Below are 115,343 nucleotides of genomic sequence, written 5' to 3' on the forward strand. Positions count from 1 at the left end.
ATCGCTGGCGAAATCCGATCTGGTACCGCAAGGACGGTTCCTTCGCCGAATGGTGAATCACCTCGCCGGTGCGGTTGCCGGCCCGTAACAACGGAGAAAGTGCCGTGGTCGCATACATTCTGATTTCCGCCCTCCGACTCGCCGCACCGCCGGCCGAGCGGATGTACGAACCCGACGAGCACCGCGCCGGGCCCACCGAGATCGACGACCAACCACCGCCCGCCCTCGCGCCACTACAGCGTGAAGGACCTCCATCCGGAAATAACGCGGCCGGGCCGGCGAGCAGCCCACGCCACAAACAACGGTTACGGATCGTGCCGGATCCTGCTCCGCAGATGGACCGGCGTGGCCATCGGGAGCAGAAACGCGCCTAGCACTCACCGATCACCCCGATCGCGTCTCCGCCGCGGTCCTGTTGAACGGAGCCGCCAACGCTGAACGGCGCCGCCCCGCGCCGCCAACGTCTCCAGTAAGCCGCTCTGCCGGAGCTGGTCGTGACCATGCGGCGCGTCACGCGCGCATGACGCCGCGTCCGTGACCGGCAATCCGCAGCGTGGTCTCGCAGCGACCAGCCCCGGTTGCTCGGCGAGATCCGTACCACGACCCTCGGGCCGGCAGGCCATGAGCAAGCGACCAGGCAACGCGTTCACACACGCCCACTCCCTGGTCACCCGGCAAAATCCACCGCGTCGAGAAGAGTGATCCGGCTCACTCTTCGATCTTGAATCGACTGGAAAAATCCCGCTGATCAGCAGGTATTCCAAAGCTTGCCGCGATATCTCCGGGAAAACCCGGTGATTTGTGTCGGTCCCAACCGGTTAACTGATGACCGCCCGATGAGTTCGAGCACCCGAGTCCGTCTCATTCATTGTGGCGCCGGGACCTCGACCCTCCAGGGGCCACACGTGTAACCGTCAACCATCTGCCCGGAGGTATCCGATGTCCGCCCCTATATCCGCTCCCGCCAAGGGAGGACGGACACCGCTCGTAATCCGGGTATTGGTACTCGCGACGTTCGTGGTGATCCTGAACGAGACCATCATGATCAACGCGATCCCGCGCCTCATGGCCGATCTCGACGTCACCGAGCGGGCAGCGCAGTGGGTCTCCACCGCGTTCATGCTCACCATGGCGGCCATCATTCCCACCACCGGCTGGTTCCTGCAACGGGTTTCGACCCGGCAGGCCTACGCGTCGGCGATGGGAATCTTCCTGGCCGGCACCGCGCTCTCGGCCATCGCGCCGACCTTCGAGGTGCTGCTGCTCGGCCGGATCGTGCAGGCCGGCGGCACCGCCGTGATGATGCCGCTGCTGATGACCACGCTGATGACCGTTGTCCCCGAACAGGACCGCGGCCGCGTGATGGGCAACGTCACCCTCGCCATCTCGGTGGCGCCCGCGATGGGACCGGTGATCTCCGGGCTGGTGCTGCAGGTCGGTTCGTGGCGTTGGCTTTTCGTGCTGGTGTTGCCGATCACCGCCGTGGTCGCCTGGCTCGGTATGCGTCAGCTGGAGAACGTCGGTGAGCCGCAGGTCGGCGCGATCGACTGGGTCAGCGTGTTCCTCGCCGCGCTCGGCTTCGGCGGACTGGTGTTCGGGCTCAGCCGATTCGAGGTCGACAACCTGACCGGTCCCGCGCTGATCGTCGCCGCGGGTGTCGCGCTGATCGCCGGGTTCGTGTTCCGTCAGCTGAGCCTGCAGCGCACCGGCACCCCGCTGCTGGATCTGCGCGTCCTGCTGGCCGGCACCTACACCAAGGCGCTGGTGCTGATGTCGGTCGCGTTCATGGCGATGCTCGGCTCGATGATCCTGCTGCCGCTCTACTTGCAGAACCTGCGTGGTCTGAGCCCGCTGGCGACCGGCCTGCTGGTGATGCCGGGCGGTCTGGCGATGGGTCTGCTCGGACCGACCATCGGAAAGCTGTTCGACCGGTTCGGCGGGCGGTTGCTGGTGATTCCCGGGTCGATCGGCATCGCCGCGTCGCTGGCCGGTTTCACCCTGATCTCCCTGAGCATGCCGTACTGGCAGCTGCTGGCCCTGCACATCCTGCTGATGGTGTCGCTGGCCGCGACCTTCACCCCGGTGTTCACCCTCGGCCTCGGTGCGCTGCCGCAGCACCTGTACTCGCACGGCAGCTCGATGCTGGGCACGCTGCAGCAGGTTGCCGCGGCGTTCGGTACCGCCCTGGTGGTGACCGTGATGTCGGCGCGCAGCACCGCGCTGGTCAAGGACGGGGTCGACGCGGTCACCGCGCACCTGGACGGCATGCGCCTGGCGTTCCTGGTGTCCGCCGTCCTGGCGCTGGTGGTGATCGCCGCCGCCGTGCTGCTGCCGAACCGCGCTGCCGCACACGAAGATTCCGACGAGATCGAATCGGCGACGCCCGAATTGATCAAGGGCTGAGCGTAATTCACCCCGGCGAAACCCCCGGCTGCCTGCGCAAGCCGGGGGTTTCGCCGTTCGTGAACGACCTGCCTCGGCCGCCGGATAGCCCACCCACACAACCGTTTTCCCCACTTGGACTGGGGTTTCACTAAGCGGACATACCGGCTTAACCTCCGACCATCGGGATTTGTCCGTCCCTTTGGAGGAGCCCCACATGCCCCATATCTTCCGCCGTGCCAAGGCTTGTCGCGTTGTCGCCGTAGCCGCCGCTCTGCCGCTCGCTCTCTCGCTCACGCTGGCCGGGATTTCACACGCCGATCCCGGCGCGCCACCCGAGCGACAACTGGCCGAATCGGTCCAGGCGCCCAACATCAAGCGGCACCTGCAGGAGTTCCAGAAGATCGCCGACGCCAACGGCGGCACCCGCGCCTCCGGCACCCCGGGCTTCGACAAATCCAGTGACTACGTGGCCGGCAAGCTCCGCGGCGCGGGCTACCAGGTGAGCGTGCAGAAGTTCGACTTCCCGTTCTTCCGGGAGAAGTCGACCGCGGCCATGTCGCAGGTCTCACCCGACGCGAAGGTCTACAAGCCGACCGCGCCGGGCAGCAGCGACCTAGGCGACTTCACCACCCTGACCTATTCGGGTTCCGGCGACGTGACGGGCAAGGTGCAGGCCGTCGATCTGACCCTGCCGCCGGCTCCGGTGCCGAGCTCGACCTCCGGTTGCGAGGCCGAGGACTTCGCCGGCTTCACCGCGGGCAATATCGCCCTGATCCAGCGCGGCACCTGCCCCTTCGCCGATAAGGCGCGCAACGCCCAGACGGCGGGCGCGTCGGCCGTGATCATCTTCAACGAGGGTCAGCCCGGCCGTACCGACGCCTTCGCCGGAACGCTCGGCGGGCCCGGCTTCACGGTGCCGGTGGTGGGTGCGAGCTTCGCCGTCGGTGAGGATCTCGCGTCACCGGCGAACACGGTGGTCAAGGTCAAAACCGACACCGAGAGCACGACCCGCACCACCAACAACATCGTCGCGGAGACCAAGCGCGGGAACGCGGACAAGGTCGTGATGGCCGGAGCGCACCTCGACTCCGTGCTCGCCGGCCCCGGCATCAACGACAACGGTTCCGGCAGTGCGGGACTGCTCGAGGTCGCGTTGCAACTGGCCAAGGTGCCGCCGAAGAACAAGGTCCGCTTCGCCTGGTGGGGAGCCGAAGAGCTCGGCCTGCTCGGTTCGGAGCACTACGTGGCGAACCTGCCCGAGGCGGATCGCAGCAAGATCGCGCTGTACGCCAACTACGACATGATCGCGTCGCCGAACTACGCGTACATGATCTATGACGGCAGCGGGGGACCGGCCGGTTCCGCCGAGATCGAGAAGAACCTGGCCAAGTACTTCGACTTCCTCCGCCTCCCGCATGTCCCCACCGCCCTCGACGGCCGCTCCGACTACGGGCCGTTCATGGCGGTCGGCATTCCGGTCGGCGGGCTGTTCACCGGCGCGGAAGGCGTCAAGACACCCGAGCAGCAGAAGATGTTCGGCGGTGAGGCGGGCAAGCCGTATGACGCCTGCTACCACAGTGCCTGTGACACGACCAAGAACATCAACGAGAAAGCGCTCGCCGTGAACACCGGCGCCATCGCCTACTCGGTCGCGACGTTCGCGTTCAGCGACAACCCGCCCGCGCGCACCACCGCGGCGAAAACCCTTCCCGCGCAGGGAAAGACCGTGACTCACCACGGTGGACTCGCCTTGTAAGTCTGGAAACAAGGCAGAACGCAACCCGGTGGCCATCCCCACCGGGTTGCGTTCTGTCGCAACCCTGTTCCCGCACACTGTGCCGGCGTGCGGCCGCTAGCCTCGAATCGAATGTTTCGACGGCTACGGAAGGTGTACGACCATGCAGGAATCGACGGACCCTGTTCCGGTGACCGCAGAGCGCGCCGGTGCCGATGTCGCTGCGGTCGTGCGGGACCAGATCACGGACCTGGTCGGCGGGCGGGCCGGTGCGGCAATGGTTTTCGGCGATCCGGTGACGGCGGACGGCGTCACCGTCGTGCCGGTGGCGCGCGCGGGTATCGGATTCGGCGGTATCGAGGGCAGCATAGGCGGGGGCACCGATATCCGTCCGGTGGGATACCTGGAAATCAGTCACGGCGTGGTGCGGTATCGACCGATTCGCGACATCTGGGGACGTGTTGTCGTGCCGTTGGCGGCGCTGGCTGCCGGAGTTGCCGCGCCCTGGATGCTCCGCGCTGCTAGCAAGCTCCGGCGCAAGTAGCCGCAGCGACCCGAACCCGCCGGCCGCACCCCCGCACCCACCCCGCGTTGACACGACATACAATGGTTGCTGCGGCGGTGGGGCTCGCCGCTCCGGACATCGGATTCGGAACAACCGCGGGCATCGCCGGCCAACAGTCCCTACCCCATCACTCCGCCTTCGGGCGGCCCATGGAGTAGGAGACAACCGTGCCCATCGACCCGCATGCACCCCTTCTCGTCGATCCCGACATCGACCTGCACAGCCCTGACCAGCGCTGCGAGCTCGCGAGCACGCACGGCGTGGTGCTGGCCGTCATCGCGGTCGGCGGCGCGCTCGGGGCGCTGGCGCGCTACGGACTCACCCTGGCGTGGCCCGCGCCGACGGGCGGATTCCCGTGGGCGGTGTTCATGATCAACGTAGCGGGGAGTTTTCTGCTCGGCGCGCTGATGGTCGTGATCACCGAAATCCGCCCCGCGCATCCGCTAGTACGTCCATTCCTCGGCGTCGGGGTGCTCGGCGGATTCACCACCTTCTCCACCTACGCCAACGACATCAGGGCGCTACTCGACCCGGCCACGGTCCTGGTCGCCGCCGTCTACCTGTTCGGCACGCTGATCGCGGCCCTGGTCGCCACCATCCTGGCCCAGATACTCGTTCGCGCCCTGGTGCGTCCCGCCCCGGTCGAGGTGGCGCGATGAACGCCCTGCTCGTGATCGCCGGCGCCGTCCTCGGCGCACCGCTGCGCTATCTGCTCGACCGTGCCGTCCAATCTCGCCACGACAGCCATTTCCCTTGGGGCACACTGGCCGTCAACATCACCGGCTGCCTGATCCTCGGCGCGATCACCGGCGCCGGCCTCTCCGCCCCCTGGATGTTGCTGGCCGGCACCGGTTTCTGCGGCGCCTTCACCACCTACAGCACCTTCACCTACGAAACCGTCCGCCTGGCCCAACACCGCGCCTACCGCCAAGCCACCCTGAACGCCACCATCAGCATCACCGCCGGCCTCACCGCAGCCGCAATAGGCTATTCCCTCGCCCACACCCTCCACGGATAAGCGGGCGTCGTATTCGTGGCGTTCGAATACATCTGCAATATCGGCGAATAATCTGTCTGACCTGCGGACAGTTTCGAACGGATCGCTCGCTGAATTTCGGTCGAATCTGTAAGTGGGACTTACGGGTTTGTTCAGTGGTTCTTGAGTGGGAAAGGTTGGGGGGACAATTTTGGGGGGAGTTGGTAAGAATGCGTCCCATGGTAGGGACTTTGGCTGGGGAAAAGGTGGTTCGGCGGGGTGGGGTGGGGGATGGGTTTCGGGGGGATGTGCAGGGGTTGCGGGCGGTTGCGGTGGTGGCTGTGGTGGTTTTTCATGCGGGGGTGTGGGGAGTTGGGGGCGGGTTTGTGGGGGTGGATGTTTTCTTTGTGATTTCGGGGTTCTTGATTACCGGGGTGTTGTGGCGGGAGGTGGCGGTCAGGGGGACGGTGGGGCTGGCTCGGTTTTACGGTGGGCGGGCTCGGCGGTTGTTGCCTGCGGCGGGGATCGTGCTGGTGGCTACCGCGGTGGCGGCGGCGAAGTGGTTGCCGCCGTTGCAGGCTCGGGCCGTGCTCTGGGACGGGATCGCCAGTGCGTTGTATGCGGGGAATTATCGGCTCGCGTGGAATGGGACGGATTATCTGGCCGCGGATGCGCCGCCGTCGCCGTTTCAGCATTACTGGTCGCTGGGGGTGGAGGAGCAGTTCTATCTGTTGTGGCCCGCGTTGATCATCGGGGTCGCGTGGTTGGTGCGGCGGCGGCGCCGGGTGGATCCGTCGCCGGTTCCGTATCTCGTCGTGCTCTCGATTATCGCTACGGCGTCGTTCGCGGTCTCGTTCACCTGGACTCGCACGCTGCCGCCGTGGGCGTTCTTCGCGTTGCCGGCGCGGGCCTGGGAGCTGGCGCTCGGAGGTGTTGTCGCCCTTTCGATTCCGGTGTGGCGGCGGTTGCCGGAATCGGTGGCGACCGTAGCCGGATGGTCGGGGTTGGCGTTGATCCTGTTCGCCTGTACCCGATTGGACGGGCGGACACCGTATCCCGGCACGGCGGCGCTGCTGCCGGTCCTCGGTGCGGTGTTGATCATCGCCGCGGGCTGTGCCGCGACCCGGTGGGGAGTGGGGCGAGCGCTGTCGACCGAGCCGATGCAGTCGCTGGGGCGGCTGTCGTACTCCTGGTATCTCTGGCATTGGCCGGTGCTGTTGCTCGCGCCGCGGGTGCTCGGCCACCGCCTGGACACTGTCGGCGCGATGGGCGCGGTCGTCACGGCGGGCGGTTTGGCGATGCTGACGCTGTGGTTCGTCGAGAATCCGGTGCGGTTCGCGGCACCGCTGCGCCGTTCGGCCGCACTGAGTCTCGCGAGCGGCGGCGCCGTCACCGCCGTGGCGGTAGGGGCGGGGGTGGCGTTGCTCGTGTTCGTGCCTGCTCCGGTCGGTCACGGGGCGGCCGCCGAGGCGCTCACGGTGATGTCGGCGCCGGAGCCGGTGGCCGCGGTCGATCCGCTTGCTGCGACGGTCCGGCAGTTGACCGGGCAGGTGCAGGCCGCCGTCGCGGCCTCGGCCGAACAGCGTTCTGTCCCTTCGAATCTGTCCCCGGCGCTCGCCGACGCCCCTGCCGACAAGGCAACCGTATTCGGAAACGGTTGCGTCCGTTCCTGGCTCGACACCGGCCAGCCCGAATGCGTCTCCGGCGACCCGGATTCGCCCAGCCGGGTGGCCCTGGTCGGCGATTCGCACGCCGCGATGTGGAGCCCCGCCTTCGAACAGGTTGCCGAACAACGACATTGGCGACTGGAGACGATGAGCAAGGTCACCTGCCCGCTGATGGAACTACCCATCACCAGCCCGTATCTGGGCCGCGAGTACACCGAATGCGTGCAGTGGCGCCGGCAGATCCTGTCCCGACTACAAGCCGAGCATCCGCGCCTGATCGTGCTGAGCATGTCCCGCCGCTACGGCGGCGATTTCGGTTTCACCACCTACGACCAGGCGTGGATCGACAGCCTGTCCCGCTTGACCGCCCAGCTACGCGCCACCGGCGCGAAAGTCCTTGTGCTCGGCCCGATTCCGGATCCGCACACGACGGCCCCGACCTGCCTGTCCGACCACCTGGACGACGCACCGGCCTGCTCGCCATCGCGCCCGATCGCCGTCAACGACGCGGGTATCGACGCCGAACGAGCCGCCGCAACCTCGGCCGGCGCACAGTACGCCGACCTCACCGACCTCTTCTGCACAACGACTCGTTGCCCCCTCATCGCGCGCAACAACCTCATCTACCGTGACGACAACCACCTCACGGTCACCTACGCCACCACCCTCACCCCGATCATCGCCGCATTGGCCGACCGCGCCCTCGGCTGACGCGGACGAACTCAGCGATCGGCTCGTTCGAGATCGGCGCGCAGGTACTGCGCGGTCACGGACTTCTTGTCCGCGGCCAGCTGTTCCGGCGTGCCTTCGAACAGGATTCGCCCACCGTGCCGCCCGGCGTCGGGACCGAGATCGATGACCCAGTCGGCGTGTTTGACGACCTCCAAGTCGTGTTCGACCACGATGACCGTGTTCCCGTCGTCGACCAGCCGGTCGAACAACCCGAGCAGGCGGTCGACATCGGCCATATGCAGTCCGGTGGTCGGCTCGTCGAAGACGAACACGGTGCCCGTATCTTGGAGCCGCAGAGCGAGTTTCAGGCGTTGACGCTCACCACCCGACAGGGTCGACAACGGTTGCCCCAGCGTCAGATAGGCCAGACCGACCTCACTGAGCGTCGCCAGCTTCCCGGTCACCTTCTCTTCGGTGAAGTAGGACAGAGCTTCTTCGACGGTGAGCCCCAGCACCTCGGCAATATTCTTGCCGCGCAACGTCTTCGCGAGCGCCTCGGGCCGATACCGGCTGCCTTCACACACCTCGCAGGTCACCGTGACCGGATCCAGATAGGCGAGGTCGGTCTCGATCACCCCGCGCCCCTTGCACGCCGGGCAGGCGCCGGTGGAGTTGAAGCTGAACAACCCGGGCTCGGCATCATTCGCCTTCGCGAACAGGCCGCGAACCGTGTCCATGATGTCCACGTAGGTCGCCGGCGTCGATCGGGACGAGATGCCGATGCCCGACTGGTCCACCATCACCGCATCCGGATGCTGAGCCGCGAAAGCGCCTGAGATGAGCGAACTTTTACCGGAACCCGCGACCCCGGTCACCGCGGTGAGCACTCCGGTCGGAATGCGCACGGACACATCGCGCAGGTTGTTCAACGTCGCCTTGCGAATGTCCAGTGCGCCGGTCGATTCGCGCACCTTCTCCTTCAGGCCGGTGTGCTCACGCAGCCTTCGCCCGGTGAGCGTGTTCGCCTTCAGCAGCTGCCGGTAGGTCCCTTCGAACACGATCTCGCCGCCGTGCGTACCGGCTTCGGGCCCCATGTCGACGATCCGATCGGCAACCGCCATGACATCGGGATTGTGTTCCACGACGAGCACGGTGTTGCCGTTGTCCCGCAATTCGGCGAGCAGGTCGTTGAGCCGGTGCACATCTCGCGGATGCAGCCCCACGCTCGGCTCGTCGAAGATGAAGGTGAGATCGCTCAAACTGCTGCCGAGATGCCGGACCGTCTTCAGCCGCTGGCCTTCGCCACCGGACAGCGTGGACGTCTCGCGACCGAGGCTGAGGTATCCGAGCCCGATCGACTCCAGCCGGGTCAGCGCCGTAACCGCCGCCTCCACAACGGGTTTGGCGACCCGATCATCGATATGCGCCAATTCGGCGATCAGTTCACTGACTTCCAGGGCGGCGTAGTCGGCGATGTTCTTGCCGTTGATCTTCGAGGCGAGCGCGGCCTTGTTGAGCCGCCCGCCACCACACACCTCACAGGTGCTGACCCGCACGACCTGCTCGACGTCCCTGCGCTCCTTCTCCTTCAGCGCGTCGAGCCCGTTCTTGAGATAGCGCCGATTGAACTTGGTGACCACCCCTTCGTACTCGTTGGAGTGCGTCACATCCTTGCCGGGGCGGCGGACCTTGAACCCCTCGCCGTACAGCAGCTTGTCCCATTCCTCCGCCGTGAACTTCGCCAGCGGCTTGTCCGGATCGAACAGTCCGGATTCGGCGTAGATCGTCCACGGGTAGCCGCCGACCGCATACAGCGGCGACGTGATCGCCCCCTCGTTCAGCGATTTCTTCTTGTCGAGGAGCAGATCGAGGTCGAGCCGCGCGGTGCGGCCGAGTCCCTCGCATTCGGGGCACATGCCTTGCGGAACGTTGAACGAGTACATGCTCGACTCGCCCGCGCTGGGCTTGCCGTGCCGCGAGAACAGCACGCGCAGAATGGGATTGATCTCGGTCATGGTGCCGACGGTCGACCGGGAACTACCGCCGATCTGCCGCTGATCGACCACGATGGCCGTCGACAGATGCGACATGCCCTCGGCGTGCGGCCGCTCGTATTTCGGCAGCCGGTTACGAATGAACCAGGGAAAGGTCTCGTTGAGCTGTCGCTGCGACTCGACGGCGATCGTGCCGAACACCAGCGACGACTTACCGGAACCGGATACGCCCGTGAAGACGGTCAGCCGCCCCTTGGGGATCTCCAGCGACACGTTCTTCAGGTTGTTCTCGCGGACGCCTTGCAGCGTAATACTGTCGTTCGCGTGCCGACCGACTCGATCCGACATATCCACTCCCCTCAGCGTGACCCGAACTAGTTTCCAAAAGGAAATTATACCAAGACGCTCACGTCGTAAGCGTCGATCCACTCGGCGAGGCGAATGGGTGTCTCGTTGTACAGCCCGCGTTCCTGCATCGATGACGCGGCGGCCACCGGTGCGTTCAGGTGCCTATCGATCGCATCGAGATCGAACAACGGCAACGCCGGCGAACTGGGTTCCGCGACAATCTTTCCGAGAATCTGCTTGATCGCCCGGTCATACCCGGAATCCTGGGTGGACGGATAGGGCGCTTTGCGGCGCTGCACAATCGATTCGGGCAGCAGATCCGCGGTGGCCGCCCGCAACAGGCTCTTCTCCCGTCCGTCGAACGTCTTGATCGACCACGGCGCGTTGAACACATACTCGACCAGTCGATGATCGCAGAACGGAACCCGGACCTCGATCCCGGTGGCCATACTCAACCGGTCCTTACGATCCAGCATCACCGGCAACCACCGGGTCAAATTCAGATAGCTCGCGATCCGCATGCGCCGGTCGTGCCCGTTTTCACCGGCCAGGTGCGGAACCTCCCGAAGCGCCGTCCGGTACTGATCGGCGATGTATTCCGGAAGGTTCAGTGCCGCCGTCAGATCGGGATTCAGGAATGCCGTCGACTGCTCGGTGATCGACCGCTCGCCGAGCGCGTGCCACGGAAAAGTATCGGCCTGCACGGCCTTCTCGTCATGGAACCAGAGGTAGCCGCCGAAGACCTCATCCGCGGATTCACCGGAAAGCGCGACCGTCGATTGCTCCCGCACCGCACGGAACAGCAGATAGAGCGACGGCCCGAGATCGCCGTCCCCGAAGGGCAGGTCCCACGCCCGCGACACCGCGGACCGGATGCCCGGCGACACCAGATCCGCGTTGTTCAACAGGATGGTCTGATGATCGGTCCCGACGTGGCGCACCAATTCCTGCGCGAACGGCTGATCCGGCGCCTCCCGCAACGGCTCCGGCGCGAAGTTCTCCACCTGCCCTTCGAAATCCACGGAGAAGCTCCGGATGCGCTGACCGCCGTCGAGCCTGCGCTGCGCGAGGGCGGTCAACGCGCTGGAATCCAATCCGCCGGACAGCAGCGTGCACAGCGGAACATCGGCGACCAATTGCCGGGCAACGATGTCTTCCAGCAACTCTCGAACCTTGGCGACGCTCGCCGAGATATCGTCGGTGTGCGGTCGAGACTCCAATTCCCAATACTTCTCCTCGGTCCGCCGACCCTGGCGAACCCGAAGAACATGCCCGGGACGAACCTCGTACATTCCGTGCAACGGCGTCTGCCCCGGAACCCGGACAAACGACAGCACATCCCGCAGCCCGTCGAGCGTGAGCACCGCCCGGCTCGCCGGATGGGCCAGAATCGCCTTCGGCTCGGAGCCGAACAACACACCACCGGCGGTCGGATAGTAGAACAGCGGCTTGACGCCCAACCGATCCCGGTACAGCAGCAATTCCTCGACCCGGCTGTCCCAGATCGCGAACGCGAACATGCCATTGAGCCGCCGCACGAATTCCGTGCCCCACTCCAGATAGGCGCGCAGCACGACTTCGGTATCACTCCTGGTCGAGAAGCGGTGCCCCGCGGCGGTGAGCTCGTCCCGGAGCTCGGTGAAGTTGTACACCTCGCCGCTGTAACTGATCGCCGCCAGCGGCGACCCGTCGGGCAGCGTCTCCGGCGTCACCATCGGCTGCTTGCCGCCCTCGAGGTCGATCACCGAAAGTCGCCGATGCCCTAGGGCGCAATGCGGATGAAGCCACATTCCCTCGGCATCGGGACCACGGAAAGCCATGGTGTCGACCATTTCCTGGAGAACCCGGCGCTCGGAGGTGAGATCACGATCGAAATCTACCCAGCCGACGATTCCACACATCGTCTTGTCCTTTCGCTATCGTCGTCTCACGCGAGCGTCGCCCAGACGGTCTTCGGTTCCAGATACGCGTCGAGCCCGGCCCGCCCCATTTCCCGGCCGACCCCGGACGCCTTGACCCCGCCGAACGGGGCCGCCGGATCGCCGGGTGCCCACGTATTGAGGTAGACCGAGCCCGCATCCAGGCGTGCCGCGAGAGTGTGTGCGTCGGCGAGGTTTTGGGTCCACACGCCGGCCGCCAGACCGTATTCGGTGTCGTTGGCCAGGCGCACGGCGTCATCGATGCTGTCGAACGGAGATGCCACCAGGACCGGCCCGAAGATCTCCTCCCGGCAGATCCGCATGTCCGGCGTGACATCGGTGAAAAGCGTTGGCCGAATGAAGAATCCGCCATCAGGAGCGGAGGTGGGCAGATCTCCCGACCGCAGTGTCGCGCCGGCCGCCACCCCGTCCTCGATGTAGCCGCGCACCCGCCGATACTGCTCGGCCGATACCACCGGACCGCATTCGGTCGCCGGATCCAGCGCCGGCCCGACCCGGGCACTCTTCGCCGGCGCCGACAGCCCCTCGATCACCTCGTCGAACACGCTCTCGTGCACGAACAGCCGGGACGCGGCATTGCAGGCCTGGCCGGTATTGAAGAAGATCCCCTGGTAGCTCCCGGCGATCGCGGCGTCGAGGTCCGCATCCGGGAGAATGATGTTCGGGCTCTTCCCGCCGAGCTCCAAAGTCACCCGCTTGAGCTGTGCTCCCGCTTTCGCGCCGATCTCCCGGCCGACCGAGGTAGAGCCGGTGAACACGATCTTGTCGACGCCCGGATGATCCACCAGCGCCGCACCGGTCTCCGCGTCTCCGGTCAACACGTTGACCGTGCCCGCCGGAAGGCCTGCCTCGTCGACCAATTCGGCAAACCGCAACGCGGTCAAGGGCGTCTGCTCCGCGGGCTTGAGGACCACGGTGCATCCGGCCGCCAGTGCCGCACCGACCTTCCACGCCGTCATCAACAGCGAGAAGTTCCACGGAATGATCTGCGCGCACACCCCGATCGGTTCTTTCCTGGTGTAGCACAACGTATTCGGTACCGCGACGGGTATCGTCTCACCTTCGATCCGAGTCGGCCATCCGCTGAAGTAGCGGAATTGTGCTGCGGCGGCGGGAACATCGAGCGCGCGCGTCATCGTGATCGGCTTGCCCGCGTCCAGCGCCTCGAGTTCGGCCAGTTCCTCGCCATTGCTGTCGATCAGGTCGGCCAGCCGCGCGATGAGCCGCCCGCGATCCGCCGCCGACAGCCGGCCCCAGGGTCCGCCGAGCGCGGCACGGGCGGCGGTGACCGCGGCCGCGACATCATCGGCTCCCGCGTGGGCGATCGCCGAAATGTGCTCGCCGGTGGACGGATCGACGGTGCCGAAGGTCCGGCCGCTCGCCGCGGCGACGAACGTGCCGTCGATGTAGAGCAGATGCGGGCGGGTCAGGAAGTTGCGGGCGGCGACGCCCACGCTACTGGTATCCACGAGTCCTCCCGGTCCGCGTCAGAAGCGGTCGATGACGGTGATGCCGGTGGTGGTGAAATCGCACATCGCGGAGAGGACTTCCCCGGCCCGGTCGAGTGAAACCGTGCGCTGCACCAGCGTCTGCGGCGTGAGCCGGCCGGAGGTGACCAGCGAGAGCAACTCCGGATAGCTGGAATGCGGATTGCCGTGCGAGCCGACGACGGTCAGTTCGCCGATGGTGAGCAGATCCATCGGCAGCGCGATCTCTCCGGAATCCGCCGCACTGGTCAGCCCGACCTGCACGTGCCTGCCGCGTTTACGCAGCGAGCGTATGGAATTCAGCACCGTCGCCCGGGTGCCCAGCGCATCGATCGAGACGTGCGCGCCCCCGCCGGTGGCGTCCTGGATCACCGCAGGCACATCCTGCTGCACGCTCGCGTCGACGGTGTGCATCGCCCCCTGCTCCTTGGCCAGCGCGAGCTTGCCGGCGTCGATATCCACCGCGACAACGGAAGCTCCAGCGGCACTGGCGATCTGCACAGCGGCCAGCCCGACCCCGCCGACCCCGTGCACCGCCACCCATTCACCGGGGCGAACCTGTCCCTGCCCGGTGACCGCGTGGAACGCCGTCATGAACCGGCACCCGATCGCGCTGGCCGCCACCGGCGTCAGCTCGTCCGGCACACGGACACAGTTGAAGTCGGCGTTGCCGATCCGGACGTACTCGGCATACCCGCCGTCACACCAGAACCCGAGCACCTGCATGTTGTCGCACACGTTGGCGTGCCCCGACCGGCAGTACGCGCACGTCCCGCAGGCCAGATGGAACGGTGTGGTGACCCGGTCGCCGATGCGCACGGTGCGCACCTCGGGACCGACAGCGGTTACCGTGCCGACGATCTCGTGCCCCAGTGTGCGCGGCAACGCGACCTGTCCGCCCATCCATCCCCAGTCGCCCATCCAGGCATGCCAGTCGCTGCGGCAGATGCCGGTGGCGAGGACCTCGAGCACGACGCCGTCGGGTTCCGGTGTGGGATCGGGAATTTCGCGTAGCTCGAGTGGGGCGCCGTATTCGACGATCTGTGCCGCTCGCATGGTCGCCCCTTTCAGGAGATGCGCATGGGGAGGGTTTGCAGTCCCCGGGTGATGTTGTTCGGTTCCCGGATGGGGTCACCGGTGAGTTCCAGCGTGGCCGCTCGCTTGGCGAGCGCGGCGAACAACGCGTTCGCCTCCATCGAGGCGAGAGTTCTTCCGGGACAGTTGTGTACGCCGAAGCCGAAGCCGACCGTGTCCGCCGGGTTGCGATCGGCCTGGAAGCTGTCCGGGTCGGGATAGTGGCGTTCGTCGCGGTTGGCCGCACCGTAGGAGACCAAGACCCGCGCGCCCTGGGGAATCGTGACGCCGTCGATTTCGCGGTCCTCGGTGGTGACGCGGGAAAAGTGCTGAATCGGCGTCTCCAGCCGGACACCCTCCAGGAACGCGCCGGGGATCAGCTTCGGATCCTCCCGAACGGCCGTCCACTGGTCCGGGTTCTCGGCCAGCAGCCACAGGGTGCTGGCCACGCCGGCGATGGTGGTGTCCAGCCCGGCGCAGGCGTAGGCGCTCATGGTCATGAGGGCCTCGTTCTCGGTGATCTCGCCGCGATCGGCCGCCGTCCAGACGATATGGCCGAAGCTGTCCGGCAACAACTTGTCCGGCGTCGCGTCGGTGACGAGATACTGCATCAGCGCCTCGACATCCGGAAAGGTCGACAGCTGACGCTCACCGGGCGGCCCGAAATAGTTGAACGCGCCGAGTGCCCAGACCAGTATCTTGTCCCGCTGTTCGTCGCGCGGAAAGCCGATCAGGTCCATCACGATGTCCACCGGCAGCTTGGCCGCGAAATCGGTGACACCGTCGAAGATTTCGCGCCGCATCAGGTCGTCGACCAGTTCGTCGGCGAGCTGCTCGATATTGCCCGCGACCTGGCGCACGTACTTGGGCCGCAGGGCGGCGTCGAGCACCTTGCGCACGGCGCGATGCCGCGGCGGGTCCATCGACAGCAGCGAGCCCTCGGACAGTTCGTTGGCCGTCGGGTTCATCGCGATGCCCTGGGCGGAACTGAATCCCTCCCAGTCCACGAGTGCGGCGCGCACCTGGTCGTACCGGAACAGCCCGTAGAGGTCGTGTTCGGTCATCCGGACGACCGGCCCGAGGTCACGCAGGGTCTGATAGCAGGGGACCGGATCGAGGAGGGCCTCGGTCGAGAACAGGTCCAGATCGGTCTCGACCGCGGCGCCGGAGGTCTCTGTCGTGGTCACGGCTGGTCCTTTCCGGCCAGATCGTAGAAGCACAACCGCGGCCCGGCCTCGGGCCGGGTGTACATCCGGCGGCAGGTCAGCTCGGACTTCTCGAACACGTCGAACCAGGCGGCCCGATCGCGCGGCAGTCCCTGACCGGTCAGCACATGGATGAGGAAGAAGTCGTCGTCGTTTTCCCTGCTGTCGTAACGGATTTCGGGCTCGCCGACCAGCAGGATCTTCAACGCGGGGAACGTCGCCGAGATCTCGTTCAACAGGTCGATGACGGCCTGCTCGCCGTGCCGGAAATGCTCGTGCAACGCGCTCATCATGCACAGCCCGTCGGCCTCGAAGCATTCCTTCGGCCAGGTCTTGGGCGCGAACGCGTCCCCGACGACGAATTGGACCCGATCGGCGACGCCGGACGTGCGGGCGTGCTCGTTGGCCACCGCGACGGCGTCGGCATCGATATCCAGGCCGATGCCGGTCAGCGAGGGATCGCGCAGGCAGGCGTCCACCACCAATGACCCACCACCGCAACCGATGTCGAGTATCCGCTCGACATCGCGGCCGCGCATCGCGGTCAGCAGGGTGGGGGTGTGGAACGCGGAGAACAGGGTGTCGCAGTGTGCGCCGAGCTTGCCGCCGTCGCGGATCACGTCCTTGCCGTAGACCGCCTTGCCGGTGAGCAGATCACCGGTCCGGCTGGTGACCATCCCGTACGCGTCGACATAGACGCCGAGACGGGCCAGCGACACGTCGGTGGTGAGGAACTCGCCGAGCCGGGTCAGGAAGAACTCCTCGCCCCGAGTCTCGAGAATGCCCCGATTGACCAGGTACCGCAGGAAACCGGGACCCATATCGGGATCGATCCCGGCCAGCAGCCCGCCGGCGGGGCTGCGCGGTCCGGACTTCAGCCGCTCCAGCAGCGGGGTGTCGGCGATCGCCCGCACCGCGTGGCAGACGTGCATCGCGCTGATCATCTCGGGCAGGTCGGAGAGCGTGAACGCCTGCCATTCCCGGCGCTGCCGCTCGTCGGTGAGTTCGATGATCTCCGGACGATATTCGGTGGTCGTCATCGTTGTTCCTTTCGAAGATGGTGCCGCTCAGCGCTATTCGGCGACGGCGTAGGCGTGCCGCTTGCGCGGGCTCGCGGCCGCCCGGACGAACTCGTGGTCCTCGGTGAACCCGGTCGCGCAGACCCGGCCCAGCGAGTACTCGAGGACGAGTTCCACCTCGTGGCCGCGCTGTTCCAGTTGCTGGACGACCGCCGGATCGCAGGTCTGCTCGGCCACCAGGACACCGGGCCGGTGCGCGTGCGGCGTGAACGAGGCGGGCACCTGGTCGGTGTGGAAGGCGGTGGTCTCGGTGGCGGTCTGGAAGTCGAGGCCGAACTCGACGACGTTGAGGAAGAACTGCAACGTCCACTGGTCCTGCCGGTCGCCGCCCGGCGTGCCGAACGCGACGTACGGGCGGCCGTCGCGCAGCACCACCGTCGGGCTGAGCGTGGTCCGCGGCCGTTTGCCGGGCGCCAGCGAATTCGGGTGATCGGGGATGAGATAGCCGCATTGGCCGCGGGTACCGAGCGGGAAGCCGAGGCTCGCGATGGCCGGCGAACTCTTCAGCCAGCCGCCGCTCGGCGTCGCGGCGACCATGTTGCCGTGCCGGTCGGTCGCGGTGACGGTGACGGTGTCACCCTTCGTCGTGGTCTCCTGCAAGATCGTCGGTAAGCCATTGCGCAGCTGGGACATCCACTCGGAATCGGCCTCCGGGTAGTCCGGCACCGACCGTTCGGGGATGAACGAGCTACGACCGCCGGGGGCGCCCGGCCGCAGGTCCAGCGCGGCCCGCGGTCCGACCAGGGCCCGCCGTTCCCGGCTGTACTCCTCGTCGAGCAGCCCGGCCAGGGGCACCTCGCTGAACGCCGGATCCCCGTACCACGCTTCGCGATCGGCCATCGCGAGCTTCGTGCACTCCGTGACGGTGTGCAGATAGTCGGCGCTGCCCTGGCCCATCGCCGCCAGATCGAATCCTTCGAGCAAGGCGATCTGCTGGAGGAACACCGGACCCTGCGACCACGGTCCCGGTTTGAACACCTGATGGGAGCCGTAGTCGTAGCTCGGCGCGGCCTCGACGGTGGCCTGCCACCCGGCGAGATCGTCGGCGGTCAGCAGTCCGCTGTGCCGCCTGCCGGTGGAATCCAGCATCGGACCGGACGCGAGGAACTCCGAGATCTCCTCCGCCACAAAGCCTTTGTAGTAGGCATCGTGCGCGGCCTGGATCTGCGCCTCGCGATCGGCCGACGCGGACTCCGCCGCCTTGATCAGCCGCTGATAGGTGTTGGCGAGCGCCGGATTACGGAACCGGCTGCCCGCCGCCGGCGCGACGCCGCCCTTCAGGTACGTCTGAGCGGAGCCGGTCCACTCGTCGCGGAACAGCGGAGCGAGCACCTGGATGGCCTGCGCGGTCTCGGGCAGCAATGGAAAACCGTTGTCCGCGTAGCCGATCGCCGGTTGCAGCACATCGGCGAGATGCATGGTGCCGAACTCCGCGAGCATCCGCATCCAGCCACCGAAGGCGCCGGGCACGCAGGCCGGCAACAGCCCGGATCCGGGTATGCCGCTCAGTCCGAGCTCGGCGAAGGTATCGATGCTGATCGCCCGTGGCATCGGACCCTGGCCGCAAATCTGCTGCACCACACCACTGTTCGCGCGATGCGCGACGACCGACAGGTCGCCGCCCAGGCCGTTGAAGTGCGGTTCCACCACCTGGAGCACGAAGCCGGCGGCGACGGCGGCGTCGAAGGCGTTGCCGCCGTTGGCCAGGATGCGCATGCCCGCGGCGGAGGCGAGCCAGTGCGTACTGGAAACTGCACCGGTGGTCCCGGTCAGTTCGGGCTTGGATGGAGGCATGGGAAAACTCCCTAGTCGTCTTGGAAGATCTTGAGACCCGGCGCGAGAATGGCGCTGGGGTCGTAGCGAGTCTTCGCCGCCCGCAACGCCGTCCACTTGTCGCCGTAGTGCGCCCGCCAGTCCTGCGCGGTGAAGCGCAGCGAGCCGATCGGATAGAGCACGGCCCCGTACTGCGCCCGCGCGTGGGCGAACAGGCGATCGTTGCGGTCCAGCATTTCCTCGATGAACGCCGGATCGACGCCGGGCGTCTCGGCCACCGTGTTGATGTCGACAACGAACACCCATTCGGAGCCGTTCGCCTCGGGCACCGGGGGCAGCGGCCGGGTCAGGTGCGAGCGCCGCTGCGGATACAGCAGGCTTATCCCGAACGGCCCGATGTCGCGCGCGCTGAGCCGCGACTGGACCTCGGCGACGTACTCCTCGACCACCGCGCCGGACAGCCACACGTCGTACCACGGCTTGACCAGCCGGTCCCAGCCCACCTCGGCGCGCATGCCGTCGACCAGGGTGTCGATCTTGTACGCGTAGTCCAGATAGGTGGTGTCGTCGATCGAGGCCTCGGTGGTCAGGCCCTCGGTGGCGACCGCATCGTCCGGCGGTGCGGCCGGATCGTAAAGGACTGTCGCATAAAGCCGATGGGTCGGCTCGGACTCCGGCGAGTACAGCTCGGCATAGACGTGATCGATGGCCGGTCGCTCGATGAGCGTGCGCACATCGCGGAAGAACTTCGCGTTGTCGGTGTACTCCAGTACGTAGGAACGGGCGCGCTCGGCCGCGGGGACCAGATCGAGCACCGCCTTGGTGATGACGCCGCACTGGCCGAGTCCGCCGAGTACCGCCTCGAACAGATCCGGCTGGTGCCGCGGCGAGCAACGCTCGATCGCGCCGGTTCCGGTGACGACCTCGAGTTCACGCACGTGGTCGACGTGCAGTCCGGTGTTCAGCGCACCGACGAGCCCGCCGAGTCCGCCCACCGAGAGCGTGCCGCCCACGGTCAGCGAGGTGTAGCCGGTGACGGCCGGCGGCGTCAGCTTCGGTGTCTGCGCGTAAGCGGCGTTGATCAGGTCCTTCCAGAGGATCCCGGCGTCCACCTCGGCGACATCCGCACCGATGGAATGAATGCGGTTGAGGTACTTGTTCTCGATCACCAGGCCGTCGGTGAGTCCCTGGCCGAGCGTGGTGTGCGCCGCGCCTCGGGTCGACACGCTGACGTCGTGCGCGCGGCAGAAGCGGATCATCGCGGCGATGTCCTGCGCCGAGCGCGGCCGCAACACCGCCGCGGGCCGGCGGTGGGTGATGTTGCCCAGATCGGTGGCGACCGCGGCGCGCGACTCCTCGTCGACGAGCAGTTCGCCCTCCAGCGCGGGCGCGGTAGCGAACGACAGGCCCGCGTGGTCGCCGGTGACCCAGGTGCGTTCGAGCGGATCGAAACCGACTATCGCGGACTGTATGGTGCCGGCGCTGAATTCAGGCACGGCAAACTCCTTTCGACGCAATGGTTTCGGCCGATGGCAAGCACGACGGCTGCGGCCGATTTCCACTGCATCGAACATATCCGGGCGACTATGCCCGGCACATCCAGAGAATCTTCAAGTTACTGTCAAATGCTCTTGAAGCTGTATGGCAGCGCAGGTTACGGCGAAATCGACGCGGATTGTGTGGAGCTGTGGATCGCCTCGGCGACTTTGCCGCACAGTTCGGCGAAGATTTCTTGTTCGGCCGGGGTGAGCACGGATTCGGCGATCACGGCGTTGTCCCGCCTGCATGCTGCTGCGCGGTCGAGGAATTCGCGTCCGATGGAGGTCAGCGAGGTGGTCTGTTCGCGCCGGTCGGTGCCGAGCGCCGCCTGTCGCACCAGGTCCTGATCCTTCAGCACGCGCAGGGCTTTGGACATGGTCGGGCGCGAGACACTCAGCGCGTCGCTCAGTGCCGACGGCGTCATCGGCCCACGTAGACGCAGCATTTCGAGCACGTCGTACTGCTGCCAGGTCACCCGCTCGGGGGTCGTCCTGGTGCGCCGCGCCACCAGCACGCAGGTCAGGTGGGCCAGCGCGTTCTCGATCCCGTCCTGCCAGTCGAGTACCTGGCTGTGCTCGTTTTCGTCGACAGGCACTGGTCTCTCCTCACCCGGTCGCGTATTGATTTCCCGTTGGAAACTAGTCTACGGTGGTAATCGCTGCACCAACTCGTACTCTGTCATACAGGAGGAGTGGTCATGAGCACCTCGGGTACGCACCCGACGACCGTGGGGTGGTTCGAAATCACCGCCACCGATCCGGACCTCAGCAAGCAGTTCTACCAGCACATATTCGACTGGCGATACACGTCGTTCGGCCCCGGTTATTACACGATCACCGCACCCGGCGCGTCGGCGAGCATGGGTGTATTGCGCCGCGGCGGCGAGGACGCGCTGTGTATCAGCGTCGTATGCGACGACATAGCCGCGACAATTCCGCGCCTGGAAACGCTGGGCGCCAAGGTTTTCGAAGATCCCGCCCGGACCGCCGCGGGCGATCTGCACGCGGTGATCACCGATGTGCAGGGGAACAGAATCGGATTGTTCGAACCCGCGGGGCGCGAGCAGCCCGGCCAGGGCCCGGTGCCGAACGCGACGGCGTGGTTCGAAATCGGCACAACGGATTTCGAAGCCACCCGGAATTTCTACGCACACGCGTTCGGCTGGACCTACGCGCGGGACGAGGCCGCCGAAGGCGCGGTCTATTACAGCGTGCACGCCGGCGGCGCGAAGGAGCCGATCGGCGGGACGATGGACGTGACCGCCCTGCCGAATCCGGCCGACTATGCGATACCGGGACTGCTGGTCACCGACGTCCCCGATCTGCTCGCGCGCGTCGAACAGGCAGGCGGACAACGCCTGATGGACCCGTTCTCCGATACGAACGGCCTGATCATCGGACAGTTCACCGACCCGTCCGGCAACCGGTGGACCGCGTTCGCCCAGCCGTGAGGGGTGCCATGCCGTTCGCCGTATACGTGTTGGGCCTGGGTGTTTTCTGCCTCAACACCACCGAAATCATGGTCGCCGGGCTGATTCCCGGCATGTCGAGCGATCTCGGCGTCTCCATCGCCGCCATCGGCTACCTCGTCTCGATCTTCGCCTTCGGCATGGTCATCGGGGGGCCGGTGCTGATCGTCGGCCTGTCGAAGGTGCCGCAGAAGCGGTCGCTGATCTGGCTGCTCGTGGTCTTCGTGGCCGGGCAGACGATCGGCGCTCTGGCCCAGGACTATTGGGTGCTGGTGATCGCTCGGGTGGTGACCGCGCTGGCCACGTCGGCGTTCTTCGGGGTGGGCGCCGCGGTCTGTGTGCGTCTCGTCGGCGCCGAACGGCGCGGACGCGCCATGTCGGTGCTGTATGGCGGCATGATGGTCGCCCAGGTCGTCGGTCTGCCGCTGGCCACCTTCATCGAGCAGCACTTCGGCTGGCGGGCCAGCTTCTGGCTGGTCGACGCGCTGGCGCTGGTTTGCATCGCCGCGGTCGTGGCGCTGGTTCCGGCCGGCGGCAACACTCAGACCCTGGACTTCGGCTCGGAGATCCAGGCCTTCCGTAACCTGCGGCTGTGGGGCGCGTATGCCACCAATGCCCTGGTCATCGGCTCGGTCGTCGCCGGATTCACCTATCTGTCACCGATTTTCACCGATGCCACGCACTTCGCACCGTCCACGGTGCCGGTGCTGTTCGCCGTGTACGGGATCGCCACCGTGGTGGGCAACGCCGTGGTCGGCCGGTTCGCGGACCGCTATACGCGGCCGATCCTGTTCGCCGGCCTGATCGCGTTGATGCTGGTGCTCGCCGGTTTCGCGCTGTGCGTCGAATACCAGGCTCCGACCATCGCCGCCACCGTGCTGCTCGGCCTGATCGGCCTGCCGCTCAACCCGGCCATGGCGGCCAGGGTGATGTCGGTGTCCAACGAGGGTGCGCTGGTCAACACGGTCAACGGGTCGGCTATCAACATCGGTGTCGTGATCGGCCCATGGCTCGGCGGCATCGGGATCAGCGCCGGACTCGGTCTCGCGGCGCCCCTGTGGATCGGCGCGGCGATGGCGCTGTGCGGCCTGCTGACGCTGATACCTGATCTGCTGCAACGCAATCAGGCGCGCGGACCGGTGGCGGTCCATGCCGAGACGGTCGAGCGCAGCTCGTAATCGTCGCCAATACAGTTGCGGCGTATTGTATTTGTGGAGGAATCGTTCCGTTTGGGTGGCACGCTGGTATGCGTGCCGCCCCGCGGAACGCGAATCACGGTGCCCGCCGGAATAACCGATTTCGACCGCGTTAAACCCCAGGTGGTCAAAGGTTTTCGGCAAGCGTAGACAACTGTTGTCTGACACCGATTTAAGAGTTTCTTGAACCTCATTTGATTGTCTCCGACCTCGCTCTCCGTCGAGTATGGAAGGTGCTGGGACATTCCCTCCCGTAGCGGTGAGGGACCCGCCATGAGCACATTCGCGACGGAAAGGCATCCGATGTACGGGCTTGACATCGCGCCGAGATTTCACCACCTCGCCATTCAGACCGACGATGTGGACGCCACGATCCGGTGGTACCAGGAATTCCTCGGCGCCACGGTGGAATGGAAGCTGGACAGCTTCTCGCCACTCACTCTCGAGCGACTACCGGGGATCGAGAAACTGGTCGAGCTGAAAACGGGCGACGTGCGATTCCACGTCTTCGACCGGGCCGAGCACACACAGGACGGCCCGGACCCGCTCGGCTACCAATTCCAACACGCCGGTATCACCGTGGACCGGCCGGAAGATCTTGTCGCACTTCGGGAGAGGTGGCTGCAGGCGCGGGAATCGACCGACCTCCACTGGGCCAGAGACGAGGCGCCGTCCGACATCGTGACCGACGCGGATGGCATGCAGAGCCTGTACGTGGTCGATCCGAACGGCCTCGAAATGGAATTCCTCTACTTTCCTGGAGCCGGGTCGTGAGCAGTCGTAACGGACATGAGTCGAACGGGCGCAGGCTGCCCGCATTGCAGCCGCATGTGTTGTTCATGCCGCCGCTGGGTGACGGCTTCGAGGGTTCGGACGGCGGCGGCGATATCGCGGCCGTCGATCGAGAAATGCTGGACTATCAGGTCTTCGGCACCCGGCCGGTGGAGGCGGAACGGCTCTTCTGGTACCGCTGGATAGCGGGGCACCAGGTCTCGTTCCTGCTGTGGCGAGCCATGTGTGACGTCGTGTGGCTGCACTCCGGCGACGATGCCGACAAGCCGGGCGAGCGCGAACTCGACCTGCTGTCCGCCTGCGTCGACGGGTACAGCGCGATGCTGCTCTACTCGTCCACCGTTCCGCGCGAGCACTATCACGCCGACATCAGGGCGCGAATGGCGTTGCAGCACCCCGCGTTCAGCGGCACCTGGGCGCCGGACTATCGACCGGTGCGCCGACTCTTCCGCGGCAAGCTGCCGTGGCAGGAGGATCCGGCGTGCACGGCGCTCGACGCGGCCGTCGCCCGTAATGAGGCGACGCACAGTCACATCGCCGATCATCTTGTGCCGGACGGTCATTCGCTGTTGCAGAAATCCGCCGGCGTACCCGGCGTGAGCGTCTCCCGGGAGAAGGAGGACCTCTACGACAACTTCTTCCTGACCGTCCGGCGTCCGGTGAGCCACGGCGAGTTCGTGGCCCAGCTCGATTCCCGGATCGCGGACCTCACCGCGGACCTGCGGCACAACGGGTTGTATCCGCATGTCGACGGCCATCATCACCCGGTCGTCACCGACGAGTCCGACGCGGCGATGCGACCGCTGGTCGCCGACATCCTGCGCGTGCTGGATCGGGCGGCCCGGCTGGTATCGGACATGCGACTCGAGGAGGCGCGCCGATGAAGCACGGCATCGTCCTGCTGCCCGAGCACGAGTGGAAGATCGCCGCCGACCGGTGGCGTGCCGCCGAACAGCTCGGCTACCAGCACGCATGGACCTACGACCACCTGATGTGGCGCTGGCTCGCGGATCGCCCGTGGTACGGCTCGATTCCGACGCTGACGGCCGCGGCCACCGTCACCGGTTCCATCGGCCTCGGCCTGCTCGTGGCCACCCCCAACTTCCGCAATCCGGTCGCGCTCGCCAAGGAACTCGTCACCGTCGACGATATCGCGAGCGGGCGGCTGATCTGCGGACTCGGTTCCGGCGCACCGGGATTCGATGTGAGCATCCTCGGTGGGCCGGACCTCGCCCCGCGTGAGCGCGCCGATCGATTCGAGGCGTTCGTCGAACTCCTCGACACCGTGCTCACCCGAGGCTCCGTGACAAAGGTGTCACGCTGGTACACCGCGGCGGGCGTGGACTTTTATCCGCGTGCCGGCGACGCGCCACGCCTGCCCTTCGCCGTGGCCGCGACCGGCCCGCGTGGCATGGCGCTGGCCGCCAGGTTCGCGCGGTACTGGGTTACGTCCGGACCGCCCAACGACTTCCGCATGCGGCCGCTGCGCGAGGTCGTGCCCATGCTGCGAGACCAGGTGCGCGGCATCGACGCCGCGTGCGAGCGGGTGGGCCGGGACCCGGCCACCCTGGGCAAGCTGTTCGTCGCCGACGCGGCGGTGGGCGGGATCACCGGCTCGCTGGCCGCCTACGAGGACGCCGCCGGCCAGCTCGAGCAGGCGGGCATCACCGACCTCGTCGTGCACTGGCCGCGCCGGGATCAGCCGTATCAGGGCGACGAACAGGTCGTGGTCGATTTCGCCGAGAAGCATTTGGGAGGCGAGTGATGCGAGTACTACGCGTGGACATGTTCGGCGCGGCGCCCGGCCGGGGGAGCACCTTGGACGTGCTGATCCCCGCGGGCCGGTGCGACGACCGCGTGGTGGCGGAGGCCGCCGAGTATGCGCGCCAAGGGAATTCGGACGAGAGCGCACTGGTGAGCGAATGCTCGCCCGCGCAGCGGACGTTCGGCTCGCGGATCTTCAACGCCGACGGCGAGACGCCGTTCGGCACGCATTCGCTGGCCGGGGTGGCCGCCTGTCTGGTCGGCACCGGCCGGCTGGCGCCGGGCGACGTCGGCCGCACGGCCGAGGTCGGCTGCCAGTGGCTGTGGACCGACGGCAGCGACGTGCGGGTGCCGTTCGACGGACCCGTTGTGCACGAAGAGATTCCGTGCGATCCGGGGTTGTTCGGCTGGCATACGGGCAGCTCGCACGCCGGTGGCATCGGGCGGGCCTTCAACTTCGTCCGGGTCACCGAGGACCCACGTTCCCTGCCGGTGCCGGATCTCGACCGGATGCGGCAGGCCGGTCTCACCGATCTCACCGCGTATCGCTGGGATTCGGCTCGCCAGGAGGTGCTCGCCCGTGTGTTCGCCCCCGGGTTCGGCATCCCGGAGGACGCGGGTTGCCTGCCCGCGGCCGCCGCGCTCGGGCTCACCGGGCTCGGTTTGACCGCCGACGGCCGGTCGCCGGTGACGGTTCGCCAGGTGACGGGCGACGGACGCGAGTCCGTCTTCGGCTGCACCGGCGCGAGCCGCGGCGACACGGCGAGCGTGCGGATCACCGGCCGGGTGTGGGTTCCCGCGATCGACGACGAGCAGAAAGCGAGTGAGGGATGAGCATTCGGTCCGAATCCGGAGCTACCATGCCTGCCCTCGACGAGGCCAGGCGCCGGGACGATCTCGATCCGCTGGCCCAGTACGCGCGCCAGTTCGCCACCGCGGGCGCCATCCACCTCAACGGGAACTCCCTCGGCCCGCCCCGCGGCAACCTGGCCGCCGAACTCGACCGCGTCGTGTCCGGCCAGTGGGCGCCGCGCCAGGTGCAGGCCTGGTTCCAGGACGGCTGGCTCGATCTGCCGCGCACGGTCGGCGACAAGCTGGGCACACTGCTCGGCGCCGGGCCGGGGCAGGTGCTGGTAGCCGGCGAAACCACCTCCACGACCTTGTTCAACGCGCTGACCGCCGCCGGTCGGCTGCGCCCGGACCGTCCGGTGCTGCTGATCGAGGCCGAGTCGTTCCCGACCGACCTGTACATCGCGAACTCGGTGGCCCGGCTGCTGGACCGCGAGCTCGTGGTCGAGTCGCGTGGCGGCTTCGAGGAATACCTGCGGGACAACGGAACTCAGGTCGCTGCGGCGCTCGCCGCCCCGGTGGACTTCCGCACGGGAGAGCGGCGGGAAATCCGTCCGATCACCGCGCTGTGTCACGCCGTTGGCGCCATATCGGTGTGGGATCTCAGCCATGCCACCGGCGTGCTGCCGGTGGACCTCGATGCGAACGCGGTCGACCTGGCCGTCGGCTGCGGCTACAAATACCTCGGCGGCGGCCCGGGCGCACCGGCCTTCACCTACGTTCCCACCAGACTTCAATCGAGCGTGGACTTTCCACTGGCCGGCTGGCACGGGCACGCCAAGCCGTTCGCGATGGCGCGGACGTTCATTCCGGCCGACGACATCGATCGCGCCCGCACCGGCACGCCGCCGCTGCTGAGCCTGGTCGGCTTGAATCATGCCCTCGCCCCGTTGATCGAGGTCGGCATTCACGAATTGCACCGGCGGGCCAGGGATCTCGGCGAGTTCTTCCTCGAGTGCGTCGGTAGCGGCCGTCCCGATCTGCTGGATCGGCTGGTCTCCCCGCGCGATGCGGACCGGCGCGGCGGTCACCTCGCGTTGCGAATTCCGCAGGCGGACAAGGTCGAAGGCGCACTCGCGGACAGCGGCGTGCTGGTCGACGCCCGCCCGCCGGACCTGATCCGCTTCGCCTTCGCGCCGTTGTACGTGACGCACGAACAGGTGTCGCAGGCGGCCGACGCACTGTGCCACGTCGTGGCGGCGCAGTCATGACCCGCGCCCCCGAATATGTTGCGCCCGAGTACGTCACCTACGCGCACATGGACGAACTGCATGCGCTGCAGGTCCCACGCAGCGAAGCCCGCGGCGAGCTGAACTTCATCCTGATCAGTCACGTGAAGGAGCTGCTGTTCCGCGCGGTGATCGACGATCTGGCCACCGCCCGCCGCGCGCTGGACCGCGACGACGTCGCCGGCACCTGCCTGGCGCTGGCCCGCGCGACCCGCACGCAGCGGGTGCTCGTGGCCTGCTGGGAGTCGATGAACGGGATGTCGGTCGATGAATTCGTGGCCTTCCGGGAGGTGCTCAACGACGCCTCCGGCACCCAGTCCTTCGCCTACCGGGCCCTGGAGTTCGTGATGGGCAATCGGCCGCAGCGGCAGGTGGAGGCGGCGTTCCGGGACGGGCACGCGATGCTGCGGGCCGAACTGCTGGAGCCCTCGCTGTACGACGTGGTGCTGCAACATCTTGCCCGGCAGGGATTTTCGGTTCCCGCCGCGTGCCTGGAAAAGCCGTCGGCACAACAGCACGAGGCGCATCCGCTCGTCGAGGACGTGTGGCTGGAGATCTACCGGCACCCCGACCGGCATCCCGACGCGCACCGGCTGGCGGAGGCCCTGCTGGAGGTGGCCTATCAGTTCTCGCACTGGCGGGCCACCCACCTGCTCGTGGTCGAGCGGATGCTCGGCGGCAAGAGCGGGACGGCGGGCACCGACGGAGCGCCGTGGCTGCGCGCCATCAACGAACACCGCTTCTTCCCGGAACTGTGGACATTCCGCACCCGGCTCTAGAGCACAGACCTCAGATAAATACCCCGACTGCTGGAGGAACACGATCACGATGACGGAACTGAAGACCGAGCTGACGAAACCGGTCGACCTCACCTCGCTCGTCCCGGTGTTGTTCGGGTTCGCTGCTTTTCAGCAGCTGCGCGCGGCCTCGGAATTGCAACTGTTCGAATACCTCGACCTGAACGGCCCGTCCACCAGCGACCAGGCCGCCGAGGGGCTGGGCCTGCCCGCCAAATCCGCGCGTCAGCTGCTGCTCGGCACCACCTCGCTCGGTCTCACCGACCGCGAGGGCGACGCGTACACGCTGAGCGCGATGCTGCACGACGCGATGGCCGACGGCACCTGGCCGCTCATCCGCAACATCATCGACTTCCAGCAGCGGCTGACCTACCTGCCCGCCAAGGAATACGCCGAATCGCTGCGGACCGGCAAGAACCTGGGCCTCAAGCACCTGCCGGGCAAGGGCAACGACCTGTACACCCGGCTCGAGCAGACGCCGGAATTGGAGGCGCTGTTCTTCCGCGGCATGCATTCCTGGTCCGAGCTGTCCAATCCAGTACTGCTGCATCAGGTCGACTACAGCACCGTGACCAAGATTCTGGATGTCGGCGGCGGCGACGCGGTGAATGCGATCGCGCTCGCCCAGGCACACCCGCACCTGAAGATCACCGTGTTCGATCTGGCGGGCGCGGTCGAGGTGGCCGGAGACAATATCGCGGCCGCCGGGCTCGGTGACCGGATCGACGTCGTGGCCGGCGATATGTTCGGCGACCCGCTGCCGCGCGGATATGACGCCGCGCTGTTCGCGCATCAGTTCGTGATCTGGTCGCCGGAGCAGAACCGGGCGCTGCTCGAGCGGGCGTACGCGGCGCTGCCGCCGGGCGGCCGGGTGATCGTGTTCAACGCGTTCGCCGACGACGACGGGCGCGGCCCGCTTTACACCGCGCTGGACAACGTCTACTTCGCCACCCTGCCGTCCGAGGAATCGACCATCTACCCGTGGCGGGAGCACGAAGAGTGGCTCGTCGCTTCGGGATTCGGTGACATCAAGCGGATTCGCAACGAGGGCTGGACGCCGCACGGAGTCATCGAAGGGCGCAAGTCCGATGAGTGAGCCGACCTTGCTCGACCGCGAGTACTCGCCGAGTTCGGTCGCGCGGCACATGACCGCCTCGCTGCGGCGGTACCGGAGCCTCAGCGACGCCGCCCGGTCCGAGCTGGACGTGCACATCGCCGTGCCGTACGGCGAGGGGCACGGCGAGCGCTGTCATGTGTTTCCGGCTGTGCCGAAAGGCACTCGGGGACCGGAGACGCCGGCGCTGGTGTTCGTGCACGGCGGACACTGGCAGGAGTCCGGCATCGACGACGCCTGCTTCGCCGCCGCGCACGCGGTGGCGCACGGATGTGCCTATGTCGCCGTGGGTTACGGGCTCGCGCCGGATCGTACGGTGCCCGGCATGATCGGCTCGGTGGCCCGGGCGCTCGACTGGCTGGTCACCACCGGGCCGATGCTCGGGATCGATCCGGAACAGCTGCACGTGGCCGGTAGCAGCGCGGGCGCGCATCTGCTCGCCGCGGCGCTCACCGGTGACGATGCGCCACGGGTGCGCAGCGCGTGCCTGCTGAGCGGGCTGTACGACCTCACCGAGATCCCCGGCACCTACGTCAACGACGCCGTGCGGCTGACCCCCGAACTCGCCGACCGATGCAGCCCGCTGCGGATGCCCGCACCGCGCTGCGATTCGGTCCTACTCGCCGCCGGGCGACACGAGACCCGGACGTATCTGCACCAGCACGCGGCGTACGCGGAACATCTTGCCGCACAGTCGGTCCCGGTGAGCGCGCAGATCGTGCCCGAACGGGACCACTTCGACCTGCCGCTCGATCTGGCCGACCCGGCGACCCCGTTCGGCCGGACCAGCCTGCGGCACCTCGGCCTGGCGCCGCGCCGCCGAGGCGCATCGACACCGGAAGGAACGGTGACATCAGCGCGATGAAACCCACACTGACCGCCCCGGAGTCCGTCAGCACGGGCTCGGCCGAGGGCGCGACCACCGAGACCATCGTCGACGCCTTCGTGCGCACGGCGCGCGAATATGCCGACCGGGAGGCGATTTCCGACGGCGAGACCACGCTGACCTATGCCGAACTGGACAACCTCGGCAGCCAGATCGCGCGGGCGTTGCGTGATCGTGGATTGACGCCGGGGGCGCGGGTCGGGGTGCATCTGGAGCGCAGCCTCGCCACCTATCAGGTGTTCCTCGGCATTCTCAAGGCCGGGCTCGTGGTGGTGCCGTTCAATCCGGCCCACCCGGCGGAGCACAAGTCGCGGATGTATGAGGTCGCCGAGCCGGCCCTCACCGTGACGGACGACGCTGCGGCAGAAGGATTTCCGGCGCAGACATGCCTGCCGGTCCGCGATCTGCTGGCGGCCGCGGCGTCGTTGTCCACCGAATCCGGGCCGTCCGCGGTCACCGCGGCGGCGCCGGCGTTCATCCTGTTCACGTCCGGTTCGACCGGCGTGCCCAAGGGCGTCGTGATCGCGCATCGCGGAATCGCCCGGGTCTCCCAGCATCTCGTCGGATTCACGCCGGGACCCGACGATCGGTTCCTGCAACTCGCGCAGCCCGCGTTCGCCGCGTCGACCACCGACATCTGGACCTGCCTGCTGCGCGGCGGCCGGCTGACCATCGCGCCACAGGAGATGCCGCCGCTCGGTGAGTTGGCGAGGGTGATCGCGCGCGAGCGGATCACCGTGCTGAACCTGTCCGTCGGACTGTTCAATCTGCTGGTCGAGCACCACGCCGAGCAGCTCACGCAGGTCCGGACGGTGATCGTCAGCGGTGACTTCCCGTCCGCGTCGCACCTAGAGCGTGCGCTGGCGGTGATCGACGGTGACGTGTTCAACGCGTTCGGCTGCACGGAGAACTCGGCGTTGACCGCGGTGCACAAGATCACCCGGGCGGATCTGTCCGACGCCGAGATTCCGGTCGGCAGGCCGATGCCGACCGTCGAGATGTCGGTGCGCGACGAACGTCTGGCGCCGTGCGGGCCCGACCGGATCGGCGAGCTGTGCATCGCCGGTGACGGTGTGGCGCTGGGATATCTGGGCGATCCCGAGCAGACCGAGCGCAAGTTCGTCCGGCACGACGGGCAGCGGCTGCTGCGCACCGGCGATCTGGCCAAGCTGACCACCGACGGAGAGATCGTGCTGGCCGGCCGCACCGACCAGATGGTCAAGGTACGCGGATTCCGAGTAGAGCCAAGGCATGTCGAGGTGACCGCCGAGGCGTTCCCCGGCGTCCAGCAGGCGGTGGCGCAGGCCGTGCCGAGCGGCGGCGCGGCGGATCAGCTCGCGCTGTGGTGCGTGCCGGCGACCGGACACGAACTCGCGGACCGCGATCTGACCGAGTATCTGCGAAATCGCCTGCCCGACTACATGGTTCCGTCGATGGTCTTGGTCGTCGACGCGTTTCCGCGCAACGCCAACGGCAAGATCGACCGCAAGGAACTCGGTTCACGGCTCGCGGAACACAGCGCCGACGAGGCCCCGGCGGGCGTGGACCCGAGTGCCCCCGTGCGGCCCGGGCCCGAGGACCGGATCGCCGCGGTCGTCCGCTCGTCGCTCGCCGACATCACCAAGGCCGGCGAGCTCGACCTGGATGCCGGGCTGATCGAAAGCGGTGTCACCTCACTGCAATTGATCGACCTCGGCGCCCGGCTCGAGGACGTGGCGGGTGTCGAACTGGCCCCCGACGAGATTGTCGGTGCGGGCACCGTGCGCGGTGTCGCCGACCTGATCCGCACCAAGCGTGCGCGAGGCTGACATGACGGCTACCGATCAACACACCTCGAACGGCGCGGAACGTCGGCCGGCCTCCCCGGCTCAGCCCGGTCTGTGGTTCGACAGCAGCTACGGCGCGGATCCGACCGCATACAACCAGCCGCTGGTCCTGCGGGTGGGTGTCCGGCTGGAGCATCGCTACCTGGTCGAGGCGTTGGCCGCGGTGCAGCGGGATCATGCCGCGCTGCGCACCACCTTCGACCTGGACGCCGACGGCGAACTGCGCCAGGTGGTACACCGCGAGCTGGCGCCGGACGTGGACGTGCGCGACCATCCGGGCGGCGACACCGATGCGTGGGTGGCCGAGCAGGTGGCCGAGATCGCCGGTGCCGCTTTCGATCTGCGGGCCGGCCCGCTCGTCCTGGTCCGGCATCTGCGGTTCGGCGACGCGGGGGGCAGCGTGCTGGTGTTCAACATCCACCACACCGTCTTCGACGGCATGTCCTGGAAGCCGTACCTCACCCAGCTGGAAGCGGCCTACACCGCGGTGCGCCACGGCGACCCGCCGTCGCGGGAAGACCGGCGCCAGGCCATCGAGGCCTATGCGCGGTGGGCCGAGCTGGCCGACGACACCGAAACGCTGCGGTTCTGGCGGGACAAGCTCGCCGACGCCCCGGCGGCGGCGCCCCTCGGCTTGCCGGCCGAGGGGCCCGCGCGGCACGTGACCCGGCAGTCGGTGCTCGATGCCGAGCTGTCGGCGCGGGTGCGCGAGTTCTGCGCCGCGGCGGGCATCACCACCAGCATGTTGTTCGTCGCGCTCAGCTTCGTGATGCTGCACCGGCAGACCGGGCGCGACGATGTCCTGCTCGGTATTCCGGTGTCCGTGCGCGGCGCGGGTGACGCCGAGGTGCTTGCCCACCTCACCAATACCGTGGTGCTGCGGCACCGGCTGCCCGACGGCGCGACCGCCCGGGACGTGCTGCGGGCGGCGAAACGAGAAGTGCTGGAGGGTCTTCGGCATCGGCACGCGCCGCTGGAGGCGGTCCTCGGCGAGCTGCGGTCGGCCGGCGGCAGCCAGGACGGCGCCTTGTTCAACGCGATGGTCACCGTAATGCCCGCCGCCGCACGTCGTTTGGATCTGCCCGAGTGGGGAGTGCAGACGTGGGAGCACGAGCCGGGCGGCGCCAAGTACGACCTGGCGATCCTGGTGGACGAGACCTCCGACCACTTCACCCTGGTCGTCGAGCACGCGACCGCCGCGGCCGACGGCGAGCAGTTCACCGAATACCTGGCGCAGCGGCTGCGCACCCTCCTGGACAGCGTGCTCACCGATCCGGATGTGGCGGTCGGCGATCTGCGCTGGACCGGCGAGGAAGAGGAGCGGGCGATCGCCGAGCTGTGCGCCCGTCGCGGCGACGCACCCGAACTCGGCACCGAGCTGACCGCCGACCTGTTCGCGGCGAGCGCCGCGACCGCCAGTTCCGAGCCGGCGGTGTCAGTAGACGGCACCGTGCTCACCTACGCCGAATTGGCCACGCGCGCAGACACGGTCGCCACGGCTCTGGTCGCCAGGGGGGTCCGCGACGGGCAGCCGGTCGCCGTGCTGATGCGGTCGAGCCTCGACCTCATCGCGACGGTGATCGGGATTCTGCGTGCCGGCGGCAGCTACGTCACGCTCGACGCCGACCAGCCGTGGGATCGACTGAACTTCACCCTGAACGACTGCGGCGCAGGATTATTGGTGCGGGCGCCCGAGATCGATATCGCGGGAGCCGCGTTGCCGTCCGGGCTCGAAATCATCGATGTGACCGAAATAGCCGATGCGGAAGCCTCGTTCGTGGGGCAGCGGAAGACGCCGCAGGATACGGCCTACGTCGTATACACCTCGGGCTCCACGGGGCGGCCCAAGGGTGTCCGGCTGCCGGAGATCACGCTGGCCAACCTCGTGCACAACCAGGCACTTTTCACGTCGGACCGGACCATGCGCACGTTGCAATACATGCCGCCGGCGTTCGACGTCTTCGCCATCGAGGTCTTCGGAACCCTGTGCAACGGCGGCACTTTGGTCATACCGCCGGTCGCCGCCCGCACCGATTTCGAGGCGCTGGCCGCGCTGCTCGCCGAGGAGCGGGTGGAGCGGGCATACCTTCCGTACGTCACGCTGCGTGAGCTGGCCGCGGTGCTGCGCTCGTCCACGGTGGAACTGCCGGACCTGCGCGAGGTGTATGTCACCGGCGAGCGTCTGGTGATCACCGGCGACGTGCGGGCGATGTTCCGCCGGAATCCGGCGGCCCGGCTGATCAACGCCTACGGCCCGTCCGAGGCCCACCTGTGCAGCTGGGACCGGCTGCCGGCGGACCCGGACGAATGGCCGACCATCCCGTCGATCGGCCGCGTGGTGGCCGGCGTCGACGCGTACGTGCTCGACACCGACTCGGCCGGCGCGGACCGGCAGGCGCCGTTCGGCGTCGAGGGCGAACTCTGCGTCGCCGGGCCGGTCGTCTCGCCCGGCTACATCGGGCTGCCGGACAAGACCCGCGAGGCCATGGTCCCCGACCCGTTCGTGGACGGCCAATTGATGTATCGCACCGGCGATGTGGTCGTGCTGGCACCGGACGGCCGCCTGCACTACCGCGGCCGCAAGGACGACCAGGTCAAGATCCGCGGCTACCGGGTCGAACCGGGTGAGGTCGAGGCCGCGGTGGAACGGGAACTGGAGGTGGACGCGGCGGCCGTGATCGTGGTGTCCGAGGGTGGCGACCGCGCGCTGCGCGCCTTCGTGCAGAGCGCCGCGGAACCGCCTGCGGACTGGCGTGATCGGCTGGGCGCCGTGCTGCCCGGCTACATGATCCCGCGGCAGGTCACCCGCCTCGACACGATCCCGGTGACCCCGAACGGGAAGACCGACCGTCGTGCGCTGGAGTCGCTGCCCGTCGAGTCGGCAGCCGAGGGCACCGACCCGGCCGATGTCGCGTGGACCGACTCGGAACGGACGATGGCCGGGCTGTGGGCGGAGGTGCTGGGCCGCCGCCCGGCGACCCCGGACGACGATTTCTTCGTCCTCGGCGGCCACTCGCTGCTCGCCGCCCGCCTGCATCGGGAGGTCAAGCAGCACTTCCACACCGACGTCGCGCTGTCGACGCTGCTGAGCACGCCCACCCCGCGCGGGATGACGAAGAGCCTCGCCGACCGCTACGCCGCGGCCGCACCTGACCTTTCCGCCGACGCCGAGCTGCACGACCTGGTCGTGGGGGAGCGGCGCGAACCCGCGCACGGCACGGTATTCCTCACCGGCGCAACGGGATTCCTCGGCAGCCATCTGCTCGACGAACTGCTGCGCACCGGACAGCGGGTACGCTGCCTGGTCCGCGCGGACACCGCGGCCGACGGACGCGACCGACTGCGTCGCACGTTCCGCAAGTTCGCGCTCGATCCGTCCGGCCTCGACGAGGTGGAACTCTGCCTCGGTGATCTCGATCAGCCGCGGTTCGGTCTGGGCGAGGACTACGACTCCGTCGCCCGGGACGTGACCGAGGTCTATCACGCTGCGGCACATATCAATTTCGTCGTTCCGTACCACACGGTCAAGCGCACGAACGTCGACGGCCTGCGGCACCTGCTCGACTTCTGCGGGATCAATCGCACGCCGCTGCGCCTGATCTCGACGCTCGGCGTCTTCCCGCCGGACTCGACCTCCGGCCGGGTCGGCGAGGACACGGTGCCGGGCGACCCCGCGTCGCTGGGCATCGGATACTCGCAAAGCAAGTGGGTCGCCGAACAACTCGCGTTCCGGGCGCGGGCGGCCGGGCTGCCGGTCACCGTGCACCGGGTCGGCCGGATCGCCGGTCATCGCCGGACCGGTGCGTGCAGGCACGACGACTTCTTCTGGTTGCAGATGAAGGGCTTCGCGCTGCTCGGCTGCTACCCCGACGACATCGTCGAGACGCCGGCCATCGACCTGTTGCCGGTGGACTACGTCGCGCGGGCCATCATCCGGCTCTCGGAAGGCAAGCCGGACAACGAGAATTGGCATCTGTACCACCCGGACGGCCTCGACTGGCCCACCATCCTCGAAGCCATTCGCGCCGAAGGATATGCGACGGAACCGGCCACCGGGTCGGTGTGGATGGCCGCCCTGGAACGCGAGGCCGCGGAGAACGACGACGAACGGCGCGGCCTCGGCCCGCTGGTGCCGCTCATGCGGGAAGGGGTGATGCGGCTCGGTGCGCACTCGTTCGACAACGAGAAGTCCCGGCGCGCCCTCACCGACGTGGGATGTCCTTACCCGCAGGCGAATCCGGGCTGGATCCACCGGATGTTCGAGTACTTCCGCGCCGTCGGCGCCATCGCGCAACCGCCCGAGCGAGCTCATGGAGGAGACCAGAATGACTGAACAAGCGATGCGCTCGGTAGTGATCATCGGCGCCGGGCCGGTCGGTTGCGCATTGGCCACACTGCTGCGCAGGCAGGGACTGGAAGTGGATCTGTTCGAGCGGCAGACGGAGTCGGCGGGCGCCGGCTCCGGGCACTCGTTCAACCTGACGCTCACCTCGCGCGGGCTCGACTGCCTGCCCCGATCGGTGAAACGCCGTCTCTACCTTCAGGGTTCGGTGCTGGCCAAGCGGATCATCCACCACCGCGACGGCGCGATCTCGACCCAGGCGTACGGGACGACCTACAACCATCACCTGCTGTCCATCCCACGCGGGATCTTGCAGGACCTGCTGCGCGACCAGGCGCTGCGCGAAGGCGCCCGGATTCATTACGGACAGCGGTGTCTCGACGTGGACACCGCGCGACCCGCCGCGCTGCTCCAGGATCGGGACGGCTCGTCCAGCTGGGTGACCGGTGATCTGCTGGTCGGCTGCGACGGCGCCAACAGCGCGGTCCGGGACGCCATCGTCGCGGCGCATCCGAAAGATGTGTGGATGACCCAGGATACGATCGCGCACGGCTACGCCGAGATCACCATGGACTACGGGGACGCCGATCCCACGGGTATGCACCTGTGGCCGCGCGGCGACCACTTCCTCCAGGCCCAGCCGAACCGAGATCAGACGTTCACCACCAGCCTGTTCAAGCCGACAGCGGGAGATGGTGCGCTGCGGCGCTTTTCGGGTCTGCCGTCGGCCCAGGCGATCAGCGACTATTGCGCGACGCAGTTTCCGGATGTCTTCGGCCGGATGGCGGAGGTCGGCAACGAGCTGGCCGGTAGAAGTCCGGGCCGGCTCCGGATCATCACTTGCGCCCCGTATCACCATCGGCGCGCGGTGCTGGTCGGTGATGCCGCGCACGCCGTGGTCCCGTTCTACGGGCAAGGCATCAACTGTAGTTTCGAGGACGCCGCCACCTTGGCGAGCCTGCTGGAGAAGTTCCAGGCCGCGGTCCGGTCCGAGGGCGGCACGGTCAAGACGGTCGCCGAGGTCGTGGTGGACGAATACAGCGCGGTTCGGGTGCGGGCCGGGCACGCCCTCGCCGAGCTGTCGATGCGGAATCTCGAGGAACTGTCCGACCACGTGAACAGCCCGCTGTTCCTGGAACGCAAGGCGCTGGAACGGCGGCTGCACGAGCTGCGTCCCGATCTGTATACGCCGCTCTACCAACTGGTGGCGTTCACCCACATGCCGTACGACGCGGTCCAGCGGGTGCAACGGGAGACGAGCGCGGTGCTGGACGCCCTGTGCGCGGGGCGCGATGTGCGCGCGGAGCAGGACGCCATCATCGGCGAGTTCGCCGAGCGGTACGGCGACACGCTCCCGCCACAGCTGACGCCGTCGAAGCAGCGGACGGGATGAGGACGGCCGGCTACCCGGCGACCTCGCCGGCGCGGGCCGGTTCGACGGCCTGCGCCGGCCTGCCCCGGGTCGCCTCGTCGTTGAAGCGGAAGCCGACGCCGTGTACGGTGACGATCCAGTCCGGCGAGCCGAGCTTCTTGCGGACGCTGCTGAGGTGGGTGTCGATGGTCCGGCTGGCCAGCGACGTCACCTCGGCGTCCACGTCGTCGTAGCCCCACACCCGTTGCAGCAGTTCGGCCCGGCAGAAGACCTTCTGCGGTTCGGCGGCGAGCAGCCGGAGCAACTCGAACTCCTTGCGGGTCAACTCGATTAGCCGGTTGCCTACTCTGACCTCGCGCAACGCCGAGTCGATCTCCAGCTGGCCGACGATGAGCGCAGGCTGGGACATCATGTGGACGCGGCGCAGCAGGCCGCGCAGGCGGGCCATGAGCTCGCGGCTGTGATACGGCTTGACGACGCAGTCGTCGCAACCCGCCTCCAGCGCGAGGACCTGGTCCAGTTCGAAGGACGAGAAACCGATGATCGGGATGTCGCTGGCGCGGCGGATCTCCCGGCACAGGGTGAGGCCGTCGAAGTCGGTGAAGTCGAGATCGATGAGCACCACGTCGAAATCGGCGTAGGACGCCATGGTTTCGGCCCCCGTCGTGGTCGGCTCGGGCTCGAAACCGTGCCGTTTGAGGTCATTGACCGTATCGTCGATCCCTTGGCAGTCCGCAACGATCAGCAAGCGCGGATGAAGCAAAGCTCCTCCCTTCCGGTATGGCGGTGAGATATCAGCGAGCAGACAGTTCGAGCAGAACGCGCGCAGACGACTCCAGTGCATAGTTCATCGAGCCGCCGTTCGGTTCGAACGCGGTGTGCTCACCGGCGAAATGGATTCGGCCCTCGGCCGTCCGGGTGTGTTCCATGAGTCCGCTGTGACCCACCTCCGGCAGGATGTAGGCGCCGCCGGCGTAGGGCTCGTTGTCCCAGGACACGGAGGTGCCGAGCTCGAAATGGGCGCGGGCGCCGGGCAGCATCCGCTCCACCTCGTGCAGGGCGAAATTCACCCGCTCGTCCTCGGTCATGCTCGCCGCGGCCTGCGCGGGCCAACCGGTGAGCCAGCATTCGAGGATCTTGCGCGGGCCGGGTAGTCGCGGCGTGGCATCGCGGACGGTGCAGATCGCGGTGTCCGCGGACAGCATCAGTTTGTCCTCCGGCCAGAATTTCTTCCGCATCTGCAGGTAGATGCGCAGCACCGAAACATATTTGAGGGTGCGGATCGCGGAATGCTTCGCCGCCGAGAGCCCGGCCATCGACAGGTTGAGCCGGCGCATGCTGCTGAACGGCGCGGTGAGGACGACGCGATCCGCGCTGATCGTCTGTAACCGGTCGCGGTCGAGGAAGGTGACCTGCGCTTCGTGCTCGCTCTGGGCGATACGGACTACCGGGCTGCGATAGTGGACATGGTCTTTGACCCTGTCCGCGAGGGAGTGGGCGAGTAGATCGGTGCCGCCCTTGACCTTGTACCACTGAGCGCCGGCGGCGGAGAACGAGCGCGGGCTCGACTCGTAGCGGGCCCAGGCCATCGCGGAGGCGGATTCCAGTTCGCCGCCGCGCATTTCGAGGAACAACGGCTCGATCAACGCGATCGCGCCGGGCGACGCGCCACGGTCGGCCAGGATCTGGTGCACCGAGATCCGGTCCAGCTCCAGCAGATTCGGCGAAGGAGTCCACTCCAGTGCCGCGACCTCCGGTCCGATGTTCTCGTTGAATTTCGTGACGTACCTGGCGAACAGGTCGGCGACGGTGAGGTGCTGCTCATCCGGGCGCAGACCCAGAATGTCTGCGTGGTCGGCGATTTGGTCCGGCCGGATTCGAATCCCGTTGCGGTAGTAGCTGAAATCGGTGTCGACCAGATCACTGGGTTCGGTCTCCAGGCCCATTTCCCTGAGATAATGCATGGTGTAATGGCACTGTTCGGTCACCGTCATCGCGCCGGCCTCCGCGTGCAGGCCGTCGGAGAAAGGGTGACGGAACGTCCAGGTTCGGCCGCCTGGCCGGTCACTCGCTTCCAGAACGGTGACGGTGGTCCCTTGCTTCGTCAATTCGAATGCGGTTGCGAGACCGGCCAATCCGGCGCCCACAATGATCGCGGAACCGATGTTATTCTGAGACGGGAGACCACCGTCGAAGGTATGTCGGACGTCTTCCTGTGTAAGCCCCTGCACTGCTTTCCCTCCGGTGAATGCGCTTGATTTCCACCGGCTCAACACTGGTATTCTGAACCGAAATCATTAGACAAATCATCACGCTGACGGAAATATAGTCATCATTGATCTTCCACCCAATTGGATGAAATTATCGTATCAAGGTGCTCGAAGGCGGGGCAAACAAGTTTCAGTAGCCAGAATTTAGCTCGCAGAGGGTGGTTCACACCTCTCTGCTCGGATGGCGTTTGCTTGTTGCGGTGTGACCGTTATCACATAGTGGGCGCTGTTTGGCCCGCAATCAACCGCAGGCGACTGCCGACTGAGCGGTCTCTCTGTCGATGGATTCGCCTGGTAATCGCGTGGGACGACATGCCATTTTGAGCTGGTCAAGTGTTCAACTACAGGAATGGGCTAATTGTCCGCAATCGCTCCAGGATGGCTAGCCGACCGGTCGGTCTTGCATTCGTGTGATCAGATGCCGAGCGGCTGCGCGGGCGAACAGCGGTGCGCTCCGCCGCTGACGCCGGCCCTCGGAGAAATACTGTGTCGGCGTCACTCTGTCGCCCAATCGGGAAGTGGTTCGCGTGCGGCGAGCCATGGCTCGGGAATACCGCGAATATCGCCACGGCGGCCGATTCCCGTGCGCGCGGCCACGATTCCACCGACGATCGCGGCCGTCGTATCGGCGTCGCCACCGGCTTCCACGCAGGCGGTAATAGCGGCGGGATAGTCGCGAAGAAAATTCGCGGCCGCCCACAGCGTGAACGGGATGGTGTCCTGGGCGCTGACTTCCGCGCCGTTACCCAGCTCGTAGGCGGCCTCGGCGACCGGGCGCCCCAAGAGTTTCCGGGCACGACGGATGCCGTCGGACGTGCGGCCGTCCACCAGATACGGCTCGACGGACTGGAGTAATTCGCTCGGGGTGCAACCGGTTTCACGAGTTGACGCCGCCTGCGCGGTGGCGACGGCGACCGCCATCGCACCGACGATCGCCTCTGGATGCCGATGGGTGATCTCGGCGGACAGGGCGGCCTGCGCGGCCGCTCGGTCCGGGTCGCCGGCGAAGTACGCGCCGAGCGGGGCCACCCGCATCGCGGCGCCGTTGCCCCAGGAGCCGCGGCCGTCGAACGCGGCGCCGGCCGCCTCGCGCCAAGGGCGTCCGTCTCGAATCTCGTGCAGCACAACGACTGTGCTGCTGCCGTAGCCGCGATAGGGTTCGCAGCGGTCCGCGAAGACGGCCGCGAGTGCGTCCTGATCGATGGTGCCGCGGTGACGGATCTCCGCGTAGACCGAACAGGCCATCTCGGTGTCGTCGGTCCACGGCCACGGGCCGGCCGGCCGGCGGTCGCCCGGCGAGTAGATCGGGTACGGACCGGCCGGGGACGAAGAACTGCGCGCCCAGCGCATCACCTACGGACAAGCCTTCGAGGCTGTCGGAAAAAGGATCGGAAATCAGTGGCATACCTGCGCAATCGTGCCGATCACGGCGGGTGAACGCAACCTATATATACGGTCACACACGGTTCGGGTCGGCATTGGGCAGCACGTGCGACGCTATGCATTGCTCGATATGAGTGAGCCATTCGTAGCCCTGCGTGGTGCCCGCGATCCACGCCGCCGTCGCACCGCCGAGCACGTCGCGCGGGGGTGGCGGGCCGTGGTCTTCGGCGGGTTGCGGGGCACCCTGTCGATTCGGATTATCCGCGGCATGGCGCCCGAGTTCCGGTTCGGGCGTCGGTGCGATATCGCCGAGCGGATGCTCGTCCAGTGGCAGTTCCGGGACTGTTTCCGGCCCGCTGTCCGGTGGCGACGAGACCGGGCCGGTCGGCTCGCCCACCGTGGTGTTGTGGGCGCGGCCGGCGGTCGGCCTGCTGCTGTGCGATACGCCGCGGTCGGCCGTGACCAGGGCGGTGAGCAGCGCGGCCGTGGATACGACGGCCAACCGCATCGGGACGTCAGGCTTTTGTGGTGCGCGGTGCTTACCCATCGGCTACTTTCCGTCGATTACCGTCGGGTTTGAGAGTTTAAGCCGCGCAACCAATTCCGGCTACCAGTGTAAGTTCTTCTTCACGAACGTTAAGTTGGCATCGGAATCGGCACGGTAAAAGGATTATTCGGTAAAGCCGCAATGTAATTCATCGGAACATATTCCGATTCGGTGGAAGCCCGACGTTACCGGTTGTCGTGGCCTGCCGTACGCATCATTCCGGCGATCTCGCGGACGATCAGATCCGGGTCGGTGGCTGGGACGTTGTGGCACGAGTTCTCCGCCATGACATGGCGGCCCAGCGGCGACTGAGCGGCCCGGTGGGCATGGGCCGCGATGGACGCGGCGCGCATCGCGGCGTTCATGCCTTCCCCGGCCCGTGCGCCCGAGATGACGGTGAGCGGGACCGGCTCGTGGTCCGGCGGGGCGACGCGCCACGTCGCCAGTTCGTCCAGGAAGGTCCGCGCCTGCTGACGCTGGGTGCGAATCACACTGGGACCGAACGCCTCTCGCTCCATATCTGATCGGACATCGTCCGGCACGGCGCGCATTTGCCCGCGGAAAAGCACCTTCAGCAACCCCAGCCGGGCGAGCACGCCGCCCACCGCGATCGCGCCGCGTTCCAGCCGCCGGAACCCGCGACCGAACAACACCTCGGCGGCTTCGTCCGTGGGATCGACCAGCACGAGCCCGGCGATCCGATCGAGCCGCCGCGCCGCCGCCAGCCGGACGATCGGCCCACCGGCGCTGTGTCCGACCAGCACGAACGGGCCGGGCCCGAAGTGATCCAGCACCTCGTTCAAATCGTCGGCCATCCGGCTGAGCGTGCGATCCGTCGAATCGGGCGCGCTGCGCCCGAGCCCGGACCGGTCATACGCGACCGCCCGCGCGAACCGGCCCACCTCCGGCTGCACCAATGCCCACGACCACCGCGCCGCCGCCGACCCCGCCTCGAACACCACGGTCGGCTGAGCGCCGGCGTGGGTGCTACCCGCCACCGTCGCATGCAGTCGCCGTCCATCCCGCGTCTCCACCCACTCCGACACGCCCTGAGTGCGCTGCACGATGCCCGTCATGGTTCCCCCGCAATTCTCGACATGGCACGACAGCCGCGCCCCTCCCTGCCCTGATCCGCGAATCCGATTCCCGCCGAGTGAACTCCACACACCCGCCGAGGTCCCGAGGATCGGTCGACAGTTTACTCACCGTCCGCGTGGCGACGCGGACGGTGGGATGGTTCGGTCAGGTGACGACCGAACGCTGTGGCACGCCGACGTATTCGCTCAACGGGCGGATCAATGCGTTGGCTTCGCTCTGCTCGATGATGTGCGCGGCCCAGCCGGTGATCCGGCTCATCACGAAGATCGGGGTGAAGCTCTCTATGTCGAAGCCGAGCAGATAATAGGCGGGGCCGGTGGGGAAGTCGAGGTTGGGCTTGATGCCGGTGGCTTCGTTCATGGTGCGTTCGAGGATCTCGTACATCCGGACCCACTTGTCCCCGCCGGTGGCCGCGGCGATGTCGACGAACGCCTGCTTCATCGTCGGGACGCGGGAATCGCCGTTCTTGTAGACCCGGTGCCCGAAGCCCATCACCTTTTCCTTCGCGGCCAGCTTGTTGAGCATCCACTGCTCCGCGAGGGCGGGGTCGTCGATCGCGATCATGTCGTGCATGACCGCCTCGTTGGCCCCGCCGTGCAGCGGGCCCTTGAGCGCGCCGATGGCCGCGGTGACCGCGCTGTAGATGTCGGACATGGTCGAGGTGACCACGCGGGCGGCGAAGGTCGAGGCGTTGAAACTGTGTTCGGCGTACAGGATCAGTGAGACCTCGAACGCCTTCACCAGTTCCCGCGACGGGATCGTGCCGAAGCACATGTTCAGGAAGTTCTCCGCGAATCCGAGGTGCGAGTGCGGGGCGATCGGCTCCTGGCCGTGCCGGCGGCGACGGTCGGCCGCGACGATGGTCGGCAGCACCGCCATCATCCGTAAGGCCTTGGCGCGGTTGGCCGCCGGGCTGCTGTCCGATTCGGCTGGGTCCTCGGCGCCCAGGTAGCTGATCGCGGTGCGGACGACGTCCATCGGGTGACAGTTGTCCGGCATCCGCAGAACCAGCGACAGCAGCGACCGATCGACGCGCCGGGCGGCGCGCTCCTGCTGGCAGAACCGTTCCAGCTGAGCGCCATCGGGCAGCTCGCCGTACCACAGCAGGTAGGCGACCTCCTCGAAGGAGCAGTGCCGGGCCAGGTCCTGCACGGCGTAGCCGCGGTAGGTCAGCGAGTTGGTCTCCGGCACCACCTTGGACACCGCGGTGGTGTCCACGACAACCCCCGCAAGCCCTTTATGGACAGTTGGTGCGGCGGTCTGCGGCCCGGAACCCCGCACCGAGTCGTTACGCGATGCTGTGGTCATTGGTCCTTCCCCAGACTGAAATTGAAGACGTCGGAATCGAATTCGTTGTATCGCTCGTACTGGAGCAATTCGTAGAGCCTGCTACGCGGCTGCATCCGATCCAGCAGGCCGGCCTGGGTACCCTCGGCGAAGATCTCCCGTAAACCGTGCTCGGCGGCCCACATCGCCAGGCGCAGAGTGGAAACCGGGTAGATGACGGCGTTGTAGCCGATCGATTCCAGCGTCTTCGCCGTCAGCAGCCCGGTCTTGCCGTACTCGGTCATATTGGCCAGCAACGGAATCGACACGGCGGCGCGGAACCTCGCGAAGTCGGCTTCGGTGTAGAGCGCTTCGGTGAAGATCAGGTCCGCCCCGGCGTCGGCGTAGGCCTTGGCCCGCTCGATCGCCGAGCCGATGCCTTCGACGCCGGCCGCGTCGGTGCGCGCGCAGATCACGAAATTCGGGTCACGCCGTGCCGATACGGCCGCGCGCAGGCGGCGCACCATCTCCTCCGTCGGCACTACGCCCTTGCCGTCGAGGTGGCCGCAGCGTTTCGGATTGATCTGGTCCTCGAAGTGGCACCCCGCGATCCCGGCGTCCTCGAGGAACGTCACGGTGCGCGCCGCGCTCATCGGCTCGCCGAATCCGGTGTCCGCGTCGATGAGGACGGGCAGATCGGTGACCCGCGCGATCTGCCGTCCGCGCTCGGTCACCTCGCTCAGCGTGGTCAAGCCGATGTCGGGCAGCGCGAGCTCGGCCGAGACCACCGCGCCGGAGACATAGACCCCCTCGAAGCCGATCTCCTGAATCAGCTTGGCCACCAGCGGATTGAACGCGCCGGGGAACCGCTGAACCGAACCCGACGCGAGTCCGGCGCGGAAGGCCGCGCGCTTGTCTGCGGCCGTGGTCGCGGCGGCGAGGAGCCCGGCCATCAGAACAGGCCCTTCGGCAGGTACGGAGCCCGCGCGAGCACCTCGTCGGATACGGTGAACGAAAGCTGGTTCAGCTCAGCGGCACTCAGCTCCGCGGTGCGCTGGGCGGCGTCCAGGAACCGGTCCTGCTCGGCCGGCGAGATGACGCCTTCGGCGAGGGTGCGGAACTTCGCGATGTACTGCTCGCGGGCGAACGGCCGGGCGCCGAGCGGGTGTGCGTCGGCGATCGCCAGCTCGTCGACGATCACCTCGCCGCTCTTCAGGGTGACCTCGGCCCGCGCGCCGAACGCCTTTTCGGCGGGGTCGGTGGAGTGGTAGCGCCGGGTCCACTCGGGATCCTCGGCGGTGGAGATCTTGCGCCACAGCTCGACCGTGTCGGGCCGCTGCGCGCGCTCGGGCGCGTAAGACCGCTCGTGGTGCCAGGTTCCGTCCTGCAACGCCACCGCGAAGATGTACATCACCGAGTGGTCGAGGGTCTCGCGCGAGGCCGTCGGGTCGAACTTCTGCGGGTCGCCCGAGCCGGTGCCGATGACCACGTGGGTGTGATGGCTGGTGTGCAGCACGATCGAGGCGATCTGGTCGAGATCGCCGATGCGGTCACGCATCCGGCGGGCGAGATCGATCGGCGCCTGGCTCTGGTACTCCGCGGAATGCTCCTTGGTGTAGGAGTCGAGGATGGCTCGCTTGGGCTCGCCGGGGCCGGGCAGCGGCACCGAGTACTCGGCCGTCGGACCGCCGAGCAGCCAGGCGATCACGCCGTCCTCGCCCTCCCAGATCGGGGCCGGCGCGCCCTCGCCGCGCAGCGCCCGGTCGACCGCCTCGACGGCCATCTTGCCCGCGAACGCCGGCGCGTAGGCCTTCCAGCTGGAGATCTCGCCCTTGCGCGACTGCCTGGTCGCGGTCGTGGTGTGCAGGGCCTGGCCGACGGCCTGGTAGATGGTCTCGGCGTCGAGGCCGAGCAGCGTGCCGATGCCTGCCGCGGCGGACGGGCCGAGGTGGGCGACGTGGTCGATCTTGTGCTCGTGCAGGCAGATCGCCCGCACCAGGTCGATCTGGATCTCGTACCCGGTGGCCAGGCCGCGGATCAGGTCGCGGCCGGTGCGCCCGGCATGCTGGGCGACCGCGAGGATCGGCGGGATGTTGTCGCCGGGGTGCGAGTATTCCGCGGCGAGGAAGGTGTCGTGGAAATCGAGTTCCCGCACCGCGACGCCGTTGGCCCAGGCCGCCCACTCGGGGGAGTAGCTGCCGCCGACGCCGAACACGGCCGCGCCCGGTTGGTAGGGGTGCGCCTGCGCTTGGGCGCGTGCGTTGGCGACCGGACGGCGGGTCAGCGCGGCCGCCGCGACCGAGGCGTTGTCGATGATCCGGTTGATGATCATCTCCGCGGTGTCCGGCGCCACCTCGACCGGATCGGTGGCGACCTCGGCGATGCGCCACGCGAGGTGTTCCTCGCGCGGGAACTGCTCGGCGGAGCGGTGGGTGCGAACGAGATGGTCCTTCACCGTGGAAATCCTCCAGACATCGATGTAAGCGTTCTTTTCGCACGCTACACATCACGGCAGGCCAGGAAAACACCTCGCAAATGCCTATTTTTGTGGAAGCCGACGGGCAAAGTTGTGAAAACTGTGTAAGACGATGGTGCTAGATTTCGGGTCATGCAGAAGATGTACGCGGGCGGGCGACTGCGCGCGTTGCGGGAGCAACGGGGGCTGAGCCAGACCGGGATGGCCGCCACGCTCGGACTGTCGGTCAGTTATGTCAATCAGCTGGAAAACGACCAGCGCCCGCTGACCGTGCCGGTGCTGCTGCGGCTCAACTCGACCTTCGATCTGGACATGCAGTTCTTCGCCGCGGACACCGACGCGCGGCTGCTGGCCGATCTGCAAGAGGTGTTCGCCGAGGAATCCGACGGGGTCGCGATCACGACCGCCGAGATCGATGAACTCGTTTCCCGGATTCCCGCCGCGGCGCGGGTACTCGTGGGCATGCATCGCCGGTTGCGCGGCGCGACCGAACAACTCGAACGGGTGTCCGCCGGAATCGACTCCCATGATTCGGGCACCGGAATGCCGTATGAGGATGTCCGTGATTTCTTCTACGACCATCGCAATCACATCCCGGACCTGGATGCCGCCGCCGAAGAACTGTTCACCCGGCGCGGATTCACGCTCGGCGGGTTGGATCTACAGCTGACCAGGCTGTTGCGCGAGGAGCACGACATCGCCGTCGTGATTCGCACCGATGATCCCGATCTGCCCGGTCCGAAACGCACTTTCGATCCCAGCACGCGGATTCTCACGCTCGCTCGCCGGTTGTCGGCCGGGCAGCGGGCGTTCCAGCTCGCGACGCAGCTGGCGTTCCTCACCCAGGTCGACACCATCGACGCGGTCATCGCGCGGGGCGACTCGCTGGCGGCGCAGTCGCGCGGCCTGTTGCGGGTCGGACTGGCGAACTACTTCGCCGGGGCATTGATATTGCCCTACACCGCGTTTCACGATGCGGCCGAGGCGCTGCGCTACGACATCGACCTGCTGTCGGCGAAATTCGAGGTCGGGTTCGAGACTGTCAGCCACCGGTTGTCGACTCTGCAAAGAGCCGGCCGGCGCGGTGTGCCGTTCTTGTTCGTGCGCACCGACCGAGCCGGTAACATCTCGAAACGGCAGTCCGCCACCGCATTTCACTTCTCCCGGGTCGGCGGCAGCTGCCCGCTCTGGGTTGTGCACGAGGCGTTCGGGAGCCCGGGGCGCATCCGGACGCAGATCGCGCAGATGCCCGATGGCCGCCGCTATCTCTGGCTGGCCCGCACCACCGACGAGAGCACGCCGGGGTATCTCTCGCCGAAGCGCGACTTCGCCATCGGACTCGGCTGCGATCTCAGCTACGCGCACAAACTCGTTTACTCGCACGGACTTCCGATCGACGATCCGAGCACCGCGATTCCGATCGGTCCCGGCTGCAAGGTCTGTGAACGGGCCGACTGTGCACAGCGTGCGTTTCCACAGCTCGGCCGGCCCATCCGGGTCGATGAGAACAACGCCCTCAACATTCCGTACACACCGGGTGACCAGCGCGGCTGACCGACTCGTGATGACAGCTCGCCGATGGTGGCGCACGACAGTATGTCGTAAACAGCGACATTAAGTACTTCGCTCGGCGACGCCGAGGGGCACGGTTCCCGCCGCGAATCCAATGGCAGCGCATGCGGATCGCCGGGCGCGTGAAAGTAAATTTCATCGGAACGGAAGTGGGCGGCATTATGGTTTAGTATCTCGGGCCGATTCCGGAAAAGTAGATGATGCGAAATGGCGCGTTTCACCGATACAGGGAGTTGACCGTAATGGCGCGTGCTCCGCGCTGTCGCGGCTACGGCAACTCTAGGAGATTTGTGTGACGTACCGGCTCGGGGACATCGATTGTGTCAGCGCGCGGGGGCATTCCGCGTTGGGTGGGACCCTGGCGATTCAGGCGGTCTGGCATTACGACCGCCCGGTGGATACAGCGGCGCTCGCGGATTTCCACGCGGCATTGCGGCACGGCAGGTTGGGCCGGGTGGTCGCGGCCGCAATGATCCCGGCCGCCGGTGATCGGTGGAGTGCGCGAGCTGAATTCGCTCCGCTGGAGGCCTCGGAGTCGCCGATTCCGCGCGGTGAGCTCGAGGCGTGGATCGACGCGCAGGGGCGTGCGGAGTTGCGCACCTTCGGCGGCCCCGCATGGCGGCTGTCGGCGACCGCCTGCGACAACGGGGAGAGCGCGGTGTCGCTGCTGGCCTCGCACACGATCGCCGATGGTCGCGCGTTCTGCGCCGCGATCGCGGAGGCGGTCGCGGACAAGCGATTCGAGCTGTCGTATCCGACCGACGAATTCGGCCGGATGCGCCTGCTGTTCGGCGATTTTCGCGATGCCGCGCGCCGTGGCGGTGCGCTGGTGAAGGCGGCTGGGTTGGCAGTGCAGTTGGCTCTGGGGCGGCGCGGCGACACCCCGGCGGCGCGCGGCGCCGACCAGGACTTCCGCCTGCCGACCGTCGATGCGACGATTCCGGCGCAGCACTGGCACGCGGCCGCCCGGGACCGCGGCGGCAGCGCCACGACGCTGGCGGTCGCGGTGACCGCGGCCCTGGCTACTGAGATCGGTCGCACCGACGAACAGGGGCGGGCTCGGATGATGATGCCGGTCAGTACTCGCGCCGAGGCGGATGAGCGGGCCAATGCCTTGGCGTCCATAGATTTCGAGGTGGACCTGCGGGCGGGTCCGTTGACCGACCTGGCCCCGTTGCGCACGCTGATGAAGGAGAAGCTGAACGCGGCCGTCACCGGTGAGCGACCGGTAGCGCCGTTGATTCCGGTCGCGGTCGCGTTGCCGCGCAGACTGTTCGGGGTGCTGGTGCGCAAGGTCGCCGCCGACGCGACCGTCTCGGTGTGCTCCAACCTCGGCGAACTCGACCCGCAGATGCTGCGCGTCGACGGCCGTCCGGCCTCGAAGATCAGGCTCGGTCTGGTCAATCAGAGCCTCGACTCGCAGGCCGTACTCACCGAGCGTGGGGGCAACCTCTACGTTTCGCTGTTCGAATCCGATGGTCGGATCACCATACGTTTCAATGGGTTTCATCCACCGAAGCTGGTCGACAATGAGAAACTCGCCGAGGTGGTCCAGCGGGTGCTAGCCGGGTACGGGCTGACGGCCATTCTCGAATAGCGCCGCTCAGGTTCGTGCCGCCGTTGTCTCATGCACCGGCAGCGGTGCGAAAGTCTTTGTCGGAGTGGAGCGGCCGCGCAGCATCAGCGTGTCGTGCGGCTGCCACCACCGGGCCTCGCCGGGAGCGTCGGCAATTGTGTCGTAGGCGACCAGTATTCGTTCCGGCACCGCCTTCGCCTTTTCGGTGAGCCGGGCGGCCACGTTCACCGGGTCGCCGATGACCGTGTATTCGTAACGGTGCTCGGCGCCGATATTGCCCGCCACGACGACTCCGGTCGATACGCCGATCGCGGCGTCGAGTTCGGGATATCGCTCGGCGAGGGTGGCCAGTGCGGTCCGCAGGGAACGCGCGGCCCGCAATACCGCGGCGGCGTGCTCGATGGTGTTGTCCGGCGGGCCGAATACACACAGCGCGGCGTCGCCCTCGAACTTGTTCACCCACCCGCCCTCGACGCCGACACAGTCCACGACCGCGGCGAACATGTCGTTGAGCATGGTCACCATCGACTCCGGTGGCAGGCGCTGAGCCAGCGAGGTCGAACCGATCAGGTCGACGAACAGCACGCTGGCCGGTCGGCGCTCCCCGCCCACGCGCACGCCGCCGGTCATGGCGAAGCGGGCGACCTCGGCGCCGACGTGCCTGCCGAACAGGTCGTGCAGGCGTTCCCGTTCGCGCATGCCCTCGACCATGTGGTTGAACCCGGCCTGCAACCGACCGACCTCGCCGCCGTAGTCGACGGGGATCTGCGCGGACAGGTCGCCGTTCTGCACCCGTCGTTGCGCGGCCTGCAAGCCGACCACCGGCTCGACCAGCGACCAGGCCATCGCGGCGGTGAACGCGAGACCCGCCACGACGCTCAACGCGGCGAGCACGGACAGCGACACCGGCAGCCAGGCCCGCTCCGCCGGCGTCAGCCCGAGCGCCGCGGTGCCGAGCAGCACGACCGGGACGGCCCCGCTGAGCAGCCAGGACAGGATCAGCCGCCCGCGCAGCCCGAGCACGGCGCCGGCCGGTGGCGCCTCGCCGGCCAGGACGATCCGCAGGACCGGCCGGGCAACCCGTTCCAGGAGCAGATACGACAGGGCGCCGCTGGTCAGCCCGCCGAGGGCGATGATGATGCCGACCCGCACGGTGTACAGCACCGGATACTCGAGCACGGCGTGCACGACCGCGATCAAGATCGCCCCGAGCAGCCAGCCGCCGAGCTCGTCGATCGCCTCGGCCGAGACGAAACCCAGCGTCAGCGTCCGTTCCTGAGCGGTCGGCGCCCGCCGCTGCCGCACCCAGCCGAACGCCCGCTCGGCTCGCCGCTCACCCCGATGGACCCCGACGAGCACCGCGACGGCGAAGTACGCCAGCCCGAAGGTGCCGACGACGACAGCGTCATGCCGGAAATGCGAATGCCCGCCGGTCCACGGAATGCTCAGCACGGCCAACTGCACCGCGACCAGGACGAACCCGACACCGTTCGCGGCGATCGCCGCGCGCCGCCCGGTGTGACGCTCGAACGCCACCGCGACCGCGTCCCACAGGCTGTCGTCGAACGGCAGGTCCGATGGGTGCCGGATGTCCGGTTGATCGTCGATCATGAGGAACCCTCTTCCTAGGCCGTCATGGGTAACGCCCAGCACCGAGGACACCGCGTGCTGATAAAACCGTACGACACGTATCCGACCCGGGTTCGGTCACTCTTGGATAAACATCGCCGAGGCTTTGCCGAGGTGGGTCGATCAGGTGGTTCCATGTGCGGCATGAACCAGCGCGGTGACCTGCGGGGGATCGTCGGTGATCTGCTGCCGGAGCTCACAGAACTGCTCGAACAGCTGATAGCGATACCGTCGATCGCGTTTCCCGGCTATCCGGCGGAGCACGTGCTGCGTGCGCACGATCGGATTGCCGATGAGTTGCGCAGGTCCGGCGTCGATGACCTGCGGGTGCTGGAACTGCCCGACACCTCGCCGGTGCTGTACGGGCGCATTCCGCCGCCGCCGGGTGCGCCGACCGTTCTGTTGTACGGGCACTACGACGTTCAGCCGTCGGGCGACGAAAAGCTCTGGAACACACCACCCTTCAGTCCGGTCCGGCGAGACGGCGCGATCTACGGGCGCGGCGCCGCCGATTGCAAAGCCAATGTGGTCGCGCATATCGGCGCGCTGCGGGCGCATGGCGGCAGGCCGCCGGTGGGGATCATCGTCGTCATCGAAGGTCAGGAGGAGTACGGGTCGGCGTTCGACGACTATCCGCTCGAGCAGCCCGACCTGTTCCAGGCCGACGCGCTGTTGATCTGCGACGCGGGCAATATCCGCGCGGGAACACCTACTCTGACCACCGCGCTGCGCGGAGTCGCCGATGTGTTCGTCGAGGTTCGTACCCTCGCCGCGCCTGTGCACTCCGGCCAATTCGGTGGTGCCGCACCGGATGCGCTGCTCGCGCTGATGGCCGCGCTGACCACCCTGCACGATGCCGACGGCAACGTCGCGGTAGCGGGACTGCGCCGGGACCGGTGGACCGGCGCGAACTACACGGAGGCCGAGTTCGCCGAAATCACCGGCATGGCACCGGGAATGCCATTGCTCGGCACCGGTCCGATCGGCGAGCGCATCTGGTACGGGCCCGCGGTCACCGTCATCGGGCTCGATGCGCCGCCGGTGAAAACCGCTGCGTCCGCAGTGGTCCCGTATGCGCGTGCCTATCTGAACGTGCGCGTTCATCCGGAGCAGGATCCGGCCGAAGGCCAGCGGGCGGTCATCGATCACCTGCGCGGGGTCAAGCCGTACGGTATCGAACTCGAGGTCACCGGCGGTGATGTCGGGCGTGGATTCGCCGCTGGCACAAGCGGTCCGGCCTATTCGGCGATGCGCGCGGCAATGCGGAAGGCGTGGGGCGCCGAGGCGGTCGATTCGGCGATGGGCGGCTCCATTCCGCTCACCAACTCGCTGGCCGCCGTCAATCCCGGCGCCGAGGTGCTGCTGCTCGGCGCCGAGGACGCCAAGTGCAACCTGCACGGCTTCAACGAACGGGTGCTGGTGAGCGAAGTCGAGAATGTCACACTCGCCGAGGCCGAGTTCTTCGAACTGTTCGCGGCCGGGGTGCGCCGGTGAGCAACCCCGAAACGGCAAAGGCCGCAGCGGAATCCGAGCCACCGGCGCAGAAGACCCGGTACTTTCCCTCCACCTACACGATCCTCGCCGGGGTGGCCGCACTGGTGTGGCTGGCCGCGTTCGTCATCCCACCGGGCGCCTACGACATCGATGGCAAGGGCCACCCGATCGCCGGTTCATACCATCGCATCGAGGACGCCGAGAACTTCGGTGCGCGGCTGCGCGATCTGTTCCTCTCGCCGATCAACGGCCTCTACGGCATTCAGGACGCGAAGTCCGGTCAGGTGGGTCCGGATCTGTCCGGCAATCTGTACGGCGCGGCCGCGGTCTTCCTGTTCGTGCTCGCCGTCGGCGCGTTCATCACCGTCGCCTTCGCCACCGGCGCGCTCGACAGTGGCATCGGGCAGTTGGCTTTTCGGCTGCGGAGCCGGTCCTCGCTGCTGATCGTCGGCGTCATGGTGGTGTTCGCGATCGCGGGCACGGTGGAGGGGTTCGCGGAGGAGACGCTCGGCTTCTACGCGCTGCTGGTGCCGTTGACCTTGGCGCTCGGCTACGACCGGATGACGGCGGTCGGCGCGATCATCTGCGGGGCGGGCATCGGCATGCTGTGTTCCACGGTCAACCCGTTCGCCACCGGCACCGCGTCCTCGGCCGCGGGCGTGCCGATCGGCGAGGGCATCGTGCTGCGGATCGCCATGCTGGTGGTGCTCACCGCGACGACCGTCGGATACGTGCTCTGGTACGCGCGCCGGGTCCAGCGTGATCCCGGCAAGTCCTGGTCGGGCTGGCAGCCCGGCGATCGCGACATCCGCGCCGAAGACCATGCGCCGCAGGCGATGACCCGTCGGCAGGCCGCGGTGCTCTGGTTGGTGGCGCTCGCCTTCGCGTTCATGATCTTCGCGATCATCCCGTGGGCGGAGGTGATCGACGGACCCGAAGCCGAGCCATTCCCGTGGGAATTGGGTTGGTACTTCCCGGAACTCACCGCGCTGTTCCTGATCGGGGCGGTGCTGATCGGGCTCGTCGGCGGACTGGGCGAGAACAGGATGTCCGAGGCGATCGGCAAGGGGTTCGGTGATTTCGTCGGCGCGGGCATGGTGATCGTGCTGGCGCGCGGAGTCACCGTCATCATGAACAACACCGAAATCACCAGCACCGCACTGCATGCGCTGGAAGGCGTGGTGACCGGCACCTCGTCGGCGCTGTTCGCCATCGCGGTCTTTCTGGTGAATGTTCCCCTCGGGTTCCTGATTCCGTCGAGTTCGGGGCATGCCACGCTGGTCATGCCGATCATGGCGCCGCTGGCCGATTTCGCGAATGTGCCACGGTCGCTTGTGGTTACCGCGTGGCAGTCGGCGTCCGGGTGGGCGAACCTGGTGACGCCGACGACCGCGGTGGTGACCGGTGGTATCGCGCTGGCGAAGGTCCGCTACGACCGGTACGTGCGATTCGTCGCGCCGCTGATGGGGATTCTGTTCGTGCTCATCTGCGCGTTCCTCGCGATCGGTGCCTGGATCTGACCCTTCGGGGCACGGCGCCGGATGGTCATGCGGGCCAGCCGCTTCCGCGGAACCGGACGTCGGTGTTGCTGCGGACCCCGTGCGGGCCGACCGCGAAGATCTCGTAGTCGATCGTCGACTGGGTGAGGACGGTGCCGGTGCCGCTGCTGATTTCGGTGACGTAGTGGGGGTCGGTGCCCAGGTCGATTTCGGTGGATTGGGATCCGCCGACGCATCCGGTGAACCGCACATCGGTGAATTGAGGGAGCAGATGTTGCGGCCCCTCGACGATCCACTCTGCGCTCGATCCGGACGAGACGATTCCCGGTGGCGGATCGAACCCCACACTGGTGTTCTGCGGGTTCGTCTTGTTGGACATGGCGACGAATCCGCGGCTCGGATTCGGTGTGCACACGGTCAGGGTGATCTCGTCGAAATCGGCGACCACGAAGTTGTCGATCCGGACCGGCGGGTTCGGATACCACTCGAAAAACGCGTAGTAGCGGACGAATTCGTCGTAGCCGGGGCCGATGCCGAGCCAGCCGATGATGCCCGCCTGCACGACCTGCTGGTCCACGATGTACCCGTTGAGCCCGATCCACACCCCGATCGAATACCGGCCGTTGGGCAGTCCGCCCGGCGGCACGAAGAGCCGGGGCACGTGGAAACTCGCGCTCACGGTGTTCAGCGCGGGCCCGTCGCCGCGCCCGACGACGGCGCCCGCCCAGCCGTCGGCGGAGAGCAACTTGCCCTGCGCGTCGCGCCGCTCGGGGTCGATCAGCGCCATGGGACGCGAGCGTCGCTCGCTCAGGATCGGATCGATGCTGAACTCCGGGGTGATCATGCGATACGAGTCGTCGATCGTGGCATCCCACAGGGCGTGCAGCCGCGGTTCGCACTCCGCGTCCGGCTTGCGCGGATATCCGTAGCGCTGCAGTTCGTCGGGGGCCGCCCGGCGCGGGCGGAAGCCCGCGGGTGGTTGATCGTAGCGGCGAAGCCGGCTCAGCAGATCCAGGTCGGACGTGGTCATCTGGGTGTCCTCTCGCCTCGGACGCGAGGTCGTACGGGTTCGGGTAGCGGCGAATGCTTCGAGCATGCGACGGGCCCGGCGGTCCGCGCAGCATCCGCGTGTCACTCAGTGGTACGCATCCGCGGTTTGGGAAGGTCGCGGTCCCGGGGCCGCCCGGCACGCAGCGCGACAACGAAGGAGTAGAAGATTCGCTCGACATAAGGTGATGCCGTGGTGTTCGTAGGCGTGGGAATCGTCGTACTCGCGGCATTCGGCGGGCTGCATTGGTACCTGTGGCGGCGGCTGGTGCGCGATACGACGACGCGCGGGTCGATCTGGCGGCGGGTGGGGACCGCGGTGATCATCCTGGGGCCGCTGCTGTTGATCGGCGCGTTCGTGGCCGAACGGGCCGGGATTTCGTTTCTGGCCATCCAGATCCTTGCCTGGCCTGGATATATGTGGGGCGTGCTTGTCCTCTACCTCGTGCTGTGGTTGCTGGTCGGCGAGGTGCTCCGGCCGTTTCTGCGGCGGTGGATCGCTCGCGGCTCCGCAGTGGCCGACGATGCGCTTGTTCCCGCGGGTGCACCTGATCACGGCACGCCGGGTAGGCCGGACGATCCCGCACCGGTGTCGCGGCGGCTCTTCGTTTCGCGCGCGGTGGGTGGTGCTGCGGCCGTCGCCGCTGTGAGCACCGTCGGTTACGGCACCTACGGCGTCCTGGCCGGACCGCGAGTGAAGCAGCTGACGGTGCCGCTGGCCAATCTGCCGCGCGCCGCGCACGGCATGCGGGTCGCCGTGGTCAGCGATATTCATCTCGGCCCGATTCTCGGTCGCGGTTTCGCCGAGCGGGTGGTCGAGACGATCAACGGTACTCAACCGGATCTCATTGCCGTGGTGGGCGATCTGGTCGACGGCAGCGTCGAACACCTGCGCTCGGCGGTCGAACCGCTGTCCCGGCTCAGAGCGCGGCACGGCGCCTATTTCGTCACCGGCAATCACGAGTACTTCTCCGGCGCCGAAGAATGGATCGAGCACGTGCAGGAACTAGGGCTGCACATGCTGGCGAACAGTCGCGTCGAGCTGCCGTATTTCGATCTCGCGGGCGTCAACGACATTCAGGGCAAACTCATCGGTCAGGGCCCGGATTTCACCGCCGCGCTCGGCAACCGCGATCTCGCCCGCACCGCCGTGCTCATGGCACACCAACCCGTGCAGATCCACGACGCGGTCAAGTTCGGCGTCGACCTGCAGCTGTCCGGTCATACCCACGGTGGCCAGGTGTGGCCCGGCAATCTGCTTGCGGGACTTGCGAATCCGACCGTCGCCGGCTTGGAGCGATACGGCGACACCCAGCTCTATGTCACCCGCGGCGCCGGTGCGTGGGGACCTCCCGTCCGAGTGGGTGCCCCGTCCGACATCACCGTGATCGAGCTGGCGTCGAAGCAGGCGTGACCGCGACAGCGCTATGCCTCGGGCAACGGACACGATCTGGTCAGCGCCCCGTGCGCCGCCCGCTCGAGCGAGGCGCGCCGCAGTAGCGTCGGGTCATGGCCGCTACTCAGTGCGTCGCCGGGCTGGTGGTTTCGCTGGTCGCCGCTGTCACGACGAGTTCGGCGTGCGGGGATTCGGGTGTCGAGCTCACGGCTGTGCTGCACGCCGTGCCGGCCGTCACGACGCAGGTGGTCGTAGTGCACACGCCGGTCGCCGCGACGACCTGGGCGACGGTGGAGACGTTCGAGAGGGTCGACGGCGCCTGGCAGAGCGTCTTTCCGGCGATGGTCGCCAGGATCGGCACGGACGGGTTCAGCGACCACCACCGGGAATCGGTGCCGTCGACGCCGACCGGCGTGTACGGTTTCGGCCCCACCGTCTACGGCATCCGACCCGACCCGGGGACCCGGTATCCGTATCACCGGCTCGTCGACGGTGATTGGTGGAACGCGAACCCGGCATCCCTCGGCTACAACACCTTTCAGCACGGCACCGATCCCGGTGGCGCGAGCGAAGCCCTCTGGCAGACCACACCGCAATACGACTACTTCGCCTTCATCACCTACAACGTCCCGCCGATCCCCGGCGCGGGCAGCGCAATCTTCCTGCACGTCAACGGATCCGGCGACACCTCCGGCTGCGTCACCCTCGCCCGCACCGACCTGCTCCGTGTGCTGCGCTGGCTGGACCCTGCCCAGACCCCGCGTATCGTGCTCGGCCCGGACAACGAGCTGGCACGGATCGCGCAGCGCTGGGACCCGTCAGCCGAGCGGACCCAGTAGCCAGTTCCCCGGCGCGTTTTCGTCGTCGCTGAGGTAGAACTCGGTGATGGCGGTGCGGAATTCCGCGTAGCTGAGCGCACCGTCGCCATCGCGGTCCAGACGGCGGAACGCGTCGCTGGAATGCGCCGGATCGATGCCGAGGCCGTCATACATTCGGACGTACTCGTCGAAGCTGAGCGAGCCGTCGCCATTGGTGTCCACGATGCGCATGAAGGCATCGGCGATGGACAGGACCGCGTCTTCGAAGTTCTCCGGTGCGGTCACGCTCGACTCCATGACCTGGATGAACTCTTGCCGATCGAGTTTCCCGTCGCCGTCGCTGTCGCCCCCGGTCTGGAGCAGACTCCACCATTTGTCGAACGCGTCGTGCAAGGCCTTCGCGTTCTCCGGGGCGTCCCCGCCCGGTAAGGCCGTGAACAACGCGGCCATCTGATGGAAATCATCCGCGGAGAGATAGCCGTCCCGATTTTGATCGAACCAGTCGAAGACGGTGTTGAACTTCCGATTCTTCGCACTATCTGCCATGAGTCTGTCCTTCTCGCTGACCGAGGTTCGCCCGGTCGTGGATCGCCAGGTGGTAGCAGTGGGTGCTGAACCCGAGCGGGCGCAGACACCCGTCGCGGGACCGAAAGCCGCGGTCCCACCGAAGAACAACTCGATTGTCCGCCTGAACCTCGTGCGCCGGTACGGTTTTCGCGTGCCTACGACCGCCCGCCACAGCCGGGTCGGCGTGTCGGCCGTCGTGTCGGCGTAACGATCACGGCCAGGCCGGCGGTCGTTTGCCGGCGGCGGGGCGTCACGGATCAGCGATGGGCCGGTGTTACGGCAGACGCCGATTCCGGACGCGCCGATCGGCCGGTGTTAGTTGCTCTGGAGGGCGATCCGGACGCCGAAGGCGACCAGGATGGTGCCCATGACGGTATCGAGGGTGCGGCGGACGACTGGTTTGGCGAGTAAGCCGCGCAGGGCGTCGACCACGTTGGCCAGCACCGAGAACCAGATCAGGGAGACGGCGGCGGCGATGGCGCCGAGGGAGATGGTGTCGGTGACGGTCGGTGCGGCGGGGACGAACTGGGGGAGGAGGGCGAGGAAGAAGACCGCGACCTTCGGGTTGAGCAGGTTGGTCAGCAGGCCCTGGCGGAAGGCGGCCGGCGCGCTAGGTCCGCCGGTCGGCAGGTCGGCGGTCGTCTCGTAGCCGCCGCGGCGCGCGGCCAGTAGCGCCCGGACGCCGAGCAGCATCAGGTAGCCCGCGCCGACGAGCTTGACGATCGTGAAGGCCAGCGCCGACGCCGCCAGGAGTCCAGCGACACCGACCGCGCTCACCACCGACCACAGGAAGACCCCGCCGGCAATCCCTGCCGCACAGGCCATTCCGGCGCGGCGGCCGGACAGCGCCGAACTCCGGGTCACGATGAAGAAGTCCGGTCCCGGTGCCATGGCGGCCACCAGGATCACGCCGCCGAGGGCAAGCATCTGCGCAGTTGACATCACCTCGACACCCTAGCGACCCGGATGCCGGCCGGACAGCCGGATTTTCCGGGGTAGCTGCGGCTCAGTCGTGCAGTGCGGCGAGCATGCGCTCTTTGCCGGACAGAATGTGGGCCTCCGCGAGCCGGCCGGCGGTCGCGGTGTCGCCGACGGCGATGGCGTCCAGGATCTCGCCGTGCTGGCAGTTGGAAACGGTTCGGGCGGCGTCGGATTCGAGGCCGTGGCGGCGGAACAGGTGCAGTTCCTTGGAGACGTCGTCGTAGAGATCAGCCAGGCGCGGGTTGCCGGACAGGGCCACCAGGGTGCGGTGCAGGTCGACGTTGCGGGGGTAGTAGTCGTCTACCGACGGGACGGCGGTTTGTAGCTGTTCCACCTTGGCGCGTAACTCGGTCAGCTGCTCGGGGGTGACACGTTCGGCGGCCAGGCGGCCGGCCAGGCCGAACAGACCGGCGCGGATGTCGTAGAGCTGCGCGGCCTCGGCGACCGAGACCTCGCGCACGAACATGCCTCTGTTGGTACGGAATTCGACCAGCTTGCCGCGTTCGAGCTGGCGCAGCGCCTCGCGCACCGGGCCGCGGCTGACGCCGAGCCGCGCGGCGAGCGAGGACTCGTTGATCCGGTCGCCGCCGCTGAGCGCGCCCGCGATGATCAGCCGCTCGAGTTCCTCGGCGATCACCTGCAGGAGCGAGCTGGACTGATGTTCGGCCACTCGCCGCTGCAGCGCGGTCATCGCCTGCGTCTGTTCGGTCGTCACCGTCGCTCCCTTGCCCGCACTCGTCAACAGCTCCGCAGTGTCGCATAGTCGACAGTCAATTGCAAATCGTTGACAGTTGACGATTCGCGCGCGCAGACTCACCTCACCGTCCAGAAGTGAGAAGGAGGACGGAATGAAGATCAAAGACATCCGTGCCAGCGTGCATACGACCTCGATCGACGTGCCGCTGCTGAGCGAGCGGGTCAGCGGTTACGGCCGGGAAGAGCAGCGCGAGTTCGTGTTCTGCGAGGTGGAGACCGACGAGGGCCTGACCGGCGTCGCCCTGACCGGGCACTTCCTGGCCAGGGCGGTGGTGGTCGCGCTGGAGCGGCACTTCCTGCCCGCGGTGCTCGAGATGGATCCGCGCGAAGTCGAAGCCATTCATCAGCGGGTCTGGCGAACCCTGAATCCGCGTGCCATGACGGGCGTGGTGTCGAGCGCCCTTTCGCTGCTGGACATCGCGCTGTGGGATATCCAGGGCAAGGCGGTGGGCCGCTCGGTCGCGAGCCTGCTCGGTGGCGCGCGTACCGAGGTTCCGGTGTACGTGACGTTCGGCTTCCCCCAGTACGACCGCGAAACCCTCTGCGCCGCAGCGCGACTGCAACTCGACGCGGGCGTCACCGCGTTGAAACTGGTGGTGGCGGTGGACCAGGGCGGCTGGCGCGAGGACGCGGCGCGCATCCACGCGGTCCGCGCCGCGGTCGGCCCGGGCATCGACCTGATGATCGACGCCAACTACCTGTTCACCCCGACCGAGGCCGCGTGCCTGTGCCGCGCCGTCGAGGACGCGAACCTGACCTGGTTCGAGGAGCCGCTGCACCAGAACGACGCCCGCGCGCTGGCGGATCTGCGGCGGCACACCAGGATTCCGCTGGCCGCCGGCCAGATGGAGGGGCATCGGTGGCGGCTGCGCGAGCTGGTCGAGCGGCAAGCTGTGGACATCCTGCAACCCAATGTCTGCTACTGCGGCGGCTTCACCGAGGCCCGCAAGGCCGCGCATCTCGCGCAGATCTACAACCTGCCGCTCGCGCACGGCGGCGGCTGGCCGCTGTTCAATCTGCACACGCTGGCCGGGCTGATGAACGGCTGGATTCTCGAATGGCACCTCGGCATGGTCCAGGTCGGCGAGCTGCTGTTCCCGGACGCGCCGAAACCGGTGAACGGGCGGATCACCGTTCCGGACCGGCCCGGTCTAGGCCTGACGGTCGATCGCGCGGCATTGCGCGACACCCTTGTCCGTGACCGGTGATGTGCGGCGATTCCCATGAGCGACACAGCAATCGCGGCCACCCCGGAGTCGACGTCGCCGCATCCCCGATGGCGCAGGCTGGCCACCAACACGAGCTTCCAAGTGTTGGTCGCGGCGGTCCTCGCGGCGATCTTCGGCGTCGTCGCGCCGGACGCGGCGGCCGCCCTGCAGCCGATCGCGAAGGCGTTCATCGCGCTGATCCAGATGCTCATCGCGCCGATCGTGTTCCTGGTGATGGTCACCGGGATCGTCGCGACCGGCGGGATGAAGGCGGTGGGCCGGATCGCGGCGCGGGCGCTGATCTATTTCGAGATCGTCACCACGGTGGGCATGCTGCTCGGGCTGCTCGCGGTGAACCTGCTGCGGCCCGGCGCCGGGGTCGCGCCGCCCGCGCACGCCTCCGGTGACCTGTCCAGCTATGTGAAGGGCGGCGCGGAACATAACTCGTTCGGCGAATTCCTCTCGAAGATGGTGCCGGACAACGCGGTCAACGCGTTCGCCACCGGCAGCATCATTCAGGTGCTGATCTTCGCGGTCCTCTTCGCCGTCGCGCTGATCAAGTTGCCGGACCGGATCTCCCAGTCCATCGTGGACGGCTGCGCCAAGCTCGGCGACGTGTTCTTCCGGATGATCGGCCTGATCATGCTGCTGGCGCCGATCGGCACCTTCGGCGCGGTGGCCGCCACGGTCGGCAAGTACGGGCCGGAAACCCTTACCGCACTGATGAAGCTGGTCGCGGTCTCCGCGATCGCCCTGGGGGTCTTCGTCGTCGTGATCCTCGGCGGGGTGTCGCTGCTCGCGGGCTTCTCGCTGTGGCGGCTGATCAAGGTGCTGCGCAAGGAGTTCGCGGTGGTGCTCGGCACGTCGTCCTCGGAAGCCGTATTGCCGCAACTGATGCGGCGATTGGAGCAGGTCGGTTGCCGCCGCAGCGTGATCGGTCTCGTGGTGCCGACCGGATTCTCCTTCAATCTGGACGGGGTCGCGGTGGTGGTGCCGATCTGCGTGGTCTTCATCGGCCAGGTGTACGGCATCCCGCTCGGCTTCGGCGACCAGGTCGGGCTGTTCCTGATCTTCCTGGTGCTGTCCAAAGGCACTGCCGGAGTGAGCGGTTCGGCGTTCATCACGCTGGCCAACACGGTGGCCGCGACCAGCCTGGTGCCGGTCGCCGGACTCGCGCTCGTCCTCTCGGTCGACCGCTTCCTCTCGCTGATGCGCGCCCTGACCAATGTCCTCGGCAACGCGGTCGCGACCGTCGTCGTCGCGCGGTGGGAACCCGACGGCCTCGACCGTGAACTCGCCGCCCGGACCATCGGGCTGTCTCGCCCGAAAACACCAGTAGGAGAACAGTAATGCCCCGAATCGTCGCCATTCACGAGGGTGTCGTGCCGATCAGTTCCGCGATGAGCAACGCGTTCATCGACTTCAGTGCGATGGACTGTTCCATCGTCGCGGTGGTCAGCGACGTGATCCGGGACGGTGAACCGGTCGTCGGCTACGGCTTCAACTCCAATGGCCGCTACAGCGCGGGAGAGATCCTGCGCCGCCGCGTCATTCCGCGGTTGATGCAGGCTGACCCGGACGAACTGCTGACCGAAGACGGTGCCGCCATCGACCCGGCGGTGGCGTGGAACGTCATGCTGCGCAACGAGAAACCGGGCGGGCACGGCGAGCGATCGGTCGCGGTCGGCGTGGTCGACATGGCGCTGTTCGATCTCGCGGCCAAGCTCGCCGGGCTGCCGCTGTACCGATGGCTCACCCAGCACTACGGCCTCGGCGCACCGGACGAGGACGTGTTCGTCTACGCCGCCGGCGGCTACTACGCACCGGGCAAGGGGCTGACCCAGCTCCAGGAAGAGATGCGCGGCTTCCTCGACCAGGGCTACGACGTGGTCAAGATGAAGATCGGCGGCGCGAGCCTGGCCGACGACGTCAAACGGGTCGAGGCCGTGCTCGAGGTGCTCGACGGTGACGGATCGAGGCTGGCCGTAGACGCCAACGGCCGATTCGACCTCGACACCGCGCTCGCCTACGGTCGTGCGCTCGCCCCGTACGGCCTGTTCTGGTACGAGGAGCCCGGCGATCCGCTCGACTTCGCCCTGCACGCGACGCTGTCCGAGCGCTACCCGGGTCCGCTGGCCACCGGCGAGAACCTCTTCTCGCTGCCGGACGCCCGCAACCTCATCCGCTACGGCGGCATGCGCCCCGACCGCGACTACCTCCAGTTCGACCCGGTGCTGGGCTACGGCCTGGTCGAATACCTGCGGATCCAGGACATGCTGCGCCAGCACGGCTGGTCGTCGCGCCGGTGCATCCCGCACGGCGGTCACCAGTTCTCCCTGCACATCGCCGCGGCGCTGCGGCTCGGCGGCAACGAGTCCTATCCCGGCGAGTTCCAGCCCACCGGCGGCTTCGCCGACTCCGCCGTGATCGAGCACAGCCGGCTGCGGCTCACCGACACACCCGGCATCGGCTTCGAAGACAAGGCTGAACTGCACCGAGTCTTCCGGGCGCTGCACACGGGGTAGCGCTTCCCCGCCATGCGGCCGCGGACCGGTTAAGATCAACGCGGCCCATGTGGACGTGGCGGCGTCCCTGGGTGTACGGGGAAGTGGCCCGCCCAGCGGCATATCGACCTTCCGTTGGGCGGGCCACACACCGGAGCCGTCGTCTGCTCGCGCGCCGAACTTGTTGCGGCGCAGCGGTCCATCCCTATCAAGGATCCTTTCCGCGGCCGTACTACTCTGCGATGGTTGAATCGCATTCGGGCCGAATCGCGTCCGTTTCGCCTGGTTGAGACGCCGTGCATGTGCACTACTGCCGGTCGGAAACTTTCTCGTTTATGTCAATGGTGACTGTCTGGGTCGCAGTGGTGTGCTCGTTGCAGACGACGCCGTCGATAGTTCCGGGCTGGTGTCGTGCCGTTCGGGACACACGAGAGGAGCCGATCCGTGGCATCGGGTACACGCTGGAGACGCTCGGTCCGCGAGGGACTGCGCTGTTCGGTTCTGCTGGCGGCCGCGACGGCGGTCGCGGGAATGTTGACGCCGGTGGGGGCCGCTTCGGCCGCAGAGCCGGTGCCGGTCGGCATCGCGACCGATCGGCAGGAGCGGGTGCTGGAGACGCGCGCCGACGTGATCGTCTCGCAGGTGAGCTACCTGCTGCCGCTGCCCGCGGGCGGGCCGGCACATCCCGCGGCGTGTGATCGGGCCGGATATCTGCGCTACCGCGCCGTGGGCAGTCCGGAGAATTCCGTCGATGCCGACCACGTGATCGTGCAGCAGCCCGGTGCGATCGGCGGTGCGGTGAACAACGACAGCGTTGCCGCGAACACCGTGGTCGCGGCCAAGGCGTCCGGGCAGAACGTCGAGTTCTGGGCGTTGGCGCGGCGTAGCTCATGCCTGGACGAGACCGTCGGGTTCGATTACGCGTTGCGGACCGGCAACTACCTCGACGCGGTCGACTACTACTTCAATCACAAGCCGATCGATGGGCAGGTGTTCCCGGGCTTCAAGGAATCGCCGGATCTGGCCGTGCTCGACGCCATGGGCATGGAACGGGTCATTCGCGACGAGTACGAGCTGATGCTCGCGGAGATCCCGGATCAGGCTGTGCGGCAACACAAGTACGTGTGCACGGGGATCTCGCTCGGCGGCCTGGTCACCGGGTTCTTCGCGGACTGGGACTTCGACGGCGACCCGGCGACGACCAGCGACGCGGGCTACAACCAGTGCGCCGCGTTCGCCGCGCAGGACACGATGATCACCTCCGATCCGGTGGCGATTCAGAACACGCCGTTCCTGCACGATCTCACCAACGCGATAGTCGGCCCGGCCAATGATGTGGTCAAGGCCGTCGCGAATGTCGGTGTGCTGCCGCGCGCGCTGGTCTCGGTGCCGATCATCGGCGCGCGATCGTTCATGATCTATCGGCTGGCCGGGCTCGCCGCCTATCTGGAACCCGACGCGGAAAGCCAACTGCTGGCGCATCTTCCGCATGATCTGGATATCGACGCCACGCTCGATTTCATGTTCTCCGGGTCGCTGACCTCGTTCGTCACCAACGGCGCGGACGGCTCCGGCAGTATGCGCGAGTTCCGGTTCACCAACACGGCCTTGCTCGGCGAGTTCATCGACAACAACTCCGGCAACTTCGCGCTGTTCCAGCAGGGCGTGGGCGCGCTGACGGGTGGACCGGTGTCGGAGAAGAGCTTCCCGGTGCCGGGTTCGGTCACCCAGGTGCCGCTGCTCGGCGGATTCCTGCGCGCGATCGCCGGCCCACAGCCGCGCGTTCGCCCTACCGATCGCAACGCGCTCTACTCCTGGCGCAACTACGACGACGTCCGAGGCGTGCCGTACACCTCGCCCAATCACGAGGCCTCCGATATCCGCGACGCGGCAAGACAACTCGGCACCGGCGGCCCTTACGCGTACTGGGAGACCTACTTTCCGGCTCGGCTGTTCGTCGACATCGGCGCGGGCTACGGCGGCGCGCGCAGCGGTGACCTGACGAACCTGCGCTACCACAACATGGCGCGGACCAAGCCCAGCTACATCGCTTACGCCGGTGACGGTTTCGTGCAGCAGGGGGTCGGCATCGTCGTACCCGCGCCGCCCACCGCGCAGGTGGTCACCCTGCCGGGCTACAGCCACGTCGACACGATCGGCGCGGCGCGGGTGCAGAACGACGGCAAGCCGGACCCCAGCGCACAGACCCTGGCCGACTTCGTGAAAACCCTTGGATGACAACACCTAACCGAACAACGCAGACCGGAAAGCAGGGAGCGATGCGGCTCACCAGTCGAATCGGAGTGAGGCCGGCCACGGCGATATCGTCGGCGATCACGGCAATGCTGATCGTCGCCGGGCTAGCGGTGCCCATATCGACTGCCGCGCCGGCGTTTTCGGTGGGGCCGGACCGGGTGGAGGTCAGCCCGGTGACCGGTGATCCGGCGCTCGGCGACGATGTCGAGGAAACGTATGTCCGGCTGCACTATCCGAGCCCGTACTCCACGATGGCACATCCGGAAGCGTGCGACTGGATCTCGTTCGTGCGATATCGGTCGAAGCAGGGGCCGCAGCAGTCGGCCGACGCCGATGCGGTGCTGACCGTGCAGCCCGGCACCTTCTCGGGTGCGGCGAACATGAATCCGCAAGGCCCGCAGGTGGTTCGGAAGGCCGCGGCGACCGGCAAGTTCGTCGAGTACATCTCGCTGGATCGCCGGGCGAACTGTGCCGAGGACCGCACCGGATGGGAAGCCGCGGACAAAGCGCGGGACTATCACGTCGCCGCGGACTACTACTTCGGCGGTAAAGCGATCGATGGCAAGTCCTACCGCTACCAGACCCCGCAGGACCTGAACTATCTCGGTGAATACGGCCTGGCGCTGACCATGGACGACTGGCGGGTGGTGATCGAGTATCTGCTGCCCGATCCCGGCGCCAGGACCAAGAGTTTCTGCGGCGGTCACTCGCTGGGCGCCTTCCTGACCGGGCCGATGATGGCGTGGGATTTCGACCAGAACGCGGCCACCACCGAGGACGCGGGCTTCAACCTGTGCGGCGGCGGCATCGTCCCGGAGGACGGGTTCGCGATGACCGACCCGGTCGGGTTCGCCGGTGCGCCGCCGCTGGACATGTTCTTTTCCGCCGTCGGCGGCGCGGTGAAGAACGGCGTGGACTGGTTGCTGAAGAACGGTCTGGGTGTCGCGCAATGGCCGGTGCTCGCGGCGAGCGAGATCATGAACGCCTATCAGTTGGCCGGCATGGCCGCGGACCAGAACCCGGACGGCGAAAGCGATCTGAAGACGCTGGTGCCGGCGGATCTGCGCACCGAACCGTGGATGCGGGCCTTTTACGGCAAGGACTATCTGGACCTGTTCACCGGCCGGAATCTGCCGCGCGACTTCCGGCTCACCAACACCGCGGCCCTTGGCATGCTGTTCGACCAGAACTCGGCGGAGTATGTCCTGCACGCGGGGATGGGATACTACGACTGCCCGACGGTCGGCAAGACCTACCCGATTCCCAACGGGCTCGCCTCGGTGCCGATCCTCGGACCGACCTTGTTCATCATTCCGCTGCGGGTCGGTTACGGCCAGAACTACACCCCGGTCGATCACCATCAGCTGTGCGGCTGGAAGAACTACGACCAGATGCCCGCTTCCACGATCGACGGTATCGATCCGGTCCGGGGCAACCCGACCGACCGCGACCACGAGGTCACCGACATTCGTCAGTTCGCCAGGGCGATGAACCCCGGCGGGCAGCCCACCGATTTCTTCGAGGAGTACACCCCGTTGCGGATCGTCACCGACACGATCTTCGCGCTCGGCCTCGGCCGCGACGGTGAGCTGCGGCAGTTGCAGAACCGCAGCGGCGGCGTCCTGAACTTCCTGCTGCACGGTGATCGCTGGCAGAGCACGCCCTCGGCCAGGCGCAACCTCACCTTGCTCTCGGGTGACTCGCCGTTGCAGAACGCGGGCTACGCCGGCATCCTGCCCGCCAACGCCAAGATCATTCCCGGCTACCGCCACTACGACGTGGTGACCGCCGCGGAACGGCAGAACAACGGGATGCCGGAGATGGCGAGCAGTCTGATCGCGAATTTCCTGACCCAGCCGTGAGGTGATCGCCGAAGGGGCGCAGGCATTTCGGCGGAAGTGCCGTCGCCGCGCGCCCCTTTCGGTGTACTGTCCAGACACATGTCCAATTGGAGTGCGGGCATGTGATCTGGGAAGGATTGCCGATGGCACTGGTCGAGCCGCAGCGAGTGTCCGGGGGAGCCGACGAGCACGGGCATCTGGAGGAGTTCCGCAGCGATCCGATCGCGTTGATGCGGCGGGTCCGGGCCGAATGCGGAGATGTCGGCGCGTTCGAGCTGGCCGGGCGGGATGTCATTCTGCTGTCCGGGGCCGACGCTAACGAGTTCTTCTTCCGGGCCGGTGACGAGGAACTGGATCAGGGTGCGGCCTACCCGTTCATGAAGCCGATCTTCGGTGACGGCGTGGTGTTCGACGCGAGTCCGGAGCGGCGCAAGGAGATGCTGCACAACCAGGCGCTGCGCGCGGATCACATGCGCGGGCACGCCGCGACGATCGCCGCGGAGGTGGATCGGATGCTGGCGGGATGGGGCGACGCGGGGGAGATCGATCTGCTGGAGTTCTTCGCCGAGTTGACCATCTATACGTCGTCGTCGTGTTTGATCGGGCGCAAGTTCCGCGCGGAGCTGGACGGGCGGTTCGCGCGGCTGTATCACGAGCTCGAGCAGGGAACCGACGCGCTCGCCTACGTCGATCCGTACGCGCCGATCGAGAGCTTCCGTCGCCGGGACGCGGCACGGGTGCGACTGGTCGAGCTGGTGCAGGCGATCATGGACGGGCGGGCGGCGAAACCGCCTGCCGGCAAGGGGGATCGGGACATGCTCGACGTGCTGATCTCGGTCCGGGACGAGCAGGGCGCGCTCCGGTTCTCGGCCAGCGAGATCACCGGGATCTTCATCTCGATGATGTTCGCCGGGCATCACACCACCTCGGGAACCGCGGCGTGGACGATCATCGAATTGTTGCGGCATCCGGAGGTTCTGGGTTCGGTGGTGCGTGAACTCGACGAGTTGTACGCCGACGGATCGGAAGTCAGCCACAATGCCCTGCGGCAGATTCCGAATCTCGAAGCGGCACTGAAGGAAACGTTGCGGCTGCATCCGCCGCTGATCATCCTGATGCGGATCGCGCGGGACGAGTTCGAGGTGTGCGGGCATCGGATCGCGGCGGGGGACATGGTCGCCGCGACGCCTGCCATCTCCAACCGCATCGCGGCGGACTTTCCGGAGCCGGACGCGTTCGATCCGGCGCGATATCTCGACCCGCGACAGGAGGACATCGCCAATCGGTGGACCTGGATTCCGTTCGGGGCGGGCCGGCATCGGTGCGTAGGGGCGCCGTTCGCGTTGATGCAGTTGAAGGCGATCTTCTCGATTCTGTTGCGGGACTGGGAGTTCGAGTTGGCGCAGCCGTCGGATACCTACCGCAACGATCACTCGAAGATGGTGGTGCAGCTGCAGCAGCCGTGCCGGGTGCGGTACCGGCGCCGGCGGTCATAGATAGGACTGCGCTCTGTTTGGACGAGCGCGCCACATTTCCCTGATTCGGCCGCCCTGCCGGTCGGTTTTGCGGTACTGCGTTGGGTGCGGCAGCGTCGGTGCTGGGCGCGGAATCGAATCGAGGAATCATGACCATTGCGCGTGGGCTGCTGATCGGCGGCATGGATGTTCCGGCCGAGGGCGGCCGGACTGCCGAGGTGATCACCCCGCATACCGGAAACGTGTACGCGACGGTGGCCGCCGCCTCCGTCCCCGATGTCGCCGCCGCGGTGGCTGCCGCGGCCGCCGCGGCGGGGCAGTGGGCCGCGTCGAGTCCGTTCACGCGGCGCAAGATCTTTCTCGATGCCGCCGACCTGCTCGACGCCAGGCTCGAGCAGGCGGTCGCGTCGATGGCCGGCGAGACCGGCGCCACCTTCGGCTGGGCGGCATTCAATGTGTCGCTGGGCGCCAACATGTTTCGTGAGGCCGCCGCGGCGGTGACCGCGCCGCGGGGTGAGGTGCTCGCCGCCGAGCAGCCGGGCGCGCTCGGCCTGGCGGTGCGCGAGCCGCTCGGGGTGGTCGCCGCGTTCGCGCCGTGGAACGCGCCGGTCATCCTCGGCACCCGGGCGGTCGCCGCCGCGCTGGCCGCCGGAAATGCCGTGGTGCTCAAGCCGAGTGAGGCCGCGCCGCTGTCGAGCGGGCTGTTCATCGCCGATATCCTGCGCGAGGCCGGCTTGCCGGACGGCGTGCTGAATGTGGTGACCAACGATGTGTCCGACGCCGCCGAGGTCGCGCGGGTGTTGATCGGTGACGAGCGGGTGCGGGCGGTGAACTTCACCGGTTCGACGAAGGTCGGCCGCATGATCGGAACCCTTGCGGCACAACATCTCAAGCCCGCGGTGCTGGAGTTGGGCGGCAAGAACTCGGTCATAGTGCTTGCCGACGCCGATGTCGACTACGCCGTGCAGGCCGCGGCTTTCTCGATGTGTGCCAACGCGGGACAGATCTGCATGTCGGCCGATCGGTTGCTGGTGCACGAGTCGGTGGCGGAGGAGTTCACCGGCAAGCTGGTCGCGGCGGTGTCCGGGCTCCCGGCGGGCAATCCGGAGGATCCGGGCACGGTGGTCGGACCCTTGGTCAGTGCGGCCGCGGCCACGCGGGTCGCCGGGTTGATCGCGGATGCCGTCGGCCGGGGCGCGAAAGTGCTTGCCGGTGGCGGTGTTCCGGACGGTGCGCAGCATCCCGCGACGTTGTTGACCGGGGTGCCGCGCGAGGCGGAGCTGTATCATGCCGAGTCGTTCGGCCCGGTGTGCGTCATCGACACCTTCGGCACCGACGCGGAGGCTGCCGACAAGGCCAACGACACCGAGAACGGGCTGTCCGCCGGGGTGATCACCGAGAACCTCACCCACGGCCTGCGCGTGGCCCACCGGTTGACGACGGGCATCGTGCATATCAACGATCAGTCGGTCGGGGACGAACCGCAGGCGCCGTTCGGCGGGGTCAAGGGTTCCGGTTACGGCCGGTTCGGCGGCCGCTGGGGTATCGAGGCGTTCTCCAATACCCGCTGGATCACGCTGCTCACCCGGCACGCCCAGTTCCCGGGCTGAGCGCTATCGGGTCAGTCGGCCGAGAAGAGACGCGGCGCAGGCAATTCCGAGGACCGCCGACACGACGAGGACGACGAGGTCGAGCCAGAGGTGGTAGGTGCCGCCGACGAGCAGGCCACGCAGGGCGTCGACCTCGTAGCTGAGCGGATTCACGTGACTGATCACGCGTAACCAGGCCGGCATCAGGTCCAGCGGGTAGAGGGCATTGGAGGCGAAGAACAGCGGCATGGTAATCGCCTGACCGATGCCCATCAGGCGATCGCGCTTCACCACCAGGCCCGCGATCGTCATGGACAGGCAGGCGAAGAACGACGCGCCGAGGAGCACCGCGGCCACCGCGCCGATCAGCTTCAGTGGGTTCATCGTCATGTGCACGCCCATGATCAGCGCCAGCACCACGATGATCAGCACCTGCGAGACGGCGCGAACGCCGGCGGCGAAGCATTTGCCGGTGATCAGCGCGGCGCGGGGTGTGGGGGTGACCATGAGCTTGTTGAGGATTCCGGCGTCCCGGTCCCAGATCAGCATGATGCCGTAGAAGATCGCGATGAACAGCGCCGACTGCGCGATGATGCCTGGCGCCAGGAAGTCCAGGTAGGGCATGTTTCCGGTGGGGATGGTGTGCAGCCGGGCGAAGGTGGTGCCGAAGATCAGCAGCCACAGCGCGGGTTGCACTGCGCGCGTGACGAGTTCGGTGCGGTCGTGGCGCAGCTTCTGCAGCTCGACGAGGGCGAAGGTGCCGATGCGCGAGCCGAGGGTGAGCAGCCGCGCGAGGCCGTGCGGCGCCAGGCGAAGAGGTGGATGGTCAGCCGGCGCGTTGAGCGGTACGGCGGGTGCTTCGGACACCGCGCAACCCTCCTTCGGTGGTCGAGTCCTCGTCGAGGTCGGCGCCGTGATGGCGAAAGACGTCTTCGAGGGTGGCATCGGGGCCGAGGGCGGCCTTGAGTTCGCCGGGTGAGCCGACGGTCTGCAGCTTTCCCCTGTGCAGCAGGGCGACTCGGTCGCAGAGCAGGTCGGCCTCGGCCATGTAGTGGGTGGTGAGCAGGACCGTGGTGCCGAACCGGTGGCGCAGCTCGCGCACGCGATCCCAGACGCTGTCGCGGGCAATGGGATCGAGGCCGACGGTGGGTTCGTCGAGGACCAGCAGGGCGGGGCGGTTGACCAGGGCCTGGGCCAGTTCCAGCCGGCGGACCATGCCGCCGGAATAGCTCGAGGCGAGACGGTCGGCCACGTCGAGCAGGTCCATGGCGGCCAGCACTTCGGTCACCCGGGCGGCGCGTTCCCGGCGCGGGACGTCGAACAGCCGGGCGAACCAGGTGACGTTCTGCCGGCCGGTGAGCGCACCCTCGATCGAAAGTTGCTGGGGGACATAGCCGAGGTTGTACCGGATATCGATGTCGCGGCGGCCGCCCTCGAAGCCGAGGATTCGGACCGTGCCCTCCTCGACCGGCATCAGGGTGGTGAGCAGGCGGATCGTGGTGGTCTTGCCCGCACCGTTGGGGCCGAGCAGGCCGAACACTTCGCCTCGATCGATGCGCAGGTCCAGGTGGTCCACCACGGTGTGCTCGCCGTAGCGGTGGGTGAGGCCGCTGCATTCGACTGCCGGGGAGTTATCGGGTGGGGCAACGGAATTCGATCTCATCTGCGCGTCCTCTGTTCGTGTTCGTGCAGGATCCCGGTGAGCTTGCCGACGACCTCCAGGCCGCGGATCAGCTCCGCGCGTTCGGCGGCGGTCAGCTCCGCCAGCGCGGTCGCGACCAGATCGTGTCTGCGCCTGCGGGTCTCGTCGACGGATCGCTGGACCGGACCGGGCAGGCTCAGCCTGGTCGCGCGCCGGTCCGCCGGATCCGGTTCGCGGACCAGCAGTTCCGCCTTCACCAACGCGGTGACGAAGGTCGACACGCTGTTCGGGGCGAGCCCCAATTCGACGGCCGCCGCCTTCACCGAGATGTGCGGGTTGCGGCCGACGAGGCGCAAGAACTCCGCCTGCGCCGCGCTGACCCCCGGTTGATCGAAGGATCGCCCGACCAGGCGGGCCAGCTGCCTGCGAAAACGGCCGAACGTGCTCATCAGCCGCCCGACCAGTTCCGCTTCCTCCACACCGCCATATTAGCTCTGAATCAGAGCTAAATCCAGGGCGCGTTGCATCGGCAGGCCTGGCGCCGGCCGGTCAGGCGCCGGCGTGCGGGGGCAAGGGCGGGAGTTCGAGGTTGTCGCGGAAGGTGTCGCCTACGTAGTCGGTGCCGACGATGTTGCGGCGGCGCAGTTCTGGGAGGAGGCCGTTGAGCAGGAAGTCCCGGGTGCGGGGGTGGGCGAGGCCGCCGAGGCTGATGACGTCCAGGACACCCGCGTCGTAGCGTTCGGCGATGGCGTCGGCGAGCTGTTCGGGAGTGCCCGCGGCGGCCCAGTGGCCGGTGTCCTTGGCGGCGATGATCAGCTCGCGCAGCGTTTTGCCGGAGCGGGCGAAGCCGCTGAAGATCTCGACCCGGCCGCGGCGTCGGTGCACCGAGTTCACTTCGGGGAGAAGGTGTTCCGGGATCGGTTTGTCCAGCGGTAGGTCGGTCAGATCGACGCCGCCGCCGAGCATGTCGGCGAGCGCGAGGCGGCCCGCGTCGAAGTCGGTGGCCTCGTCTCGTTCGCGGACCAGTTGGCGGACTTCGGCTTCGGTGGAGCCGTAGGTGGTGTGGAACGAGCTCATGATCAAGGGCAGGCCGTCGGCCCGGCCCAATTCGGCGGCGCGGGTGCGGATCTTCTTCGTGTAGGTGATGGCGTCGTCGAGGGTCGGCAGCGAGGTGAAGACCACCTCGGCGAAGCGCGCGCCGAGTTCGATGCCGGCCTCGGATTGGCCGGCTTGGAACTGCACCGGGCGGCGCTGCGGCAGCGGCGGGATGTTCAACGGGCCGCGGACGGTGAAGTGCTTGCCCGCGTGGTCGATCGGCCGGACCAGGTCGGCGTTCAGGATCGCGCCGCCGTTCCCGTCCGAGGTGAGGGCCCCGGGGTGCCAGCTGTCGAACAGTGCGTTGACGATCTCGAGGGATTCCGCGGCGCGCGCGTAGCGTTGCTCCGGAGACGGCAAATCCTGGTCGCCGTAGTTCTCCTCGCCGACCGAGGAGGTGACCGCGTTCCACGCGGCGCGGCCGTTGCTGACGTGATCGAGCGTGCCGAACAGGCGGGCCAGGTTGAACGGGTGGTGGAAAGTCGTTGTCACGGTGGCGATCAGGCCGATATGAGTGGTGACCGAACTCAGCGCGGACACGAAGATCAGCGGCTCCTGCGCGCCGATCGCGCCCTGATTCCCGAAGCTGAGCAGGTCCGCCGCGAACAGCGCGTCGAACTTGTCGGCTTCGGCGAGTTTCGCGATCTCGACGGCCGAGGCCAGCGTGGATTGTCCCGGATCCAGCGCGGCATTGTAGATATCCGTCGAACCACTCACTCCAGTAACGGTTTTCAGCGGCCGTCGCCGTGTAGCACCCACCCTTCGACGCTAGGGTGCCCGGTCGCGGGCCGCGATGGTTACCCTCGGCGTGAACGAAATCGCGTCGGGTAATCCTCCGCGCGTCGGGACGACCTGCCCGGCCGCGTGCGGCACCATCGAGGCATGCACATCGATCTATCGGGACGACGCGCAATAGTTTCGGGTTCGAGCCAGGGAATCGGGCTGGCCATCGCCACCGAGCTGGCCAGGTCGGGTGCCGCGGTGATCGTAAACGGACGGGACCGGGCGAAAACGGAGGCCGCGTGCGCGACGATCGCCGACGAGGTGCCCGACGCCGTCGTCACCGCGGTCGCCGCAGACCTCGCGTCGGCCGCGGGCGCCGAGATACTGCACGAAGCGGCCGACGAGGTGGACATTCTGGTGAACAACCTCGGCATCTTCGGAGCGAAACCGGTGCTCGAGATCGATGACGACGAATGGCGGCGCTACTTCGAGGTCAATGTGCTCTCGGCGGTCCGGCTGATCCGGATGTACCTGCCCGGCATGATGGCTCGCGGTTTCGGCCGGGTGATGAACATCGCCAGCGATTCGGCGGTGGTCACGCCGCTCGAGATGGTGCACTACGGCACCACCAAGACCGCGCTGCTCGCGGTGACCCGTGGTTACGCGAAAGCCGCTGCGGGAACCGGGGTTACCGTCAATTCGGTGATGGCGGGCCCGACCCATACGCCGGGCGTGGAAGATTTCGTGCGCGAGCTGGTCGGCGACGAATTGCCGTGGGCCGACGCGCAACGCGAGTTCATGCGGGAGCACCGCCCGTACTCGTTGATCCAACGCCTGATCGAGCCCACCGAAATCGGCAACATGGTCGTCTACCTCAGCTCGGAATTCGCCTCCGCGACCACCGGCGGGGCTGTCCGCGTCGACGGCGGCTACATCGACTCGATCCTGCCTTGACGGGCTCGCTCAATCGAGCATGCCCGCGATCTTCCGGACGGTGTTGCAGTTGCGGATGGTCATGCGCTGGGAGGGGCCGGGACCGGCCAGTTTGGAGATGCCGGTTTTGTTGACATCTTTGCCGTCGAAGGCCCAGAGGATCGCGCCGGGAACGTATTTCACAGTGTCGATTCCGTCCTTGGCGGGCAGTTTCTCGACGATGTCGGGGGAGTCGATGTCGGCCCACAGGAACATCACGTTGCAGCCCATCGACTTGCCGTGGACCCAGTTGTCCGGCAAGGCGTCGGTGATCTTCTTGTACGCGGTTTTCGTGAGGGTGACGGCGTCCACCTTGAAACCGAAGGTGTCCTTGATGATTTTCTCCACCGAGTCGTTCACCTTGGCGGTCGACAGCGAACTCTTCACCAATACGTTGCCGGAATTGATGTAGGTTTTCACATCGGTGAATCCGCCCTCTTCCAGGGCTGCTTTGAGGTCGGCCATGCTGACCTTATTCTTGCCGCCGACATTGATGCCTCTGAGCAGAACGACATATTGCATGGGCCGGATTTTACGCGAAACGCAGTCCGGATGTCACGATTCGGCTACCGAAGTCGTTGACCGCCAACGCATACCGGCCGGGGTGCGGCGGACAGTCGCCGGCGAGCGACGCGCCGCGAAACGCCGATGTTGCTGGATGGAAACTATGACTTTGTCGGTACCCGATGGGATGCTTGGCTGATGGACTGGAAAATCGAGCTCATCGCGATCCCGGTGACCGACGTGGATCGTGCCAAGGACTTCTACACGAAGATCGGTTTCACTCTCGATCAGGACAATGCCCAGGGTGATCTACGGTTCGTGCAGCTCACCCCGCCCGGCTCGGCCTGCTCCATCTGCCTCGGCAAAGGCATGCCGCAGGGCGAACCCGGCAGCGTCCGCGGCGTCCACATCGTGGTGGCCAGCGCCGATGACGCCTACAAGAAGTTGCTGGACGCGGGCGTGGACGTGAACCCGGTCGAGGAACTGAGCTGGGGCAGGTTCGTCTACTTCGCCGATCCGGACGGCAACGAGTGGGCCGTCCAGGAGCTGCCGGTCAAGTAGCGCCGCGGGCCTCGTGCGGTGGTGGGTGTCCGAGCGGCACGCCACCACCGGCATGACTTCGCGGCCTCGAACCGGTCGCTACCCGGTCAACGCCCAGTCGTTGATGGAGAATCGTTCGCCGAGCGCCCTGGCGTCGACCATGTACTCGCTGATCTCGGCGGCCTTGGCCGCCAGATACTTGTCGCCGGTGCCCTCGCAGATCCGCAGCAGCCACTCGTAGGTCTTCTCGGCCGGTACCTCGTAGTCGAAGTGGACCTTGGCGAGCAGGAAAAGGATGTCCTTGAAGTTGCGGCGATCCACCACCGGGGTCAACCCGAGCAGTCGCTGCTCGTGCGCGCCGGTGAAGGTCCGCCGCTGCCGGATCTCCGGTTGAGCGTCGCGGTCGTAGGTGCCGCGCTCGCGGAAGATCGCCGCCTCGTCCCGGTCCGCGTCCAAGACGAAATCGACGCAGATCGATTGACGGGACACCGTCGAGAAATTCACCGCCGAATGCACCGCCGCCGCGTCGAGGTACCACAATTCGCCCGGCCGCATCCGGAAGACGTGGTCGCTGTCGGAGTGGAAGGCCTCCGGATTGTCCTCCAGCACCATGAACGTGCGGAAGTAGTTGTCGTTGTCGCGTTCCAGTTCGACGAAGTCGCGATGTGGCAGCACCATGGCATCGATGAGATTGCGGGCGCGCACCATCTTGACCCGGTTGCGGTCGAAGACCGATTCCACCAATTCGGTGAGGTAGGTGGTCTTGCGTCCGTGGTCGGTGGTGATCGCGGCGCCCTCGATGTCCCGGTATTCGGTGTCGTCGGTGAGTCCGCTGCTGTTGGCCAGCGAGATATTCTTCCAATATCCGGAGGAGAATTCGTCGTATTTCTCCTCTACCCGCGGCACGCCGGCCAGGTAGTCCAGATCGGACGCTAAACGATCCTCGTCCAGGTCGATACGAGCAATGATATGTGACCGCATGTGCCTTCCCTAGTGTAATTCGAGGCTCCATCGATACAGAAGTGTCGATACAGAAGTCCCGATCAGTGATTTACCGATGCACGAATCCCGCCGAGGCCGAACCGGCTACGCAATCGTCGTGTCCACCTCTCCGTTCCCGGCCTCGGGCGGCGACGCGGAATTGCCGGCCATCGCCGCCAGCAGCGCGTCGAGTTCGGCCTCCGGCAAACTCGCGATCCAGTTGTCGTCGTCGACCTCGAGCCCGCCGGGCGCGTCCTGGTCGAGCTCGCCGAGCAGGTCGGCCATCGACTGGAGGTTCGAGTGGAGGAACAGCGTCTCCATCGGTACCTCCAGGCCGAAGCCGGTGCGAATGCGTGACACCAGCTGGACGACCATGAGCGAATGTCCGCCGAGCTCGAAGAAGTTGTCCTCGGCGCCGATCCCGTTGACGCCGAGCATGTCCGCCCAGATGGCCGCCAGCGCGATGGCGGTCTCGCCCTCCGGCGGCGCCATCGAACCGCGCGACTTCGCCTCGGTGCGTTGCAGTGCCGCGAGGGTGCGCTGATCGATCTTGCCGTTGCTGGTGAGCGGCAGTTCGTCCTGGACCAGGATGGCGGTGGGCACCATCCAGTCGGGCAGGGTGCGCAGCAACGCGCGCCGCAGCTGGGTCGGGGTCGGCGCCTGATCTTCGGCGGGGACGACGCAGGCCATCAAGGCCTTGGTGCCCACCCGGTCGTCGGCGACGAACACCGCGCACCGCGCGACCTCCGGCAATTGCACCAGCGCGGAATGGGTTTCGCCGAGTTCCACCCGGTGGCCGCGGATCTTGAACTGGTGATCCGCGCGGCCTAGATAGGCGAGCTCGCCGTCGCGGCGGCGGATGGCGGTGTCGCCGCTGCGGTACATGCGGGCGCCGGGCTGCGAGCTGTACGGGTCGGGCAGCATGCGCGCGGCGGTCATGGCCGGGGCGCGCTGGTAGCCGAGTGCGACGCCGGCGCCGCCGACGAAGATCTCGCCCGGGATGCCGGGCGGCACCGGCTCGAGCTCGTCATCGAGCAGATACAGCGTCAGGTCCGGCAGTGGCCGGCCGATCAAGGACCCGGACTGGTCGGCGTCCGCGCCGGACAGTCGCCGGAAGGTCACGTGCACCGTGGTTTCGGTGATGCCGTACATGTTCACCAGCTCCGGCTCGCGGTCACCGAAGGTGCGGAACCACTCGTGCAGGGTGGCGAAGTTCAGTGCCTCGCCGCCGAATACGACGTAGCGCAGCGACAGCTCGACCGATCGGTCGACCGCGACCTGGGCAAGCTGGGCGAAGGCGGAGGGGGTTTGACTCAGCACCGTCACCTCCTCCCGCGCGAGCAACTCCAGCAGCGCGTCCGGCACCCTGGTCAGCCACTGCGGAACCACCACGACCCGGCCGCCGTGCAGCAGCGCACCCCACAGCTCCCAGACCGAATAGTCGAAGGCGTAGGAGTGGAACAACGTCCAGACGTCGCGTTCGCCGAGGTCGAACACGTGCTCGGCCGCGGTGAATAGCCGCAGCACGTTGGCGTGGGATACCACCACGCCCTTCGGTGTGCCGGTCGATCCGGAGGTGTAGATGATGTAGGCGGGAGCGGACGGCGGCACGACCGCGCTCACCACATCGGTCGGTGCGTTCGCGAGTTCGGTTGCCCGCCAGTCCAACCCGATGATCGGAGCCGAGGTATCCGGGAGCCGGTCGGTGAACTCGGGCGCGACGAGCACCGCGCTCACCGCGCAGTCGGTGAACTGGATCGAGATCCGGCTAGACGGACTGTCCGGATCGATAGGCAGATACGCCGCACCGCATTTCAGCACGGCGAGCACGGCTGTCGGCAGGTCTACGGTTCGATCGACCAGGAGGCCGACGATCGATCCAGGCTTGACCCCATGGCCGGCAAGGACATTCGCCAGGCGGTCGGACCGCAGGTCCAATTCAGCGTAGGACAGCCGAGTGTTCTCATCGCACACCGCGATCGCGTCCGGCCGGTGCACGGCCTGGTAGCGGAACCGTTCGTGCAGCGCGGTATCGACCGTGCCGAGTTCGGTTCTGCGATCGCCGACCAGATCGTCGCGCTCGGCCTCGGTCAGCAGCGGCACCGTGCACAACGGGCGATCGGGGTCGGCTGTTCCCTCCTCCAGTAGCCGGATCATCCAGCGGCCGTAGGTCTCGATGGTGGACTCGTCGAACAGCGCGTCGTCGAACGGGAAGTATCCGATGACCCGGTCGTCTTCGCACCACAGCTCGACCATCAGGTCGTAATGCGTTACACCGCCGTCCAATTCGGCGAAGTCGACGTCCAGCCCGAGCAGGTCCGGCGGCCGTGGCGCGGCATCGCGCAGGCTGAACGAGGTCTGGAACACCGGCGTCACGCCGGGCACCCTGGCCGGGGACAGCTCCCGGACCAGCATGTCGAAGGGCAGATCCTGGTTGATCAGCGCGCCGGCGAACACGTCTCGTGTGCGTTGGATGAGCTGCCGCAAGGACGGCCGGTCGTCGAGCCGGACGCGGACCGGCAGCCAGTTCAGGAAGTAGCCGAGCAGCTGTTGCAGCGCGGGTTGCGAGCGGCCGGCGATGGGCACGCCGACCACCAGGTCCTGCTGCCGGGTCAGCCGGGACAGCAGCGCGAAGTAGACGGCGAGAAAGACCACGTTGAGCGTGGCGGAGTTCTCCTTCGCCAGCCGGCGCGCGGCCGCGCTGAGCGGCACCGAGAACTCGATCGGGCAGAACCTGCCCTGCGAGGTCCGAATCGCTTGCCGCGGACGGTCGGTCGGCAACTCGAGCAGGCCGGAGTAGCCCGCGAGCTGGGTCCGCCAGAAGTCGAGCTGGCGCTCGAGCGACTGCTTGTCCAGGATTTCCCGTTGCCAGTAGGCGAAGTCCGGATACTGCACGTCGAGCGGCGCGAGGGTGACCGGCCTGCCGAACTCGCCGGAGTAGTACGCGCCGAGCTCGGTGAGCAGGATGCCCAAAGACCAAGTGTCGGAAACGATGTGGTGCTGCACGAGGAGGAACAGATGGTCGTCGGCGCCGATCTCGTACACGTCGCAGCGCAGCAGCGGGCCGGTGAGCAGGTCGAACGGCTCGCCCACCGACGCCGAGGCATGGTCCCGCGCGGCCTGCGCCGGGTCGGGCAGATCCCGGAACGGATGCACGACCAGCGGCACGTCCATCCGGTCGAGCACGACCTGGCAGGGGTTGTCGTCCCGCAGCACGAGTACCGTGCGCAGAGCCTCGTGCCGCTCGACCACCCGGGCGACGGCTCGGCGCAGCGCCTCGACATCTAGCGGGCCGCGCAGCCGTAAAGCGGTGGGCACGTTGAAGATCTGGCGCTGGGTGAACAGTTCGTTCATGAACCAGAGGCGCTCTTGTTCGAACGACGCCGGTATGTGGGTGAGGTCGGCCGGTCGCCGGCGGATGGTCCCGGTCGGGTCCGCGCCGCGGTCGGCCATGATGCGTTCCACGAGAGCCCGCTGCGCGGGGCTGAGGGCGGCCAGTCGCTGCTGTAGGGCGTCGGCGGTGTCGTCTCGTTGCTCGATCATCTCCCCGTTCCTCTCCTATCGCCTCGGCAAGCGCCGTCCGCGGCCGTCGTCCGCGGGGGGTCGTGGGCCGAAGGGGTGCGCTCGACCATCGGGGCAGTGCACCGTCGCGAGTCTCGAGCGCCGCGTTGTCGGTGCGGCGAGCCGGCAAGTCACCCCGAGATACGGTGAATAGTGTGTGGTTTCTGTCGGACTTCCCCCAAACACTCGCACAGTATCGGTGATGTCTCCAGCGACACTGTACTCGACATACGAGACGCGAGCTAGCGTACCGACAGGGCGAGATTCGCCGGTCATCCGCGAAATATGTGGCCGGACAGGGGCGGCCAGAGACTACAGACCAGGTGTAGTGTGGGGTGCTATTCACTTGAGGAGGCTGCGTGAAGGTCAGTGGGGCGCAGGTTTCCGCATGGCGGATGCGACGGCAATACCTGGCTCCGCGCAGCACCGGGACGGCTGGTGAGATCGTCGGCAGACTGTGCGGTGTGCAGGTTCAGGTCTGGAGTGCCGCCGAGTTGGCCGTCGCGTTGCGGCAGTCGGCGCCCGATCGGGACAGCGTCAACCGGGACGTCGCCGGGCTCGGGTTGATCAAGACCTGGGCGATGCGCGGGACTTTGCATCTGCTGACGCCCAGCACGGCGAGCGCCTATCTGACGCTGATGGAAGCCAACGGCTCTTGGCGAAAACCGTCCTGGCAGCGGGCTTCCGGCGTCACGCCGCGGCACATCGACGACCTGACCGAGAAGGTGGCCGACCTGCTCGACGGCACGGTGCTCACCCGCGATCAGCTGGTCCGGGAACTGGTGTCGGACAAGCGATTCGCCGGGATGGAGGCCAGGCTGCGGTCGGGCTGGGGTCAGGTGCTGAAGCCACTCGCCTGGCGCGGCGTGCTGTGCCACGGCCCGAATCGGGGCAACAAGGTGACCTTCACGCTACCGGCCAGTCAGTATCCGGACTGGGCGAAAGCGCCGGACCTGGATGTCGCGGCGGCCACGGTGATCAAGGCGTACCTGGGTGCGTACGGTCCCAGCACGCCCGAGGCGTTCGACCGGTGGCTGTCGCTGAACAGTACGAGCAAGCCGAGGCTGCGAAAGTGGTTCGCGGACTTGGGCGATGAGCTGACCGAGGTCGACGTCGAGGGGCGCGCGGCGTTGATCCCGACCGAGTACGCGGCCGAACTCGCCGACACCGCCGAATGCCCACGCGTTCGGCTGCTGGGTGGCTTCGACCAGTACATCCTCGGCCCCGGGACCAAAGACGACCGGATTCTTCCGCAGGCGCATCGCGCCGCGGTGAGCCGTACGTCCGGGTGGATATCGCCGATCGTCGTGGTGGACGGCCGGATCGGCGGCGTGTGGGAGCTGGCCGGCCACGAGGTGGTGGTGACCCCGTTCCCTGACGGAGGCGACCTGCCACGCGAGGAGCTCGAGCGGGAAGCGGCGCATGTCGCGCGCGCGTGCGGATTGAGCCGGCTGACGGTAAGGGTCGATCGAGCGGTGGGATGAGCAATGGCCGGAACAACAGACAAAGTCGAGCTGGGTCTCGGACCCTACATCGAGCACCTGGGCCTGCGTTTCGAGCAGATCGGCCCGGATCGGGTGGTCGCGGGCTGGGCGGTGCGCGGCGACCTGCTGCAGCCGCACGGCATCCTGCACGGCGGTGTGCACTGCGCGGTGGTCGAATCGGTGGCCAGTGTGGCCGCGGACTGCTGGCTCGGTGATCGCGGGATGGTGGTGGGCGTCAGCAACGCCACCGACTTCTTCCTGCCCGCCACCGTGGCCAACGGGAAGCTGACCTCGACCGCGCTGCCGGTGCATCGTGGTGCGACGCACCAGGTTTGGGTGGTGGAGACGGTGGACGCGGTGGGCAGTCTGGTCGCCCGCGGGCAGGTCCGGCTGCAGAATCTGCGCTGAGCCGCCGGGCGTTCAGCGAGTGTCCGGCGTGCCCGGTACCGCTGTGCCCGCCGGGCGGAAGTCATCAGTTGTCGGCCAAATACAACACTGCGAACAGGCAACGCTTCGCCGGGTGCGCACCGGCCTTGACGCGCATGACCTGGTGTGACATAAATGTCGTATCTTCGATGACTATGTCGAGTAGTCATCAGAGACTGAAGAGTCGGCAGGTTCGACCCTGTGGACTCGTCCCGAGCCGGGCGGCTCATTCCGGCCTGCGCGTTCAGCACCGTCTTGTCGACGGAGACCGCGACGAGAGGAGACGGGGACAGCATGCACAGTCCGATCGCGAACATGGACGTCGCGGACAAACGCCGGCTGCTCGCGGAAATGCTCGCCGGCGCCGAGCGAAAATCGGCCGGGCGCACGGGTCCGGTGTCGTTCGCGCAGCGGCGGTTGTGGATTCTGGACAGCCTGGTGCCCGGCAGCTGCGCGTACAACGTCCCGGTGGTGCTGCGGACGAGCACGCCGCCCGATCCGGTCGCGTTCGCGCGTGCGCTCGAAGTGGTGATCGATCGGCACGAGGTGCTGCGCACCGTGTTCGTCAGCCGGGACGGTGTTCCGGTGCAGCGGGTCGGCCCGGGCTTCCGGCCCGAGATCGATAGCCACGACGTCAGCGCCGAGCCCGACCCGGTCACTGCCGCAGACCAATTGGTGCGGACCTCGATCCGGCGGCCGTTCGATCTGGCGACCGGGCCGATGCTGCGCGTTCTGCTGGTCCGGGTCGCGCCGGACGCCCATCTGATCGCGCTGACCGTGCATCACATCGTCTGCGACGGCTGGTCGATCGTCACCTTGTTCCGCGAACTGGACGGCCTTTACGCGCAGATGCGTGGCGGAGCACCGGCGAAGCTGGCGCCATTGCAGAACCAGTACATCGACTACGCGGTATGGCAGCGGACGCGGCTGTCGGGGCAGCGGCTGACCGAGCTCAACGACTTCTGGCGCAGTTGCCTCGACGGCGCGCCCGGCCTGCTGCAACTGCCACACGACGCGCCGCGGCCCGCCCACCAGCGCGCCAACGGTGGCGTCCACGAATTCACGTACTCCCGCCAATTGCGCGAGGACCTGCTGGCTTTCGCCGCAAACGCGAAGACCACGCCGTCCGTGGTGGTGCTGGCCTGCTTCAACGCGCTGTTGCAGCGGTTCTGCGCGCAGGACGACATCGTGGTCGGCGTGGCGACGGCGGGCCAGACGCACAGCGCGTTGCAGGGCATGATCGGATTCTTCGTCAACACGCTGGTCATGCGGATGGACATGACCGGACAGCCCAGCCTCGCCGAGGCCATCCGGCGCGGGCACGAACGCACGCAGGACATGTTCGCGCATCAGGACATGCCGTTCGAGAAGCTGGTGATCGAGCTCCAACCGGACCGCAATCCGACGGTCACGCCGATCTTCCAGGTGCTGTTCAACTTCCAGACCGCGTCGAACGACCGGGTGCGGCTGCCGAATCTGGACGCCGACCTGGTGCCCTTCGACACCGGGATCGTGCGGTTCGACCTGGAATTCAACGTGTTCGTCGCCGAGGAGGAGATGGGCGGCAGCTGGTTGTACAACCGCGAGCTGCTCAACGCGGCGGCGGTGGCGCGGATGGCCACGCTGCTCGAACGGCTGATTGCGGCGGCGATCGCGCGGCCGGAGGTGCCGCTGTCCGGGCTGGACCTGTTCGATTCGGCGGATCTGGAGGAGTTCGACCGGGTAGGTGGGGCGGTGGGGACGAGTTCTCCTGTCGCCGCGCCGGATTCGGGCGAGCCGGTGGTTCGGGTGGGGCCGCACATCGTGTTCGCGGACGGAGAGCCGGTTCCGGTGCCGAACGACGCGGCGACCGGGGCGTATCGCTGGTTGGTCGATGAGCTGATTCCCGCGTGGCGCAAAGGGATCGATGCGGTGCTGCGCCGGGCGGTGGATCGACGGCGAGCTCGGTTTCCGCTGCCGTCGCGCGGTGTCGTGTTGTTCGCTGCCACACCGGCGGCGATCGAGGTCGACGAGGCAGTCTGGGCGCTCGAGGCCGGCGCGCAGGTGGTGCTGGTCGACGTGCGCGCCGGACTGTTCGACGCGGTGTTGCGCGCGCTCGCGACCGAAGACGTCGATACCCTGTGCATCGCACCGGGTCTGCTGAGTCAGGTGATGGATGCTGTTGAACGGAAGTACCTTTCGCCCAGGATCCGCAGGGTGATCAGCACACACGAGCCGTTGGGCGTCGAGCTGGAGGTGCGTTGCCTGCGTCTGCTCCCGGACACCGAATTCTGGTCTGCCTACCGGGTTGCCGGGATCGGCGACATCGCGTCGCGCCGCTGCCTGGACGATCGGCCGCTCGGGCGCGACATCGCCGGCACCGTCTGTCCGGGCCTCGCGGTCCGCATCCGCGATACCGAGGGACACCCGCTCCCGATCGGCGCCCCCGGCCGGGTATGGGTGAGTCATGCGCCCGGCAGCGACGTCGCGACCGGTGACCTCGGCCGTTTCCGGGAAGACGGGCAGCTGGAACTGCTGGGACCGGAAGCGGCACAGGTACTTCTGCGGCAGGTCCGCGTGTCGCTGGGCGAGGTGGAAGCGCCACTGACCGCGCATCGGTCGGTGAGCGACGCGCGGGTCCTTTCGATCGCCGACTCCGCCGGTGCCGCGCGATTCGTCGCCTATCTCGCCACTTCGCCGGGTGCGCAGCCGGATCGGGCCGAACTGCGGGATGACGTGCGGGCCCACGCGCAACGACTGGTGCCCGGCCCGCTGGTGCCCAAGTCGTATGTCTTCCTCGACTCGCTACCGCTGACCGCGCGGGGCACCGTCGATTCGGCGGCCCTGCGCGAGATCGACTGGGACGACCGCGAAGTCGCGCGGGTCGCGCCGCGCAACGCCACCGAGCGGCTGCTCGTCGACATCTGGCGTTCCGTGCTCGAGGTCGACGAGGTCGGCATTCACGACAACTTCTTCCTGCTCGGCGGGCATTCGCTGCTGGCCATCCAGCTGATGAGCAGGCTGCGGCAGGCGACCCGGATCGATCTGCCGGTCAGCGTGCTGTTCCGGCATCGCACGGTGGCCGATCTCGCGGCGCGGGTGGTCAGCATGTCCGGTGAGGCCGGGACGCTGAGCAATCTGGTCGAGATTCAGGCCGGGTTCGAGCCGGTGTCCGTGGTCGCCGTGCATCCGGCCAGCGGCGGCGTATTCCCTTATGTCGCTTTGGCTACCGCGTTGAGCAACCGCACGGTGTACGCGTTCGAAGGCCGTGATCCGGGGCCCTCGGTGACCGCGTTGGCGCAGCGGTATCTCGATCAGTTGCCCGAAGACGTGCTGAGCGGACCGTTCGCGCTGGTCGGCTGGTCGCTGGGTGGGGTGGTGGCGTTCGAGATGGCGCGCCTCCACGCGCAGCGGGGCGGACGGGAAGTGCCGCTGACGTTGATCGACTCCGCGCTGTTCGAGGTCGACGCCGCCGCGCCGGACGCGGAGGCGCGCCTGGCCGAGGGCTATTTGCACAGTGTCAGTGCGGATTTCGGAGTTCAGCTGCCGACGTTGTCCGGGCTCGGGCGTTTGTCGCCGCGGCGCGTGTTCGCGGATCTGTTGGAACGGTGGGGTTCTGCCGCACCCGAGGTGCTGGATCTGGAGGAGATGATGCGTCAGTTCTCGGTGTACCGCTCGCACATGCTCAACGTGGCGGCGTACCGGCCGCCTGGGCAGTACGCCGGGCCGGTGCACTTGTTGCCCGCGACGCAGTCGCCGCCGGGGATGGCGCAGACGTGGCGCGAGTTCGCGCCGGGGCTCGTGGTGCGCGAGATCGAGGGCGACCACTACAGCGTCATCCGCAATCCCGGGCTCGGCGCGGTGGTGTCCGAGATCGAACAGCAGCTGAAAGGTCTCGACGCCGAGCGGGGGTTCCTCCGGTGACGCACAGCGAAATCCGTTCGCGCACAGTGGTCGGCGGGATCGGCGCCGCCGTGGCGGACTACCCGGACGCTCCGGCGGTCGTGGACGACGCGCAGAGTCTGTCGTATTCCGAGTTGTGGCGGGAGTCGGCGCGGATCGCGCACGGGCTGCGGGCCAGGGGCGTCGGGGCGGGGCAGGTCGTCGCGCTGGCGGCCGAGCGGTCCGCGAGCCTGCTGGTCGGGCTGGTCGGGATCCTGCGGTCGGGTGCGGCGGTGCTGCCGCTCGACGTCACGTATCCGCAGGCGAGATTGCGGATGATGGTGGACGACAGTGGCGCGGCCGTGGTGGTCGGGCACGCGCACACCGTCGCGCCGTTCGTCTCGGATGGACGTGAACCATTCATCATTCCAAAGGTTTTCGACGGCTCGGCGGACGTGCCCGCGGACCCGCTGGACGAGCCCGATCCGGCGAACGGGTGTTGCCTGCTGTATACGTCCGGGTCGACCGGGCGGCCCAAGGGCATGCTGATGCCGCATTCCGGGCTGGCCAATCTGGTGCGCTGGCAGGCGAGCGCGTCGGTGTCCGGTGCCGGGAGCCGGACGTTGCAATACGGGGCGATCTCGTTCGATGTCGCGATGCAGGAGATCTTCGCGACCCTGATCTCCGGCGGGACGTTGGTCTGCATCGACGACACCACGCGCCGGAATCCTGTGCTCACCTGGGATCTGATCATCCGGGCGCGGATCAATCGGATATTCCTGCCCTACGTCGGGTTGCAGTCGCTGGTGATGGTGGCCGACGAGGTCGACCTGGACGCGGTGCGGCTGCGCGAGATCATTCCGGCGGGGGAGCAGTTGCAGTGCACGAACGCGCTTCGGGCGCTGCTGAAGAAGTTGCCGGAGTGCCGGCTGTTCCAGCAGTACGGGCCGTCGGAGGCGCACACCGTCATCAATCATCCGCTCGCCGACGATCCGGACGAATGGCCGCCGCTGCCGCCGATCGGTCTTCCGATTCCGGGCAATCGCGCGTATGTGCTGGACGACGCCGGCCACGAACTGGCGCCGGGTGCGATCGGCGAACTCTATATCGCCGGTGCGCAACTGTCTTTCGGCTACTGGCGGCAGCCCGGTCTGACCGCGGCGCGATTTGTGCCCGCACCCGACGGCGTCGGCGAACGGATGTACCGGACCGGGGATCTGGCCCGTCGCCGCGAGGACGGAACCATCGATCATTTGGGCCGCGCGGACAGTCAGGTGAAGATCCGGGGATTCCGGGTGGAGCTCGGCGAGGTCGAATCCGCGCTCAGTAACTACCCGGAGGTCAACGCATGTGGCGTGACGCCGGCCGGCAGCGAGGGCATCGATCTGATCCTGGTGGCGTTCGTGGTCGCCGACGCGGGGATCGATACCGCGGCGATCCGGGAGCGCCTGCGTGCCACGCTGCCCGAGCACATGGTGCCCGCCGTGCTGCACGTCGTCGACGCGCTGCCGCAGGTGCCGAGCGGCAAATTGGACCGGCGCCGGCTTCGGCTGCTGGCCGAAACCGGAACGGCGGCAGGGGATTCGGCCCGCGTTCGCGCATAACCGGCCTGCCCGGCGGGTCTGCCATTCCATCCGCTCGAACCATGAACTCGAGGCGACGACACCATGACCGTTCAAGAATCGCAGACCATTGATTTTCGAAGTGCCATGCGGCGCAAGTGTTTCCTGTACGACGACGGGGTCGTCCTTTCGGTCACGTTGCGCGCGCTCGACCGATTGGGGTTGCTGACAACGGATTCCGGTGGTGAACGGTCGCTGCGGAAGCTGCTGCCGGACCTGACCGCGAGTGGGTTCGGATATCTTCGGGTGGCGTTGCGGTCGCTGGTGGCGCAGGGATGGTTGCGCGAGGCTGCCGATCTGGACCCGATGTCGGTATTCCTGAACTGGACGCGGGCCGGGCGGGCGGTTGCCGATGCGCCGCAGTGCTATCTGCGGGTGGGGCGGTTTCTGGCGTCGTTCGACGATCCTTCGCCGGAGGCCTGGGCGGTGCCGTGGCGGGGTGATCTCGTCGCGGAGTACGAGGCGTTGACCGGGGCGTTGGCGGTGTGGCGGCGCGAGTTCGTGCTCGAGCAGGCGCATTCTCCGGTTCATGTCGAAGGTGGCCTGATCGTCCCCACGGTGCTGCATCTGCAAGCGTCGGGGGCGTTAAACGCCGAGGGACCGGTGTTGCCCGCCAGCCGATTCGGACGCGCGGCGTTGCGGCTCTTACAGACGTCCGGGTATGTCGACGCGGAGGCGAGCTGGACCGGTCTCGGGCGTGAGTTGTGCGCGTTCGCCACGCATTTCGGGATGGTGGGGTCGTATCTGCCGATGTTCGCCCGGCTGCCGGAGTTGTATCGGGGCGAGCTCGTGGTGACGACCGAGTTCGGTGTGCCCGAGTGGCACGTCAATCGGGAGTTGAACGTGGTGGCGAGCGGGCACGCGCACCGCCGCTACTACGCGGATGCCGATCGGATATTCGTCGAAATCTTCGATCGGACACCGGTTTCCAGTCAACCTACGTTCATCGCCGACATGGGATGTGGCGACGGAACGTGGCTTGCGCGGCTGTATCACCTCATTCGGGAATCGACGCTGCGCGGGCGCTGCTTGGACACCGATCCGCTGCTGATGGTCGGCATCGACGTCAACGAGGCGGCGTTGGACTGCGCGCGGGAAACGTTGCGCGCGGCGGGAGTTCCGGCGCTGCTGCTGGCCGGGGACATCGGCGATCCGGACGGGGTGCGCATCCAGCTGGAGGAGGTCGGTGTCGCGGTCGAGGACGGGCTGCATATCCGGAGCTTCATCGATCACAATCGAGAGTTCCGGGGTGCGGGCGTCGCGATGCCGGGCGGACGGTCGAAGGGCGCGGCCGTCGATTCGGCCGGTCACGCGTTGTCCGACCGCGAGATCGAGGACGATCTGGTCGTCCATCTGCGCCGGTGGCGCAACAACATTCGCAAGCATGGAATGGTCGTGCTGGAGGCGCATTCGGTGCCGCCGGAGGTCGTGCGGCGGCATATCGGGTCGCTGCACAGCATCGCGTTCGACGCCTACCACGGATACTCGCATCAGTTGCTCGTCGATCACGCCGCCTATATGCGCTGCTGCCGGGACGCGGGGCTGGAGTCGATCGCCTACCTGGAACAGCGTTATCCGGCACGGAAACCGTTCGTGGCGATCAGCTTGAACCGCCTGGCCGTCCGTCCCGAGGGGGATCGGTCGTTCGCGGCCGCCGCCTCGCCGGAGCGGCACGACACCTGGCGGCCGGACGATTCGGTCGACCTCTCCGACGGTGAGGGACTGCACCGGCTGCTGTTCGACGGTGGTGACATCCATCAGCCGCGCGGGTGGTGTGCGGCGGCGACCGGTGTGGTCGTCAAAGACGTTCTGCTGGAGATAGATCGCCGAACCCGCACCGCCACAGCGGGTGAGGTCATCCGGGTCATGGACTACGGGGCGGGCACCGGGCTGGCCGCTATCGAGCTGATTAAGGCGTGCCGGGATATCGAACTCGAAGAACGGCTCGCGCGGATCGGTGCCGAGTTCGAGATCCATCTGGTGGACATACCCTCCGGCTGGTTCGCCAAGGGCTATGAACTGCTCCGGGGCAGCCCGTGGACGCGCTTTCATTCGATGCAGTCGCGGGACAAGGCTTTCCGCGCGTTGCGCGACGTCACCGAGGGCCGGGCGATGGATATCGTCATGGCCAACATGGTGTTTCACCTGATCCCCGCTCGGGCGTTCACTCAGGTAGCCGCCAACCTCGCCGGGGTGCTGGTGCCGGGCGGCCGATTGATCTGGAGCACACCGGATCTCGGTCCGGCCGCCGAGTCGTCGGTGCTGTTCCACGACCCCAACCGGCTGGCCCGGCAACACTGGATGCAGCTGATCGCCGAGGCGGACTCGTTCCGCGTCGACGGGCTCCCGGCTGCGGTGCGCATCGCGGCCGCGGCGGCGGCCCGCCTGTCCGAAGAGGAACGAATCCAGGCCTTCGGCCGTTCCGACCGCCGCATCCTGCCCACCGCCAACGACCGCTTCGCCGTAGAAGCCGCCCTCACTCCACATTTCGCGGGCGCCATGCGGGTTCGCTCATTCGAAATGTCCGAGGCCGAATTCGTCGACGCCGTCCTGGTCCCCTCCAACCAGCGCGAGTACTTCCCCGAGGTAGCCGACGACGACCTCCGCGAACGCGTCCTGCGCCACCTCCTGCGCACCGACGTCCTGCCCACCCTCACCCGCGGCCCGGCCGGCACCGGCCGCGGCCTCAACGTCGAATGGACCTTCGGCGACTTCTACCGCCGCTGAGGCTGGTCGCCGTAGGCGACCGCGCAACGCAGATGCCGGTGTTGTCCGACCTGGACAACACCGGCATCTGCGTGCGGGGTGCAGTGTTACGCCGCCGAGCTGTCGAAGCGGACTTCGAGGCTGTCGAAGAGGATGTGGCGGCCGTTGTCGAAGTGGATGGGAGGTGCGGCGGTGAGGTGGAAGGTCGGGTGGCGGGCGATCTCGGAGAGCACCGCCTTGAATTCCATGCGGGCGAAATGTTCGCCCAGGCAGCGGTGGATGCCGTGGCCGTAGGTCAGGTGGTGGTGGGAGTTGCCGCGGTTCAGGGAGAAGGTTTCGGGGTCCGGGAATTCTTCGGGGTCGCGGTTGGCGGCGTCGAAGAGCAGGACGACGCGGGCTCCCGCGGGGATGGTGACGCCGCTGACGACTACCTCGCGGGTGGTGACCCGGGTGAAACGGTCGGTGGGGCACCAGCGGCGGAGTATCTCGTCGCCGATGGTCGCCATGAGTTCGGGCTCGCGCTTGAGGCGCTGCTGGAGCTCCGGATCACCGGCCAGCCACCACAGGATCCGGTTCACGGTGTTCATCGTGTTGGCATGTCCGGCAACGCAATACGAGACGATGATCGAGTAGAGCAGATCGTCGGAGACCGGTTCGCCGTCGAGGGTCGCGTTCACCAGCCAGGACAGGTAGTAGTCGCCGGGGTTCTCCCTTGCCCGCTTGATCTCGCCGGCCAGGATGGGCTGGTAGTGCATCCAGAAGCTGGTGGCGTCGGTCTCTTCGCCGAGGTAGCGCCACATCGTGCTGGTCATGGCGCGGATCTCGTGCTGCACCTCGACGGACAATCCGATGGCCAGTCCCAGCGCGCCGATCGCGTAGGGCTGGACCAGCTCCGAAACGAAGTCGCCGTGACCGCGTTCGACGATCGGCGCGATCAGCTCGGCCGCGAGCGCGCACACCGAGGCTTCCAGCTCGTGGATCGCCTGCTTCTTCAACGGCGGCGCCATCAGGTTGCGGATCTTGGCCTGCACCGGCAGGTCGAAGTCGATGGGGGCGAACGGCGGCATGCCCGCGGCGCGCGGAAAGTGCACGCCCGCAGCGGAACTGAACGTCTCGTGGTCGCGCAGCGCGGCCTTGACATCGGCGTAGCGGGACAGGATCCACATGCCGCCGTGCGCGGCCGAGTAGGCGACCGGGGTGCGTTCGCGGATCGTGCGGTTGACGATCTCGGCCAGCTCCGGGGTGTACTCGGGGTCGAGCCAGTTGAATGTCGTCGTGAGCCGATCGACGACGGATTGTGTGGCGGGTTGCTCTGTCGCAGTCACGTTTTCCTCCGAACCTCGGTGAGCCGCACCTATGACCCGGGCATCGGGGGAGGCACCGCGAGATCGCAGACTATGGGCGCCGAGTGTTGAGTGTTATTGAACCAGAATGCCACAGGCAGAGGCAACAGTGCAGTGTTCTCGAAAGTGTATACATTTCGGGTGAATACCTCATTCGGGGAGCAGGTCCGCGATCGGGGTGCGTGGGCCGGCGGCCGCGGCGTCGAGGATCCGCAGGACCTGGTCTATCTGCTGGTGACCGGATGCGTGGTCCCACAGATCGGTGTTCAGCTCGAGCATCGCGGACAGGCCGGACGGGCGCAGCAGGCCGTGGAAGGCCATGTCGTATCGGGCGGTCCCGTGGGTGAGGAAACGATAGTCGCAGTCGACACCGGCGGCGAACCGGGCCGGGATCCAGGTCTCCAGCTGTAGCTCGCAGGTGACCTGGTAGATCGGGTGCTTCCCGGTCACCCGGGGTCGCTGCAGGAGCCGCACGATGTCGGCGAACGGAGCCTGCTGGTGTTCATAGGCCCGCAATACGGCCGCGCGGACGCGCTGGACCAGCTCGTCGAACCGCGGGTTGCCGGACAGGTCGAGGCGCAGCGGGACCACGTTGAGGAAGCAGCCGATCAACTGTTCCGCGCCGCGTTGGGTGCGGTTGGCCGTCGGGATGCCGATCAGGATGTCGGGTTGTCCACTGAGCCTGTGCAATTGGACCGCGACGGCGGCGCAGAAGACGGCGAACGGAGTCGTCTTGCCCGCCGCCGCGAGCTCGCGCACGGCGGCGGCCCCGGCGACCGAGGCCGGTCGCTCCAGGAACTCGCCACGGAACCTGGCCTTGTCACCGCGCGGCCGGTCGGTGGGGATCCGCAACTCCGGTGCGCCGGCCAGTTCGCGGACCCAGAATCGCCGCAGCCGTTCGCCTTCGGCGCCGTTCAGCATGTCCTGTTCGGCTCGGGCGAGGATGCCGAAGTCGACTTCGTGCCTGGACAACCTCGGCGGGTGACCGGCGGCTCTGGCCTGGTAGGCGGTGCTCAGTTCGCGCATCAGCAGGGTCATCGACACCTCGTCCATGACCAGGTGGTGGAACAGCAGCTGGGCCTGGTGGCGTTGCGCGTCGAGGCGGATGATCCGGGCGCGCAGCAAGGGGTAGGCGGTGATCTCGAAACCGGTGAACGCGATGTCCTGTTCGAGGCGCTTCAACTCGGCCTCGCGTTGGGTCTCATCGAGTGTCGTGAGGTCGAGGACGGTGACGTCGATGCCGGTGTGCGGGTGGATCCGTTGTACCGGAAGGCCTTCCACCTCGACGAACGTGCCGCGCAGGCCGGGCTGGTGCGCCACCACATCGTTCACCGCCAAGGCGAACGCGTCCGGTCGCAGTGGTCCGGACAGGTCCAGGACCAGGGGGATGGTGTGCGTGAGCGAACCGGGGTCGGCCTGCTCGGCCAGCCATAGCTGGCGCTGGCCGGAGAGCAGCGGCACGTCGACGACGGTGTCGGGCCAACTCGGTACGGAAGTCTCAGAATGTTCCGGATCGTTCGGTACGGCAGGGATCAGGTCGTCCGGCAGGTCGCCCAACTCCGAAACCAGCTGAAGCATCTTGTCCAGTTCGGGATTCGCCGTGCGCAGGTGGACGGTCAGTTCACCGGGGGTGGGATTCTCGAACAAGGTCCGCACCCGGACCGGCACGCCGAGGGTCTCCTGCATTTCGGCGGTCAGCCGGGTGGCGAGCATGGAGTGTCCGCCGCAGGCGAAGAAGTCGTCGTCCGCGCTGAGCCCGGGGTGTTCGAGGGCCTGAGCCCAGAGTTCGGTCACCAGCTCCAGCAGGCGGTCCGAGGTTGACGCCGTGTGGTTTTCGACGAGGTCGGGCTCGGCAGCGGCAGTCTCGGGCAGTCCGGCGACGATCTCCAACCGTCCCTGCGCGTCGCGTCGCGCGGTGAGTCCGGTGGGGGCTCCGGCGAGCAGCAGCGGCGACGGTTGATGCACCGACCGTGCCGAATCCAGTTGCAGGTCTTCGGCTCCGGTCACTCCGGTCAGCACCGGCCAGTAGTCCGCACCGCGAGAACGGTCCAGCGACACCGTGATCGGCGTTCCGTCGGGCAATTGGATCCGGACCGGCTCCGCACTGATCGGGGCTAGCGGTGCCGGAACCGGTTGGTGCAAAACCAGTTCGGACATCCGCAATTCGGGGCGCGCCAGCCATTGACGCAGCACGGCGGCGTAATCCCGCACCAGCGCGTCGATGCCCGTCGGCGTGTAGAGATCGCCGTCGTATTCCAGCCACAGCCTGACTTCGGCGCCGGCGAACTCGATTTCGACGACGGTGTCGAACCGGCCGCGTTCGCGTTCGATGTCGAGTACCCGCACCGGGTGCCCGCCGAGCCGCAGCTCGCCGACCGCGTCCACCGGCGGCAGGAACAGGTGCTGGATCAGCGTGGTCCGGTCGGTCGGGCGCGGCGCGCCGATGGCGCGCACGATCCGGTTGAACGGCAGCCGGGCGTGCTCGATCGCGGCCGCCACGGTGTCCGAACAGCGCTTCGTCGCGTCGGCCAGCGTGTGGTCGCCGCCGAGGTCGAGGCGCAGCGGGACGGTGTTCGACAGCTGGCCGATGAGCGTTTTCAGCTGCGGGACAGTGCGATTGGCGGCGAGTGCGCCGAGGATGAGGTCCGGGTGGCCGGTAGAGCGGGCGATCGTCGCCGCCCACCCGGCCAGGCACAGCGCGTACGGCGAGCAGCGCAGCGTTCGCGCGGTGCCGCGCAGCGCGAGGCCGGCCACTCCGGGCAGGACGAAGGCGGTGCGCCGGCCCGCACCGCGCTTGATCCGCCGCCGCGGCCGGTCCGGCCGCAGGTCCAGGCTGGTCGGCGCGTCGCGCAGCGTCGCCTGCCACCACGCGGTGTCGGCGGCTTCGAAGGCCGGAAACAGGGTGTCGCTTTCCCACCTGACGAAGTCGCTGTATTGCAGCTCCGGTGTCGGCACCGGCGATGGCTTTCCGGCCAGTGCGGCGTCGTAGTCCGCGCTGAGCTCGGCGAGCAGCAGCCGAACCGCCGTGGCGTCCAGGAACAGGTGATGCAGCGCCACCGCGAGAACATCGCCGCCGTTCGGCCCGCCGCCGCGCATCAGCAGGAACGCGATGGCGCCGCCGGCCGCCGGATCGATTCCGGTGCAGGCGAATCGAGTCAGTTCCTGGTCGCGCAGCAGCGCGAGGTCCGCGCCGGGATCGAGCGGCAGCGCGATCTCGGTGATCGGCAGCGGCTGCGGCACCGGTAGCACCACCTGCACCGGCTGCCCACCCTCGGCCCGCACCGCGCTGCGCAGGATCTCGTGCCGGCTCAGCATCGCGCGGACCGCGGTGCGCAGGGCATTCGAGTCCAGCGAGACCGGCACGGCGAGTCCGACGCACTCGGTCAGCGGGGCCTGCTCGGCGGCCGAACCGTCCGGGAACCAGAAGTGTTCTTGAATTGCCGCGAGAGGCATAGAGTGTTCGTAGTCTCTCATGCAGACACCTTATCTGTTATGCAGCCATTGAGCAGGAGTTCTTGCCTTGCTGCACAAGCCAACACGCACGTGACTTCCCGGCAAAGAGACTGTACGGTGATGCGTGGTGTGTTGAGAAAAATCGACATCTCGCACCGACTTCCCCGCAGAGGAGTCATAGGGCATGACCTCATCACTGAATCGTCGACCGGCCGTCCACGACGTGCGCACGGATTCGACACTGGTCTCCCGGATCGAGGACTTCGCCCGCACCACGCCGGCGGCGCCTGCCGTCCGGCACGGCGATCGGGAACTGATCTACGCGCAGCTGAACCAGCAGGCGAACCGACTCGCCCAGCAACTCGTCGGCTCGGGCGTGGCGCGCGGTGACATCGTCGCCATGTATCTCGGCCGTTCGATCGAGTGGGTGGTCGGCATGCTCGGCTGCCTGAAGGCCGGCGCGGTCTGCATGCCGCTGGATCCGGCCGCTCCGGCGGAACGGTTCAGCCGCGCGATCGAGGCCGCCCGGCCGGTCGTCGTGATCGGTGCGGGCAACGGCCACCCCATACCGGCCGGGCCCGATGGATTGCCCCGGGTGCTGCTCGACGCCGGGATCCCCGCGACGGACGACGTGGTCGATCTGCCCCGGCCGCCGCGTCGCGCCGAGCTCGCCTACGCCATGTTCACCTCGGGCTCCTCGGGCGCCGCGAAAATCGTGCTGGCCCAGCACTCTTGGATCGCCCTGAGCGCGGACCGCAGTGCGGCGATCAACGCGACCACCGGTGCCGATCGCGGCTCGTGGCTCGGTGCGGCCGGTGCCGGGATCGCGTTGCACGAGGTCAGCGGGCTGCTCTGGCGGGGCGCGCACATCGTGATCGGCGAGCGCGACGTGTACGCGAACCCGCGGGCGTTGCAGGAGTGGCTACTGGCGCAACGAATCACCCAGTGCTTCGTGGTCGCCCCGGTCGGCGAGGTCTTGCAGAGCCTGCCGTGGCCGCGCGACTGCGCACTGCGGCTGCTGACCTGCGGCGGCGAGCGGCTACATCGTTGGGGGCCTGCGGATTTGCCGTTCGAGGTGGCGGTGTCCTATGGCTGCCTGGAGGCGTTCCAGGTCGCTCATTCCTGCTATCCGTGGGAGCGACGGCACACCGCCGCGACCGCCACCGCCGCGGACCGCGAATTGCCGCCGACCGTCGGCCGCCCGATCGAGGGCGTCACCGTGCACCTGCTGGAGGAGGACGGGCTGACTCCGGTCGGCGACGGCATCGGTGAGGTGTGGATCGACTCGGACTGCCTGAGCCTGGGTTACCTCGGAGATCCGGCGCAGACGGCGGATCGATTCCGCCCCAATCCCTTCGGGGCAGCGGGTAGCCGGATCTACCGCTCCGGGGACGCTGGCCGGCTCCGTCCGGACGGCATCCTCGAACACCACGGCCGGATCGACGACATCGTCAAGATCCGCGGCAATCGCGTCGAACTCGGCGATGTCGAGTGGGCGCTCGGCCTGCACTCCGCCGTGCGCCGGGTCGCGGTGGTCACCGCGCCGGACGGCGACCAGGTGCGCCTCGTCGCCTGCTTCGTCGCCGAACGCGATGTGGCGCCGTTGGAATTGCGCAACTACGCACTGGAGCGGTTGCCGGACTGGATGGTTCCGGTCGCCTATGTGCAGCTGAACGCGTTGCCGCAGAACACCTCCAACAAGATCGATCGACGGCAGCTGCCACCCGCCGACTGGGCCCGCTGGCGGCCGGCGAGCACCTGGCGCGCCCCGGCCCCGGGCACGGAAACCGTGCTGGCCCGGCTGTTCTCCTATGTCCTGCGCCTGAACCGGGTCGGCGCGGACGACCACTTCGTCGAACTCGGCGGCGACTCCTTGCAACTGGCCGAGTTGCAAGGTCGCATCGAGCAGGAATTCGGCCGCCGGATCGAACTGGCCGATCTCCAGGTCGCCGGCACGGTCAGCGGCCTGGCCACGCTGCTCGACACCGCACCGCAGATCGGCGGTCTGCCCCCGCTGCACCGGGTCGAGCAGCATTCGAACATCACCGGGATACACACGAGCACAACACTTCCCGGACCAACGAGGGAGGCCGGCATGACCACCGACACGGGGACGATCAGCGAGGGACTGGCGACGGCCGTCCCGCCCGCGCAACGATCCGGGGTCGCGTCCGCGCCGCCACCGACCCTGCTCATCGACTTGGCCACCGGAATGTGGCGCACCCACACGCTGACCGCCGCGATCGAGACCGGCCTGTTCGAGGCCTTGGCCCCGAGCCCGGCAACGGCACTGGAGCTGGCCGGCCGGCTCGGCATCAACGAGCGCCCCGCGGAGATCCTGCTGACCGCGTGCACCGCGCTCGGCCTGCTGGAACACCAGGACGGGCGCTACCGCAACACCGCCGTGGCCGAGCGTTACCTGGTGCCCGGCCGGCCCGACTACTTCGGCGACTACGTGCAGATGGTGGCCAAACACACCGCGCCGGGCTGGAATCGGGCCGCCGAGGCGATCCGCACGGACGCGCCGAGCCGGCCGGTGGTCGACCCGAGCCGGACCATCTTCGAACAGGGCAACACCCCGGCCTACTTCTGGGGCGCGCTCTGGGCGTACTCCACGCTGACCGCCCGCACGCTGGCCGAGGCGGTAGACCTGTCCGGCGTGCGCCGAATCATGGATGTGGGCGGCGGATCCGGGGCCACCCTGATTGAATTGTGCAGGCAGCACCCGCATCTGAGCGGCACCGTGCTGGATCTGCCACACGTGTGCGCGATCGCGCAGGAACGGATCGACACCGCGGGCCTGTCCGGCCGGCTCGGTACCACCGCCGCCAACTTCTTCACCGATCCGCTGCCGACCGGGCATGACGCCGTGCTGCTTTCGATGATCATGCACGATTGGGACGAGGAGCGGAACCGCAAGATCCTCGCCGCCTGCCTGGACGCGCTGCCGTCCGGCGGCCTCGTGGTGATCAGCGAGCTCCTGGTGGACGACGACAAGACCGGTCCGGCGGACGCGGCGCTGATGAGCATGAACATGCTCGTCGGCTGCCTGGGACGGAACTACACCGCCGCCGAATACGGTGCGTGGCTGCGCGACGCGGGGTGTGTGCGGGTGCGCACGGTCCGGTTCGACTCGCCCGGCGCCAACGGCGTGGTGATCGGGGAGAAGGCGTGATGGAACGGCAGCAGCGCCGCTGGTTTCTGCGCGAACCCGCACCCGAGTCTCGAATGTTGCTGCTGTGCATGCCGTATTCGGGCTGCGGCGCGTCGATGTACCGGGCCTGGCCCGCGACCATCGGCGCGGCCGAGGTCGTTCCGTTGCAGCTACCCGGACGCGAGAACCGCATCAAGGAACCATATTTCGGCACCTATCAAGAGGTGGCCGCGGCGCTGCTGGACGATGTCGGCGAGCTGATCACGGCCCGTCCGTACGCGCTGTTCGGCCACTGCGGCGGTGCGCTGCCCGCGTTCGAGCTGGTGATCCAGATCGCGGAACGCGGTCTGCCCGCACCGGATCGGTACTTCGTGTCCAGCCAGGTCGCGCCGCAGGACGGGCCGTGGGGTCGCTTTCTCGGCCTGGACGAGCAGGGCCTGCGCGACGAGATCGCCGGGCTGCTCGCCGCGATGGGGGCGCCCGAATCGGCCGGTGAGCTGGTGGATCTCTTCATCGACGTGATGAAGGCCGACCTGGAGGCGAACAAGAGGTATTGGCGCCCGGCGGGTTCGGTGCCCTGCCCGATCACCGCACTGGGCTGGAGTGCGGATGTGGAGGTACCGCACACGCTGATGGGCGGCTGGCCGGAATGGGCGGAGACCGAGAAGGAGGTCCTGCCCGGCACGCACTACAGCTTCCTGAACGCGCCGCTGGAGTTGCTTGCGGTGCTGGCGGCCCGGCTCGCGGTCGGATCGGCGCCCGAACCGGCCGGCTGAGTGTAGTCAGTTGGCGGTCGAGCCAGCGCTCGCAGTCTTCGTGCTGCGCGCGTGTATCGGCAGGTAAAGGGTCCTTTCGCGCCGGTGTGCGGCATCGAAAATTTGTCCTTCTACAGACTTTTTCATGGTCGCTTGCAGAGTATTATGTTGACTTCGAGGGGTCTGTTCTCAACAGGCGACATCTAGCTGTAGTAAGTTGCAGATTGACTGGGAGGCCACGGCATGGGTCCACAGAGCGAGTTGCTTCGTCGACTGCGCCAGCTCCCGGGGGAGCGCCGAGACGAGTTGCTGGCCCAGCTGGCAGACGTCTCCTCCGGGGTCCGATCGGCACCGCTGTCCTACCGGCAGGAGCAGCTGTGGCTGTTCGACCGGCTCGCCCCGAGCAGCCTGGCCTATGGGCTCGGCTTCGCGTTCCCGATCGACGGCCCACTCGAGGTCGAGGCGTTGCGCGAGGCGCTGACCGACCTGTTGCGCAGGCACACGGTGCTGCGGTCGATCTTCCCGGACGAGGACACGCGCGGCACCCAGCAGGTGCTTTCGGTACCGGAGCTGCGGCTTACGGTGGAGGACGTAGCCGACGGGCAGTTGCGGGCGCGGGCGGACGAGGTGGTGCAGGACGAGTTGCGCCGCGGTCTGCAACTCGACACCGGCCCCGCGATCCGGCTCCGGTTGCTGCGCGCCGATCCGCAGCGGCATCTGCTGGTACTGGTCGGCCACTACATCGTGCTGGACCCGCGGTCGGCGCGGGTTGTACAGCGCGACTTGGCTTTCGCCTACCGCGCCAGGGTGGCCGGCGAGACGCCGCAGTGGCCGCAGGAAGCGATCGACTTCGGCGCCTACGCGAACTGGCAGCGGGAGTGGTGCGGGCAGGACACCGCTCGCGACGCCACCGAATATTGGCGGGGCGCGCTATCCGGCTGGGAGGGAACGGAATTGCCGCCGGACGGTCATCGTCCGCGACTGCTCGACCTGAGCAGCGACGTGGTCACCTGGTCGATGTCGCCGGAACTCGTTGCCGCCGTGCACACCCTGGCCGGGACGGCGGGCGCCGAGCGATACGACGTCTTGCTGGCCGCGTTGCTCGTGGTGATCGCCCGGCACACGGCCAGGGGCGATCTCACCATCGGCCTGCCGTTCGACGTCACCGGTCCGTTCGACGCCGATCGCCTGGTCGGCGACTGCGGCAATCTGATGCCGCTGCGCGTCGAATTGGACGAGGCGGACAGCTTCGTCGCGGTGGTCGCCGCGGTGCGGGCCGCTCGATTGGCCGGCGCCCTGCACGCGACGTTGCCGTTCAAGCTGATCCTGGACGCGCTCGGCGTGGAGCCGGATACCGGGCGGCTGCCCCTGGTTCAGATCGGTTTCGTCGATACCGGGGAACCCGCGGGTCCGATCGCGGCCGACGCCGTGCGGATCGGCTGCGAGCAGGTCGACGCCGGGGCCGGGGCGTTCGAACTGGCACTCGAGGTCAGCGGCGGCGAACGGCCGACGGTGGCACTGCGATTCGCCACCGCGCTCTACCGTCGCGCCACCGCCGACCGCCTGTTGGACCGGTTCCTGCAAACCCTCGGCGCCCTCTGCGCCCAGCCCGACCGGCCGCTGGGCGACGCCCCGTTCGGCACCGCGCGGGAACGCGCGGACATCCTCGAACACTGGAACGCCCCGATCGGGCTGCCCCTGGACACCCCGGTGCACGAACTCTTCGCCGAGGTCGCCGCCGCCGACCCGGATCACGTGGCGCTGGTCTGGCAGGACGGCAGCCTGAGCTACCGCGCGCTGGACGACTGGTCGCGCCGCATCGCCGACCGGCTCGCCGCGGCCGGCGCCGGACCCGGTGACCTGATCCCGGTGGTGATGGAACGCGGGCCCGCGCTGATCGCGGTCGCGCTCGGCGTGCTCCGCGCCGGGGCCGCCTACGTGCCGCTCGACGTCACTCAGCCCGACGAGCGGCTGGCGATGATCCTGGCGGATACCGACGCGAAAACCATTGTCGTCTCGCCGACTACGGCAGGGCGGGTGCCGCCGGCGCATCGGGTGGTCATCGACCCCGACCCGGACCACGAATCACTGCGGCTGCCGGATCCGCCCGGCCTCGCGCCCGCGGTGCCACCGGCCGCGGCCGCCTACGTGATCTACACGTCCGGCTCCACCGGCAAGCCCAAAGGTGTTGTGGTCGAGCACCGTAACGTCACCAACTTCGTGCGCACCGTGCGCGAGATGTTCGACCTCACCCCGCAAGACCGGGTGCTGCACTTCAATTCGCCCGGTTTCGACGTCTCGGTCTTCGAGATCTTCGGCACGCTGCTCAGCGGCGCCGTGCTGTATGTGATGGACGAGGACCAGCGGCGTTCGGTGGACGCGCTGGACGCGGTGCTGCGCGGGCAGCGGATCACCATTGTCGATCTGCCGCCGGCCATCATGGGATTGCTTGCGCCGGAAGGTTATCCGGATCTGCGGGTGGCGTTCGTGGGCGGCGAGGCGTTCACCGGTGAGCTGACCACCCGATGGGCGCGCGGCCGCGGTTTCTGGAACGGCTACGGGCCGACCGAGACCACCGTGACCGTGGTGGCCAAACTCTGTGCGGGGGAATGGACCTCGTCTCCGCCGATCGGGCGCGCGATGGCGAACCACCGTGCCTACGTCGTGGACAGCACCGGGGCGGGCGTGCTGCCGCCCGGCGCGATCGGCGAGCTGGCCATCGCCGGACTCGGCGTGGCGCGCGGATACCTCGGCCGCCCCGATCTGACCGCGGACCGGTTCCGGCCGGACCCGGACGGGCCGCCCGGATCGCGCCGCTACCTCACCGGCGACCTCGCGGTCTGGGACGACGCGGGCGATCTGTGCTTCGTCGGCCGGGCCGATCGTCAGGTGAAGATCCGCGGCGTCCGGATCGAATTGGGCGAGGTGGAGGCCGCGCTGCACGCGGTGGCCGGGGTCGCCCAGGCGGTGGCCTCGGTGGTGATCGAGCCGCGAACCGGCGCGATGCTGGTCGCCTATGTGGTCCCCGAGCGGGCCGGTGAGCTGCAACTCGATTCCGTGCGCGCGGCGGTGAGCGGGCGGCTGCCCGCGGCGATGGTGCCCTCGGTGCTGGTGCCGCTGGATGAGGTGCCGCTCACGCCGAGCGGCAAGATCGACCGGCGGCGGTTGCCCGCGGTGGAGTTCTCGGTCGACGAGCTGACCGATGCCGACGAGGAGAACAGCACGCCCACCGAACGTGTCATGCGCGCAGAGGTTTTCGCGCCGCTGCTCGGTGTCCGGATCGGCAACGACGTGAACTTCTTCGCCGCGGGCGGGACGAGCCTGGAGGCCATCCAGCTGTCCTCGCGGGTCAACGCGGTGTTCGGGGTGGCGCCCTCGATCGCGGACTTCTTCGCCGACCCGACGGTGTCCGGCTTGGCCGCGCTGGTCGACGCGGCGAAGGCCGAGCAGCAGACGCAGCAGGACGCCCTCGCGGACGCGCTGAAGCTGGTCGAGGGCCGCAGCGACGCCGAAATCGCCGCGCTGGCAGCCGAATTGGACGGGACGGCGGTGCAATGACCGCCGATATCGGGACGGTGAGTTACGCGACGGACTCGCTCTGGGTGCGCAGGCTGCCGCGCCCGGGTGCCCGGCAGCGGCTGATCTGCTTGCCGTTCGCCGGTGGCGGCGCGTCGGTGTTCCAGCGGATGGCGGCCTTGCTGCCGGCCGAGATCGAGACGGTGGTGGTGCAGCCGCCGGGGCGCGAGGATCGGTCGCGGGAAGACCCGCCGAGTGACATCGGACGGCTGGTTACCGCGTGCGCGATCGCGTTGCGCCCCTATACGACGATGCCGTATGCGTTGTACGGGCATTGTGCCGGTGGGCTTTTGGCGTTCGAGATCGCGCACGAGATGGGTAGCCGGTTCGGGATCTGGCCGCAGCGGCTGATCGTCGGGGAGCAGCCCCCGCCGCAGGCGCCGCCGCCCGCGGACCCGCTCCATCGGCTGCCCGGCGAACAATTGCTGGCGGCCGTGCGCGAGCGCGGCGGGCTGCCGGAGGCGGTGGTGCGCAACGCGGAGTTGCAGGAGTTCCTGCTGCCGATGCTGCGCAGCGAGTTCGCGCTCTGGGAGAACTACCGATACCGGCCGCGCGCGCCGCTGCCGGTGCCGATCACCACGGTGCGCGGGTCCACCGGATCGGTGGATGCGCCGACCCTGGCCGGCTGGGCCGAGCAGACCAGCGCCGGATACACCGCGCTGAGCGTCGAGGGCGGTCACTACTTCATCGTCGGACTCACCGCGGCGGTCGCACGGCGGATCGGCGAGCAGTTGCCCGCCGTGGTACCGGCCGCTTAGGACGAAAGGACGCTCGCGTGCGCACTGCCGCCAGCCCAAGCACCCGGATCGCACCGGACGAGATCGCCCGGATCGCGGCGGACACGGCGGGCGTGCTCGACGCGGCCGCCGTGTACGACCGGCAGCTACGTTCCCGGCGGACTCGGCAGCCGACCGAGGCCGGCCACGTGCCCAGGGGTGTCGCGATCTCGCCGGACCGGCTCGCGTCGACCCGCGGGCCGGAGCCGGTTTTGCCCGCGGACGCGGTGCCGACCTTGCCGGAGGCGCTGGCCCGCGCCGCGCGGGTGGCCCCGGATCGGGGCACCACCTATGTGCTGCCGGACGGGAGCACGGATCGGCAGACCTACGCCGAGCTGTACGACGACGCTCGCCGGATGCTCGGCGGGCTGCGCGGACACGGTCTGGCGGTGGGGGATTCCGTGCTGTTGCAGTGTGCCGACAGCCGGAACTTCGTCACCGTCTGGTGGGCCTGTGTGCTCGGTGGATTCCTGCCCACCGCGGTGGCTCCGGCGCCCGAGTACCGGACCGACAACGCCGGGGTGCGCAAGCTGGTCGCCGCCTGGGAACTACTCGGACATCCGCCGGTGGTCGCCGATCCCGAGTTGCTCACCGGGGTGTGCTCGCTGGGCGATCGGTTGCCCGGCGGCGAGGCGTTGCGTGTGCTGGACGCGAGTACGCTGTCCGGCCCGGACTTGGCCGGCTGGACGGTGCCCGATCCGGGGCAACTGGCCGTGAACCTGTTGACCTCCGGCAGCACCGGCACGCCCAAATGCGTTCAGCACTATCACCATACGATCGTCGCGCGGACCTACGCCGCGATCGACGCGAACGACTTCACCGAGCACGAGGTGTCGCTGAACTGGATGCCGCTGGACCATGTCGGCGGGATGATCATGTTCAACCTACGGGACGTGTTTCTCACCTGCGAGCACGTCAATGTGCGGACGGAGTCGGTGATCGGCCGTCCGCTGCTGTGGCTGGACTGTGTCGACCGATTCCGGGCGACCTGCACGTGGGCGCCGAACTTCGCGTTCTCGCTGGTCTGTCAGCGGCCCGAGGAGATCGCGGCGGGCGCTTGGGATCTGAGCAGCCTGACCAACATCTGCAACGCGGGCGAGGCGGTGGTGGCGCGCACCGCGCGGCGCTTCGTGGAACTGCTTGTGCCGCATCGGCTCCCGGCCGACGCCATGGTGCCGTGCTGGGGGATGTCGGAGACGTCTTCGGGGGTGACCTACGCCCGCATGCGGCTCGATGACCCGGCGGCGGGGACCATCACGCTCGAGCCCGCCTCGTTGGACGGTGGGCTGCGCGAACTGCCGGTCGGCACGCCGGGTGCGCTGGTGGTGACCGAGGCGGGGACGCCGATACCCGGTGTGGCGCTGCGCATTACCGACGATCAGGCGAACGTGCTGCCCGAAGGGCGGGTCGGCCGGCTGCACGTGTCCGGGCACACCGTGCACCGCGGGTACGCGCACAACGAGCGGGCGAACCGGGAGAGTTTCACCGCCGACGGCTGGTTCGACACGGGGGATCTGGGGTTTCTCCGCGACGGCCGGTTGTATCTCACCGGTCGCGGGAAGAACACCGTGATCGTCAACGGCGCGAACTTTCCGGCGCACGAGATCGAGGCGGTGGTCGAGCAGGTTCCTGGCGTGCGGCCGGCCTGTTCGGCGGTGGTCGGGGTGCCCGACGCGGACACCGGGACCGATGCGCTGGTGGTGTTCTTCGTGCCGGAAACCGATGACGTGCCCGCGCTGGTGGACGCCATTCGAGGTGCGCTGGCGCGGGATCTGGCGTTGCGGGCGACCTATCTGGTGCCCGTGACCGCCCAGGAGTTCCCGCGGCAGCAGGGCGGAAAAGTGCAGCGCGAGCGGTTGTTCGAAGGCTGGCACGCCGGGCGGTTCGATGACCGTTGTTACGGCGGGGAAGTCGAGGGCGCCGGTCCCGAAGTCACGGAGGACGACACCGGTGTGGCGGCGCTCGCGGTCGGCTGGGAGCCGTCCGACCAGCCGCTGCGACGGCGATCCGACGGCCCGGTGATTGCCTGTGTCAGCGGGCCGGAGGTCGATTGGCTCGCGCCGGTTGATGTTCTGCTCCCGGCCCGTAGCGACCACTTCGGAAAAGCCTTGGAACAGGCGCTGGATCGGGTCGGAACTGTTGCGCCGCAGGTGCTTTTCGTCGCCACCGGTGCGGTCGCCGATGCGTCCGGTGCCGTGCTGGCGCAATTCCTCACGGCGGCAAGGGTGCTGGCGCGGGTTCGGCCCGATGCCGAGCTCACCGTCCTCACTACCGGTGCCGCGCATGCCGTTCCCGGTGATCTGGTGGTGCCGGATCGGGTCGGCCTGACCGCGCTGGTCCGGACCGCGCGCGCGGAACGAGTGGTCGCCCGCTGCACGCTGATCGATGCCCCGGCCGACGCGGACGCGAATGTGCTTGCCGTACTGGCACAACAGCGGCACGAGCAGGATGTGGTCGCGGTCCGCGACGGAGTTCCGTGGCAGCAGCGGTTGCGCACGGTGCCGCTGCCGGAGGCGTTCGACGTGCCCGCCGGCGTGCTGCCGCGCGGCGGAACCTGCTTGCTCACCGGCGGACTCGGCGGGCTGGGACGGATGGTGGCCGAGCATCTGGTGACCGCGCACGGCGCCCGTTTGCTGATCGTAGGGCGCACGCCGGTCGCGGAATTGGACGCCGGCGCGCAGGCGGAACTGGAGATCCTCGCCACGGTCGGTGAGGTCCGATATCGCCAGGTCGACGTGGCCGATTCCGACGCGGTGCGCCGGGAGGTGACGGCGGCCGAGGCGGAGTGGGGGCGCGGGCTGGACCTGGTGCTGCACCTCGCGGGCGCTCCGGTCGCGCCGCAGTGGGATCGATTGTCCGAGCACGAGTTACGCACCGAATCCACGGACTGGCTGGATCGGATGCTGCGCCCGAAGGCCGGTGGCTGCGTCGCCATCGACGCGATCCTGGCCACCCGGCCGGATACGGCCGTCGTGGTCTTCTCCTCCGTCAACGGACTGTTCGGCGGCACCGGGTTCGGCGCCTACGCCGCGGCCAACGCGGTACTCGACGGCTGGGCGCAGCGCTGGTCGGCGACGGGCAGGCGGGCACAGAGCCTGGCCTGGAGTATGTGGGGCGGGCCGGGCATGAACCAGGGGAGCCCGCTCGTCCCGGCCGCTCGGCATCGGGGTCTGTCGTTGATCGATCCGGTGTCCGGGATGGTGGCGCTGTTGCGTGCGCTGCATGTCGGGGCGCCGCACCTGCTGCTCGGCGCCGATCCGGCGCACGAGCAGATCAAGCCGTTCCTGGCCGCGGACCAATTGCGCAGCGGGACAATCGCGGTCGCGGTGGTGCCGCAGCCGGGGGCCGATCCGCAGCGGGTGCGGTCGGCGGTGGCGGCCAGGCTGGCCGGGCACGCGATCTTCGCCCGGGTGGCGGTGACCTCGCGCATCGAGCGGGACCGCGGCGGCGCCCCGGACCGGGCGGCGTTGCTGGCCGCGATCGGCGCCGGGAGTTCCGGCTACGTGGCGCCCGAGGGCTGGCTCGAAGAGCTGGTGGCGGGGGCGGCGGCCGCCGTGCTCGCGGTGGCCAGGGTCGGGCGGGAGGATTCGTTCTTCGGGCTCGGGTTCGACTCGTTGCGGGCCGTGCAGCTGGCGGCGGCGTTGAGCGAGCGGCTCGCGCAGCAGGTGAGCGTCGGGTTGCTGTACGAGTCGCCGACTGTGCGTTCACTGGCCGCCAGCATCGCGGTCTGAGCGTCGGTAATTCCCTCTCCGCCAACAGAAATTGATAAGACGATGGCCTTTCCGGTTGTATCCGGAAAGGCCATCGTCGAGCAGGGCCGTAACCCTTATCGCGGGGCCGTGGTGGTAGGCGCGCTCTGTGGCGGTCGGCTCGAACGACTCCATCGATTCATCGCGGGCCGTTCCACGTACAGATGCAGCAGCACCGACAACCCGATACTGACCGCGATCGTCACCACCGACAACGCGATCACCCAAGGCCACGAGGAGGTTCCACTCGGATCCCCGCCCCAGCTCGGCGAGGTGCGCCCGATCGGACCGTAGGCCACGACCAGCCAGTGGATCAGGTAGATCGAATAGGAGATCTCGCCGAGGAGCACCATCTTCCGCCCGCCGAATGCCGTTGCGCGCGAGCCGAGATCGGCGGTCGCGACGGCACCGATCACCAGCGCCATCGGCAGCGCCTGCAGCACCGCGACGCCGAACCGCAGCGGCAGCACCCCCTGCGCGAACACCGCGAGGATCGGCAGCACGAGCGCCACCGGCAGCGGGAAGCGAATCCACTTGCCGTGAATCAGGATCTGCGCCAGCACCATGCCGAGGATGAACTCCAGCATCCGCACCGGCGGGAAGAAGGTCATGAACCACATCTGCAGCCACGGCACGCCGGTGCCACGCTGAATCTCCGAGGCGGGCAACAGCCTCGCCACGAACGGCACCGACCAGATCAGCGCGTAGATCGCGATGAACGCCGGCCACAGGCGTTCGGGCCGGATCTTCTGCACCAGCGGCAGCAGGATCGGGAACAGCAGGTAGAACAGCAGATCCAGGCCCAGCGACCAGGTCGGCGCGTTCGACCAGAGGTTGTACAGCAGGTGCTGGTCCGGAATCCAGGCGTGCACCAGGAACAACGTGGCCACCGTGTCGCGCGCCGACAGGGCATGCCCGGCGATCGCGGCGAGCACGCACAGCGCGGCGAAGGTGACCAGATGGTTCGGATAGACCCGGAAGAACCGGCGCCGCCAGAACCGTTTCACCGGAACCTTTTTGGTGGTGACCCAGGTCAGCACGAACCCGCTCAGCACGAAGAAGAACGACAGCGCGGCGATGCCGATGGCGTGGAACGTGCCGATCACCGGCCGCGAGTCGGTCAACCGCGGCAGCACGTTGATCCCGACGTGGCACAGCACCACCGCCATCGCCGCGTAGAAGCGCAACCCGGTGAGCGAGGGCATGGTTCGCGTGCGGTCCACCGCCGGTTCCGGCGAACCGGCCGTCGGCGCGGGGACCGCTTTCAGCGTGGGTTCCTCCATGGGACTTCCTCCAGCAACTGATGTCGTCAGGTGATCACGAGGTCGCGACGCCATGCTCACGCACCTCCGTCGGCCGCGGTCGGCGGGAGCTCACCGGCCAGTTCGCGGATCGCGGTGGCCTGATAGAACTTCCGGGCCGGCAGGCGCACCCCCTGTTCGGCCTCGATCAGGTCGAGCACCTCGATGGCGGTCAGCGAGGTGCCGCCGAGGGCGAAGAACTCGTCGTCCGGGGTGGTCTCGTGCTTCAACTGGAGCACGCGCTGGAATACGCTCTGCACATAGCGGATTCGGGCCTCGTCGCGGACCCGTGCCGGACTGTCCATCGTCATCACCTCGTCAAAGGGCAGCGGCACTGTGCTGCGCCGGTTGCTGAATCGGTCGATCATTCGGTTCGTGGTTCCGGTCGTCCGGCCGCCGGGCGAGCAACTCTCGCGCGGCGTCCAGCACGGCCTCGGTACTCACGCCATGTGCCCGCAACACGGTCTGCTGGTCGTGCACGCGGTCGCCGGGACGCCCGCGGACCGCCAATCGGCGCAGTGGCACGGCCGATTCGGCCGACACCACCTCGGCGACCGCGTCACCGAGGCCGCCCTGCGGGCGATGCTCCTCGACGGTGACGACGCCTGCGCGGCCGCGACAGGCGGCCAGCAGGCCGTCCCGGTCCAGCGGGTGCAGGGTGTGCAGGTCGACGACCTGCGTGCCGATCCCCTCGGCGGCCAGCTCATCGGCCGCTTCGAGGGCGAAAAGCAGGGGCAGCGGGCCTGCCGCCACGACGGTGACGTCCGCGCCCTCGCGCAGCACCCTGGCCCGGCCGAGCACGAGATCGGGCATCGGGCCCGGTGGCGCCGGGGTGGCCGAGCGGCCGAGGCGCAGGTAGGCCGGACCGGGCAGGGCGTGCAATTGCCTGGTGGCAGCGGCGATGTGACGCGCGTCGCCGGGGACGACGATGGCCAGGTCGAACAGGGCGCGGGTCACCGCCAGGTCTTCCAGCGCGAAGTGGCTGGTGCCGAAATGCGCCGCGGAGACGCCGCCGTGGGTGGCGATCACGCGGACCGGTAGCCGGTTGCCGACGATGTCGAGCTTGAGGAACTCACCCGCGCGCATGGTGGCGAAGGTGGCCATGGTGTGCACATACGGGATGAAGCCGCGGCGCGCGAGCCCGGCGGCGACCGTCATCAGGTTGGCCTCGGCGATGCCGACATTGAGGTAGCGGTCGGGGAATTGCGCGCCGAAGGTGTTCTCCAAGCCGCCGGTGTCGGAGTCGAGGCAGATCACCCGCGGGTCGGCGGCGGCCAGCTCCAGCAGGGCCTCCCGGTAGGCCGCGCGGGGATCGGGGCCGAGCTCCGGAACGATCGGTGTGCCGGTCATGACGCACCACCCGCCGGACGGGCGAGCGCGGCCAATGCTCGACGCACCAGCGCGGGCTTGAGTTTGGCGTAGTGCCCCGCCACCCGGTCTTCCAGGAAGGGCACGCCACGCCCTTTCACGGTTCGGGCGATCACCATGACCGGGCCGTCCGGCGACGGCCGCAAAGCCTCGCGCAGTGCGGACAAGTCGTGTCCGTCGATGCCGCGCACCTGCCAGCCGAACGCGGTGAACTTGGCCTCGAGTGGTTCGAGGCCGACGCACTCTTCCGTTCGGCCGGTGATCTGTAAACCGTTGCGGTCCACCGCCGCAACCAATCCGGGCAGCCTGCGGTGCCCGGCCAGCAGTGCCGCCTCCCAGACGCTGCCCTCTTGCAGTTCGCCGTCGCCGAGCAGGGTGTACACGTGACGGTCGCCGCCGGACAATTGCTCGGCCAGCGCGAGACCGATCGACAGGCCCAGACCGTGACCCAGTGAGCCGGTGGCGAATTCGACTCCCGGCAGTTCGCCCGGCGGATGGCCGAACAGGCGGCTACCCGGGCGGGCGTAGGTGTCCAGCTCCTCGACCGGGATCCGGCCGAGCTGGGCCAGCGCGCTGTACAGCGCCGGTGCCGCATGACCCTTGCTGAGCACGAAAGCGTCTCCAGGACGGAGCAATTCGGCGTAGAGGACGGCGATCAGGTCGGCGCTGGAAAGGCTGCCGCCCGCGTGGGCTCCCTCGGGACCACCCGCCATCCGGATCACGTCTTCGCGGATTCGTCGCGCCATCGCCGCCGGATCGCGCGTCGGTGCGGCATCGGCCGCTGCCGCACCGTTCGCGGGCGGGGCGGGGGAATGCGGCGGGCCGGTGGTGGCCATGGCCATGTCGGGTTCCCTTCGAGTCGGTGGGTCAGCCCTTGCGGAGCACTTCGCGCCAGCCGGGCGCGGGGCGGGAACCGGCCATTCGGCGGATGAGATCCAGGTTCTGCCAAGCCTTTTCGAACGCGTCGGCATAGCGCTGGAGCAGTGGGCCCGCGGCGGGATCGAGGTGGCGGCGCTGCAGGCAGAGGGATCCGTCGACGACGGCGGCGGTGACCGGGAAACGCTCGGCGACCTCGTCCAGTGCGGCCGACTCGGACAGACCTGCTCGGCGGAACGCGGGGTGCGCGGGCAGCGGGACGACCTGATACTGCGAGACCGGAACGCCCTCGGCCCGCAGCACCCGGTGCAGGGCGGCGCGCAGACCGGTCCGGTGTTCGGGTCCGAGGCCGAACGCGGCGGGGTCGGGCATCAGGCGCAGGATGTGCCAGGCATGGGTGCGGCCGGGCGGGACGCTGGGGACGCGCAGTCCGGGCAGTTGGGCCAGCCGGTTGAGGAAGGCGCGAATGTGTGGCTCGCGCTGCCGGGCGGCGTCCTCGAAGCGGGTCAGCTGGGACAGGGTGAATGCCGCGGCGACCGGCGCTATCCGGGCGTTGAGCGCCGTCTGGTGGGCGATATAGGTGCGGGCGCCGGACGGTGTCAGTTCGCCGAAGTTGCGCAGCCGGACCAACTGTTCGTGCAGGTCGTCATCGTCGGTGGTGATCAGGCCGCCCTCGCCGCAGGTCGGCAGGTTCTTGTGCGGGTGCAGGCTGAAACAGCCCGCGGCGCCGAGCGCGCCGACGCGGCGGCCGCCGAGTTCCGCGCCGTGTGCCTGGGCGGCGTCCTCCACAACCGGGATGCCGAGGCGATCGGCCAGCTTGCGCAGTGCGGGCATATCCGCCGGGAGGCCGTGCAGGTGCACCGGCAGCAGGGCTTTGGTGCGTGGTCCCGCGGCGTGGGCGGCCGAGCGCGGATCGAGGGTGTAGGTCTCGGGTTCGACGTCGGCGAAGACGGCGGTGCCGCCGGCCGCGTAGACGGCGTGGGCGGTGGCGTTCATGGTCAGCGCCGGGACGATCACCTCGTCGCCGGGTCCGATGCCGCGGCCGCGCAGGGCCAGGTGCAGGGCGGCGGTGCCGGAGGCGACGGCGACGCAGTGCCGGGTTCCGGTGGCGTCGGCCCAGGCGTTTTCCAGTTCGCCGACCTCGGGTTCCGCGGGGGTGGCGGCGTTGAGCTTGCCGCTGCGGAGCACGCGGAGCACGGCCTGTTCGTCCGCCGCGGTCACGATCGGCCAGTCGCCGCCCGCGGTGTCCTTGGGGACGGCGCGCGGTCCGCCGAGTAGCGCAAGGCCGGTGTCAGGCATGGGCGGAGACCACTTCACTGCCGCGGAACATACCGCATGTGCATGCAGACTCTACACAGTCGGCATACGAAAGTTGTCGGGTTTTTGCGCCGCCGACGGCCTGTTCATCCCGGTTCCCGCGACCGGCCAGCTCGATCTCCACCGCCCTTGTCTCCCTGTCTATTCCGCGATGAGGCAGCCGAACCGAGTCGTCGACTCGAATACTCTGCGATCGCTTCTGCCAGTGCCTGCCCCGTGGTCACGTCAGGTTTTCCGTGTCCCTTTGGCTGTGCGATCTGGGGTGTGTTGACGTGAAGTATGTGTTAGTTTTTGCAGTGTGAATATAGACAGTAGTCACACAATCTACGGGAGGCAACCCATGACTACCGCAGTAAGTGCGGAGTGTCCCGAGTGCCGGGATTCGGTGGAACTGTCCAATGACCTGCTGGTTGCCGAGATCGTGATCTGTCAACACTGCACGAGCGAGCTCGAGGTAGTGGCGACCGGACCCGTCGTCTTGGCGTTGGCGCCCGAGGTCGAAGAGGACTGGGGCGAGTAGTGAAGGTGAGCGTCGTCGGCGCGGCCGGCTACACCGGTGGCGAACTGCTCCGGTTGGTGCACGGACATCCGGAATTGGAGCTGGTGCAAGCCATCTCGCGCCGGTATGCGGGCAGGCCGGTGTCGGAGGTGCACCCGAATCTGCATCACCTCGGGCTGACCTTCCACGCGCCGCCGGAGCTCGATCGAGTGAGTGTCGCCTTTCTGGCGGTGTCGATGGGCGCCGCCGCAGAGCTGGAGGCCGGTGTCGGCGAGCGCGCGGAGACGATCGTGGATCTGAGCCCGGACTTCCGGGCAGGCGCCCGGTCGGCGTCGGGTGTCGCGTACCGGACCGGGCTGCCGGAACTCTTCGCCGACGAGTTGGCCGGCGCCACCCGGATCAGCGTTCCCGGCTGCATGGCGACGGCCGTCATCCTGGCCCTGGAGCCGGTACAGCGCGCGGGGCTGGTGTCCGGTGACGTGGTGGTGGACGCGCGGACCGGCTCATCGGGTTCCGGCGCCGAGCCCACGCCGGCGTCCCATCACGCCGAGCGCGGCCAGGCCTTCCGGGTCTACCGCCCGGCCGGACACCGGCACGAGGCGGAGATCGCCGAGCTCGCCGGGGTGCGGGCGCGGATGACCGTCACGGCCGTCCCCGCGGTGCGTGGCGTGCAGGTGGTCTGTCATGTCACGCCGCCGCGGCCGGTCACTCGGCAAGAGGTCTTGCGGGTTCTGCAGCGGGCCTACCGCGACCGCCCGTTCGTCCGGGTGGTGGCGCGCGGCCGCGGCGTGCATCGGATGCCGGATCCACAGTTCTTGTCCGGCAGCAACTTTGTCGATATCGGCTGCGCCGTGGACCCGGACGGTGGCCGGATCGTGCTGGTCGCCGCCCTGGACAACTTGGTCAAGGGTGCGGCGGGTGGCGGCGTGCAGAGCCTGAACGTTGCCAGCGGCTTGGCCGAGGACGCGGGTCTGGGATTCCCCGGCCTGCATCCTGCCTGAGCGGAGGGAGCGGGACATGACGGCGCAGCGACAAGAACACGGCCGGAACACGCCGGGCCTGGTGCGGGACGCGCTGATCGTGGTCAAGATCGGTGGCGGCGCGGACCCGGAACCAGTGCTCGACGAGGTGGCCGAGCTGGCCGCGGCCGGGCAGCCGGTGGTGCTCGTGCACGGAGGCGGCGTCGCCGCCGATCGTCTCGCCGACCAGCTCGGGGTGCCGCGCGAAGTGATCGAGTCGCCGGACGGAACGCGCAGCCGACGCACCGATTCGCGCATGCTCGCGGTCCTCACCCTCACCCTGCTCGGACAGGTGAAACCCCAACTGGTCAGCGGACTACGCGCGCGCGGCGCGCCCGCGATCGGGCTCAGCGGCGCGGACGGCGCACTGATCACCGCATCCCGCAAACCCGCGATCCGTTCGCTGCGGGCCGGCCGGACCACGCTGATCCGGGACGACCAGTCCGGCCGGATCGACCGTGTCGACCCCAGCCTGCTGCGCGTGCTGCTGGCGCGCGGCGATGTCCCCGTGGTTTCGCCGCCGGCCAGCGACACCGACGGCAATCTGCTCAATGTCGATGCCGACGAGGTCGCGGCCCGGCTCGCCGCGGCACTGAACGCCTCGGCGCTCGTCCTGCTCACCGACGTGTGCGGCGTGCTGTCCGACCCCACCGACCCGGCCAGCCGAATCGTCGAGGTCGGCCCGCAACACCTGACCGGCGACGTCGTGCGCGGCCGG

Annotated in this window: 84 protein-coding genes (2 of these 84 only partly in view); 48 read left to right on the forward strand and 36 right to left on the reverse strand. The window is 67.9% G+C overall.

The window, feature by feature from the left end; translation table 11 throughout:
* The 7 genes from dgoD to ACFYO1_RS33485 all read left to right on the forward strand — a co-directional run.
* Positions 1-56 carry the final stretch of a galactonate dehydratase gene (gene dgoD / locus ACFYO1_RS33455; protein ID WP_387239983.1) on the forward strand. The gene continues 1,090 nt to the left of window position 1, outside the view, so only the last 56 of its 1,146 coding nucleotides appear in the window; its start codon lies off the left edge, out of view; its stop codon occupies positions 54-56.
* An 883-nt stretch (positions 57-939) separates the two neighbouring features.
* The gene (locus ACFYO1_RS33460) at positions 940-2,403 is read left to right on the forward strand and encodes an MDR family MFS transporter (RefSeq protein WP_387239986.1); all 1,464 of its coding nucleotides are present in this window, start codon (positions 940-942) and stop codon (positions 2,401-2,403) included.
* Positions 2,404-2,599: 196 nt separating this feature from the next.
* On the forward strand, positions 2,600-4,141 hold the full coding sequence (locus ACFYO1_RS33465; RefSeq protein WP_387239989.1) for a M28 family metallopeptidase: 1,542 nt from the start codon (positions 2,600-2,602) through the stop codon (positions 4,139-4,141).
* 142 nt (positions 4,142-4,283) lie between these two features.
* Complete coding sequence (locus ACFYO1_RS33470) at positions 4,284-4,664, forward strand: hypothetical protein (protein WP_387239992.1); 381 nt, start codon at positions 4,284-4,286, stop codon at positions 4,662-4,664.
* Between the two features lie 188 nt (positions 4,665-4,852).
* The gene (locus ACFYO1_RS33475) at positions 4,853-5,344 is read left to right on the forward strand and encodes a fluoride efflux transporter FluC (RefSeq protein ID WP_387239994.1); all 492 of its coding nucleotides are present in this window, start codon (positions 4,853-4,855) and stop codon (positions 5,342-5,344) included.
* On the forward strand, positions 5,341-5,703 hold the full coding sequence (gene crcB / locus ACFYO1_RS33480; RefSeq protein ID WP_387239997.1) for a fluoride efflux transporter CrcB: 363 nt from the start codon (positions 5,341-5,343) through the stop codon (positions 5,701-5,703). Before ACFYO1_RS33475 ends, crcB begins: the two co-directional genes overlap by 4 nt.
* Positions 5,704-5,900: 197 nt before the next feature.
* Positions 5,901-8,039, forward strand: coding sequence for an acyltransferase family protein (locus ACFYO1_RS33485; RefSeq protein WP_387240000.1), 2,139 nt, complete (start codon positions 5,901-5,903; stop codon positions 8,037-8,039).
* Between the two features lie 11 nt (positions 8,040-8,050).
* On the opposite strand, the gene ACFYO1_RS33490 is transcribed toward ACFYO1_RS33485, so the two are convergent.
* From ACFYO1_RS33490 to ACFYO1_RS33530, 9 genes are all read right to left on the reverse strand, one after another.
* Positions 8,051-10,423, reverse strand: coding sequence for an ATP-binding cassette domain-containing protein (locus ACFYO1_RS33490; protein ID WP_387240003.1), 2,373 nt, complete (start codon positions 10,421-10,423; stop codon positions 8,051-8,053).
* Positions 10,387-12,243: an asparagine synthase (glutamine-hydrolyzing) gene (gene asnB, locus ACFYO1_RS33495; protein ID WP_387240006.1), complete on the reverse strand. Its 1,857-nt coding sequence runs from the start codon at positions 12,241-12,243 to the stop codon at positions 10,387-10,389. Before asnB ends, ACFYO1_RS33490 begins: the two co-directional genes overlap by 37 nt.
* A 26-nt stretch (positions 12,244-12,269) precedes the next feature.
* Positions 12,270-13,751 carry an aldehyde dehydrogenase family protein gene (locus tag ACFYO1_RS33500; RefSeq protein ID WP_387240009.1) on the reverse strand — a complete coding sequence of 494 codons (1,482 nt, stop codon included), beginning with the start codon at positions 13,749-13,751 and terminating at the stop codon, positions 12,270-12,272.
* Between the two features lie 18 nt (positions 13,752-13,769).
* Complete coding sequence (locus ACFYO1_RS33505; RefSeq protein WP_387240012.1) at positions 13,770-14,825, reverse strand: zinc-dependent alcohol dehydrogenase family protein; 1,056 nt, start codon at positions 14,823-14,825, stop codon at positions 13,770-13,772.
* An 11-nt stretch (positions 14,826-14,836) separates the two neighbouring features.
* On the reverse strand, positions 14,837-16,030 hold the full coding sequence (locus ACFYO1_RS33510) for a cytochrome P450 (RefSeq protein ID WP_387240015.1): 1,194 nt from the start codon (positions 16,028-16,030) through the stop codon (positions 14,837-14,839).
* Positions 16,027-17,088 (reverse strand): methyltransferase domain-containing protein, encoded by a 1,062-nt coding sequence (locus ACFYO1_RS33515; RefSeq protein WP_387240017.1) that lies wholly within the window; start codon positions 17,086-17,088, stop codon positions 16,027-16,029. Before ACFYO1_RS33515 ends, ACFYO1_RS33510 begins: the two co-directional genes overlap by 4 nt.
* 33 nt (positions 17,089-17,121) lie before the next feature.
* Complete coding sequence (locus ACFYO1_RS33520; RefSeq protein ID WP_387240020.1) at positions 17,122-18,921, reverse strand: gamma-glutamyltransferase family protein; 1,800 nt, start codon at positions 18,919-18,921, stop codon at positions 17,122-17,124.
* Between the two features lie 11 nt (positions 18,922-18,932).
* Positions 18,933-20,396 (reverse strand): FAD-binding protein, encoded by a 1,464-nt coding sequence (locus ACFYO1_RS33525; RefSeq protein ID WP_387240022.1) that lies wholly within the window; start codon positions 20,394-20,396, stop codon positions 18,933-18,935.
* A 158-nt stretch (positions 20,397-20,554) separates the two neighbouring features.
* Positions 20,555-21,034, reverse strand: coding sequence for a MarR family winged helix-turn-helix transcriptional regulator (locus tag ACFYO1_RS33530; protein ID WP_387240025.1), 480 nt, complete (start codon positions 21,032-21,034; stop codon positions 20,555-20,557).
* A 102-nt stretch (positions 21,035-21,136) separates the two neighbouring features.
* Here ACFYO1_RS33530 and ACFYO1_RS33535 point away from each other — a divergent pair, with 102 nt between their 5' ends.
* The 13 genes from ACFYO1_RS33535 to ACFYO1_RS33595 all read left to right on the forward strand — a co-directional run bounded on the left by ACFYO1_RS33535 (position 21,137) and on the right by ACFYO1_RS33595 (position 38,095).
* Positions 21,137-21,889, forward strand: coding sequence for a VOC family protein (locus ACFYO1_RS33535; protein WP_387240028.1), 753 nt, complete (start codon positions 21,137-21,139; stop codon positions 21,887-21,889).
* A gap of 8 nt (positions 21,890-21,897) precedes the next feature.
* Entirely contained in the window at positions 21,898-23,085 is a 1,188-nt protein-coding gene (locus tag ACFYO1_RS33540) for an MFS transporter (RefSeq protein ID WP_387240031.1), read from the forward strand.
* Between the two features lie 291 nt (positions 23,086-23,376).
* A complete protein-coding gene (locus ACFYO1_RS33545; RefSeq protein WP_387240034.1) occupies positions 23,377-23,877 on the forward strand; it encodes a VOC family protein in 501 nt (166 codons plus the stop codon).
* Positions 23,874-24,779 carry an L-tyrosine 3-hydroxylase gene (locus ACFYO1_RS33550; protein WP_387240037.1) on the forward strand — a complete coding sequence of 302 codons (906 nt, stop codon included), beginning with the start codon at positions 23,874-23,876 and terminating at the stop codon, positions 24,777-24,779. Before ACFYO1_RS33545 ends, ACFYO1_RS33550 begins: the two co-directional genes overlap by 4 nt.
* Complete coding sequence (locus ACFYO1_RS33555) at positions 24,776-25,660, forward strand: LLM class flavin-dependent oxidoreductase (protein ID WP_387240040.1); 885 nt, start codon at positions 24,776-24,778, stop codon at positions 25,658-25,660. Before ACFYO1_RS33550 ends, ACFYO1_RS33555 begins: the two co-directional genes overlap by 4 nt.
* Positions 25,660-26,493: a phenazine biosynthesis protein PhzF gene (locus tag ACFYO1_RS33560; protein ID WP_387240043.1), complete on the forward strand. Its 834-nt coding sequence runs from the start codon at positions 25,660-25,662 to the stop codon at positions 26,491-26,493. Before ACFYO1_RS33555 ends, ACFYO1_RS33560 begins: the two co-directional genes overlap by 1 nt.
* Positions 26,490-27,719 (forward strand): aminotransferase class V-fold PLP-dependent enzyme, encoded by a 1,230-nt coding sequence (locus tag ACFYO1_RS33565; RefSeq protein WP_387240046.1) that lies wholly within the window; start codon positions 26,490-26,492, stop codon positions 27,717-27,719. The genes ACFYO1_RS33560 and ACFYO1_RS33565 overlap by 4 nt, the downstream gene beginning before the upstream one ends.
* Positions 27,716-28,516 (forward strand): tryptophan 2,3-dioxygenase, encoded by an 801-nt coding sequence (locus tag ACFYO1_RS33570; RefSeq protein ID WP_387240049.1) that lies wholly within the window; start codon positions 27,716-27,718, stop codon positions 28,514-28,516. The genes ACFYO1_RS33565 and ACFYO1_RS33570 overlap by 4 nt, the downstream gene beginning before the upstream one ends.
* A gap of 49 nt (positions 28,517-28,565) precedes the next feature.
* Complete coding sequence (locus tag ACFYO1_RS33575) at positions 28,566-29,630, forward strand: methyltransferase (protein WP_387240052.1); 1,065 nt, start codon at positions 28,566-28,568, stop codon at positions 29,628-29,630.
* On the forward strand, positions 29,623-30,513 hold the full coding sequence (locus tag ACFYO1_RS33580; protein WP_387240055.1) for an alpha/beta hydrolase: 891 nt from the start codon (positions 29,623-29,625) through the stop codon (positions 30,511-30,513). The genes ACFYO1_RS33575 and ACFYO1_RS33580 overlap by 8 nt, the downstream gene beginning before the upstream one ends.
* Positions 30,510-32,342, forward strand: coding sequence for an amino acid adenylation domain-containing protein (locus tag ACFYO1_RS33585; RefSeq protein ID WP_387240058.1), 1,833 nt, complete (start codon positions 30,510-30,512; stop codon positions 32,340-32,342). The genes ACFYO1_RS33580 and ACFYO1_RS33585 overlap by 4 nt, the downstream gene beginning before the upstream one ends.
* Before the next feature lies 1 nt (position 32,343).
* Positions 32,344-36,693 carry an amino acid adenylation domain-containing protein gene (locus ACFYO1_RS33590; RefSeq protein ID WP_387240061.1) on the forward strand — a complete coding sequence of 1,450 codons (4,350 nt, stop codon included), beginning with the start codon at positions 32,344-32,346 and terminating at the stop codon, positions 36,691-36,693.
* Complete coding sequence (locus ACFYO1_RS33595; RefSeq protein WP_387240064.1) at positions 36,686-38,095, forward strand: FAD-dependent oxidoreductase; 1,410 nt, start codon at positions 36,686-36,688, stop codon at positions 38,093-38,095. Before ACFYO1_RS33590 ends, ACFYO1_RS33595 begins: the two co-directional genes overlap by 8 nt.
* Positions 38,096-38,105: 10 nt before the next feature.
* Here ACFYO1_RS33595 and ACFYO1_RS33600 read toward each other — a convergent pair whose 3' ends face one another.
* From ACFYO1_RS33600 to prpD, 8 genes are all read right to left on the reverse strand, one after another.
* A complete protein-coding gene (locus tag ACFYO1_RS33600; protein WP_387240067.1) occupies positions 38,106-38,837 on the reverse strand; it encodes a response regulator transcription factor in 732 nt (243 codons plus the stop codon).
* A 31-nt stretch (positions 38,838-38,868) separates the two neighbouring features.
* Positions 38,869-40,350, reverse strand: coding sequence for a flavin monoamine oxidase family protein (locus ACFYO1_RS33605; RefSeq protein ID WP_387240070.1), 1,482 nt, complete (start codon positions 40,348-40,350; stop codon positions 38,869-38,871).
* A gap of 489 nt (positions 40,351-40,839) precedes the next feature.
* Positions 40,840-41,694, reverse strand: coding sequence for an ADP-ribosylglycohydrolase family protein (locus tag ACFYO1_RS33610; protein ID WP_387241662.1), 855 nt, complete (start codon positions 41,692-41,694; stop codon positions 40,840-40,842).
* Between the two features lie 106 nt (positions 41,695-41,800).
* Positions 41,801-42,274 (reverse strand): hypothetical protein, encoded by a 474-nt coding sequence (locus ACFYO1_RS33615; protein ID WP_387240073.1) that lies wholly within the window; start codon positions 42,272-42,274, stop codon positions 41,801-41,803.
* A 185-nt stretch (positions 42,275-42,459) separates the two neighbouring features.
* Positions 42,460-43,350, reverse strand: a complete 891-nt coding sequence (locus ACFYO1_RS33620; RefSeq protein WP_387240076.1) for an alpha/beta fold hydrolase — start codon at positions 43,348-43,350, stop codon at positions 42,460-42,462.
* Between the two features lie 166 nt (positions 43,351-43,516).
* Complete coding sequence (locus ACFYO1_RS33625) at positions 43,517-44,680, reverse strand: bifunctional 2-methylcitrate synthase/citrate synthase (RefSeq protein ID WP_387240079.1); 1,164 nt, start codon at positions 44,678-44,680, stop codon at positions 43,517-43,519.
* Positions 44,677-45,591 carry a methylisocitrate lyase gene (gene prpB, locus ACFYO1_RS33630; protein ID WP_387240082.1) on the reverse strand — a complete coding sequence of 305 codons (915 nt, stop codon included), beginning with the start codon at positions 45,589-45,591 and terminating at the stop codon, positions 44,677-44,679. The genes ACFYO1_RS33625 and prpB overlap by 4 nt, the downstream gene beginning before the upstream one ends.
* Positions 45,591-47,093: a 2-methylcitrate dehydratase PrpD gene (prpD, locus tag ACFYO1_RS33635; protein ID WP_387240085.1), complete on the reverse strand. Its 1,503-nt coding sequence runs from the start codon at positions 47,091-47,093 to the stop codon at positions 45,591-45,593. Before prpD ends, prpB begins: the two co-directional genes overlap by 1 nt.
* Positions 47,094-47,246: 153 nt before the next feature.
* Between prpD and ACFYO1_RS33640 the strand changes: the two genes are divergently transcribed.
* Both ACFYO1_RS33640 and ACFYO1_RS33645 read left to right on the forward strand, forming a co-directional pair.
* Positions 47,247-48,668, forward strand: a complete 1,422-nt coding sequence (locus ACFYO1_RS33640) for a short-chain fatty acyl-CoA regulator family protein (protein ID WP_387240088.1) — start codon at positions 47,247-47,249, stop codon at positions 48,666-48,668.
* Positions 48,669-48,978: 310 nt separating this feature from the next.
* The gene (locus tag ACFYO1_RS33645) at positions 48,979-50,283 is read left to right on the forward strand and encodes a hypothetical protein (RefSeq protein ID WP_387240091.1); all 1,305 of its coding nucleotides are present in this window, start codon (positions 48,979-48,981) and stop codon (positions 50,281-50,283) included.
* Positions 50,284-50,289: 6 nt separating this feature from the next.
* Here ACFYO1_RS33645 and ACFYO1_RS33650 read toward each other — a convergent pair whose 3' ends face one another.
* Positions 50,290-51,873 (reverse strand): adenylate/guanylate cyclase domain-containing protein, encoded by a 1,584-nt coding sequence (locus ACFYO1_RS33650; RefSeq protein ID WP_387240094.1) that lies wholly within the window; start codon positions 51,871-51,873, stop codon positions 50,290-50,292.
* Between the two features lie 162 nt (positions 51,874-52,035).
* Here ACFYO1_RS33650 and ACFYO1_RS33655 point away from each other — a divergent pair, with 162 nt between their 5' ends.
* Both ACFYO1_RS33655 and ACFYO1_RS33660 read left to right on the forward strand, forming a co-directional pair.
* Positions 52,036-53,385 (forward strand): M20/M25/M40 family metallo-hydrolase, encoded by a 1,350-nt coding sequence (locus ACFYO1_RS33655; RefSeq protein ID WP_387240097.1) that lies wholly within the window; start codon positions 52,036-52,038, stop codon positions 53,383-53,385.
* Positions 53,382-54,905: a YfcC family protein gene (locus ACFYO1_RS33660; RefSeq protein WP_387240100.1), complete on the forward strand. Its 1,524-nt coding sequence runs from the start codon at positions 53,382-53,384 to the stop codon at positions 54,903-54,905. Before ACFYO1_RS33655 ends, ACFYO1_RS33660 begins: the two co-directional genes overlap by 4 nt.
* A 25-nt stretch (positions 54,906-54,930) precedes the next feature.
* On the opposite strand, the gene ACFYO1_RS33665 is transcribed toward ACFYO1_RS33660, so the two are convergent.
* Complete coding sequence (locus tag ACFYO1_RS33665; RefSeq protein WP_387240103.1) at positions 54,931-55,914, reverse strand: A4/G1 family peptidase; 984 nt, start codon at positions 55,912-55,914, stop codon at positions 54,931-54,933.
* 210 nt (positions 55,915-56,124) lie between these two features.
* On the opposite strand from ACFYO1_RS33665, the gene ACFYO1_RS33670 reads away from it, so the two are divergent.
* Both ACFYO1_RS33670 and ACFYO1_RS33675 read left to right on the forward strand, forming a co-directional pair.
* Entirely contained in the window at positions 56,125-57,345 is a 1,221-nt protein-coding gene (locus ACFYO1_RS33670) for a metallophosphoesterase (protein ID WP_387240106.1), read from the forward strand.
* 95 nt (positions 57,346-57,440) lie between these two features.
* Positions 57,441-58,166, forward strand: coding sequence for a L,D-transpeptidase family protein (locus tag ACFYO1_RS33675; RefSeq protein ID WP_387240110.1), 726 nt, complete (start codon positions 57,441-57,443; stop codon positions 58,164-58,166).
* Here ACFYO1_RS33675 and ACFYO1_RS33680 read toward each other — a convergent pair.
* The 3 genes from ACFYO1_RS33680 to ACFYO1_RS33690 all read right to left on the reverse strand — a co-directional run bounded on the left by ACFYO1_RS33680 (position 58,146) and on the right by ACFYO1_RS33690 (position 60,408).
* The gene (locus tag ACFYO1_RS33680; protein ID WP_387240113.1) at positions 58,146-58,691 is read right to left on the reverse strand and encodes an EF-hand domain-containing protein; all 546 of its coding nucleotides are present in this window, start codon (positions 58,689-58,691) and stop codon (positions 58,146-58,148) included. The two genes, ACFYO1_RS33675 and ACFYO1_RS33680, sit on opposite strands and share 21 nt — an antisense overlap.
* Before the next feature lie 336 nt (positions 58,692-59,027).
* Positions 59,028-59,654: a LysE family translocator gene (locus ACFYO1_RS33685; RefSeq protein WP_387240116.1), complete on the reverse strand. Its 627-nt coding sequence runs from the start codon at positions 59,652-59,654 to the stop codon at positions 59,028-59,030.
* 64 nt (positions 59,655-59,718) lie between these two features.
* A complete protein-coding gene (locus ACFYO1_RS33690; protein ID WP_387240120.1) occupies positions 59,719-60,408 on the reverse strand; it encodes an FCD domain-containing protein in 690 nt (229 codons plus the stop codon).
* A gap of 133 nt (positions 60,409-60,541) precedes the next feature.
* On the opposite strand from ACFYO1_RS33690, the gene ACFYO1_RS33695 reads away from it, so the two are divergent.
* From ACFYO1_RS33695 to ACFYO1_RS33725, 7 genes are all read left to right on the forward strand, one after another.
* The gene (locus ACFYO1_RS33695) at positions 60,542-61,657 is read left to right on the forward strand and encodes a mandelate racemase/muconate lactonizing enzyme family protein (protein WP_387240123.1); all 1,116 of its coding nucleotides are present in this window, start codon (positions 60,542-60,544) and stop codon (positions 61,655-61,657) included.
* A gap of 15 nt (positions 61,658-61,672) precedes the next feature.
* Complete coding sequence (locus ACFYO1_RS33700) at positions 61,673-63,007, forward strand: cation:dicarboxylate symporter family transporter (protein ID WP_387240126.1); 1,335 nt, start codon at positions 61,673-61,675, stop codon at positions 63,005-63,007.
* Complete coding sequence (locus tag ACFYO1_RS33705; RefSeq protein WP_387240128.1) at positions 63,007-64,182, forward strand: mandelate racemase/muconate lactonizing enzyme family protein; 1,176 nt, start codon at positions 63,007-63,009, stop codon at positions 64,180-64,182. The genes ACFYO1_RS33700 and ACFYO1_RS33705 overlap by 1 nt, the downstream gene beginning before the upstream one ends.
* A gap of 423 nt (positions 64,183-64,605) precedes the next feature.
* Positions 64,606-66,399, forward strand: a complete 1,794-nt coding sequence (locus tag ACFYO1_RS33710; RefSeq protein ID WP_387240130.1) for a hypothetical protein — start codon at positions 64,606-64,608, stop codon at positions 66,397-66,399.
* A gap of 128 nt (positions 66,400-66,527) precedes the next feature.
* Positions 66,528-68,279 (forward strand): hypothetical protein, encoded by a 1,752-nt coding sequence (locus ACFYO1_RS33715; RefSeq protein ID WP_387240132.1) that lies wholly within the window; start codon positions 66,528-66,530, stop codon positions 68,277-68,279.
* Between the two features lie 122 nt (positions 68,280-68,401).
* Entirely contained in the window at positions 68,402-69,754 is a 1,353-nt protein-coding gene (locus ACFYO1_RS33720) for a cytochrome P450 (protein WP_387240133.1), read from the forward strand.
* 128 nt (positions 69,755-69,882) lie between these two features.
* Positions 69,883-71,343, forward strand: coding sequence for an aldehyde dehydrogenase family protein (locus ACFYO1_RS33725; RefSeq protein WP_387240136.1), 1,461 nt, complete (start codon positions 69,883-69,885; stop codon positions 71,341-71,343).
* 3 nt (positions 71,344-71,346) lie between these two features.
* Here ACFYO1_RS33725 and ACFYO1_RS33730 read toward each other — a convergent pair whose 3' ends face one another.
* The 4 genes from ACFYO1_RS33730 to ACFYO1_RS33745 form a co-directional block, all read right to left on the reverse strand.
* Positions 71,347-72,189, reverse strand: coding sequence for an ABC transporter permease (locus ACFYO1_RS33730; protein WP_387240139.1), 843 nt, complete (start codon positions 72,187-72,189; stop codon positions 71,347-71,349).
* Positions 72,149-72,985, reverse strand: coding sequence for an ATP-binding cassette domain-containing protein (locus tag ACFYO1_RS33735; protein ID WP_387240142.1), 837 nt, complete (start codon positions 72,983-72,985; stop codon positions 72,149-72,151). The genes ACFYO1_RS33730 and ACFYO1_RS33735 overlap by 41 nt, the downstream gene beginning before the upstream one ends.
* Complete coding sequence (locus tag ACFYO1_RS33740) at positions 72,982-73,443, reverse strand: MarR family winged helix-turn-helix transcriptional regulator (RefSeq protein ID WP_387240145.1); 462 nt, start codon at positions 73,441-73,443, stop codon at positions 72,982-72,984. The genes ACFYO1_RS33735 and ACFYO1_RS33740 overlap by 4 nt, the downstream gene beginning before the upstream one ends.
* A gap of 70 nt (positions 73,444-73,513) precedes the next feature.
* Positions 73,514-74,818 (reverse strand): NtaA/DmoA family FMN-dependent monooxygenase, encoded by a 1,305-nt coding sequence (locus ACFYO1_RS33745; RefSeq protein WP_387240148.1) that lies wholly within the window; start codon positions 74,816-74,818, stop codon positions 73,514-73,516.
* A gap of 123 nt (positions 74,819-74,941) precedes the next feature.
* Here ACFYO1_RS33745 and ACFYO1_RS33750 point away from each other — a divergent pair, with 123 nt between their 5' ends.
* Entirely contained in the window at positions 74,942-75,736 is a 795-nt protein-coding gene (locus ACFYO1_RS33750) for an SDR family NAD(P)-dependent oxidoreductase (RefSeq protein ID WP_387240151.1), read from the forward strand.
* A gap of 9 nt (positions 75,737-75,745) precedes the next feature.
* On the opposite strand, the gene ACFYO1_RS33755 is transcribed toward ACFYO1_RS33750, so the two are convergent.
* Positions 75,746-76,276: a DUF1697 domain-containing protein gene (locus ACFYO1_RS33755; RefSeq protein ID WP_387240154.1), complete on the reverse strand. Its 531-nt coding sequence runs from the start codon at positions 76,274-76,276 to the stop codon at positions 75,746-75,748.
* 180 nt (positions 76,277-76,456) lie between these two features.
* Between ACFYO1_RS33755 and ACFYO1_RS33760 the strand changes: the two genes are divergently transcribed.
* Entirely contained in the window at positions 76,457-76,819 is a 363-nt protein-coding gene (locus tag ACFYO1_RS33760) for a VOC family protein (RefSeq protein ID WP_387240157.1), read from the forward strand.
* Positions 76,820-76,897: 78 nt separating this feature from the next.
* Here ACFYO1_RS33760 and ACFYO1_RS33765 read toward each other — a convergent pair whose 3' ends face one another.
* Positions 76,898-77,779: an aspartyl/asparaginyl beta-hydroxylase domain-containing protein gene (locus ACFYO1_RS33765; RefSeq protein WP_387240160.1), complete on the reverse strand. Its 882-nt coding sequence runs from the start codon at positions 77,777-77,779 to the stop codon at positions 76,898-76,900.
* Positions 77,780-77,884: 105 nt separating this feature from the next.
* The gene (locus ACFYO1_RS33770) at positions 77,885-81,322 is read right to left on the reverse strand and encodes an amino acid adenylation domain-containing protein (RefSeq protein ID WP_387240163.1); all 3,438 of its coding nucleotides are present in this window, start codon (positions 81,320-81,322) and stop codon (positions 77,885-77,887) included.
* A gap of 377 nt (positions 81,323-81,699) precedes the next feature.
* Between ACFYO1_RS33770 and ACFYO1_RS33775 the strand changes: the two genes are divergently transcribed.
* From ACFYO1_RS33775 to ACFYO1_RS33795, 5 genes are all read left to right on the forward strand, one after another.
* Positions 81,700-82,824 carry a winged helix DNA-binding domain-containing protein gene (locus ACFYO1_RS33775; RefSeq protein ID WP_387240166.1) on the forward strand — a complete coding sequence of 375 codons (1,125 nt, stop codon included), beginning with the start codon at positions 81,700-81,702 and terminating at the stop codon, positions 82,822-82,824.
* A gap of 3 nt (positions 82,825-82,827) precedes the next feature.
* On the forward strand, positions 82,828-83,232 hold the full coding sequence (locus tag ACFYO1_RS33780) for a PaaI family thioesterase (protein WP_387240169.1): 405 nt from the start codon (positions 82,828-82,830) through the stop codon (positions 83,230-83,232).
* A 312-nt stretch (positions 83,233-83,544) separates the two neighbouring features.
* Positions 83,545-87,153, forward strand: coding sequence for a condensation domain-containing protein (locus tag ACFYO1_RS33785; protein ID WP_387240172.1), 3,609 nt, complete (start codon positions 83,545-83,547; stop codon positions 87,151-87,153).
* Entirely contained in the window at positions 87,150-88,715 is a 1,566-nt protein-coding gene (locus ACFYO1_RS33790) for an amino acid adenylation domain-containing protein (protein ID WP_387240175.1), read from the forward strand. Before ACFYO1_RS33785 ends, ACFYO1_RS33790 begins: the two co-directional genes overlap by 4 nt.
* Positions 88,716-88,778: 63 nt before the next feature.
* Entirely contained in the window at positions 88,779-91,460 is a 2,682-nt protein-coding gene (locus ACFYO1_RS33795; protein ID WP_387240178.1) for a class I SAM-dependent methyltransferase, read from the forward strand.
* Positions 91,461-91,546: 86 nt separating this feature from the next.
* Here the strand turns inward: ACFYO1_RS33795 and ACFYO1_RS33800 are convergent, their stop codons facing one another.
* The gene (locus ACFYO1_RS33800; RefSeq protein WP_387240181.1) at positions 91,547-92,764 is read right to left on the reverse strand and encodes a cytochrome P450; all 1,218 of its coding nucleotides are present in this window, start codon (positions 92,762-92,764) and stop codon (positions 91,547-91,549) included.
* Positions 92,765-92,932: 168 nt separating this feature from the next.
* Positions 92,933-96,235 carry a condensation domain-containing protein gene (locus ACFYO1_RS33805; RefSeq protein WP_387240184.1) on the reverse strand — a complete coding sequence of 1,101 codons (3,303 nt, stop codon included), beginning with the start codon at positions 96,233-96,235 and terminating at the stop codon, positions 92,933-92,935.
* A 184-nt stretch (positions 96,236-96,419) separates the two neighbouring features.
* Here ACFYO1_RS33805 and ACFYO1_RS33810 point away from each other — a divergent pair, with 184 nt between their 5' ends.
* The 5 genes from ACFYO1_RS33810 (at position 96,420) to ACFYO1_RS33830 (ending at position 108,227) form a co-directional block, all read left to right on the forward strand.
* Positions 96,420-99,410, forward strand: coding sequence for an AMP-binding protein (locus ACFYO1_RS33810; RefSeq protein ID WP_387240186.1), 2,991 nt, complete (start codon positions 96,420-96,422; stop codon positions 99,408-99,410).
* Positions 99,410-100,165, forward strand: coding sequence for a thioesterase II family protein (locus tag ACFYO1_RS33815; protein ID WP_387241666.1), 756 nt, complete (start codon positions 99,410-99,412; stop codon positions 100,163-100,165). Before ACFYO1_RS33810 ends, ACFYO1_RS33815 begins: the two co-directional genes overlap by 1 nt.
* Positions 100,166-100,387: 222 nt before the next feature.
* Positions 100,388-103,702 (forward strand): amino acid adenylation domain-containing protein, encoded by a 3,315-nt coding sequence (locus ACFYO1_RS33820; RefSeq protein ID WP_387240189.1) that lies wholly within the window; start codon positions 100,388-100,390, stop codon positions 103,700-103,702.
* Positions 103,699-104,478, forward strand: coding sequence for a thioesterase II family protein (locus ACFYO1_RS33825; protein WP_387240192.1), 780 nt, complete (start codon positions 103,699-103,701; stop codon positions 104,476-104,478). Before ACFYO1_RS33820 ends, ACFYO1_RS33825 begins: the two co-directional genes overlap by 4 nt.
* A gap of 17 nt (positions 104,479-104,495) precedes the next feature.
* Complete coding sequence (locus ACFYO1_RS33830) at positions 104,496-108,227, forward strand: SDR family NAD(P)-dependent oxidoreductase (protein ID WP_387240195.1); 3,732 nt, start codon at positions 104,496-104,498, stop codon at positions 108,225-108,227.
* A gap of 95 nt (positions 108,228-108,322) precedes the next feature.
* On the opposite strand, the gene ACFYO1_RS33835 is transcribed toward ACFYO1_RS33830, so the two are convergent.
* From ACFYO1_RS33835 to ACFYO1_RS33855, 5 genes are read right to left on the reverse strand one after another with little or no spacing between them, the layout of a single operon-like run.
* Positions 108,323-109,528 (reverse strand): acyltransferase family protein, encoded by a 1,206-nt coding sequence (locus ACFYO1_RS33835; RefSeq protein WP_387240198.1) that lies wholly within the window; start codon positions 109,526-109,528, stop codon positions 108,323-108,325.
* A 56-nt stretch (positions 109,529-109,584) separates the two neighbouring features.
* Positions 109,585-109,851 (reverse strand): acyl carrier protein, encoded by a 267-nt coding sequence (locus ACFYO1_RS33840; RefSeq protein WP_387240201.1) that lies wholly within the window; start codon positions 109,849-109,851, stop codon positions 109,585-109,587.
* A gap of 13 nt (positions 109,852-109,864) precedes the next feature.
* Positions 109,865-110,896 (reverse strand): transketolase family protein, encoded by a 1,032-nt coding sequence (locus ACFYO1_RS33845; protein WP_387240204.1) that lies wholly within the window; start codon positions 110,894-110,896, stop codon positions 109,865-109,867.
* Positions 110,893-111,756: a transketolase gene (locus ACFYO1_RS33850; RefSeq protein ID WP_387240207.1), complete on the reverse strand. Its 864-nt coding sequence runs from the start codon at positions 111,754-111,756 to the stop codon at positions 110,893-110,895. Before ACFYO1_RS33850 ends, ACFYO1_RS33845 begins: the two co-directional genes overlap by 4 nt.
* Before the next feature lie 25 nt (positions 111,757-111,781).
* Positions 111,782-113,089 (reverse strand): DegT/DnrJ/EryC1/StrS family aminotransferase, encoded by a 1,308-nt coding sequence (locus tag ACFYO1_RS33855; protein WP_387240210.1) that lies wholly within the window; start codon positions 113,087-113,089, stop codon positions 111,782-111,784.
* A gap of 358 nt (positions 113,090-113,447) precedes the next feature.
* Here ACFYO1_RS33855 and lysW point away from each other — a divergent pair, with 358 nt between their 5' ends.
* The 3 genes in view from lysW to ACFYO1_RS33870 are tightly spaced (at most 16 nt apart) and all read left to right on the forward strand, a layout consistent with a single transcriptional unit that may run on beyond the window.
* A complete protein-coding gene (gene lysW / locus ACFYO1_RS33860; protein WP_387240213.1) occupies positions 113,448-113,627 on the forward strand; it encodes a lysine biosynthesis protein LysW in 180 nt (59 codons plus the stop codon).
* The gene (argC, locus tag ACFYO1_RS33865; protein ID WP_387240216.1) at positions 113,627-114,607 is read left to right on the forward strand and encodes an N-acetyl-gamma-glutamyl-phosphate reductase; all 981 of its coding nucleotides are present in this window, start codon (positions 113,627-113,629) and stop codon (positions 114,605-114,607) included. Before lysW ends, argC begins: the two co-directional genes overlap by 1 nt.
* A 16-nt stretch (positions 114,608-114,623) precedes the next feature.
* A protein-coding gene (locus ACFYO1_RS33870) for a [LysW]-aminoadipate kinase (protein WP_387240220.1) crosses the window boundary here: on the forward strand, positions 114,624-115,343 show its 5' portion. Its footprint extends 141 nt past the window's final position; only the first 720 of its 861 coding nucleotides appear in the window; it begins with the start codon at positions 114,624-114,626; its stop codon lies off the right edge, out of view.

It is taken from the genome of Nocardia sp. NPDC006044, from assembly GCF_042871115.1.
Classification (GTDB): domain Bacteria; phylum Actinomycetota; class Actinomycetes; order Mycobacteriales; family Mycobacteriaceae; genus Nocardia.

Excerpts from the sequence above, each read along its gene's own strand:
- ACFYO1_RS33460 (WP_387239986.1), top strand. The coding sequence starts at position 940 with ATGTCCGCCCCTATATCCGCTCCCGCCAAGGGAGGACGGACACCGCTC.
- ACFYO1_RS33465 (WP_387239989.1), top strand. The coding sequence starts at position 2,600 with ATGCCCCATATCTTCCGCCGTGCCAAGGCTTGTCGCGTTGTCGCCGTA.
- ACFYO1_RS33470 (WP_387239992.1), top strand. The coding sequence starts at position 4,284 with ATGCAGGAATCGACGGACCCTGTTCCGGTGACCGCAGAGCGCGCCGGT.
- crcB (WP_387239997.1), top strand. The coding sequence starts at position 5,341 with ATGAACGCCCTGCTCGTGATCGCCGGCGCCGTCCTCGGCGCACCGCTG.
- ACFYO1_RS33485 (WP_387240000.1), top strand. The coding sequence starts at position 5,901 with ATGGTAGGGACTTTGGCTGGGGAAAAGGTGGTTCGGCGGGGTGGGGTG.
- asnB (WP_387240006.1), bottom strand. The coding sequence starts at position 12,243 with ATGTGTGGAATCGTCGGCTGGGTAGATTTCGATCGTGATCTCACCTCC.
- ACFYO1_RS33505 (WP_387240012.1), bottom strand. The coding sequence starts at position 14,825 with ATGCGAGCGGCACAGATCGTCGAATACGGCGCCCCACTCGAGCTACGC.
- ACFYO1_RS33515 (WP_387240017.1), bottom strand. The coding sequence starts at position 17,088 with ATGACGACCACCGAATATCGTCCGGAGATCATCGAACTCACCGACGAG.
- ACFYO1_RS33520 (WP_387240020.1), bottom strand. The coding sequence starts at position 18,921 with ATGCCTCCATCCAAGCCCGAACTGACCGGGACCACCGGTGCAGTTTCC.
- ACFYO1_RS33535 (WP_387240028.1), top strand. The coding sequence starts at position 21,137 with ATGAGCACCTCGGGTACGCACCCGACGACCGTGGGGTGGTTCGAAATC.
- ACFYO1_RS33540 (WP_387240031.1), top strand. The coding sequence starts at position 21,898 with ATGCCGTTCGCCGTATACGTGTTGGGCCTGGGTGTTTTCTGCCTCAAC.
- ACFYO1_RS33545 (WP_387240034.1), top strand. The coding sequence starts at position 23,377 with ATGAGCACATTCGCGACGGAAAGGCATCCGATGTACGGGCTTGACATC.
- ACFYO1_RS33555 (WP_387240040.1), top strand. The coding sequence starts at position 24,776 with ATGAAGCACGGCATCGTCCTGCTGCCCGAGCACGAGTGGAAGATCGCC.
- ACFYO1_RS33560 (WP_387240043.1), top strand. The coding sequence starts at position 25,660 with ATGCGAGTACTACGCGTGGACATGTTCGGCGCGGCGCCCGGCCGGGGG.
- ACFYO1_RS33565 (WP_387240046.1), top strand. The coding sequence starts at position 26,490 with ATGAGCATTCGGTCCGAATCCGGAGCTACCATGCCTGCCCTCGACGAG.
- ACFYO1_RS33570 (WP_387240049.1), top strand. The coding sequence starts at position 27,716 with ATGACCCGCGCCCCCGAATATGTTGCGCCCGAGTACGTCACCTACGCG.
- ACFYO1_RS33575 (WP_387240052.1), top strand. The coding sequence starts at position 28,566 with ATGACGGAACTGAAGACCGAGCTGACGAAACCGGTCGACCTCACCTCG.
- ACFYO1_RS33580 (WP_387240055.1), top strand. The coding sequence starts at position 29,623 with ATGAGTGAGCCGACCTTGCTCGACCGCGAGTACTCGCCGAGTTCGGTC.
- ACFYO1_RS33585 (WP_387240058.1), top strand. The coding sequence starts at position 30,510 with ATGAAACCCACACTGACCGCCCCGGAGTCCGTCAGCACGGGCTCGGCC.
- ACFYO1_RS33590 (WP_387240061.1), top strand. The coding sequence starts at position 32,344 with ATGACGGCTACCGATCAACACACCTCGAACGGCGCGGAACGTCGGCCG.
- ACFYO1_RS33595 (WP_387240064.1), top strand. The coding sequence starts at position 36,686 with ATGACTGAACAAGCGATGCGCTCGGTAGTGATCATCGGCGCCGGGCCG.
- ACFYO1_RS33610 (WP_387241662.1), bottom strand. The coding sequence starts at position 41,694 with ATGCGCTGGGCGCGCAGTTCTTCGTCCCCGGCCGGTCCGTACCCGATC.
- ACFYO1_RS33615 (WP_387240073.1), bottom strand. The coding sequence starts at position 42,274 with ATGGGTAAGCACCGCGCACCACAAAAGCCTGACGTCCCGATGCGGTTG.
- ACFYO1_RS33620 (WP_387240076.1), bottom strand. The coding sequence starts at position 43,350 with ATGACGGGCATCGTGCAGCGCACTCAGGGCGTGTCGGAGTGGGTGGAG.
- ACFYO1_RS33625 (WP_387240079.1), bottom strand. The coding sequence starts at position 44,680 with ATGACCACAGCATCGCGTAACGACTCGGTGCGGGGTTCCGGGCCGCAG.
- prpB (WP_387240082.1), bottom strand. The coding sequence starts at position 45,591 with ATGGCCGGGCTCCTCGCCGCCGCGACCACGGCCGCAGACAAGCGCGCG.
- ACFYO1_RS33640 (WP_387240088.1), top strand. The coding sequence starts at position 47,247 with ATGCAGAAGATGTACGCGGGCGGGCGACTGCGCGCGTTGCGGGAGCAA.
- ACFYO1_RS33650 (WP_387240094.1), bottom strand. The coding sequence starts at position 51,873 with ATGATCGACGATCAACCGGACATCCGGCACCCATCGGACCTGCCGTTC.
- ACFYO1_RS33655 (WP_387240097.1), top strand. The coding sequence starts at position 52,036 with ATGAACCAGCGCGGTGACCTGCGGGGGATCGTCGGTGATCTGCTGCCG.
- ACFYO1_RS33665 (WP_387240103.1), bottom strand. The coding sequence starts at position 55,914 with ATGACCACGTCCGACCTGGATCTGCTGAGCCGGCTTCGCCGCTACGAT.
- ACFYO1_RS33675 (WP_387240110.1), top strand. The coding sequence starts at position 57,441 with ATGGCCGCTACTCAGTGCGTCGCCGGGCTGGTGGTTTCGCTGGTCGCC.
- ACFYO1_RS33680 (WP_387240113.1), bottom strand. The coding sequence starts at position 58,691 with ATGGCAGATAGTGCGAAGAATCGGAAGTTCAACACCGTCTTCGACTGG.
- ACFYO1_RS33685 (WP_387240116.1), bottom strand. The coding sequence starts at position 59,654 with ATGTCAACTGCGCAGATGCTTGCCCTCGGCGGCGTGATCCTGGTGGCC.
- ACFYO1_RS33695 (WP_387240123.1), top strand. The coding sequence starts at position 60,542 with ATGAAGATCAAAGACATCCGTGCCAGCGTGCATACGACCTCGATCGAC.
- ACFYO1_RS33700 (WP_387240126.1), top strand. The coding sequence starts at position 61,673 with ATGAGCGACACAGCAATCGCGGCCACCCCGGAGTCGACGTCGCCGCAT.
- ACFYO1_RS33705 (WP_387240128.1), top strand. The coding sequence starts at position 63,007 with ATGCCCCGAATCGTCGCCATTCACGAGGGTGTCGTGCCGATCAGTTCC.
- ACFYO1_RS33720 (WP_387240133.1), top strand. The coding sequence starts at position 68,402 with ATGGCACTGGTCGAGCCGCAGCGAGTGTCCGGGGGAGCCGACGAGCAC.
- ACFYO1_RS33725 (WP_387240136.1), top strand. The coding sequence starts at position 69,883 with ATGACCATTGCGCGTGGGCTGCTGATCGGCGGCATGGATGTTCCGGCC.
- ACFYO1_RS33735 (WP_387240142.1), bottom strand. The coding sequence starts at position 72,985 with ATGAGATCGAATTCCGTTGCCCCACCCGATAACTCCCCGGCAGTCGAA.
- ACFYO1_RS33750 (WP_387240151.1), top strand. The coding sequence starts at position 74,942 with ATGCACATCGATCTATCGGGACGACGCGCAATAGTTTCGGGTTCGAGC.
- ACFYO1_RS33755 (WP_387240154.1), bottom strand. The coding sequence starts at position 76,276 with ATGCAATATGTCGTTCTGCTCAGAGGCATCAATGTCGGCGGCAAGAAT.
- ACFYO1_RS33760 (WP_387240157.1), top strand. The coding sequence starts at position 76,457 with ATGGACTGGAAAATCGAGCTCATCGCGATCCCGGTGACCGACGTGGAT.
- ACFYO1_RS33765 (WP_387240160.1), bottom strand. The coding sequence starts at position 77,779 with ATGCGGTCACATATCATTGCTCGTATCGACCTGGACGAGGATCGTTTA.
- ACFYO1_RS33770 (WP_387240163.1), bottom strand. The coding sequence starts at position 81,322 with ATGATCGAGCAACGAGACGACACCGCCGACGCCCTACAGCAGCGACTG.
- ACFYO1_RS33780 (WP_387240169.1), top strand. The coding sequence starts at position 82,828 with ATGGCCGGAACAACAGACAAAGTCGAGCTGGGTCTCGGACCCTACATC.
- ACFYO1_RS33785 (WP_387240172.1), top strand. The coding sequence starts at position 83,545 with ATGCACAGTCCGATCGCGAACATGGACGTCGCGGACAAACGCCGGCTG.
- ACFYO1_RS33795 (WP_387240178.1), top strand. The coding sequence starts at position 88,779 with ATGACCGTTCAAGAATCGCAGACCATTGATTTTCGAAGTGCCATGCGG.
- ACFYO1_RS33805 (WP_387240184.1), bottom strand. The coding sequence starts at position 96,235 with ATGCCTCTCGCGGCAATTCAAGAACACTTCTGGTTCCCGGACGGTTCG.
- ACFYO1_RS33810 (WP_387240186.1), top strand. The coding sequence starts at position 96,420 with ATGACCTCATCACTGAATCGTCGACCGGCCGTCCACGACGTGCGCACG.
- ACFYO1_RS33815 (WP_387241666.1), top strand. The coding sequence starts at position 99,410 with ATGGAACGGCAGCAGCGCCGCTGGTTTCTGCGCGAACCCGCACCCGAG.
- ACFYO1_RS33820 (WP_387240189.1), top strand. The coding sequence starts at position 100,388 with ATGGGTCCACAGAGCGAGTTGCTTCGTCGACTGCGCCAGCTCCCGGGG.
- ACFYO1_RS33825 (WP_387240192.1), top strand. The coding sequence starts at position 103,699 with ATGACCGCCGATATCGGGACGGTGAGTTACGCGACGGACTCGCTCTGG.
- ACFYO1_RS33835 (WP_387240198.1), bottom strand. The coding sequence starts at position 109,528 with ATGGAGGAACCCACGCTGAAAGCGGTCCCCGCGCCGACGGCCGGTTCG.
- ACFYO1_RS33840 (WP_387240201.1), bottom strand. The coding sequence starts at position 109,851 with ATGGACAGTCCGGCACGGGTCCGCGACGAGGCCCGAATCCGCTATGTG.
- ACFYO1_RS33845 (WP_387240204.1), bottom strand. The coding sequence starts at position 110,896 with ATGACCGGCACACCGATCGTTCCGGAGCTCGGCCCCGATCCCCGCGCG.
- ACFYO1_RS33850 (WP_387240207.1), bottom strand. The coding sequence starts at position 111,756 with ATGGCCATGGCCACCACCGGCCCGCCGCATTCCCCCGCCCCGCCCGCG.
- ACFYO1_RS33855 (WP_387240210.1), bottom strand. The coding sequence starts at position 113,089 with ATGCCTGACACCGGCCTTGCGCTACTCGGCGGACCGCGCGCCGTCCCC.
- lysW (WP_387240213.1), top strand. The coding sequence starts at position 113,448 with ATGACTACCGCAGTAAGTGCGGAGTGTCCCGAGTGCCGGGATTCGGTG.